This is a genomic window from Pseudomonas sp. RA_15y_Pfl2_54 (genome assembly GCF_963971015.1).
In the GTDB taxonomy this organism is placed as follows: domain Bacteria; phylum Pseudomonadota; class Gammaproteobacteria; order Pseudomonadales; family Pseudomonadaceae; genus Aquipseudomonas; species Aquipseudomonas baetica_A.
Genome location: NZ_CAXAPN010000031.1, coordinates 1 through 92,681, shown reverse-complemented (window position 1 = coordinate 92,681; position 92,681 = coordinate 1). Strand labels below are relative to the sequence as shown.

The following is a 92,681-nucleotide window of genomic DNA, read 5'->3' as shown; positions in this document are numbered from 1 at the left end:
ATGGTGCGGGAAGCGGTCTTGATCTACAACCAAGAGCGCCCGCACCTGTCCTTAAAATACAAAACGCCCGATGCAGTGCATCGGGCGTTAGGGTGAGATAGGTGTAAACCTATTTCAGGACTAGACAGATGAGTTAATTTGATGGGCTCTTGGCGATACAGCAATACTGCCAGTTAACCATCAATAAAAAGGCCTCGAATATAACGTTCGAGGCCTTTTTACGTTGCATGTCAGCCGCAGGCTTTCATGTTTACGGGGCCGACAAATTCATTGCCACGCCCCATCACGCACGCCACGCTCTGATTGCGCTGGCGCTCCCAGTCCTGGACCGGGTAGGTCTTGTCCCATGCCTCATACAGTTGGCGATCCTGTTTAGAGAGGCGCAAGCCGTACTGCTTGCTCATGTAGAAATAGGTGCGTGCGATCATGCCGCGAATTGAAGGGCGGGGCATGACCTTCTTGGCCTTGAAGTCGACCTGGGTCAGGCATGAGCCGTATTGGCCGGATTGCGTCGGCAGCCATCCGTAGCTGAAGTTACTGCGGTCGCCGTTGACCTCGCCGATGCTCGGTACCAGGTTATGAAGATCCGCTTCGGCCTTCTGGTAGCTGGGGTCGTAGCGTGTGCAGTTTTTGCGTCCACCTTTCTGCCAGCATTGGCGCTGATGTCCGAACTGCCACGCCGGCACAATGTGCTCCCACTCGATGCGCGAAGCGCGCTTGGCATTTTTGCGTGGTACATAACCGCAAGCTTTCAAATCGACCTTGTTGCCGGTGTATTTGCAGCCGCAATAAAACTCCGTGGACTGCGGTGCATAAAGTTTCCAGGCGACCTTTTTGGCTTCATTGAACGTACGAGGTGCGCCAGCCTGGGCCCCCGTGGCGATGAACAGCAACAGCAAAGCAAAACAGCGGACAATCATTGAATCAATCTTCCTTCGGCACAACCCAAAAAATCTGCACGCCGCCATCATCGCGATAGGCGAGGGTAACGTTATCGTTCTCGTCGATTTCCTCGAGCAGGCGCTCCCACTGATCCGTCGGTTCGTCCGGCAAGCGGAAGATCAATGCGGCCTTGGCTTTTTGTGCGGTGGGAGAATTGATGATTTTCTGAACGCGCACGCCCATTCGTTCGTAAGTGTCAGGAGCGTCAAGAGAGGTGGCCACGAGGTTATCCTTATTAAGCTGTACGTGCATACAGTATTTAACTGTGGGCATTTTCGCAACTGCTTAAAATTCAAGAAAATCCTCTGACAGCGGTTTTCCGATTTTGGTGTGAGTCGTGTCGAATTTTTTGTAGGGAAATTACAGAGGAGCTGTAGGCGACGTACCGCTCGCCAATCAGGCGAGTGGTACGAAGAGTGCCCGACGGAGAGTCGATCGGGCGAAGGACGGTCAGTATTCCCAGAACATCCGTTGCAGTTCTTTGCTGTCGTTGGTTTTGGTCAGTGCGACCATCGCCAGGATGCGGGCTTTTTGTGGATTCAGGTCGTGAGCGACAACCCAGTCGTACTTGTCGTCAGGCTGTTCAGCGTTACGCAGCACGAAGCCGCCGGCGTTGACGTGAGACGAGCGGATGATTTGCACGCCCTCCTTGCGTAGCGCCTGAAGCGTCGGTACTACGCGTGACGACACGGATCCGTTGCCAGTGCCGGCATGGATGATGGCCTTTGCGCCAGACTGGGCGAGTGCCTTGTAGGCGGTATCACTCACGTTGCCGTAGGAATAGGCGATTTCTACGTCAGGAAGGCTCTTGATGTTCTTGATGTCGAATTCCGAATCCATGGTGTGGCGCTTGGCGGGTAAACGGAACCAGTAGGATTTGCCTTCGACCACCATGCCCAATGGGCCCCAGGCACTTTTGAACGCTTCGGTCTTGATGTTGATCATTTTGCTGACGTCGCGACCAGACTGGATTTCATCGTTCATGGTCACCAGTACACCTTTGCCACGCGCTTCTTTGCTGCTGGCCACAGCTACGGCGTTGTACAGGTTGAGCATGCCGTCCGCTGACATTGCTGTGCCCGGACGCATGGAACCTACGACGATGATCGGCTTGTCGGTCTTCTCGACCAGGTTCAGGAAGTAAGCGGTCTCTTCCAGGGTGTCTGTACCGTGGGTGATGACGATGCCGTCGACATCCTTGTTGTCGGCCAGTTCTGAGACGCGACGGCCCAGTTGCAGCAGGTTGTCGTTGGTGATGCTTTCCGAGGCAATCTGCATGACTTGTTCGCCGCGCACATTGGCGAGCTTGTTCAACTCAGGGATGCCAGCAATCAATTGCTCGACGCCCACTTTTGCGGCCTGATACGTCGCGCTATTGGCGGCACTGGCGCCAGCGCCGGCGATGGTGCCGCCTGTGGCGAGAACCACGACATTGGCAAGTTTGGTCTGGGTTTCGACTTCTTTTGCCTGGAGGGCGGTCGGCAGTAGCAGGAGGAGGGCCAAAGCGCCCGGAACCAAAGTGTTGAAAGCAGATTTCATTATTTTTCTCTCTAGTAGTGAGACGGTGCTGATGCAGGTTCATCTAGATGCGCCCCAGGCCGATCTGGATGCCCGGGGTGTGGTGAAGGGAGCAGGATCTATACCAGACGTACCTTTGCGCTAGAGATCTGTTTAACCTTTTGATTTTCATCAATATTTTTCTAAAGAATACGGAGTATGGCGAACCCTGTAGCCGGGTTTCCGAACAAAAGACATTTTCGCGTTCGGCTTCCCGAAAAGTACTACTGCTTCTGTCGTATGGATCGGGTTGTCAGTTTCTGATTTTGTGCTAAAGAAACCGCGACGTAGGCCGATGCGTCCTCAAGAGCACTAAATTCGAGGGAGTTCACATGTCACTCACGGTCGGCTTTTCAAATCCAGCTGCTGTCACCATCGGCGGTAAAACTGCAGCGACGATCAATTCATTGAGCGAGGCGTCAGAGGGTGCTACTGCCGAGGCGATGGGCAAAAAAGATGAAGGTGATGGCAATCAGGTCAGGACCGGTGGTGCCTTGCAAAAAAGCAGCGAGGCTGAAAGCGGCGATAACCTGAGCATCAGCGTCAAGATGTTGTTGAAGCGGATGCAGGAACTGCAGAAGCAGCTCCAGGAGCAACAACAGCAATTGGCTGCCGCACAAGCTGCGAGGTATGCGACGCCCGAAGCCAAGTCGCAGGCAGTCATGTCCATTCAGGGGCAGATCGCTCAAACCAGTGGCGCATTGGCAGAGGTCGCGGGTGAACTGGTCAAGGAAATGACCAAGAACTCCGGCGGCGGAAATTTGGTCAATACCACGGCATAAGCTTGGAAGGGCCGCTTCCAGGATTTGCCCTGCAATAAATGACGATTTCTGATTGTTGACAAATGTCGGCGGGATTCGCATAGTTCGATCTACGCAAACGTTTGCGCGGCTTCCCCGATGCGCTATCAGTCGGTGGGGCGATGTAGCTTACGCCAGCGCAAGCGTTGCTCACAATAATCATAAGATCGGAGTGAACCCATGAAGCTGCCATTCGCTGGACGTCTTCTTGCTGTCGCTATGCTGGCTGCCACAGCCGCTGCACTGCCTGTCTCTTCGGCGTTCGCCGAATCCCCTGAAAAACCCAAAGTCGCGCTGGTCATGAAATCTCTGGCCAACGAATTCTTCCTGACCATGGAAGACGGCGCCAAGGCCTACCAGAAAGAACACTCCGCCGATTTCGACCTGATCTCCAACGGCATCAAGGACGAAACCGATACTGCGGGCCAGACGCGTATCGTCGAGCAAATGATCCTTGCAAAGGTCAATGCGCTGGTCATCGCACCTTCCGACTCCAAGGCCATGGTGCCGGTGATCAAGAAAGCCGTCGATGCCGGTATAACCGTGATCAACATCGACAACCAACTCGATCCGCAAATCGTCAAAAGCAAAAACATCAGCGTTCCCTTCGTAGGTCCGGATAACCGTAAAGGCGCGCGTCTGGTCGGTGAGTATCTGGCCAAGCAGCTCAAGGCGGGTGACGAAGTCGGCATCATTGAAGGCGTGTCCACCACGACCAACGCCCAGCAGCGTACCGCTGGCTTCAAGGATGCGATGGACGCGGCGCAGATCAAGGTGGTTTCCCTGCAGTCCGGTGATTGGGAGATCGATAAGGGCAACAAGGTTGCCGCTTCGATTCTCAGCGAATACCCGGATGTCAAAGCGTTGCTGGCAGGCAACGACAGCATGGCCGTCGGTGCTGTTTCCGCCGTGCGTGCGGCCGGCAAAGCGGGCCAGGTGCAGGTGGTTGGCTACGACAATATCAACGCCATCAAGCCCATGCTCAAGGATGGTCGCATTCTGGCGACTGCCGATCAGTTCGCTGCCAAGCAAGCTGTATTTGGGATCGAGACTGCGCTGAAAATCATCAAGGGCGAGAAAGTCGACAGCGGTGCCAATGGCGTGATTGAAACGCCGGTCGAACTGGTCACCCGGTAAATCCTCTGACGACACAATGGCGCTCGTCCGTCCGGGCGAGCGCATGGAGAGTTTTTATGTCAGTTTCCGCCCCGACCGCTGTCCTCTCGGTCAGCGGTATCGGTAAGACCTATGCGCAACCGGTGCTCACAGGCATCGAATTGACGCTGATGCGCGGTGAAGTACTGGCGCTGACCGGCGAGAATGGCGCCGGCAAAAGCACCTTGTCGAAGATTATTGGCGGACTGGTCACGCCGACCACCGGCCAGATGCAATTCCAGGGCAAGGACTATCGTCCGGGCAGTCGCACCCAGGCTGAAGAGCTCGGCGTGCGTATGGTCATGCAAGAGCTCAATTTGTTGCCGACACTGTCAGTGGCGGAGAACCTGTTTCTCGACAATCTGCCGAGCAACGGTGGCTGGATCAGTCGCAAGCAGCTGCGTAAAGCGGCTATAGAGGCCATGGCCCAGGTCGGTCTTGATGCGATTGATCCGGACACACTGGTCGGTGAACTGGGCATCGGCCATCAGCAGATGGTTGAAATCGCCCGCAACCTGATTGGCGATTGCCATGTGCTGATTCTCGACGAACCGACCGCGATGCTCACCGCGCGGGAAGTCGAAATGCTCTTCGAGCAAATCACCCGTTTGCAGGCGCGTGGCGTGTCTATCATCTACATCTCGCATCGCCTCGAAGAGCTGGCCCGAGTGGCACAGCGCATTGCCGTACTGCGTGACGGCAATCTGGTCTGCGTCGAGCCGATAGCCAACTACAACAGCGAGCAACTGGTCACATTGATGGTCGGTCGTGAACTGGGCGAGCACATCGACATGGGGCCGCGCAATATTGGCGCTCCGGCGTTGACGGTCAAGGGGTTGACTCGATCCGATAAGGTGCAGGACGTTTCGTTCCAAGTGCGCGCCGGGGAGATCTTCGGGATTTCCGGGCTGATCGGAGCCGGGCGCACAGAATTGCTGCGCTTGATTTTCGGGGCGGATGTCGCCGACAGCGGCACGATTGCACTCGGTTCGCCGGCGCAAGTGGTGAGTGTGCGTTCGCCTGTCGATGCTGTGCATCATGGTATCGCGCTGATCACCGAAGACCGCAAGGGGGAGGGTTTGCTGCTTAGTCAGTCGATCAGCGCCAACATCGCCTTGGGCAACATGCCGGAAATTTCCAGTGGTGGTTTCGTCAACAATGGCGCCGAAATCTCTTTGGCGCAGCGCCAGATCGATGCCATGCGTATTCGCAGTTCGAGCCCGACACAGCTTGTGTCAGAGCTGTCCGGTGGTAACCAGCAAAAGGTTGTGATCGGTCGCTGGCTGGAACGTGACTGTTCGGTGCTGCTGTTCGATGAGCCAACCCGGGGTATCGACGTCGGCGCCAAGTTCGACATCTATGCCTTGCTCGGTGAGTTGACTCGCCAGGGCAAGGCACTGGTGGTGGTGTCCAGTGACCTGCGTGAGCTGATGCTGATCTGCGATCGGATCGGCGTACTGTCGGCGGGGCGTCTGATCGAGACCTTCGAGCGCGACAGTTGGACCCAGGATGATTTGCTTGCCGCCGCGTTCGCCGGCTACCAAAAACGTGATGCGCGGCTCAACGAAGCCGCGCCTAGGGAACTCCCATGAAAACTGCATCTTCTGCCGGCAAACGTAGTGGCAACTTTTATGGGTTGGGCAGTTATCTGGGGCTGGCCGGTGCTTTGCTGGCAATGGTCGCGCTGTTCTCGGTCTTGAGCAGCCACTTTCTGTCCTATAACACGTTCAGTACGCTGGCCAACCAGATCCCCGATCTGATGGTTCTGGCGGTCGGCATGACCTTTGTGTTGATCATCGGTGGCATCGACCTCTCGGTCGGTTCGGTGCTGGCGCTGGCGGCATCGACGGTCAGCGTCGCCATTCTTGGCTGGGGCTGGGGCGTCTTGCCAGCGGCGTTGCTCGGCATGGCGGTATCGGCGCTGGCGGGCACGATCACTGGCTCGATTACCGTAGCGTGGCGGATTCCGTCGTTCATTGTTTCCCTTGGCGTGCTGGAAATGGCTCGCGGGCTGGCCTATCAGATGACCGGGTCACGCACCGCCTATATTGGTGACGCTTTTTCCTGGTTGTCGAATCCGATCGCTTTCGGCATCTCGCCGTCATTCATCATCGCCTTGCTGGTGATTTTCATTGCGCAGGCCGTTTTGACCCGCACCGTATTCGGTCGCTATCTGATCGGCATCGGCACCAACGAAGAGGCTGTGCGGCTGGCGGGTATCAATCCGAAACCTTACAAGATCCTGGTGTTCAGTCTCATGGGGCTGCTGGCCGGTGTCGCCGCGCTGTTTCAGATTTCTCGCCTGGAGGCGGCTGATCCGAATGCCGGCTCCGGTCTTGAACTGCAAGTGATCGCTGCCGTGGTGATCGGCGGAACCAGTCTGATGGGTGGGCGTGGTTCGGTGATCAGCACTTTTTTCGGTGTATTGATCATCTCCGTGCTTGCGGCGGGGCTGGCGCAGATCGGTGCAACCGAGCCAACCAAGCGCATCATTACCGGTGCGGTAATCGTCATCGCGGTCGTACTCGATACTTATCGCAGTCAACGCGCTAGTCGACGGGGCTGAGACATGGCAACGATCAAGGATGTGGCTGCCCTTGCAGGGATTTCCTACACCACCGTGTCGCATGTGGTGAATAACACCCGGCCGGTCAGTCAGGAGGTTCGGGTCAAGGTCGAGGCTGCAATCAAGAGCCTTGACTACGTACCCAGCGCAGTGGCGCGCTCATTGAAGGCCAAGACAACTGCAACCATTGGCTTGCTGGTGCCCAACAGCCTCAACCCGTACTTTGCTGAACTGGCACGGGGCATAGAAGATTACTGCGAGCGTAATGGCTACTGCGTCATCCTCTGCAACTCTGATGACAATCCGGAAAAACAACGCAGTTATTTGCGTGTGCTGCTGGAAAAGCGCATTGACGGTTTGATCGTTGCCTCGGCTGGCGGTGACAGTGGTTTGGCGCAGGGGCTGGCGGGTGTGAAAACGCCAATGGTCATCGTCGACCGTGGTCTGGATGGCGTGAATGCTGATCTGGTGCGTATCGATCATGAATACGGCGCTTACCTCGCTACCCGTCATTTGCTGGAATTGGGTCATCGTGACATCGCGACCATCGGCGGCCCGGCGAGCACCAGCGTGGCGCAGATGCGTCGTGCCGGATATTGCCGGGCGTTGACAGAGGCCGGTATCGAGGTGCGAGAGGAGCGCATGCTGGAAAGTGACTTCACCAGCACCGGCGGCTACAACGCTGCGGCGATCCTCCTTGAGCGCAATCCGCCGAGCGCCATTTTTGCCGGTAACGACATGATCGGTATCGGTGTTTTGCGCGCGGCGGCAGAGCGCAACGTGCGGGTGCCGACCGAGTTGTCGGTGATTGGCTTTGACGATATTCAGATGAGCCGTTACGTGTACCCGGCGCTGACCACCGTCGGCCAGTCGATTCTGCAGTTGGGCGAAATGGCGGCTGAGGTGTTGCTTCGAAGGATTGCCACCCCGAATCTGGGCACTGATCAGCGGATCGTGACCCCGAGTATTGTTTTGCGCGAGTCGACCGCGCCGTTGTCTGGCGTGTTCACCGAATACCGCTGAAACCGAATTGACGAGTAGTGATGTATGCCAGCAAATGTAGTGGTAATAGGCAGCCTGAACATGGATCTGGTGACCCGGGCGCCTCGGCTGCCCCGTGGCGGTGAAACGCTGATCGGACATTCCTTCAAGACCGTGTCCGGTGGCAAGGGCGCCAATCAGGCTGTGGCTGCGGCGCGATTGGGGGCGCAAGTGGCGATGGTTGGCTGTGTCGGTAGCGACGACTATGGCGTGCAATTGCGTGACGCCTTGCTGGCCGAACAGATTGATTGCCAGGCGGTGAGCGTTGTCGAGGACTCCAGTGGCGTGGCGTTGATCGTGGTCGATGACAACAGTCAGAACGCCATTGTGATCGTTGCCGGAGCCAACGGCGCAATGACGCCAGCGGTGATCGATCGGTTCGATGCTGTAGTGCAAGCGGCTGATGTTGTCATCTGCCAGCTCGAGATCCCGGATGCGACGGTGGGGCATGCGCTCAAGCGTGCGCGAGCGCTGGGCAAGACCGTTATCCTCAATCCAGCGCCGGCCAGTCGTCCTTTGCCGGCAGACTGGTTTGGGGCGATCGATTACCTGATTCCCAATGAGAGTGAAGCTGCCGCGTTGAGTGGCTTGCCGGTTGACTCGCTGGAAACCGCCGAACATGCGGCAAGTCACTTGATCGCAATGGGGGCTGGCAAAGTCATCATCACCCTGGGTGCCGAGGGGTCTTTATTCGCTAACGGTAAAGGTTTCGAGCATTTCCCTGCGCCGAAAGTGAAAGCTGTCGACACCACGGCGGCGGGTGACACCTTCGTCGGTGGTTTTGCCGCTGCGTTGGCTGATGGCAAGTCCGAGGCCGAAGCGATTCGATACGGGCAAATTGCTGCGGCATTGTCGGTCACTCGGGCCGGCGCCCAGCCATCCATTCCAACAATGTCCGACGTACAGGCCTTCAAACCCTCATGAAAAAGACTCCTCTACTCAACATCGCGCTGTCACGACTGATCGCATCTCTGGGCCATGGCGACATGGTCGTGATCGGTGATGCCGGGCTGCCGGTGCCGCCGGGTGTTGAACTGATTGATCTGGCGCTGACCCACGGCGTTCCGGATTTCGTCAGCACCTTGAAGGTCGTGCTCAGTGAGATGCAGGTGGAAAGCCATGCGCTGGCCAAAGAAATCTTCGACAAACAGCCGACTGCGCTGACCACACTGGACGAGCTGAATGAAGAAGGCGCGCTGGGGCGTCGCGATCTGCTCAGTCACGAGCAATTCAAAGTACTCAGCCGACAGGCTCGGGCGATTGTTCGTACGGGAGAATGTCAGCCGTACTGCAACATCGTGCTGGTCGCCGGAGTAACGTTCTAATTTTCGTTTTCACAAGCACAAGGAATGCGCCATGCAACGCTATGCTAAAAAACTGCATCACTTCATCCGGAGCCTGCTGCTTTTGTCCGTGATAACCGCAACCGGCGCTCAGGCGGCGGAAAAAATCGACCTGATCATCGACACTGACCCGGGCGCTGACGACGTGGTCGCGTTGCTGTTCGCTCTGGCTTCGCCGGGCGAACTGAATATTCGTGCGTTGACCACCGTGGCTGGCAACGTGCGACTCGACAAAACGTCGCGTAACGCGCGTCTGGCTCGCGAGTGGGCAGGGCGCGAGGAGGTGCCGGTTTATGCCGGTGCGCCGAAGCCACTGATGCGCACACCGATCTACGCCGAGAACATCCATGGCAAGGAAGGCCTGTCGGGTGTCAGCGTGCACGAACCGAAAAAAGGTCTGGCAGAAGGTAGCGCGGTCAACTACCTGATCGACACCCTGAAAAAAGCCAAGCCACACAGCATCACTATCGCCATGCTCGGCCCGCAGACCAACCTGGCGCTGGCGCTGATCCAAGAGCCCGACATTGTTCAGGGCATCAAGGAAGTGGTGGTGATGGGCGGTGCGCACTTCAATGGTGGCAACATCACCCCTGTGGCTGAGTTCAATCTGTTTGCGGATCCGCAAGCGGCTGACGTCGTGCTCAAAAGTGGCGTCAAGCTGACCTATCTGCCACTGGACGTTACCCACAAGATTCTCACCAGTGATGCGCGTCTGAAGCAGATTGCTGCGCTCAACAATAATGCGAGCAAAATTGTCGGTGACATCCTCAACGAGTACATCAAAGGGGATATGGAACACTACGGCATTCCGGGCGGCCCGGTGCATGACGCCACTGTCGTGGCTTATCTGCTCAAGCCGGAACTGTTCACCGGTCGTTCGGTGAATGTTGTGGTCGATAGCCGTGAAGGGCCGACCTTCGGTCAGACCATTGTCGACTGGTATGACGGCCTCAAGGCACCGAAGAACGCATTCTGGGTTGAAAATGGCGATGCCCAGGGTTTCTTCGATCTGCTGACCGAGCGCCTGAAGCGTCTGAAGTAAATGATCGGCCCGCAGGCGCCAGCCTGCGGGTTTCTATTCCCTCTCGGCGTGTTTATGCTTGATCTGTTCGGTTCGGGAGCGCTCGAAAATCTGCTCGATGAATAGCTGGGCGGCTTCCGTTCCCAGTTCCTTGATCAATAGATCGATACCAATAAGCGCCAACTCTTCGGTGGTTCCCGGACTGTAAGAGCTATGTCCGTCTGCCCATTTGGCTTTGATGTCGGCGTCGATGCTTACGCTGGTCATGATCAGGCTCGAAAAGTCGGGAGGTCTGTGCGTCGAGTTAACCATTTTGTCGGGCGTTTGGCACTGCGACTTAGGCATGAGCGCAGCGCTATGCGACACTTGGTCTTTTCCGGCTTATCCAAGGATCGTGTTGTGCAGATCGATTTGAATACTCCTGATGGCCTCACGCTCGACGCTGTACGCCATTTGCTGGCATCGGCCAGCGATGATGAACACACGCAATTGCGCGTGACCAAGGGCGGTATCGCCTACATCTCGTCGGGAGTAACTGGCGGGCAGGATATTGACGACCTGCTGTTTCGACTTGAAACCTGGGCCAAGGGCTCAGGTTATGTGGGGAATATTGCGGCCAGCGACGAGGTGTGGGTGATGCAGATTTTCAATGCGCTCAAGGACAACTGGCCGAATCCGCCGTATGACTACATCGACGTCTACTGAACTTCGTAAATATTAAGTCACGATTGATTGGTGAGCAGGCTGAGCGCCGTTCAGGCACACTCGGCGTTTTTCCTGTCGTGGGGCAGGGTGATGGCAGTTGTCATGAAACCAAACGCCGGATTGGCGGTCGCACGATCTCAGTTAACTATTTGAAAACAAGGAGGCTTCATGTCTTTGAAGTTCGCGTCACTGGGTGCACTTATGGCCGTCGCCCTGTTGGCCGGTTGCAGTACAACCTCCAGCGAGTCGGCAAAGGAGTCCGTGGCGACCGAAACCGGTCACAGCCGATGTGAAGCGACGGCGGCGGAGTTCGCCATTGGCAAAAAAGCTTCGCCAGAGCTGCTGGAGCAGGCCCGCGCCAAGGCAGGTGCGCAGAACGCGCGCTTTCTCAAGCCCAATGACATGATTACGCTGGAATACCGCTCCGATCGCTTGAACCTGAACACCGACAACAACCTGGTAATCACTCGCGTCAACTGCGGCTGATTACAGGCTGCTTTTGTTACAGGCATAAAAAACCCCGTCACATGGACGGGGTTTTTTTAGTGCGCCGAGAAATTACTCTGGGCGAACCTGTGCAGCTTGCATACCCTTTTGGCCTTTCTCAGCCACGAAGGAAACGGTCTGGCCTTCTTTCAGGCTTTTGAAACCGTCGGATTCGATAGCTTTGAAGTGTACGAACAGGTCGTCACCGCCACCTTGAGGAGTGATGAAGCCGAAGCCTTTTTCATCGTTGAACCACTTAACGGTGCCGGTTTGGCGATTAGACATGGTGTATCTCCAAGAAACATATATTTTTCAGTACTGTGCTGCTCAGGCCAACTGGGCACACCCGGGTATCATAGTCGAAATGTTCGCTTTGGTAGCCCCCCGGACGTGCTGTTTGCCAATCAGTCGTGTTTTCTTTACTGCCTTTATCGGCTGAAAGCCCCGTTTTATAAGGCTTTTAGCGGAACGTAAAGACGATAAAAAAACCTGTAAAACCTGCATAAATCGTCTGAAAAGACGCAAATTCAGTCCTTTTCAAGGGCGCTGGGCCGAGTCAGGACGCTTTTTTTCCTACTTTTTCGCCGGAGTATTCGCCTTGCATTTGGCGATTTGGCGCAGCGCTTTCTGCTGCAGTTCAGGGGGCGCCTTGTTGTCCATCAGCGCCTGAATGTCGCTCGCCGGGTACGACTTGATTGCATCAGCACCACAGGCGCAATGAGATTTGGCCGCTGCGGCGCCGATCTGTGGGGTGGCCGCCTCCGTGCACTGCGTCATGTACTTCTGACGCTCGCCCTTCGGCCAGTCAGCGTGAGCGCTCAATGGCAGCAGCAGAACAATGGGGGCGACTACGGCGAATAAGGTATTCAGACGCATGCGAGGATGCTCCTTGTGGGTCAATGTCTTTTTATCTGAGGGCTGAAGGGCCTATCAAGTTCAGCACTCTGGCATAAAAGCAGACGATATGCCTTCTGATGAAACTGAGGCATAAGTGACCGCTCATCTGTGCTAGCATGCCTGGCTCAAGCGTTCTCAGGCTCCGGATGACCTTCAGTCCCGGCAGCGGTCAACGTGCGAATATCCTGATTTGAATCCCAGTCACTCTGGTTCGGTTTTCCGGTTGGCCGCAAGGCTCCTGCCGCTGTAAGGCAGGCGTTCGTCATTGAATGGCCTGGATCGGATCTTGTACTGGCTCATCCCAACCCACGTGACCTTTGGTAGGGGTCACCACTAGGAGAGGAGGCGCCATGCCAACTATTACTCTTCCCGACGGCAGTCAACGTTCATTCGATCACCCGGTTTCCGTAGCCGAAGTTGCCGCATCCATCGGTGCAGGTCTTGCCAAGGCGACTCTGGCCGGTAAGGTCAATGGTCAACTGGTCGACGCCAGCGATATCATCAGCAGCGACGCGACCCTGCAAATCATCACGCCTAAGGATGAAGAAGGGCTGGAGATCATTCGTCACTCTTGCGCCCACCTGGTTGGTCATGCGGTCAAGCAGTTGTACCCGACTGCCAAAATGGTGATCGGCCCGGTCATTGATGAAGGTTTTTATTACGACATCGCCTTCGAACGTCCTTTTACTCCGGACGATATGGCTGCTATCGAACAGCGCATGCAGCAGCTGATCGAAAAAGATTACGACGTCATCAAGAAAGTCACTCCGCGTGCCGAAGTGATCGAAGTGTTCAAGGCTCGTGGTGAAGACTATAAGCTGCGTCTGGTCGAGGACATGCCGAACGAGCAGGCCATGGGCCTGTACTACCACGAAGAATACGTTGACATGTGCCGCGGTCCGCACGTGCCTAATACACGGTTCCTGAAATCCTTCAAGCTGACCAAGCTGTCGGGTGCCTACTGGCGCGGCGATGCCAAGAACGAGCAATTGCAGCGCGTTTATGGCACCGCTTGGGCAGACAAGAAGCAACTGGCAGCTTACATACAGCGCATCGAAGAAGCTGAAAAACGCGATCATCGCAAGATCGGCAAGCGCTTGGGCCTGTTCCACACCCAGGAAGAAGCGCCGGGCATGGTGTTCTGGCACCCGAATGGCTGGACTCTGTACCAAGTGCTTGAGCAGTACATGCGCAAGGTTCAGCGCGATAACGGCTATCTCGAGATCAAAACGCCGCAAGTGGTTGACCGTAGCCTGTGGGAGAAATCCGGGCATTGGGCCAACTACGCTGACAACATGTTCACCACGCAGTCGGAAAGTCGCGACTACGCCATCAAACCGATGAATTGCCCCTGCCATGTGCAGGTGTTCAATCAGGGCCTGAAGAGCTACCGTGAACTGCCGATGCGTCTGGCCGAGTTCGGTGCCTGCCACCGTAACGAGCCGTCGGGCGCATTGCACGGCATTATGCGTGTGCGTGGGTTCACTCAGGACGATGCCCACATCTTCTGCACTGAAGAGCAGATGCAGGCCGAATCCGCCGCGTTCATCAAGTTGACCATGGATGTTTATCGTGACTTCGGCTTTACCGATGTCGAGATGAAGCTGTCCACTCGTCCGGAAAAACGCGTGGGCTCCGACGAGTTGTGGGATCGCGCTGAGGCTGCACTGGCTGCTGCCCTCGATTCTGCGGGCCTGCCGTACGATCTGCAGCCGGGTGAGGGTGCGTTCTACGGTCCCAAGATCGAGTTCTCGCTGAAAGATTGCCTCGGTCGCGTGTGGCAGTGTGGTACCTTACAGCTCGATTTCAACCTGCCTGTCCGTCTCGGCGCCGAATACGTCTCCGAAGACAACAGCCGCAAGCACCCGGTCATGTTGCACCGCGCGATCCTCGGTTCTTTCGAGCGTTTCGTCGGGATTTTGATCGAGCACTATGAAGGTGCGTTCCCTGCTTGGCTGGCGCCAACCCAGGCAGTGATCATGAATATCACTGATAAACAGGCGGATTTTGTTGCTGAAGTTGAAAAAACTCTCAACGAAAGCGGATTTCGTGCCAAGTCCGACTTGAGAAATGAAAAGATCGGCTTTAAAATCCGTGAGCATACTTTGCTCAAGGTTCCCTATCTTTTGGTTATCGGAGATAAGGAAGTCGAGATGCAGACTGTCGCTGTGCGTACTCGTGAAGGTGCTGACCTGGGCTCGATGCCCGTCGCCCAGTTCGCTGAGTTTCTCGCGCAAGCGGTTTCCCGGCGTGGTCGCCCAGATTCGGAGTAATTACTATTAAGCGTGAAATGAGACAAGATAAACGAGCTGCACCGAAAGCCCCGATCAACGAGAATATCTCGGCACGCGAGGTTCGGTTAATTGGGGCTGAAGGTGAACAGCTTGGGATTGTGTCAATTGAAGACGCGCTTCTTAAGGCTGAAGAGGCCAAGCTGGATTTGGTGGAAATTTCCGCCGATGCAGCACCCCCTGTTTGCAAACTGATGGACTACGGCAAATCGATCTTCGAAAAGAAGAAGCAGGTTGCCGCGGCTAAGAAAAACCAGAAGCAGATTCAGGTTAAAGAAATCAAGTTTCGTCCAGGGACGGAGGAAGGGGATTACCAGGTAAAACTGCGCAACCTGGTACGTTTCCTGAGTGATGGGGACAGGGCCAAGGTATCCTTGCGATTCCGCGGCCGTGAGATGGCCCACCAGGAGCTGGGGATGGAACTGCTCAAGCGGGTTGAAGCTGACCTGCTCGAGTACGGTTCGGTCGAACAGCATCCTAAGATGGAAGGACGCCAGCTGATCATGGTCATCGCCCCGAAAAAGAAGAAGTAATCAACAGGGCACGGCAGGCCTTCTGATTATGTTTATCAACTGAATGCGGAGTATCCGAACATGCCAAAAATGAAAACCAAAAGTGGTGCTGCTAAGCGGTTTCTGAAAACTGCTAACGGTATCAAGCACAAGCACGCTTTCAAGAGCCACATCCTGACTAAAATGTCGACCAAGCGTAAGCGTCAACTGCGCGGTAGCAGCTTGCTGCATCCGTCTGACGTGGCAAAAGTCGAGCGCATGCTGCGCCTTCGTTAATTTTAGTCAAGAATAGAGGAAGTAACTCATGGCTCGTGTAAAGCGTGGCGTCATTGCCCGTAAGCGTCACAAAAAAATTCTGAAACTTGCTAAAGGCTACTACGGCGCACGCTCCCGCGTATTCCGTGTTGCCAAGCAAGCGGTAATCAAGGCAGGCCAATACGCCTACCGTGACCGTCGTCAGAAAAAACGTCAGTTCCGCGCTCTGTGGATCGCTCGTATCAATGCTGGTGCTCGTGTTAACGGCCTGTCCTACAGCCGTTTCATCGCTGGCCTGAAAAAAGCGTCCATCGAGATCGACCGTAAGGTTCTGGCTGATCTGGCAGTGAACGAAAAAGCGGCGTTTGCTGCGATTGTCGAGAAAGCTAAAGCCACCTTGGCTTAAGTACCCCCGACAGTCACCCGGCCTCACCTCTGTGGGGCTTGGTGTTAAACGTCATAAATAGGGGAAGAGCCTTCAAGCTCTTCCCCTATTTTGTATCTGGAGTCTGTACATGGAAAACCTGGATGCGCTGGTCTCTCAAGCACTAGAGGCTGTGCAAAGCGCTGAAGATATCAATGCCCTGGAGCAAATCCGGGTTCAATACCTTGGCAAAAAGGGCGAGTTGACTCAGGTGATGAAGACCCTGGGGAATTTGCCGGCAGAAGAGCGTCCGCAAGTCGGCGCCCTGATCAACGTTGCCAAGGAACGTGTCACAGGCGTTCTCAATGCGCGCATGGCTCTGTTTGAAGAAGCTGAACTGGCTGCCAAACTGTCTGCCGAATCCATTGACGTGACGTTGCCGGGTCGCGGTCAGACCTCTGGTGGCCTGCACCCGGTTACTCGGACTCTGGAGCGTGTCGAACAGTTCTTCACGCGTATCGGCTACGGCATCGCCGAAGGCCCTGAAGTCGAAGACGACTATCACAACTTTGAAGCGCTCAACATCCCAGGCCATCACCCGGCCCGGTCGATGCACGATACCTTCTATTTCAACGCCAACATGTTGTTGCGCACCCATACCTCGCCGGTACAGGTTCGCACCATGGAATCCAAGCAGCCGCCGATCCGCATCGTCTGCCCAGGCCGCGTGTACCGTAGCGACTCCGATATCACCCACTCGCCGATGTTCCACCAGGTCGAAGGCCTGCTGGTTGATCGCGATATCAATTTTGCCGATCTCAAAGGCACTATCGAAGAGTTCCTGCGGGTCTTCTTCGAGAAAGAACTGGCCGTACGTTTCCGTCCTTCCTATTTCCCGTTCACCGAGCCATCCGCTGAAGTCGACATGGAATGTGTGATGTGCAGCGGTAAAGGTTGCCGTGTCTGCAAGCAGACTGGCTGGCTGGAAGTGATGGGCTGCGGCATGGTTCACCCGAACGTGCTGCGAATGTCCGGCATTGATCCAGAGGAGTTCTCCGGCTTTGCCTTCGGCATGGGCGTCGAGCGTCTGGCCATGCTCCGTTACGGCGTGAACGACTTGCGTCTGTTCTTCGACAACGACTTGCGGTTCCTCGCGCAATTTCGCTAGTCGTAACGAATTCTTAGGAGAGCAGGATGAAATTCAGTGAACAATGGCTGCGTGGCTGGGTTAGCCCGCAGGTAAATCGCGACGAGTTGGTTGCCCGTCTGTCGATGGCCGGTCTTGAGGTCGATAGCGTGACCCCGGCCGCCGGTGTATTCAGTGGCGTGGTAGTGGGCGAGGTGCTGAGTACCGAGCAGCACCCTGATGCCGACAAACTGCGTGTGTGCCAGGTCAGCAATGGCGCGCAAACCTTCCAGGTCGTGTGCGGAGCGCCAAACGTGCGCCCGGGCCTGAAGATTCCGTTCGCGATGATCGGTGCAGAACTGCCGGGCGATTTCAAGATCAAGAAGGCCAAGCTGCGGGGCGTTGAGTCCAACGGCATGCTGTGCTCGCAAGCCGAGTTGCAAGTCGGTGAAGGCAACGATGGTCTGATGGAGTTGCCGGTCGATGCGCCGGTGGGCGAAGACTTTCGCGTGTACCTGGACCTGGAAGACGCCAGCATCGAGGTCGACCTGACCCCCAACCGCGGTGACTGCCTGTCGCTGGCCGGTCTGGCCCGTGAAGTCGGCGCGCTGTATGCGGCTCCGGTCACCCGTCCGGTGGTCATGGCCATTCCTGCCGTGCACGACGAAGTGCGTTCGGTAGAGGTGCTGGCACCAGCCGCGTGCCCGCGCTACTTGGGCCGTGTCATCCGCAACGTTGACCTGTCCAAGCCAACCCCGCTGTGGATGGTTGAGCGTCTGCGTCGCGCTGATGTGCGTAGCATTGATGCTGCCGTCGACATCACTAACTACGTGATGCTAGAACTCGGTCAGCCGCTGCACGCCTTCGATCTCGCCCAAATCAATGGCGGCATCCGCGTGCGCATGGCGGAAGAGGGCGAGAAGCTGATTCTGCTGGACGGTCAGGAAGTCAGCCTGCGCGGCGATACGCTGGTGATTGCCGACCATACCCGCGCCCTGGCGATTGCCGGTGTGATGGGTGGCGAGCACAGCGGTGTATCCGCGACCACTCGAGATGTGTTCCTTGAGAGTGCGTTCTTTGATCAGATCGCTGTCGCGGGCAAGGCCCGTTCGTACGGTCTGCACACCGATGCTTCGCACCGCTACGAGCGCGGTGTTGACTGGCAACTGGCCCGTGAAGCCATGGAGCGCGCCACTGGCCTGCTGCTGGAAATCACTGGTGGCGAAGCCGGCCCGATCATCGAGACCGTCAGCGAGCAGCACTTGCCGTCGATCGCCCCGATCACTCTGCGTGCGCAGCGCATCACCCAAATGCTGGGCATGGAAATGGATTCGGCGCAGGTCGAGCGTCTGCTCAGCAGCCTGGGCCTGAGTATTTCCGCCGACGGAGCAGGGCAGTGGCGCGTTGAAGTGCCAAGCCATCGCTTCGATATCAGCCTGGAGGTCGACCTGATCGAAGAGCTGGCTCGTTTGTATGGATACAACCGTCTGCCGGTGCGTTACCCGCAAGCGCGTCTGGCGCCCCAAGCCAAGGCCGAAGCGCGTAGCGATCTGCCTGAATTGCGCCGTCTGTTGGTGGCTCGTGGTTATCAGGAAGCGATCACCTACAGCTTCATCGATCCGAAACAGTTCGATCTTTTTAATCCGGGCGTCGAGCCGCTGTTGTTGGCCAATCCGATCTCCAACGATATGGCCGCCATGCGTTCGTCGTTGTGGCCAGGTCTGGTTAAAGCCTTGCAGCACAATCTGAACCGTCAGCAAGACCGTGTGCGTTTGTTCGAAAGCGGTTTGCGTTTTGTCGGTCAGCTCGAAGGTCTGAAGCAAGAGCCGATGCTGTCGGGCGTTGTTTGCGGTAGCCGTCTGCCGGAAGGCTGGGCGCAAGGTCGCGATACGGTTGATTTCTTCGACGTCAAAGCTGACGTGGAAGCTGTGCTGGGCTTCGCTGGTGCACTGGATACGTTCACCTTCGTTCCGGGCAAACACCCGGCGCTGCACCCAGGTCAAACCGCGCGCATTGAGCGCGAAGGGCGTGAGGTCGGCTTTATTGGCGCAATCCACCCTGAATTGTCGAAGGCTCTCGGTCTCGACCGCCCTGTCTTCGTTTTCGAGCTGATCCTGGCTGAAGTGGCGCTCGGTAAAATGCCGAAATTCCACGAGTTGTCGCGCTTTCCTGAAGTGCGTCGTGACCTTGCACTGATCGCACACAAAGACGTCGCAGCCTCCGCTGTATTGGACGTAATTCGTGAAAATGCAGGCGAATGGCTCACAGATCTCAGGCTGTTTGACGTATATCAGGGTAAAGGTATTGATCCTGATAGAAAAAGCCTCGCAGTTGGCTTGACCTGGCAGCATCCATCGCGCACTCTTAATGACGATGAGGTGAATTCGACGACGCAAAATATCCTCACCTCGCTCGAACAAAGGTTGAACGCCACGTTAAGGAAGTGACGTATGGGGGCTTTGACGAAAGCTGAGATGGCGGAACGTCTGTATGAAGAGCTGGGCCTGAACAAGCGGGAAGCCAAGGAATTGGTAGAACTGTTTTTTGAGGAAATCAGGCACGCTCTTGAAGACAACGAGCAGGTCAAATTGTCGGGTTTCGGCAATTTCGACCTTCGGGACAAACGCCAGCGGCCTGGCCGCAACCCGAAAACGGGGGAAGAAATCCCGATCACGGCTCGCCGTGTGGTCACCTTTCGTCCAGGGCAGAAGTTGAAGGCCCGAGTTGAGGCTTATGCTGGAACCAAGTCATAACGACGAACTTCCCGTTATCCCGGGCAAACGTTACTTCACCATCGGTGAAGTCAGCGAACTGTGTGCTGTAAAGCCACACGTGCTGCGTTACTGGGAGCAGGAGTTTCCTCAACTCAACCCCGTCAAACGCCGCGGTAACCGCCGGTATTATCAGCGCCAGGATGTGCTGATGATCCGGCAAATCCGTGCGCTCCTTTACGATCAGGGTTTCACCATCGGCGGCGCACGCTTGCGTCTGTCCGGCGATGAAGCCAAAGATGACACCACCCAATACAAACAGATGATCCGGCAGATGATTGCCGAGCTCGAAGATGTGCTGGTTGTGCTCAAGAAATAAAAAGCTGCGTTTGAATGCTTCCAGTTTTCAAAAGCTTGCGATATATTCTTGAGCGCTCTTCGAGGCGAAGAGCGATTTACAAAACCAATCGGGGCGTAGCGCAGTCCGGTAGCGCACTAGCATGGGGTGCTAGGGGTCGAGTGTTCGAATCACTCCGTCCCGACCATATAATTCAATGACTTAGACCAACTTTCGCGAGTTGGGCTTTTTCATGCGTAGGGACTTTTGCGGGGGTTCATCCCGTTTTTCTCCTCAAGATGGTCAGAGCCGGTCCTCGCGAATCGGTTGCCGACACTTTGTTTGCCGCCTCAATCAACTGCTCAAGCTCTGCGGTAGAATAGTGGCTCGTAACGCTACCATTCTTGTGCCCCAAGAGCGCCTTCCGATCCTCCAGTGTCACGCCCGCCGCACGAAGCCTTCTGCCAAAGGTGTGTTTTAGGTCGTGAATCCTGATCGATCTGAACCCAGGGTGTGCCGGTGACTTGTGTTCCATTTCCCACTTCGCCGCCGCTCTTACCCTGGCCTTCTTCCACGCTGTGTCATTCATCCGGTGCATCGGGGTTGGTCCGTACTCGTCCGACTGCCCATACGGGAAGACATACTTCGAATGCAGGCCGCGCTGTCCATCGATGACCGACATCGCCACCTTGTTCAGCACCACCAGCCTTTCATCGCCATTCTTCACGCCAGACTTTTCACTCCTCCCGCCAAAGTCAGCAGGGATCAGGAACACACTCGTTCCCAGTTCCGGCACTCGGATTTCCCAATCCCACTGAAGCTTGCAGACTTCCTGCTCTCGGCAACCCGTGTTCACCTTGTAGAGTGACATCCTCAACAGGTGGTCAGGGATTTCCGAGAACAACATCGACTGCTCTGCCCATGACATGGGGTAGGGCTTCCTGCTCGACTTCCTTTCCTCCAGCATCGAGATCATCGGCACGCTATCCAGCCACGGCCGTTTCTCTGCGTCTCGCCACTTCCTGTGGCACAGGTTCAAGATCCGAACGATTCGCTGTAAGGCGATGTTCACCGTGCGGTTTGAGACGCCTGGCTTCACCTTCCCCTTTTCGTTCTTCGTCGGCTTCTGCCTGTCGCGCTTGAAAGCCGCCAGTGTTCCGTCATCTATATGGGTGATCGGCAGATCCCCGATGTACGGATCCAGCTGTTCAATGTGTGATGCTGACAGGCCAATCGACGCCTGATCCTTGAACTCCACCAGGAACCGCGTCGCTGCCTCACGCCAGGTTCTCACCTGGCGCACACCGTAGACCTTTTCCTGCCTGAGCTTTTCCAGCCGGTGAATCAGGTACTGCTCCGCTTCCTGCCTTTCGCTTGCTCCAGTGCTTTCCTGAAGTCGCTGACCTCTGACGACCTTGTCGATGTGCCAGATTCCGTTTCTCTCGTAGAGACCGGAGATCGTTTTTCGCGCCATTTATTAACTCCTTGGCGCCCACTGCGGGGCTGATTGTTGTCCTGATTGGCCGCTTTATCAATTGCCATGGACTCAACGTAGGCGTCTGCCCACTGGTCCAGCTCGATCCGGTCGAAGCCGACGCCCTGCTTCCCGATCGGGAATTCACGAACGTTCGGCCGGACTGTTTTGTTGAATTCGTCCCGGCACATGCCGAGATAGCCGTATGCCTCGCCGGCGCGTATGAAGCGCGGGAGGATTGGCGCGACCTGGGCCGCGCTTCGATTTGCCATGAGGCATTGCTCCATGCCGCGCATGGCGGCAGAAGGTGGTGGTGGGTTATGCGCAGGCTTTTGCCAGAACTTCGTCGGCAATTTTCATTGCTGCCCGGGCATCGCTCACGTAGGCAGGGTCGAAGCCGCCGCACAGGTGGATGGTCGCTTGGCAGGCGCGCAGGTTCTCGCGGTTGAGTTTCAGCGCGGCGACCAGCTCATCGTGCAGTCCGCGCTCCTCGCGGCAGATATCCCAGAAGCGCTGGCCCCAATGTCCAGTCGGTGGCGGATTACTATTCTGTGCGCCGAGTGCCAGTGCGCCGACCACAGCGTCCAGCAGATCGCGCTTGTAGGCGTTATCGCCGTCGATGCTCAGGCCCTGCCGGCGCAGCGCGTCGAGCGCGTTATTCAAGTTCGCCTCGGGCGATGGCAGCACCAGGTCAAAGTCAGCTTTGCCCGGCCGGCAGACGATGACAAACATCTGGCAATCGATCGGCAGGTGTTGGGCGATATCCGAGATCGATTCGATAGCGGCTTCGCGCAGGTGGTGTTTTTGATCAGACATGCGAATACCTCGCCCGCCGTAGGCCGGCAGGCTGTTGAGTGGTTGGGGTTATTGCAGGATCAACTTGGCCGGGACGCTCACCGCAGCGCCGCGCTTGGCGAACACCACGGCGCGGAACACCGCGATGGTTCTGGTTTCGCCGGTCTGCCGGTTGAACGGGTCGTTCGTCATGTCGGCCAGCCAAGGGTGCCGGTGGCCAACATCGACCCAGACGCCGTACTTCGTGATCAGACGCTCGGCGTCGGGCAGGGCGAAGAGATCCAGCTGGCCCGCGACGGGCTGCTGATCACCCTCGATCGCGTTGATTGCCCAGTCCAGCGCTGGGCCGGTCAGTTCCTCGGTGCGGACGTTGACCATGTGGTTCATCGCTCGCGCCTCTGGAAGTCAGTGCAGCGCACGATCACTGTCTGGCCATCGTTCGAAAGCGGCGGCATCGTGCTGAAGGGAAGGTGGCTGCAATTGCGGTGGGCGTGGGTGCAGGTGGTGCACATGCCTCCTTTGGGTTGATGGGTCATGGCCGGGCCTCGCCGATGCGGGGGACAAAAACGCCGAGATCCTTCAGGCTCTGCAGCGCGATTGCGCAATCATCGCCGAAGGCAAACATCGCGCTGCCAGCACCTGATCGGCCTTTCTTGTGGCTGTTCTCGTGCCCGGGCACAAAGGCGATTCGCCCCTTGATCAGCAGAGTGGCCGATGCGGTGGCCATTGCTTCCTGAAACCACTCGGCATCCGTGCGGCTGAACACCAGCGCAATGCCGTTTCCATGAGCAATCAGGCGGCGCATCCAGAACCCTGTATCTGGGCCGTATGGCGGGTTCATCCAAACCCGGCCCGACCATTCCTTCGACAGGCCGTCATCGAAGATCGTGTATTTCGTCTTCGCCGGTACCGCCGTCACATAGTCGTGCGGGCTGGATGGGTCGAGGTCGAACTGCAAGCCGAGCCGGTCGAATATCCAGGCCGGCGTATACCACTCGACGCTCTTGTGCTTCGGTGGCGCCGCGCGGGCGCCGATCATTCCGGTCATCGCCACGGCCCCTTGTAGATTAGGTAGGCCATGTAGAGCGGGGCGAAGATCATGGCGCGGCCCTCCTGACATCCTCGACGGTCACAATGTGCGGGGTGATCTCCTTGATGGTGAAGAAGTCAGGCTGGCAGTGCTTCCGCGCCCAGGCCATCAGTGGACGCATTGCTCGCTCAAGATCCGCCTTCGCCGCAGTGTCGAGCGTTGGATAATTGTCGACCCACTCGCCGGCGTCGCTGTCATAGGCGCGCTCGCTAATGTGTTCGAGCAAATCATCCTGGTCTGGCAGAAAGGTCGCCGGGTCATCCTTGCACTCGGTACCGCGATAGACCGTGTCGCCTTCATATAAGCCCGACCTGAAGCTGGCCGGGTGGCCGTCCCCGCAGCTGTCATGCCCGTAGTTGTCTTTGAGGAGTTCGTCGAGGCTTTCGTAATCCCAGGAGCCGTTCTCGCCGGTGAGAGACCATTTTTCGCCGGTTGCTGGAGCTTCGTAGTCCGGAATCGAGTTCGCCGCAGCGATTGGCAGGGCCGCCCTGAACTGTTCGAGATATTCGGCTGGCTTTGATCCCCAGCGATTGACCATGCATTCGTCATCAACCGGCGCACCTTCGTCTTCTGCCTCGCCTGACGGCTCGCCCGGCATCATGAAGAACTCGCGCTCGACAGCCTGCAGCAGATCGGAGAAGTGCTTGGTGTTTTCGATGTTGACCAGCAGCGTCGACAGTTCGTGGTTAGAGCTGAGGCCGAACACGTTGTAGATGGGTGCCAGCTCTGGTTTATGTTTGGGCATGACTTCGTCCTCGCCGCTATTGCGGCTATCAAATTCACATGAGGGAGAGGTATCGTTGCCGCCATTAAAAAATGGAGGTGGGAAGTGGTCGTTCACGGAGTCGAGTATCGGTTTTGCTGCGCTTCAAGCGTTGTTGAAGGACACGATGGCCTTGCGCTTGAATGCTGGAGAGGTAACAACGGGCTGTTATTTGAGATATTTCGAAATGACGAGACACTCCGCTTTGAAGTGACCCTGTTCGTAGAGAATGTACCGCTTGAGCTGCTTGAATACGCCGTACCAATCGCCCGAGAACGCTTAGGGGATTTTGTTCCTTATCCCTGACACTTCGTCCTTGCCGCTATAGCGGCTGACTTTGAAGGGGGAGGGAGTTACTGGTATTTGCTGCTGATGCGCTCGGCGATGTCCTCGAGCTTTTCCGCCATGTACCGCATGTCGTTGTTGTCACGGCGAGAAACAACCTGGCAGCGGTGGACGTTACGACCGTCAAGGATCTTCGCTGCCAGCAGGATCAGCCAAGCTTCGAACTTGCGGCGGATGAAGTTCTTCATGCCTGCGGTACCGGGTGGCTCGCGTTCCAGCGCTCGAAGGCTTCTTGCGTAGTGGCTGCTTCGATCTTCTCGTCGCACTGGTTGCACGCCGCCACACCGCCCGAAGCGCCGACATCACGGTGACCTTGCTTGCACGGGTTCATGTGCCAGTCGTCATCCTGTTCCTGTTCAGCCACCTCAACCACCAGGTGCTTACCGCAGGAATGGCAGAAGTGCATGCCGTTTTCTTCCGGCCCATCCTCATGGAATGACCATTTCTCACCGCAGCCACTGCTCCAGATGCCGCTGTCGTCTTCGCGGTGCCACTCGCATTCGCCGCCGGCGAAGTCATCAATCCGCTGATCCGCTGCGTTCAGGCGCTGCTGCAGGGCGTCACGCTCGGCGCGGAGCTGATTGACCTCATCCTGAGCCTGGTCAACGATCTCCTGCGCTTCGTGCTTGTCGATCCAGTTGCCGATCCCTTCGGCCTTGAGCACCCGGCTGTTGTCAGGCGAGTGGATAAAGCCGTAGTGCTTGAGCGCGCAGATCTTGTCCCAATACTCAAAGCCTTTACGCGTTTTTATGTCACGCATCATGCAATCTCCATCGATACCAGATCATGGGCATTCACAACCTTCATGCCGAGCTCGCGGGCAATGTGCACTTCGAGCCGGGCGCCTTTCGAGTTCTCCCAGCCGGGCAGCACAGCAACCTGACCGCATAGGCCGAGCCGCGTCAGGTCGTAGGCCATGTAGTCGGCCCAGTCCGCACCGTCGACGACGCCGTGCTCTGCCGGGTTTTCGACGACGTATCCACGGGCGCGGAGATCGGCGGCCATCTTGTTGAAGGCAGGGAAGTTGAAGTCTTCGAAGCCAGTCATCGGTCCGGCCAGGTACAGGCGGTTGGCGCGATCGACGGCGAGCGTCACTCCAGTCACTGCTGGCGCCGGCGCAAGGTCGTGCCAGGTGTCGACCTCAAACTCCGCTGGCCGCAGCCCAAGGTGTTTCCCGTTTGGCAGCACCGCCGCCACCGCGCCGTGACTGTTAGTCCACACAGAGAAGATCTCGCCTTCACGACAGATCGGGGAGTCACCCTGCAAGAGTGCGGACGCAACTCCCGGCATCGGATCAGCCGTGACGGTCGTGAACATCTTGACCGTGCGCGGAACACGATCGCCAAACGGGTAGCTTTTACTGCGCTTGTGCAGAGCTGGGCAGTCGATGATGTTTTCTGTGGGCATGGGGCGTCCTATGCCGGGGCATGCCCGGGCGGTGGAGGGTTGGTTTCAGAGTTGTTTGAGAATGCGCCGGCCGATCCAGCGAACGACTGTGACCGCCTTGCTGTTGCCGATTGCCTTGTAGCGCGGGCCATCCGGACATTCGCTGGCAGGCTTACCGCGCCACGGGATCAGCGTGTAGTCGTCGGGCATTCCTTGAAGGCGTTCGCACTCGCGTGGGATGAGGCGACGAACAGAACTGGAAATATTGATCATGTGTCCATCGGTTTGATGACCAGGGGAAAGTGTCTGCGCCCCACCGCGACTTGATCTCGCCATCAATGGGGGAGTCGGACCATCAACTGTTCCGTCGCATCCGATTGGCGAGTTCACGACGACCGCGACCTGGCCGCCGGCATTCGCGTGACTTCCAGAGTGGTTCATCGCGCGCAGCGTCGGGGCAATTGAGCCTGCGTCGGCGCCATGATCCTTGCAGGAGAAGGCGAGGATGGCGTTTTCCTGGCCGTTGTTCCGACCTAGGGCGAAGGCTGTTGAGTCGCTTACGCCTGGATCCTGCGTTCCGTGAACAACCAGCAACCCGGATTCCGCATCCTGCTGGGTTGCGCTGCCGGCCGCTTTACCGTTGGCATTGAGTGTCCCGGCCACGATGAATGCCTCGGAGTCGGCGCGGTGGCTGCTTTGCGACTGAGCTCGAAGCGCTGGCGCGGTGATCGGGATATCGTCGAGCGAGTAACCTCCAGATTTTCGTCCACCACCGGCCAATGTTGGCGCCACGAAGAACGTCTCGCTTTCCATGTCGAGCCGGGTGTCCTTCGCGGTGAGTGTTGCTGATCGTTCGACAGATCCGCCAAGACTGTGGCCGCCGAACGCCGGCACACCGCAGAACACGCCAACCGCTGGCCCTTCATCGCCTTCGCAGTTCGGACAGCCGTACTGCCCTAGTGACTCCTCGAAGGTGTATCCACATCCGCACTGGAGCGCAGGGCCGAAAGGAGCTGATCCGGTAACGTCTTGCCCCTCGCCTCGGCGCGGCGCAGTATCCCGGCGCACGCCTTCTCGCTCAAAAAGTACCTCGGTGGGATCGAATCCGTCTCGAGCACTTGCGACAACGAACACACGGCGGCGTCGTTGGGCCAGGCCGAAATATTGGGCGTCCAGTATCCGCCACGCGATTGTTCTTTTGGGTCCATACACACAACCAGCGTCCGGCCATTTCTTCCCTGAAGGCTGCAGCTCGCAGTCTTCCCCAGCAAGCGCGCCAAGAAAGCATCCGAAGGCGTTGCCTTTGTCGCTGAGGACGCCGGGGACGTTTTCCCAGACGATGATGCAGGGCGGCTTTCGCTGGCCTGCTCGAACATAGTCAACTGCATCTGCGAGCTCCACGTATTTGATGGTGAGGGCGCCGCGCGGGTCGAGCAGACCCTGGCGCATGCCAGCGACACTGAAGGCCTGGCACGGTGTTCCGCCTACCAGTACATCCGGCGCTTCAATCTTTCCAGCCAGCACCAAGGCGCCGAGCTTGGTCATGTCGCCGAGGTTCGGTGTGTTCGGGTAATGGTGGGCGAGTACCGCGCTGGGGAACGCTTCAATCTCGGCGAACCATGTAGCGCACATGCCGAGCGGCTTCCACGCAAGCGTTGCCGCCTCGATGCCGGAGCAGACCGAGCCGTAAGTGATTTCCATGGGGGGATCCTCGCCGGCTGGCGTGATTCGTAGAAGTGGGGTATTTGTGTTCGGCCCGGCATGGGGCCGGATCAAGGAGAAGTTGATGTCGATAGCGACGATGGCTAGCATCGGGTCACTGCTGTTCGGACTTCTGTCGGCTGTGTTCTGGGTTGTTTCAGCAGTCGTAAAAGCTCCGCCACCTCCCGAGCTTGAAGGAAAGCCCGATGGAAGTTACTGGGGTGGAAACGTACTAAATGGCGGCGATCTGTATGGCACGCTCAGAGCACAGTCAAAATGGAACAGTCGCGCTGCCTTCGCGGCCTCTGCTGCGGTGCTGCTTCAGATTGCAGTTGGTTTTCTGTAAGGGGGGGGGCTCGCTCAAGCCGCGATGCGCGGGATCATCACGCCAAGGTCTGCCAATTGATGTAGGGCGCCCGCACACTCTTCACCGAACGCGAACATCGCGCTACCAGCTCCTGATCGACCTTTCTTGTGACTGTTTTCGTGACCAGGCACAAATGCGATCCGGCCTCTGACCAGGAGGGTTGCCGAAGCGCTGGCCATAGCTTCCTGAAACCATTCGGCGTCTGTTCGGCTGAAGACCAGCGCAATGCCGTCGCCGTGAGCAATTAGGCGCCGCATCCAAAAGCCGGTGTCGGGGCCATACGGTGGATTCATCCAGACTCGGCCCGTCCATTCCTTAGACAGGCCATCATCGAAGATCGTGTACTTCGTCTTCGCCGGTACCGCTGTCATATAGTCGTGCGGGCTGGACGGATCAAGGTCGAACTGCAAGCCGAGCCGATCGAAGATCCATGCTGGCGTGTACCACTCGACACTCTTGTGCTTTGGTGGCGCCTCGCGAGCGCCGATCATTCCGGACATATTTGATTTCCAGTCAGGCGCCGCCCTCCGCGACCGGTGGTGGCGTGAAGTAAGTTTGTGAGCTATTGCTTGATGGCCTGGCATAAAGCCGGATTAAGGAGAGCGAGATGGTTAAATATCACGAGATGCGAGATGACGAGTTCACCCCTAAATGCCCTAAGTGCGGGTACGCAGCATTTGTCGCGGTGAACAACGCATACGTTCATCGAACCAGCTTTGCCATACCGATGATCGTTTGCGCTAATTTGGAATGCCAAGCTGTGCTTGGGGTTCTCCCCAAGGAATCGGTCTGGCCCGACTGACTCGCTATTCGACGCCCGTCGCGGCGAATGCTTCAAGCTGCCGCGACCACTTTTCCTTAATCACCAATTCCGGTCGCGACATACTCACGAAGCGTTCCGACTCACTTTCCGGCGCTGCGGCCAGATTGATGATGAACGTCGACACCGTCTCCTGCCATTCCTCGAAGTCGTGGCGCTCGCCGAGAACATTAAGGGCATCATCTAAAGCCTTCGACACAATCAGCGACCGCTTCTCGGCGCCGATCCGATCGAGCAGCGCCTTCTCCTTGGCTCGCTTGTCCTTCTGCAATTGCGCATTGCTCTTGGCCATGGCCTACCTCTTCAATTCCGCTGGCCGGCAAGTCCAGCCAGGTCTGTCGTTTGCGTTGTTGGGGTCTGGAACGTCTCACGCTGCAACCTTCACCTGATGCCAGGCGCCGGCGGCGTAGAACAGCTTCGCGGCTTGGGCTTCATCCATCGATATCTCATCGGGAATGGCGATCCAGCCTGATGCGACCAGATGGGTCGGGTTCGCGCTGTTGCGCAGCTCCAGGTAGTAATGCTCGATGGCATCAGTCAGGCGCTCGACCTTGTAGATGCCCTCCGGCGAGATCTCGACCGACTTGATGTACTCGGCGCCGCGCTCGTCGCGACACATGGCGGCGATGTAGATCGTCCAGCGGTAGGAGAAGTCGAATATCGCGTTGGCGATCGCCAGACTCCGGATCTGCCGGAAACTCTTCCAGTTCGCCATGATCTGGCTGCCGCTGGGATCAATGTTTACGACCGCGACGTGGTTGGTTCGCAGCAGCGCCCGGCAACTGCGTTCGGCCCGGGCGAAACCGTTATTCGGTTTGCGTTTCGACTTCATACCGAGTCCGCCATTTTTCGCAGAGCCCTGCGGTCAGCGGCCGATATCGGCTTCGGGCGCCGCTTGAGGACCGTTTCAGGGTCTACCCAGTCCCGCCGCGAAGGCCTTGGCATCATGCGTGCCGGCGGCAACTCTTTGAAGCTGGCGCCGGGCCGCGTCCAGAAGTCGGCCATCGCAGCGGCGATCTGTTTCGACTCAGTCTGCTTTGCTCGAACCGCGTTGAGGTTGAGGCTGATCATGCTCAAGCTCCCAGTCTATGGGCCTGTGCCCGTGCTTTGTCCGCGACCTCATCAACCATGCGGTTCAGCTCCAGGTTGAATTGGACGAGCTCCCTGTGAAGGTTGGCGATGTAGTCTTCGTCGCGGTAAATCGTTTCGATGTAGAGCTGACATTCCTCGTCCTGTCGAGAATCGAAGGACAGAAAGTCCCACCATTGCCTGCCCGTTACGAACATGCAGCCCTGAATCTGCGGCATATGTTCCTCGGGCATGCCCTCCAGCCAAGTCCTGACGTGGATCGCTTCATTGAAAGGGCACTTTGATTCGGTACCACCGTCGTCGTTTATCAGGCCGTCTGGCGAGCAGCCGAGCCAGTCATACTTCGGGTGAACGATGAATTCCGACGGCACAACAATGTTTCCTGTCAGCATCTCGTAGGCGTCTTGAGCCTTCTGTTCTTCCGTGTGGCCCCACTTCATGGAGGCACTGCTGACGTTGTGCTTGGACTTCTTCGCCAGTCGTTCGAAGCACAACTCGCGCATGTAGGAGGTGCGCGCGCCCATCGGCTCTCGCTTCCCATTCTTGTCAGGCTTCCCCCAAGCGATCACATCTTTGAATCGACTGGCCGTCACTCGACCAGACCGGTCTGAATGCCACTTTTCAGTGCCTTGAAGTTCGGTTCTCACTACGCCGCTTCCTCGACCTGAGACAGATCGTCGCCGGTGCCAGTCAAGTCGGTGAAGTCAGCATCAACGGTTGCTGCCATGCTCTTGAGTGCTTCATGACACTCCAAGCCGATCGCCGCGCGCTGCTTAGGCTTGAGAGCTGCCCAAGCTGCCGCATATGCATCGATGTCCTGTCGCTTCGCTACGACCAGCAGGTCAGCGAATACACCGTCGATTTCCGGTGATGGGGATTTCGGTCCAAAGGACACTTCGGCGGCGGCAGCGGTGTTTGAGGCTTGCTTCGCAGGGGTGATATCGATTTCGCCACCGTAGGAGTTTTCGAACTCATCAGGTGTGTAAACACCGAGGATGACGTCGGGGCAGAAGAGCCGCGCCCATTTTTTCGTCACCAGATACGCGATTTGTTGTTTTGGATCTTCGGCCCATAGTGTCGAGTTCCGGGTGCGAACCTGAGTGAGCAGAAGTTCCAGAGTGCGAGGTTCATCCTCGCCCTTGAACGTTGCCCAGACCTTGATCCCAAGCCCTTTCTCGTCGTCGAAGCTCCACCCCGGAACGCGGTATTTCTTGAACTCGCCCGTGTCCTCGTCCTTCTTAGTTCGGCTGGTCACTTCGCGCATCTTTCCGATGACGTTTTCCCAGGTGCCGAACCACTCGAAGTTCAAGCGGCCCTTAACTGGCGCCTTGGCAGTGATCACGGCGTTGACGAGCTGAGCCTCGTAGCTCAATGCGCCGCCGTTGACGATGAAAGTCTTCTGCGCAACAGCGAATGGGTTCATCTGCCACTGCATCGCTTGAAGCACCACTGCCATGCAGTCGGCTTGATTGCCCTTAAGATGCTTGGGGACTGTTGTCACGCCCTTCGACATCATCAAGGCGAGATCGCTCATCGACTTCATGGTGTTCGGGTCGAGAATCAGCGCTGCCGCGTTGTGGGACGGTTCTTGGTAAGTGGTAAGGCCGGTCGGGGCTTGGGTGTCTGAGTCGTTCATTGCGCTCTCCTTGGCCGACGATGTGTTCGACGATCTTTAGAGGGGAAGGGAAGGGTTAGAAGCGAATTGCACGAAGCCAGGATCGGGCGGTGTCGATGTTTACATCGAAGCCCAGCGCGACGACCTCGACGATGTCCTCGACCGCTGGCGCGGTGGTTGTCTCGTCGTCGAATTCAGCGGCGATCGCCTGCGTGTTGTTAGGTGCGACCTCGACCTTCTCTTCGATCAGCGGCGTTACCGCGGCAATGATCGGGGCCGGCGCGGCAGCTTGTGCGCGCAGGCGGGCCAGTTCTTCCTGATCACGTTGGTTCTGCTCGTCCTTCAAACGCTGGGCGTCTTGATCACGCTGCAGTTGCTCGCGCTGCCGGTTGAGTTCTGCCTGCTGGTCTGCAATGCGCTGGCGATCTTCTGCTGCGATCCGTTGGCGTTCCTTTTCTGCGTTTTCATCGGCAATCCGTTGCTTCTCGCGCAACTCGTCGAGCTCTTTTTGCTGGACTGCCAGCTTGGCGGCAGCCTCTTCGCGCTCGACGGCGGATCTGTGCAGGGTTTCGAGCTGCTCAATAGCGTTGTCACGGGCGATGGTGCCTTCCGCTTCGAACTCGGCATATTCCTCTGGCAGGATTACCGACTCTTTGACGTTCTGCAGGACGCTCGCAACATCGGAAGCGCTACGGCTCGCGTATGCAGCAGCGACTGAGCTGAATCGGTTGATTTTCACTCGGATGGTTTCGACACGCTCAGCCTCGATACGCTCGCGCTCGGCTTTGGCGTCTGCCGCACGCTTTTCTTCGGCCTTAATGGCTTCGTCGACAGGGGCTTCAATCGCCAGAACTCGATCCTTCAGCGCTTCGCCAAACTCTTTGACCTGGTTGACGCGAGCCTGGGCTTCTTTGACTTTCTGCTGATAAGGAACGAGTGCGGTCTTGGTAGTGTTTGCCAAGGCGTAGCGCACGTCGCGGATGTCGACTCGCACTTCCTTGGCACTTGCCAGCCCCTCACTAGTCGAGCAGTCAACGACGAGCTTCGCGTAACTGGTTTCCAAACGGACGATCTGTTCCTCATGCGGCCGATACTCGGCGATGTCAGTGACGGCAACTACTGGAGCAACAGAGTTCTTTGTGTCTTCGGCTGCGCTCATTTCGATGGTTTCCTGCGAGGGTACTTGTTGGGCTTTTGCGGACATGACGGTTCCTTGCAGCGCCGAGCGCAGCATGTGTTTGTGTTGTTTATTGAGTGATTCGGTCAGCGAGGGCGCTGAGCAGCATCAGGAAGGTGAAGACGCCGATGGCCGAGAACGAGCCGCGCCGGATCAGAATGCGGCGGGCAAGTTGCCGGGAGGTCAGCGGAACACCTTGTAAGTGGTCGACTGCGGCGGCTGGCAGGTGCTGGAAGATTCACGCGCCACGTTGTAGCTGGCCATAACGATCAGCAAGCGGCCCGCGAGAACCCAGAATACGATCTTCATGGACGAGCCCTCACTGCGATGCGTCCGCCTTTCATGGTGACCGACAGGCGCTGCGGGAGGTTGTCGACCAGATCATCGCGCTTGCGGCCGATCACCTCGTTAAAAGGGAGGCCGAAGCCGAGGATGGCGAAGCGGCGCTCAATGTCGTCGAACTGTTCATCAACCAGCGTTTTTACCGGTGGCGTTGTCATGCTGCAGCTCCTTGCGTGATCAAAGCGTTATAGGAGGCGTATATCTGGTCGATGCGGGCGCGGTAATGGCGCTGCTCATCGGTGTCGATGGCGCGCAGCAGGAAGGCTAGGGTGATCGCCGAAGTTGCCGCGGCGCTTGCGTTGGGTTTACCGAGGTCGCGGATCATGTTTTCGATCTCGCCTTCGATCCAGGTGCAAGCCGTCTGGTGGTCACGCTGCTGGACGTTCATTTCAACCCCCAGAACTCACCGTAAGCGACCACTGCTTCCGCGACTCGCTTGGCCCGTGCCTTACGGTCGACGAGCTCCTGAGCAGCCATCAGCGCTTGACGCCGGGTGCGTTGCTGTTCGGCAGTTTCGTAGTCGTGGAAGTCTTCAACCTTCGGCGCTTTTGGGCGCCCCCAGTCGTCGTAGCGCCTGTCCCACTCTCGGGCCTGCGCACTGTCTGCATAGCTGGTTGCCATGGTCGCCTCCAGATTTGGCTGGGTTATTCGTTTTCCAGCGGCGGAATTACCATCCAGTGCGTGAAGTTCTTCGGCCAAGTCCTGACGACCCAATCCTGCTGAACGCGCCGAACACCTCGGGCTGGGTAAGAACTGCCGGGCTCGTATTTCTTCACGCAGATGACCAGCACCTGGTATGGGGTGCCGAGATCTTCCGGAGGCCTCTCAGAAACAGGTATCCAGTTACTCATGCCGCCTCCGGCCAATGGCGCTCAATGCTCTCTTTGGCGTACGGCGACAGGCGCGCATAGCCGTTTACCGATCCGCACCCCGGCATGGTTCCTTCAAGCTCGACGCAGGCGCGGACGTCGCAGCGGCGCGAGCAAACCCAGCCACCGTAGTGGCATTGGTGGACTTCACCTTTCGGCTCGGGGTGATAGGCGAGGCCGCCTTTCCACGATGGCGAGCCGCGCAGCTTCAGCCCGCAACCTCGGCAAACCGCTTGTGTGTCGGTGCAGTTGTGCATGACGACCTCCAGTGTTTGGGGTTAGGCGGTGGCGGGGACAGCTTCACGGAATCGCGAAGGGCTCCAGTCGCACGACTCGTCAGCCGGGATATGGCCGAACATCAGCGTGCAGCGGCGGCAGTGCACGCAGTCGCCGCAGGTTTTGCCCTCGGGCAGGTTCATCTGATCAGCGTTGTCCGCCGACCGTGGATACGGTGCTCGTTGTTCGGCCATGATTTGCTCCACTTGATTGATCCAACAAAACTCGCAGTGCACTCATCCGCTCCGCTGGTTGCCGTTGGGCGCAGGGGTAAGTGCATTCGGGTGGTGTCGGGGAAGGGTGACTAAATCGCTAAAGGAACCAGCGAGCTTGGCCGATACGTCTTGGCATTAATGCCAAATAATTGAGATCTGGAGATATGAATGTTTCTGAGTAAAGTTCGCAGTGCTACATCCATCGCGGTGATTGCTCTCGCTTATGCTGTCCCATCTCCGGCTGCCACCGACGTTGTCGCAGACCACAACACTGCGGTTATGGCTGTCGCATCCACCCAGGCGTGCGCGAAGAAACATCCAGAAGCAGGTATCACTTTAGAAAAATTCCTGACGGAGCAGAAAGAGGGCATGACTGACGAGATGGCGAAACACATCCGTGATGTTGCTACAAATCCTCGGTACGAAATGGAAGTGAAGCAGTCGATGGAATTCTTCAATTCCAAAGGCGGCCAGAGCTTGCTGGACAGCCTTTGTGGCGGGTTCATCACCGCGAAGTAAATGCCTCGCTTGCTCACTTCGCTGTGATTCATTCCTGATGCAGGTGGGCGGTTATAGGCCGCAGTTTCGTCCGCATCGGGGTGGGATCTGGCCGGGGCTCAACCGGCATTCGGCGGAAGGGGTAGCCCAATAGGCGACCGGTTGGCACATCCGCTGCCCGAGACTTAGCCTCAGATCACACCCCGATGCGCTCTCATAGAGAGGATCGGGCAGTTAGCGACAGGCTGTCGCGGCGCTGGTTGGTCATGTTGCGAGCTTGTCAGCCTTGGATAGCAGGGCAGTGCAGACGCGCTCGTCGTAGCGATCTGTCGTTCGATACCTATCGACAACCTCAACGATCACCGCTGACTTAGCTCTGGCCCATGCTTGATGCGCCTCCTCGGCAGTCTCGAAAACGCCAAGTCCGACACGCTTGCTGTCCGAGAGTCGAATCCGAGCAGCAAAGGGAAGGCCGCGTGCATTGCGAGTTACGCCAACCGGAAGGTCGCCCCGTACTGCGGCGCAGTCATTCATTAGCGTGTTGACATACACCGGAACAAATACGGACGTTTCTGGGCGATACAGCTTTTCCCACGGCCGAAGAATGTCCTTGTCTAAGTGATTGCCCTGCCATGGCTGTTGCTGCATCCAAGTCTTGAAGCTCATGAACGAGCGCCAATCATCGGATATCTTGCAAACGTCATAACCAGGTCGACGCGCAGCTTCCTTTCCGTAGCACCGACCAATGATTCCCTTCCACCTGCTGTAGTAAGGACTCATTGGCTTGCTTGCTGAGGCGCCTCCCTCCGGTTCGTCGTTGATCCCGAAGCCTTTGATCAATCCTCTGTGCGACATGTCCCGTCTCCACTGAATTCAACAATGCCGCCTCATAGAAGCGGCATCAGTAAATCTGTGGCGCCGTGACCCGCTGCTGGCGGCCGTCACTGGCTTGAATCCAACTACCGAGAATTCCTCGGTAGTTCAAAATTGTTCCTCCAGCCGCGGGCCTTTCGGCTTGTTCTCCCGCTGGATAACTGCTTTCGACGTTTTACGCTGCACGCCCGGGTCAGTTGCCAACCCTCTGAACCGTTGAGGCCGGTTCATCGCTGCCTTTGAATCTGGGCCGGTGGTGATCCGGCAAGGTGAAGCGGTGGGTCTAAAGAGCGGTGGGTCTGTTGAGGCCCTTCGCAGTGGCTGTGTGTCGCTGCGATGGGTGAACAATACCTCCGGTATTGTATGTGGTCAATACCGCCGGTCATGTATTTTTGTAAAGGCATGAAAAAGCCCGCTCAGTGGCGGGCTATGGGTCAGGTCAGGGAAAACAGTTGGGGGAATTACGGTGTTTGGTCAACCGGCGAAAGCGGCAAAATCATCTAGGCCTCAGTTCCGAGGTATGGCGCTACATCCCAATCAATAATGTTCGCCGTTACCCGCTTTATCCATGGAAGCTTAGCAACGTACTTTGCCGCTTCATCACTTGGATAGTTCGCACGAATAACGTCGTTTTCAGCGACGGCATTAAGAAATGGCAGGCCGTAGGGTTCGTCGTTTTCTATTTTCTTCAACTTAACCCGAAAATCGCGCTCTTTCTGATCGTCAAATTCGTCTGGAGGTACCGCTAGGAGCTCAAGCTCAACGGCATAGAACCTTTTTTTGAGATCGTTGTGATCCCAAGATTTTTTAGCAGTGCCGACAACCAGATCAAAGGCGGAGAATGTTACAACGACGGCTGATGCGGCAATCGCAAACTCAGGGGGGGCCTTCGCGACCAGAGCAGCCGCGACTGCTGAGCCGAACAAGACGGTAACAAACGACATGATGGTTTTCAGCTTTGCAAAGAAAGCGGATCTGTACGAGTGGTACTTGATGCACCTCTGCACATAGAACTCAATGTCATATCGTTTATCGGCTGCTTGAGTCATTAGGATTTGGTCTCGGAGGAGCAGGACGATTCTGTGATATCACATTTGGCGGCAAGCCGTCATTAACGACTCTGTGGCGCCCATGATCCTTGCTCTCATTGCTTGGCTTCGGTCCTGTTACTGGCGGCTTCTTGTCTTTGCTCATGCTGCGCTCCGTCGATTAAAGCATTCAATGTGAGTGGGCATTCCAACCAATATGCACCTTGGAAACTCCTACAACATCCCGCCGCGCCAAACCACGCGACCAATGATACGCACTTCATTTATTTCGCCATCGCGCAGGATCTCATCGCCATAGCGCGCCTTATCCGAGTTGTCGCTACGGATGATCCAGCCGTCGATGTCTGACTTCACGAGTCGCTTCACTATCGTTCCTTTGGTGGCGCTCTGCATGGCGAAGATCTGACCGTCTTTCGGTTCGATCTTTGACTCATCCACCAGCAGCACGTCTCCATCGTTGATGGTCGGCTCCATGCTGTGGCCGTTCGCGTAAATGACGTCCAGGTGTCGCTGGTTCAGGTTATTCGCCCGCAGCCAAGACGACTTGAAAGCCATGACACCGCGAATCTCTACGTGAGGGTTGTCGTCGCCTTCACCGGTCGAACCGCGTGCGGTGAGCTGCAATACGCCTGTGTATGCCGGCTCATTTCTGAGGTCGAAGCTCCGCGGCGGTACGCGAATGTCGTCCGTCTCTCTATGAGAAGGGCGCATATCTGGGAGCGAAGCCGCCATCTTCTCGATCTGAGCGGCAAGTGTAGGGCTTATATCCGACACAGGGACCTGCAGCGCTTTCGCAAAAACCACAGCAGCGTTAACGCTCAAGGCTGTGCGCCCATTCATAAAGTGGCTCACAGCGCCTTGCGTCACGCCATCGCCCAGTTCTGCGGCGAGTTTTTCTTGGGTGAGCTTCAGCTCCCCGCGCTTTGCCTGGAAGAGGGATTTCAGACGAGCGCTGTCTTGCAGCTGCCAGTCAGATAACGGAAGCCGTCGTGAGTCTTTTTTCATGGCGTGATGTTATTACCCACGGTATTTACTTAGCCAATATCGCCGGTATTGACTGCTAACAATACCGGCGGTCATACTTGTGGTGAAATCTACGTAGAGGACGCCGCAATGCGCCGAATCCCACTCACCGAATTTGCCAAAGAACACGGCCATACAAAGGCCGCGCAGATGCTCGGCTGTACGCAGGGCGCCCTCAGCAAGGCGATCCGCGTAGGCCGTGATGTGTACGTGACCCTCGAAGACGACGGCAGTTTGTCGGCACAAGAGCAGCGTCCGTTCCCGTCCCAGAAATCCGCCGCATAACCAATTTCAACAGCCAGGAGCATCGAAGCATGTACATGGACCCCAATCAAAAGCGCGCCATCCCGGTGAAGGTTCGATTCGAACCCGTGCTTGATCGGATTCTGCGTAAAGCCGCGACCAAAACCCGTATGCAGCACGCCACCTACCTCTACGAAATCATCGAGTGGGCTGTGGCCAATGGTGTGATCGAGGAACTGATGCAGGACAAACAAGAAGATATCGCGGGCTAGAGGCCTTTTGGAGGCCCGAATGAGCATTGAACTTGAAAAGCTGCCGCCCAAGACGCGGCAGAAGGTAGAGGAGTTGATGCGCGCCAACGGCTGGAGCTTTAGCCGAGCGATCAACGAAATGATGGAAATCTCCATCGCCTGTGGCGCGCTTTCGGAAGTTGGAAAGAGGAGGGCAAGGATATTGGAGTTGGTGCCCCGAATTAGCCCCTCTGAGAGGGACTCTTCGGGGTAATCCAGAGGGCCTCTGCCAAATTCGAGACGAAAAAAAGCCGGGGTAGTGACCCGGCCCTCTTAAAACACGCTGTGGGAAGGATTATATGCAAACCACGCCACTTATCAATACCCCCAACAATGTCGCGACACGTTTTTCGAATTCTGAAAACGTGTCGCGTACCGAAATCGTCAGCCTCATAGATGGTGAGGCGGTCACAACCACTCTCGCCATCGCTGCAGGCTGTGGGGTGGATCACGCCAGCGTTATCAAACTGGTTCGCGCCTACGAGTCCGATCTTCAAGAGTTTGGACTTCTGGATTTCAAATCCGAAAGTACAGGTGGGCGCCCCACAGAGTTCGCCGTCCTCAATGAGCAGCAGTCGACACTCATCCTCACCTACATGCGCAATAGCGCGATTGTTCGCGAGTCCAAAAAGCGCCTCGTTAAAGACTTCTGGCGCCTGGTTCACGCCAAGCCGACCTTCGATTACATCGCCGCCCTCAACGACCCGCGCACATTGCTGGCCTTGCTCACTGACAACGTGAAGAAGGTCGTCGCCCTGGAAGCTGACAACACCGAGCTTTCCAATGAAAACCTGATGCTCGAGCAGAAGGTCGCCGCCGACGCGCCGAAGACAGCTTTCTTCGACGCGGTGACCGTCACTCACGAAACCTATTCGGTGGCCGAGGCCGCAAAGTTGATCGGCACCGGACAGAACCGCCTGATGGCATTCCTGCGCCAACGCCGTTGGGTCACCCTCCGCAAAAACGAGCCTATGCAGGGTCCGATTGAATCCGGCTACCTGACTGCAAAGCTCAGCACCTTTGAGCATCCGGAGAACGGCAAGACCACCGTGTCCACGCCGCGAGTGACCGGCAAAGGTCTGACAAAGCTCCAGGCCCTGTGGGCACGCCGTGACGCCGACCTGCTCGGAGGTGCGCTGTGATCACCACCGAACGCCTTCAGTTGCTCCTGCGCGTTGCTGATCGCGCACTGGCTCATCAGCGGACCATCGACGATATGGCCGAAGCCCAGCGTCGTCTAGATCAAGGCTATGCCGACTTCTTTGAAGAGCATGGCCGCCCATTTGACGATCGCCGCCCGATCAATCCGGAAGTCGAAGAATTCCTTCCGGTCATCGACGCGACTCGCCACCTCTATATCGCCCGCTGCAACGCCCGCCAAGCCGCCAACACAGCCAAGCGCAAGCTCAAGCTGGCCGTTCGTGCTGTCGAGCGTTACGACGCAGCCTCTAATACTCAGGAGGCCGCGTGATGGCCCGCATACGCACCGTCAAGCCCGAGTTCTGGTCGAGCGAGCAGGTCATGTCCTGCCGTCCGATGGCTCGACTGCTGTTCATTGGTCTCTGGAATTTCTGCGATGACGGCGGCAACCACCCGCTTGCGCCGCGAACCATCAAAGCCTTGGTGTTTCCGGGTGACGACATCACCACCGAAGAGGTGAGCAATCTGCTGGGTGAGCTGGAAGGCGCCGAGCTGATCCAGAGCTACTGGGTGAGCGGGAAGAACTACTTCCACGTCCGTGGCTGGAAGCACCAGAAGATCGAGAAAAAGAACTTCAAGTACCCCGGCCCGCCATCCGAATTCGACGACCAGTCGGAGAACATTCGACAACAATTCGCCGAGCAGTCGTCGACTGATCGTCGACCGGTAGACCCCGGAAGGGAAGGGAAGGGAATAGGAGAAGATCAACACAACTCACTACACGCGAGCGGTGAAAATTCGACTGACCCAACCAGTGCAGAATTTGCACCAGTTGATCCGGAGGTGGTTGATCCAAAGTCACCACGGGAAATGACCCTCGACTGGAAACCTGATCACAAGACCTTGAAGGCCTACGCCTTTCGCATGGCAATCCCCGTCGACACGTTCACCGATGAAGCAACCGCTGCTTTCGTATGCCACTACTCGGCATCCGGCCGCATCGAAACAGAGGCTTTCTGGGTCAGCTTGCTGGTGAAGTGGGTGAAGCGCGATACAGCCACTGCCAGCAATGTTCACCGCTTCCCTGAACGGCGCCCATCTGCTGAGCCTGACTTCGACAGCAGCGCATGGGCCACTGGGCTTGTGGTGAGCCCATGAAGCCAGCCAACCAACTGATGGCGACCATGAGCAACCTGCCGCCAGCCCTTCAAAGCCAGCCGCTCCACGTGACGACTGAGACGGTCGATGTCGTGAACGATCTGTTCCGCCGCCTCCGTGGGATCTTCCCGGCATGGCGCCAAGCGTGGCCGTCCACTGAAGCGCTGGACGCAGCCAAGGCCGAGTGGATCAAGGAGTTTGCCGACGCTGGCATCCGAACCTTGGAGCAGATCGAGTTTGGTATCCAGAAGTGCCGCAAGCTCAAGAAGCCTTTCGCGCCGAGCGTCGGTGAGTTCATCGCCATGTGCGTGCCGAGCCCGGAAGATTTCGGCATGCCTGCGCCGGCCGATGCCTGGCTCGAAGCGCTGATGGGCACCTACAGCCATGAAGCGGTGAAGCTCGCGGCGGAAGCGACGGGCCTGTTCGATTTACGAGCGGCAAAGCAGGAAGACAAGGGCCTGCGCGCCAGATTCGACCGCAACTACGAGGTGATCCTGCGCCGCGCTCAGGCCAACCAGCCGTTGGACGGGAAGATCGCCACGGGCATTGGCCACGACGGCCAAAAGAGCGAACTGGAGCTGGCCGAGGAGTTCGCCAGCCAACGCCAGGCTCGACTGTTGGCCACTCAGGGCGTTCCAACCACGGGCGCAGCGGCACGGGCGCAGCTGCTCGCCAAGTTCGGCAAGAAGACCACGGAGCAACGGACATGACCATCGACAAAAAAAAACTCCAGAAGCTGCTGTGGGCCGAGGCGGCGTCGTACCGTGCCGACTGCGCAGACTGGAAGCGCAACACCGAGGCGCTGCAGGAATTCCTCGGGGAGAAGACCGTGGAGGAGGTGGCGCTTGAGCTGCTGGCCGAAAACAAGCGACTTACAGCATTCGAAGAGGCCTATGCAACGGCCTGCAACGTCCGCAACCGGTTGATCGAAGAGAACGAGGCGCTTCGCAAAGACGCAGAGATCGGTCGGTTGGTTTTCCAGTTCTTTGACCGAATGGATGATCCGGCTGATTGCGATCCACTGGAGAAAAGCACGGGCGAATTTTTGCGGGCCGTTTCCGCCGCTATGGCCAAGGCGGTGCAGCCATGACCGAGTTCGCAATCCGCAGCCAGCGCGACATCAGCCGTCTGATGGGCGTCCTGCATGCAACCGACTTCACCAAACCCAAGATCGTGGTCATCAAGGACGAGAAACGCCCTGACATCTGTAACCGCAAGATGTGGGCAATGCTCAAGGACGTATCTGAACAGGTGGTCTGGCACGGCAAGAAGCTGACCAGTGAAGACTGGAAGTGCCTTTTCAGCGCCTCGCTGGAGAAGCAACGAGCGGAGCCAGGCCTCGACGGTGGATTTGTGGTGATGGCCGTATCGACCCGCAAGCAGTCGCAGAAGTGGTTCAGCGATCTGTTCGAGCTGATGCATGCCTTCGGCGCCGAGCAGGGCGTCAAGTGGACTGAGCAGGACAAGTGGGGAGGGCGCTACTGATGCGCGTAGCCATCAAGGAATCGAAGGCGCCCAAGCCGAAGAAGTGCAAGAACCCAGCGTGCGGGGAATCATTCGTCCCGCAGCGACTCGGGCAGGCGGTATGTGGATACAAGTGCGGTCTGGCCATCAAGGACGTCAATCAGGCGAAGGCCGGCAAGGCGTTGGCCCAGATTGGTCGCCGCGAGATCAAGGTCCGCAAGGAAAAGCTGAAGACCAAGGCGGATCACCTTCGCGAAGCCCAGGCCGCCGTGAACGAGTACATCCGTCTGCGTGACGCGCACCTGCCGTGCATCAGCTGCGACTCCATGCCGAACGACAACGACCTGATGACGGGCAGCCGCTGGGACGCTGGTCACTACCGATCTGTCGGCGCCTGCCCGGAGCTGCGTTTCGAGCCGCTGAACATCCACCGCCAGTGCGTGAAGTGCAATCGCAACCTGTCCGGCAACGCGGTCGAGTACCGAATCCGGCTGGTGCTGCGCATCGGCGCCGAAACCGTGGCTTGGCTTGAAGGGCCTCATGAGCCCCGTAAGTACACCGTCGAAGAAATCAAAACCATCAAGGCCGAATACCGGGCCAAGACCCGAGAACTGAAGAGGGCTGCAGCATGATCTACCCAAGCGTTCTGAACGCAGTTGTCTCCGCCCTCGCGGCCGAGGCCATCGACAACACCAGCAAACAGGCATGGCAGAAGCTGTACAACTCGGCCGACGAGGAAGAGGGCGGCGACATGGCGACATTGGTCCGCTCCCGTGGCGCTGAAACCATCGACCGTACGCAAGTGGACTGCTGGGTATCCGCCAGGCTGCACAGTGCGTTAAAGCAGAAGCACTGGGATGCGCTGGTGGCGAAGTACAGTACCCACAAGGGGCGCAAGGTGCAGGCTATCTCAGCGTTGCAGGCCCTCATCAACACCCCGGCCCCGAAGCTGTTCCTGTTCAAGGCGACCACTGCCTGGGCCATCCCGCAATTGAAGGGGGCGCGGCCGAAGGTGGCGACCTCCGTGTCAGTCGAGATCCCGATCGATGCGCCAGAGTGGCGCCGTGAGGCTGTGGTGAAGGCTGCGCTGGCTGCCGGTCAAGCGAAGGTGAAGCGTGACAGCTACCGATCCGCCGACATGATCGTGCTCAAGGACAGCTTCTACGACATGAACACCTGGGACAACGACGGCACACCAGAGTCAACACGCCGCCGGTGGCGTCAGGATATCGGCAAGGCTGCTGATGACCTGGTCAATGAGGCTCTGGCGCATGCCGCCGACATTCTCGGAGGCGAAGGGTTGCTGATTGAACAAGCTGCGTGATTGCCTGTTGACATCAGTGAGCGGATGAGCGAAATTAATCCCATCCTGTTATTCCTGCGTGTGTAGGACTGACAAACGAAACCCGGCCACCGCGCCGGGTTTTTTATTGGCTGGATTTCTAACTATCATGCGTCCTGAGAGATTTCGGCTGAGGAGCGACATGATTGGCTAGGCATATTTTTGTTGATAGTTGTGCGTTCGATGAGCTCTTCAAACATCGTATTGAGCCGAAGGAAATAGATGCCTCTGAGTTTCAGTTTTATGTCACGGGCGAGGTACTGAAAGAGCTCAGCAATATCCCCGAGCGACCTGAAGAGCCTGGGAAAAAGGCGTTTATTGATCGAATCTCGAAGAGCGGAGAAATGCCCGAGAGGGGTTATTTCGGTTTCGGGTCCGAGTCCTACGGTTTTGGCAGGGGAATTTTGGCAGATCTCTCTCAGATCGATTATCTGGAGTCGACCAAAGATCAGCTTGGTGAGCCAAGAAAATCAGGCGCTCCCAAAAACGCCACTGATAGACAACTTCTTTCGCATGCCATTGTGTTTGCAGTCCTTACCAATGAGCCAACTTTGGGCAACAAGGTCCTGATGGAAAAGGCTGTCGAGCGCGGCGCGACAGTTATTCGAATGCGGGATTTTGATCCGGATGCTGAGACTTTTATCCAGTTTTTGAGGCGACACTTCCCAGATTGAATTGTCGCTTGATAAGGCAAAACCCGGTCATAGCACCGGGTTTTTTATTGCCTCGAATTTACCTGTAGCCAGGACAGCCCTCGGGAAGGCCTGGACGTCGATAGCCGGATAGTGCGACGTACGGAATCAACGCCGGCAGCCCGCGTACCCTGACCTCAAACTTGCTTTCGGGGTGGCGCGAGACTGGATCAGCGAGATCGATGCAAAGGGGCGTCGACGTTGAGAAGGTCTTTGGCCGACAGCTCGGAAAGACGAGCGCACCTATTCAGGGCCTCTGGGCTGTCAGACTTTTGCTGGTCGCCCAGTCCCGGCTGCAAAAGCACGCTCCCCTATAACCTGGAGACGAAGTCCGAAGTGATCTAGCGCGTCTTCCAAGCTCTCCAGTTTTGAAGTGTGCTCGAAGTCAACGAGGCGCGCCGCCGCTGTAGGTGAGATGCCAAGCATTGCAGCCAGGTCAGCTTTCGATTTCCCGTTGTGGATCAGCTGATTCCACAGGATTATTTTTGCGACGGTGACGCCGGAAAGACGAACGTAATGTTCGCCGTTGTTTGATGCGTGTGGGATCTCGCGCTTTTGGTCCACGTAGATCGAAAGCGCCAGGGTGATCCCGTCCACGGCATTCTTCAGCAGTTCTTCCAGTGTATCGCCAACGCTATGAGCCTCCGGGATGTCGGGGCAGCTTGACCAGAAATGGTCGTGCTCTTCATGGGCGATGATTTTGTAGCTGTACATAGTTTTTCCTCTTCTTGGGGATGACGTGTAACGAGTAAGAGTGGTCGGGGCCTCAATTGAGGCCCAGTTGCTTGATGATTTCCTTCCTAAGCCCTTCACCAATCTCTTTTGATCCGTGGCTTGGGAAGATCGTCTGGCGGTCCTTGTAGCGAATCTTGAAGTGGCTTCCTTTTGCTGACTTCGAAAACTCGACTCCTTGGGCCTCCAACCATCTCCTGAACTCGCTGTATTTCATCAACCCTCCTGTTTGTGTTGATGGGATCAGTATATACACATAAGTGTTCATAGTAAACAAATGTGTTTATTTTAATCATGCACACGGAGTCGAGCGCATGGAGTATTTGCAGCGCCTGCTCGACAAGTTCGACAGGCTGGAATTGCTGGTCGCGGGATTGATCGGCGCTGTCGTCGCAAGCTGGTGGCACAAGGATGATCTAACCGATTGGCGTGCCTGGCTGATCTTCATCACAACAGGCTTGGCCTGCGCCGTGTACCTGACCGGCATGGTGAGCGCCTACCTCGGCGTAACAGAGCCGAACATCGTCGTCGGTGTTGGCTTCTTGCTTGGCACCTTCGGCGGATCGCTGCTCGCAGCCATTAACCGAGCCATCAAAGCCGCTGACCTCTGGGCGCTTATCCGCCAGCGGTTCGGGGGAGGCAATCCACCATGAGTCTTGAACTGATCAACTCCATCGCCTGCGGCTTGATTGCCTTGTGGGCGACCTGGTGTGTTCTGAGCGGTCGAGTGCGGGACGGTGTCATCGGCAAGCTGATCTATTCGGCGATCGCCATCAGCGGATTCGTTGTTATGAGCCGGGAGCAGAACATCTTCATGATGGGGCCGACCACCGCCGGGATCACACTGCACGTCTCACTGGCCATGGCCGGCATGCGCCACATCTTCATGGTCATCTTGTGGCAGCGGGTGAAAGCCTGGCTTTGCCGGACGCTGAACTGTGAGCACTGCATGCGGTGTGAGAAGGCGCCGGGTGGGATTAATCGGCGAGGCAAGTAAGTCGCGACACGTTTCGCGAATCAGAAAATTGTGTCGCGACACGCGACAAGGAGAGCGGCATGGACAATCAGCACAAGAAGATTACCGGCTACCGCGACCTGACCCAGTCCGAAATCGACGGCATGAACTCGATCAAGGCTCTGGAAGCGGACACCGGCGAACTGTTCAAGCAGATCGGCCAGATTGAAGGCGTTGATCCACGATTGCTGGCGCTGGCAAAGACCAATCTCCAGCAGGGCTTCATGTGGTTCGTTCGCTCGATCGCCAAACCCGCTGACCCTTTCAGCTGAGGCCCACATGACCACCATTGCCTACAAAGACGGCGTTATTGCCTATGACTCTCGCCAGACCCGAAGTGAACGGATCGTTTCTGACAATTCGCCGAAGTGCCAGGTTGTTGATGGGGTCAGCTTTTTCCTGTCTGGTGCGGTGTGCGACGAGAAGGCATTGATTGCCGCCTACTTTGGCACTCCGTCACCAGTTCCTGTGGAGTGCTCGGGCTATGCGGTCGATGGCGGCAAGCTGATGCTGGTTGGTCATGATGACAAGACCGGGATCTGGAAACAGGAACTCGATCTGTCCAACCCTGACGCCATTGGCAGCGGCGCCCAATATGCTTTGGCCGCTATGGATATGGGGGCAACTGCCAAGGAGGCTGTCGAGGCTGCGGCGAAGCGTGACGTCTACACCGGCGGAACGATCCGCACGCTGATTATTGATCCGGGCAAGGCCGGGTAGGTATGCCGCAGGTGAGTGCGGCACGGATGATTTACTTCACTTTCAGTGCTTCTTGGATCTTGTCCGCATAGGAGCTCAGTCTGCCTATCTCTTTATCAACGACAACTGCATTCTCCGGTGAGTTTGCTGCTTTCGATTGGATTATCGATAGGGCGGCCGAGACGGCCAGTGCGCGCTTATCCTCTGCCGAGTGAGTGTGATTGTTGTACTTGCTGAGGTCGATCGACATATTGCTTTCCTTGCTGTGAGTTGAAACCCATCAATACCGGCAACTCGCCACTATTTCAAGCTCAAGGTGACCCATGGACAGGCCATACCCTCCAGCGTCGCTGCTTGAGCTGTCTGATCTATCCGACTTCGGAATCCGCCTGACCCCGGCGCCCGAGGTGTGGGAATGGCTCCAAGCCGAAATCCTCGCCGACACCGGAAGCATCCACAACGAAGAGCACGCCCATCTGATCGATGCGGACATCCGTGTGATGTGGGCGTCTTCTGCCTTCACGAAGAAGGGCCGAACTGTGGTCGGCCAGGCTGAGCAGGTAGCGTTCCGCGCCGGTGGCTGGCAGAAAGCGCGGATGGAGCAGCAGATGCTGGATTGGTTCGGCGACGTGCCGGCCTACATCATCACTCTGGCTGCCGACTACTGCGCCGACTGTTCTGATGCTGACTTCTGCGCCTTGGTCGAACACGAGCTGTATCACATAGCTCAAGCGACCGATAAGTACGGCCAGCCAGCATTCACCCAGGAAGGCTTGCCCAAGCTTGAGATGCGTGGACACGACGTTGAAGAGTTCGTCGGTGTGGTGCGTCGGTATGGGGCAAGCCCTCAAGTGCAAGAACTGGTGGACGCTGCAAACAATCCTGCTGAGGTAGGGAAAATGAACATATCGAGGGCCTGCGGAACCTGTCTGCTCAAGTCGGCCTGAGGTTAGACAGCAATAGACGGAATCCCAACCTATGGCAGCCCTGAGCAGCGAGGTGAAGGCCTTCATCGTTCAGGCGTTGGCCTGCTTCGATACACCCTCCCAGGTGGCAGAGGCCGTCAAGCGTGAGTTCAATGTCGATGTGAGCCGCCAGCAGGTGGAGTCGCACGACCCAACCAAACGATGCAGCAAGACACTCGCCAAGCGCTGGGTGGAGATGTTTCACGATGCTCGCAAGCTGTTCAGGGAAGAGACGATAGATATCCCGATCGCCAACAGAGCGTATCGACTCCGGGCGCTTGGTCGGATGGCCGAGAAGGCCGAGAACATGAAGAACATGGCGCTGACTGCTCAGTTATTGGAGCAGGCCGCCAAGGAAGTCGGAGACGTGTACGTCAACCGGCAGACCAAGAATGAAAACCCCCATGACAATCTGGCACCTATTCGGGTGCAGGTCGACGTGGTGGACGCGAGGAAGCCTGATGCCGAGCCTTAACGTGCCTCAGGCCAACTTCCTGCGCATGGATACCAAGTTCCGCGGCTTTGTGGCTGGCTTCGGCTCGGGCAAGACGTGGGTAGGTTGCGCAGCGCTGTGTAAGCACGTTTGGGAGTGGCCCCGGATCAACTCCGGCTACTTCGCCCCGACTTACCCGCAGATCCGCGACATCTTCTTCCCGACGATTGAAGAGGTGGCTTTCGACTGGGGCCTGAAGGTCAAGACGAAGGAAAGCGACAAGGAAGTCGAGTTCTACAGTGGTGGTCAGTACCGCAGCACGACTATTTGCCGATCCATGGAGAAGCCGCAGACCATTGTCGGCTTCAAGATTGGGCACGCGCTGGTCGACGAGCTCGATGTTCTGCCCGCGCTGAAAGCTGAGCACGCTTGGCGCAAGATCATTGCCCGGATGCGTTACAACGAGCCAGGCCTGAAGAATGGCGTGGACGTAACGACGACCCCTGAAGGGTTCAAGTTTGTGTACCAGCAGTTTGTGAAGCAGCTGCGCGAGAAGCCGTCACTGAAGGGTATGTATGGGCTTGTCCAGGCCAGCACGTTCGACAACGAGCTGAACCTGCCTGCCGACTACATCCCATCGCTGATGGAGTCGTACCCGCCGCAGCTGATCCTGGCCTATCTGAACGGACAGTTCGTCAACCTGAATGCCGGGTCGATCTACCACACCTACGACAGGAAGTTGAACGCCTGTTTCGACACTGTAGAGCCGGGCGAGCCCCTGTACATCGGCATGGACTTCAACGTCGGCAAGATGGCGGCGATCACACACGTCAAGCGCGCCGACAACAGGCCTCGGGCAGTGGATGAGCTGATCGATGGCTTCGATACCCCGGACATGATCCGGCGCATCAAAGAGCGCTACTGGAAGCACAACGGCAAGGACTACGAGAAAACCTGCGAAATCCGGATATACCCGGACGCCTCGGGCGGATCGCGCAAGTCGGTGAATGCCAGCGAGACCGATATCGCCATTCTTCGCCAGGCCGGATTCAAAGTTATCGCGCCGAATGCAAATCCGCCGGTGAAAGATCGCATAAACGCCATGAACGCGATGTTCTGCAATGCCAATGGCGAACGCCGTTACCTGATCAACCCGCTGCGCTGCCCGACCTATGCGGACGGCATCGAGCAGCAGGTGTGGGCAGCCAACGGCGAGCCTGACAAGAAGTCCGGCGTGGACCACGCGAACGACGCCGGCGGCTACTTCATCCATCACGACTACCCGATCATCAAACCAGCGCCAGTCACCACCACATCCCTGAGAATCTAGCCCATGAGTAATGACCCAAGCATCGCCCTGCCGGCGGTTGAACGCATGCGCGAGCACTGGGCCATTGTCGATCCGCTGATGGGCGGAACTCAGGCAATGCGCAAGGCCGGCAACAAGCTCCTGCCGCAATACCCGGCTGAGGCTGACGACACCTATAAAGATCGCCTAGCCCTGTCCACGCTGCTCCCGGCCTACGCCGAGACGGTAGGCAGTAGCACTTCGCGAGTATTCGCTGAGCCTCTTCAGTTGGGTGAGGACGTTCCTGAGCCGATCAAACTACTTTCCGCCGACATCGACCTGGGCGGCAATGACCTCAATTCGTGGTCGGTCGAGTGGTTCCGCGAGGCGCTGGCCAAAGGCTTGTGTCACGCGATGATTGAGCATCAGCCAACCCGAGACGCTGAAGGCAACAAGCTGTACAAGACCGTCGCCGAGGAACAAGCGGCTGGGGTTCGCCCTTACGCTGTCATCATCAAACCGGGTCAGGTGCTCGGTTGGCGTTTAGACGGCGGAAAGCTGATGCAGGTTCGCTACATGGAGTCTGTCGAGGTCGCAGACGGTGATTTCGGCGTCAAGTGCGTGGATCAAGTTCGCGTGCTGGAGCCTGGAATCTGGAAGACCTACCGCAAGCCTGATGGTGGTGGCGAATGGGAGTTGTTCGGGCAAGGCTCAACCAGCCTCAACTACATCCCTTGGGTGACGTTCTACACGGGCCGCACCGGGCCGATGACGGCTAAGCCGCCACTGCTCGAACTGGCCCACCTGAACGTCAAGCACTGGCAGTCACAGAGCGATCAGGACAACTTGCTGCACGTTGCCCGCGTGCCGCTTCTGTTCGTGTTCACCGATAACGAAGAATTCCAGCTGACCATCAGTTCGGCCAGCGCGACCCGCATGCCGAAGGACGGAAACGCCAAGTACGTCGAGCATACCGGGGCGGCAATCACCGCCGGCCGGGACTCGCTGAACGATCTGGTCGACGACATGCGTATGGCCGGGGCCAAGCTGCTCCAGAAGGACAAGCAGGCCGTGAAGACGGCAGCGCAGGCCAACGAGGAAGCTGCGCAGGAATTGTCCCCGCTGGCTCGTTTGGCTGGCCAGTTCGCTGACTGTATCGCTCAATTGCTCCAAATCCTCGCCGACTATGGCAGCCACGGTGACGGTGGTCACGTCGAAATGCGCGGTAACTTCGACAGCGACTTCGCGCCAGAGGTCTCTCTGCCAAACCTGATTGCCATGGCCAACTCCGGAAAGCTCAGCGATGAAACGCTTTACTCTGAAATGCAGCGCCGGGGCGTAATCAGTGACGAACTCGACTGGGAGGCCGAAAAGGCCCGCATACAAAATCAACCTAGCGTCGGCGTGAGCCTGGGCGGTTAACTCATGGGTAGTGACCAGATCAGCGACACGATCCGCAACGCGGTGCTGCTGGAAAGCCTCAAGTCCAGCGAGGTCGAGAAGTTCGCGCCGTTCCTGCGGCAGATTGATCGCGCATTGCGCGAGCAGCTTGGCGGGTCGGAGCTTACCGACTTCAAGCGTGCCAGACTCGAGGAAATGCTCAAGCAGGTTGATGAGTCCTTGGATGGCATTCTGTCTGAGTACACCGATCAGATGCAGCTTGATCTGATGGATGTGGCGGTATGGCAGGCTGGCGCAGAGGCGGCAGTGATTGCTGCTTTACTGCCAAGCCACACCTCGACGATCCCCGCGCTCTCCACGCTCAAGACCGCAGCCTTCAGGTCGCCATTGGGCGTGAAAGGCGCGGATGGCGGCAAGCTGCTAACTCCATTCATTGAAGACTGGAGCAAGTCGGAGCGATCCCGTGTCACTGGAGTGATCCGGCAAGGATGGTTCGAGGGCAGGACCAACTCCGAGATCATCCGCACCCTGCGCGGCACCAAGGACATGAAGTACGCGGACGGCCTGCTCGCTATCACCAGCCGCAACGCCGACGCTGTCACACGCACAGCGATCCAGCACGTTGCAGGCCAGGCGCGGAATCAGTTCGCCAAGCAGAACAGCGACATAGTGCGGGGCGTGCAGATCATTGCCACGCTGGATGGTCGCACTACCGCTTACTGCCGATCAGCAGACGGCACCGAGTACGCGATTGACGAAGGTCCGCGGCCACCGTTTCACATCCGCTGCCGGACGAGCTTCATTATCCTGCTTAAGGATGCGCCGCCGCTGGGCGCCCTGGCTGATCGCTCAAGCATGAACGGCCAGGTCAAGGCGGACACCACCTATTACGAGTGGATCAAGACGCAGCCGGTCACCTTTCAGGATACGGTCATCGGCAAGTCCCGGGCGAAGCTGTTCCGCGATGGCGGCATGACGCCCGAGCAGTTCTCGGATCTTCAGATCGGCAACAACTTCAAGCCGCGCACGCTGGATCAGCTTCGGCAGATGGTGCCAGAGGCATTCGGCCGAGCAGGACTGTAACCACAAACCAAATCATTCAGCCCTGGCAACCGCCGGGGCTTTTTATTGCCTGTCTGTTCGGATGAGCGGGGCGCACTGGGCCGGATGGCCCGACAACTGGCCGGATGGCCTAGAGAGACGAAATGAAGCTGAAAACAGTTGAAGTGAATGGCAAGCAATACGCTGAAATCCAGGACGACAAGCCGGTTTATGTCGAAGACGACGGCAAGGAGGTGGCATTTGATGCCCCTGGTACTCGCAGCACCATCACTCGCCTGAACGCTGAAGCCAAGGATAACCGCCAGCGGGCCGAGACCGCCGAGAAGACCGTGAAGGCCTTCGAGGGTATCGACGACCCGGCAGCGGCCAAGAAAGCCCTGGCCACCGTGGCAAATCTCGACGCTAAAACGCTGGTGGATGCCGGTGAGATCGAGAAGGTGAAGGGTGAGATCAGCAAGGCTTACCAGCTACAACTGGACGAACTGACGGCCAAGGCAAGCGGCTTCGAGCAGCAACTGTACGCCGAGAAAATCGGTGGCAGCTTCGCCCGCTCGCAGTTCATCGCCGAGAAGATGGCAGTTCCGGCTGACATGGTTCAGGCCACTTTCGGCAGCAATTTCAAAATCGAAGAAGGCAAGGTCGTCGCCTATGACGCTCAAGGCCAAAAGATTTTCAGTCGCTCCCGCCCGGGAGAGCTGGCCGACTTCAACGAGTCGCTTGAAACCCTCGTCTCGCAGTACCCGCACCGCGACCACATCCTGAAGAGTTCCGATGCCAATGGCGGCGGCGCTCAGGGCAGTGGCGGCGGCAATTCCGGCGCCAAGGGCAACTTTGGCGGCAGCAAACAAGATCGCGTAGCGGCCATAAAGGCCAAGACCGCAAATATTTAAGGAGTAACCATGTCCCTATCGAACATGAAGGTATTCAACGAGTACCTGAAGAGCATCACCATCGAAACCCTGGCGCAGGACGTTGAGAAGTTCAACACCGCCTCCGCTGGCTCCATCCGCCTAACCACTCAAGGTATCGACGGCGACTTCCTGCAAGAGTCGTTCTGGGCTGGCCTGCATGGCGCTCAGCGTCGTGTTGACCGCTATGCCGCCAACGGCGCGCAGGCTGCAACCCCGCTGACCCAGAAGCAATACGACTCGGTGAAGATCGCGGGCGGCTTCGGACCGATCCTGTGGGAGCCTTCGCAGCTGTCGTGGGTTCAGAAAAACCCTGAAGAAGCCCTGGAAGTGATCAGCCGCAACCTGTCCGAAGCCATCATGTCGGACCAGTTGAACACCGCCATCGCTGCCCTGGTCGCAGCCATCGGCAACCAGCCATCCGCCACCAATGACGTGTCGGCCACTACCGGCGTGGACTACATCGCCATCAACAACGCCCATGCGCTGTTCGGTGATGCCTCGCAGCGTCTCATTGCCCAGGTAATGACCGGCGCCATGTACCACAAGCTGATCGGCAAAAACCTGGTCAACGCCGAGAAGCTGTTCACCTTCAGCGGCGTGCAGGTTGTCGACATCCTGGGCAAAGCGGTGATCATCACCGACGCCGCAGCCCTGTACGAGGCCGGCACCCCGAACAAGCAGAAGGTGCTGAGCCTGGCTGACGGGGCTGCGATGGTGATGGATGGTTCCGACCTGATCACCAACATCGAGACCTCCAACGGCAAGGAGCGCATCGAGACCACCATGCAGGCCGACTACACCTTCGGCATGGGTCTCAAGGGCTACACCTGGGATACGGCCAACGGCGGCAAGTCGCCGACCAGTGCCGAGCTGGCCACGGGCACCAACTGGGATCTGGTTGCGAACAGCATCAAGGCCTCGGCTGGCGTTCTCACCATCGGCGACGCCGCTCAGTAATCGAGACGGCGGCCTTCGGGTCGCCTGATCCACCTACCAGGAGTCCACCATGGACGAGAAAGTCGTTTACGAGAAGCACCCGGTCACCGCTGAGCGCAAGGCTGAACTGCGCCAGAAAGGCTACAAGATCATCGACGCCCGGTTCGCGCCGGATGACTACGAGCATCCAGAGCCAATGGCGAAGGTCGAGCGCCCATCGAAAGGTCTGAACGTCGATCAGATCAAGGCTGCTCTGACCGCGAAAGGTATCGACTTCGATGCTTCGGCCAACAAGCCAGTCCTCGCCGAATTGCTCGACAAGGCCGATCAGGAATAACCCATGACCGACTTCATCACTGTTGCAGACGTTGACGCATTGCTGGGGTCGGACTGGGCGGGCACCGGTGATCCGGTTATGTCTGTGATGCAGGCCAATGCCTGGCTGACCAGCAAGATTAAGCGTCCTGTTCCCGCCGAAGTACCGGCCGAGATCAAGCAGGCCGGCGCCCAGGTTGCAAAGATCGCCTCGACGGGCTCGCTGTACAAGGCCGTCGAGCGCGAGACCATCAGCGAGACGGTATCGGCTGGGGGCGGCGTCTCTGTCAGCGAAACCTACGTTCAGGGCTCTGCCGCGCTGTCTTCCGGGGAGAGCTTCGCCATGGCGCTGATCTATCCATGGGTCACTGGCACCAACTCCATTCCGATGGTGAGGGGCTGAGCATGGGCATGAAGGACAAACTTCAGACCAAACTGTCCAAGGCGTTTGACGGAAAGCTGGAAGATGCAGTGAGCCAGATCGTCGGCAGCTACAACGGCCCCGGCGTCTTTGACCCGGTAACCGAAGAAACCACGGCTGAAACGATCACCTACGCAGGTCGGGGCGTTATCACCGGCTTCAAGGTCGAGCGCATCGACGGGATCAACATCAAGATGGGTGATGCGAAGTGCGTCATCCTCAGCAACGAGATAGACGCCGTGCCGGACGTAGGTCACGCCATCAGCTCCGGCACTGAGAACTTCCTCGTCCACCTGGTTCTTCCCGACCCAACTGGCGCAACGTACCAGCTTCACCTGCGGAGGGCTTGATCATGGCAAGAGGCTGGAGCATCCCGCCGAGCCTGTTTATGGGCGCTGTTGAGCAAGACCTATCGAAGAAGATCAGGACGATCGCGATTCAGTTGCTCAACGAGGTGACCATGCGAATGCCGGTTGATACCGGGCGCGCAAGGGCAAATACCATCGTGAGTATTGGGTCGCCGGTTTATCAGGTGCTGGATAGCTACGATAAGTCGGGCGGGGCCACGATCATGGAGGGTGCATCGCGCCTCAGCGGGCTTGAGCCGTACACGGTTGTGTACTTGCAGAACAACCTGCCCTACATCGAGCGCCTTGAAGATGGCCACTCGAAACAGGCGCCAGTAGGCATGTTCGGCGCAGCATTCAACAGCGTAGCGAGGGCCAACCAATGACCTTCGAGCAGATCCGCAAGATCGTCACCACGCGCATGACGCAGTGGACGGGAATCCCGGCGGCGAGCGTCGACTTCCCGAACAACGCGATATTCGACCCGTCCGGGAAGCCGATTTGGGCAAGGCTGGCCAACGTGCCGGGCCTGTCCTCTACGCCAGAAGTCGGCCTATCGCCATGCGTACAGCGCACTGGGGTCGTGATCATTCAGCTGTTCGTGCCGAGCTACAAAGGCACGCTGGCAATCACCCGTGCAGCTGACACGCTGGTGCAGCACTTCGAGTTCTTTAGCGAGAGCGGTTTCGACTGTTTCGCGGCCTCGGCAGCAACCCTTGGCGATGACGGTAACGGTTGGTATCAGATCAACGTGCAAATCCCCTACAGGGCGTATTAGCCCCGAAAACCCAGCCGCTCCCAAGCGGTTTTTTTACGCCTATTGATAGGAGACATACCCATGTCGTCAGGAGCAAAGGTCGCCACGGCCTATGTTGAAGAAGTAACCCAGGGCGTCACGCCCGCGACTGGCTGGAAAGAGCTGATCCGTACCTCGTTCGGTATCGGCCCAACCCAGAACACCGCAGAAAACAATGAAATTGGCTCGACTCGAATGAGCCAGGGCACCACGCCGACCACGGTTGATGTCGCCGGCGCGATCGGCATGAAGTGGCGCTATGGCGGCGCGGTCGATGACTTCCTGGAGTCGTGCTTCGGTGCTCGCTGGACGGCTGACTCGCTAACCATGGGCAATCAACGCATCAGCTACTCGATTGCCTCCTACGCCAGCGACGTGACCGTTGCTTCTGTTGCTCGCGGCGCGCAAGTCGCCTCGATGGCCTTCACCTTCGGCACCGACAACGATGTCACCATTGACACCACGTTCTCGGCGACCGACTGGGAAGACAAGGCCGACGGCACCAGCTTCTTCAGTGCGGCAACTGCTGAGCCAAGCGGCCCGCGCTTCAACTTCAAGAACTTCACCGCCCTGACGCTGGATGGCGTAGCCGCTTCGGCAGCTAACGGCACCTGCATCAGTGCAATGTCGCTGACCTTCGACAACGCAGTCCAGACCCAGCGCTGCTTGGGATCTGGCGACGCCTTCGCCGGCAGCATCATCCCGACAACCTTCAGCGCCTCCGGCAGCGTTACCGTGGCATGGTCTGCCGCTTCCTACGCCCTGTACCGCAAGCAGCGTACCGGCGAATCGGTGGCAATGAGCTTCACGCTCGAGAACGAGGATGGCGCCTACACGGTGCTGCTTCCAGAAATGGAAGCGGTCGGCAGTTGGCCGGATGGCGGCGCGACCGACATCATCGAGGTTGAGCTGGCTGTTTCGGCCCGCCGCATCCCGCCTACGATCACTCGCGTACCGGCTGTTACGCCTTAACTGATAATCATGCAGAGGCCCGAAAGGGCCTCGTTGCTGGGGCACAGAATGACCTTTATTTTGAAGAAGAAAGATCCGCTGGATGTCGTGTCGACGCGCTGGATCGAGCCGGCACCAGGCCTTCGCTTGCAGGTCGGATCGTCCGCTCGCCCGGGCTACACCAGCGACTACCGCCAGATTCAGCGGCACCTTGAATTTGCCTCGCGCCAGATGGGCGTGGGTACTGAAGAGTTCGACATCCTCAAGAAGTCATCGGTTGAAATTCCAGACCCGGACATTCTTTTCGTTGAGCTGGCATGCAAGCACCTGATCCTCGACTGGGAAGGTGTTGCAGAGGCGGAAGATCCAGACGCACCAGCGCCATACACCCCGGAGCGCGGCGTTGTTTTGATCGAGCAGATGCCAGAGGTTTACTTCCTCGCCCTGAATGCTGCCAACGACATTGCCTTGCGTCACAAGGAGCAGGTGGCCGACACAGTGGAAAAGCCCTTGCCGCCTACCGCTGGGCAGCCGAGTGGGCGGGCCCGGAAAACGAGCGCAAAAGAGAAGTCCACGAAAAGCTGAGGGTTTACATTCCTGAGCCGCCAGAGCTGGACGGTCCAACCACCGATATGCTGGAAGCCTATTACGTGATCAGTCGGGGCCGGCAGTATGTCGGCATGAACGGTGTACCGGCACCTCTCTCTGTTCGGGATTTGAGTGATTACCTGGCAGCCTACGGTGAGCGATATTCCCGCGAAGAGTTTGATGCAGTGATATTCGCCCTTGATGACGATTTCCGCAAAAGATGGGCAAAGCAACAGGACGGTGCAAAATAGAAGCGGCCTTGTATCGCCTGGAACTGCAAAGTAGTCGTACAGGCTGCTTTAGCTGCTCCCTCTGATGGTGGTAGATTGCTGCCATCAAACAGGGAGGCAAATTAATGACTAGGGTATTCCCGATAATGGCCGTCTTGTCAGTTGCCATGCTTTCTGGGTGCAGCGATGAGTCAAAAATGAAAAGCGTTTGTACTGATATTCTGCATGGTGTTGCAATCGATCCATCCTCTGTAAAAATCAACAAAGTTGAGGTTAGCGAAGGAAAGCTATCGCATCTTCAGGCTCTTGATCGATATAGCGAGGCCGCAGATGGCAAGATCGGGGACGCAACAAAGCGTTATTTGTCTAGCTTGTATGAAGGCGGCGATGGCGTCTCTGAGATTTTCACAGAGGTTAACTACACGGCAAACGCCCGTAGTGGAATTCAGCGTAGTTCCGTTCTGTGCTCATTCATAAAGCCCTCGAGCTCAAAACCATTCCTGTCATCGGTAACCGTAAATAATAGAGATATTCAAGGATTCGCGCTTAGCATGATGCTCAGTGGCAGCAAGCGGCCGAGTGGCCTTGGCGTAGATATGAAGCTGAACTAGATATCGCCACAAGCACAAATTCAACCGCCTCCGGGCGGTTTTTTATTGCCCGGAGAAAAGCCATGACCCAGCAGTCCAGTCGCCTGGATATCATCATCGATTCGCGGCAGGCGCAGCGTAATGGTGAACAGCTTCGTATTACCCTGAACAATCTTGTTGTGGTTGGTGATCAGGCTGCCAACTCCATGTCTGGAGCTGGATCGGCGGCTCGCGCTGCCGGTGCTGCTTTTGCTGCTCTTGGAGCCGGAAGGGTTGTGAGCGAAATCATCCGCCTGACCGATGCTTTCAAATCCATGCAGGGCTCCTTGGCCCTAGTAAGTTCGTCGACTTCGGTAGCGAGCGATTCATTCCAAAAGCTGCTGACGATGGCGAACAACACCGGCAGCTCGATCGAGTCGACGGTTTCGCTGTATACCCGTCTTGCGAACGCCACCAAAGGCGCCGGCTACACCACCGAGCAGTTGCTTGGCGTGACCGATGCAATCAACAAAGCTTTCGTGATCTCCGGCGCAACCATGCAGGAGGCATCCAACGCTGCGATTCAGCTGTCCCAAGGCCTTGCCTCTGGCACGCTTCGCGGCGAGGAGCTGAACTCTGTCATGGAGCAGGGGCCGCGCATCACCCGTGCGCTGGCCGAATACCTGGGCGTAACTAACGGCCAGATTCGCCAGATGGCTGCCGACGGCAAGATCACCGCTGAGGTTGTTACCAATGCGCTTCTCAGGTCTCTGACTTCGCTGAACTCGGAGCTTGATCGCATGCCGCGCCGGTTCGAGCAGGCATCGACAGCTCTGAAAAACAACTTTTTGGCTGCTGTTGGTCAGATCGATATTAACCCGCTGATCAGTTCTGTCGATGAGCTGGCAAACTCGCTGGCAAAGCCCGAGGTTATCAGCGGAATCCAGACCATCGCGACTGGCCTCGGAAATGTCGTTGCTGTCGGTGGTGACGGCCTAAAGGCGGTCGTCACAAATGCTGATGCGCTTATGGCGATCACTGGCGCCTACGCTACAAAGGTTGGGGTCGGCCTCGTCACCTCTCTGGCGCTGGCTGCCAAGGCCCGTCTGGCCGATACCGCAGCGGCTAATCAGCAGATCATTGCATCCCGCCGGGCGGAAGTAGCCTCTGCTGCCGAGGCTGTCGCCATGCAAAGCGTGGTCGTGGCTTCGACTGAGGCGGGCCTGGCTCGGGCCATCTACGCCCGCAACGAAGCCATGGCAACAGCCCAAACAGAGCTGGCCAGCCTTAAACAGCTGAAGGCTGTGTCTGCTCAGCTTGTTGCTGACCGAAACCTTGAGATTCAGCGCCAGAAGTCGCAAATCAACAATACCGGCTTAGCCGCGTCGCACACCCGTCTCGCCGAGATCCGCACTGCTGAGGCAGCAATTACCTCGCAGCTCACGGCCGCCGAGGCCCGCCTTGCTGCTGCTCGACAAGCTGAGCTGACTACCGGCGCAGTCGTCGGGCAGCAGACCGTTGCCCTCAATGCTGCGCGCACTGAGGGCGCGGCAATCCTTGGTGCACAAGCTGCCGCGCAGAACGCGCTCAATACTGCCGAGTCTCGGGGCGCGGCAGTTCGCGGCGCCTCCATGGCGGCCATTGGTGGCCCGCTCGGACTGGTAACGCTGGGCCTTTCCGCCGCTGCCGCTGCTTACATCTATTTCAGCAGCTCTGCCGATACCGGCACACAGTCGCTGATTGATCAAAACATAACGATTGACGAGACGGTCAAGAAGTTCGACAGCCTGACAGCAGCACAGCGGCGCAATCAGGCATCGAAGTGGGCTGAGGCGCAGCAGGCAGCATTGGATGATGCTTCGGCCGCTGCCAGCAAATACGCAAATATTGCCGAGAACTCGATCACCTCCGTCGGCTCGGCGCGAGTGTCCGACCTCGCAACGCTTTCTAGCATGATTGCGCAAGTGAAGTCAGGACAGAAAACCCTTGACGATGTGACCGCTTGGCTGCAATCGACGCAAGGCTTGTCAGGTGGATTCAAGTCATCTCTGGAAGGGATCGCAGCAAGCTACGACACCAATATCCAATCGGCCGATGGTTATGCCGAGCGCCTGCAATCTGTCAACAAGCTCACTCAGGACGTTTCAGCCAATAATGGCAAGCTGGCGGCATCGCAAGACGCCACCAGCAAGGCCAATGGAGCCAGCGCTCAGGCGTGGGACAAGTACATCGCCCAACTTACCAAGACCCGCGACCTGGTTGGCGCAAACGCAGCGGCTGAGGCGGCGTACACCGCAGTAAAAATGGGCGCCAGCGAGTCGCAGCAGGCTCAGGCCAAAGCCATCGCAAGCCAGACCGATCTTCTGAATAAGTATCAGGACGCGGTGAGGGAAAACAACAAAGTCGAGCAGGAGCGCCTGAAGGTTCTGCTGGTGGCGAACTACACCGCTATGCAGGCCGCTGAGGATCTTGCAGAAGCCAAGAAGAAGGCTGACACAGAGGCGGCGAAATCTGCAGAGGACAGCTCTAAGCGTCAGATCACAGCCATAGAGAAGGTCGCTGCAGCCTCTTACGCAGCGCTGGTTACAAAGCCGACTGCACAGCAGAGCCTTAGCGGTTACGGCCTGCTGACCAATGGCGGCACTGCACCGGCCGCGCCTGTTACTCAGCGCAAAACACCTCAGCAATTGGCCGAAGAGAAGGCGGCTCAAATCATTGCCGGCACTAAGCCAAACAAGACACCAAAAGGCCCTAGCGGAAAAGGAGAGCTTAGCGCCGCATTGAGCGCTTTCGATGCCCTCTACAAAAAGGCAGACCCAGCGGCGCAGGCTGTTCGAGATCTTACCGAAGCACAGGAGAAGCTTCAGCTTGCCCTTTCGAAGGGGAAGATCACGCAGGAGCAATACGGTGTCGCGATGGGGCAGGCATCAAAGGATTACGCCGCTGTCATCGCCAAAACTGGAGAACTGACCCAGGCCGAGCAATATCGGCTACAGATCCAGAAGCAACTTCAAAACCAGCAGGATGCCGCCAACCAAGCAGCCGCTGCTATTGGGCAGGGTACCGAGGAGGCACAAAGAGCCTCGGAGCGACTGAAGCTGGAGAGCGATCACAACGACCGAATCCTCGATCTGCGCACCAAGCTTGCCAGAGCATCAACCGACCAGCAGCGCAAGGATCTGCAGGACCAGATCAATATCACCGAGGAGTTGTTCCCGCAGCAGGTCGCAATCATGGTGGATGGCTGGGCCAAGGTGGATAAGGCCCAGGCTGACTGGTCGAACGGTGCAAGGTCGGCATTTCAGAACTACGCCGAGCAGTCTGCTGATGTGGCCGGCCAAAGCAAATCGCTATTCACCAACGCCTTCAGCAACATGGAGGACTCGATCGTAAATTTCGTGAAGACCGGGAAGCTGTCGTTCAAGGATCTGGCTGACGGCATCATTGCTGATCTGATCCGCATCCAGGTGCGGCAGGCGGCAGTGGGAATCTTCAGCACGCTGTTCAGCGGTTTCGCTGGTGCGGGGGCGTCTACGGCGGCAAGCAATGGCTTCGCTGCCGGATCGTCTGCTGCAACTTCGTCGAGCCTCGGCGCGTCTGCTGCGGGGTACACCTCTAAGTTCGGCTTCTCCGACGGCGGATACACCGGCGATGGCGGCAGGTACGAACCTAAAGGTGTGGTCCATGGTGGAGAGTTTGTAGTCCGCAAGGACGTGGTATCGCAGCCTGGTACCCGTGAATTCCTCGAGCGCATGAACGCATCCAGCAAAGGATATGCTGACGGCGGATTTGTAGGGTCAGCATCGAATACCAAGGATTCAAGCACGGCTTCAGGCTCTACCGGATCAGGCTCCGGCGTTGTCATTGAACAACACTTTAGCTTTCAAGGCACCCCCGACGAAGCAACCATAAACATGGTCAGGGAGGCCGCTATGCAGGGAGCAAAGGGCGGCTACGAGATGGTCGTGCGCGACCTGAAAATGAACGGAACTATTCGCCAACTGATCGCGCGGCGCTAAGCCTTTAAGGAGTATCACATGGCTCTAACGTGGCCGGCTTCGCTGCGCCCGTCTGAAATGACGTGGGGCATCGTCAACAACAACCGAGCGTTCACTTCGACACTCTCAAATGCCCAGCAAATCGTTGGATACCCAGGCGCCTACTGGCAATGCACGCTGACCTACGGCGTGCTTACCAGAGATCAAGAACGCGAACTGTCTGCGTTTCTTGGTCGCCTTGATGGGATGTTCGGAACATGCAATCTACCGGCATTCACCCGGCAACGGACGAACAGCATCGGATCGCTGACAGTTGTCACTGGCAACGCTCAGGCGAGGAGCATGCTGATCGCTGGCGCAACTCCAAACGCCGCAGCATTCAGCGCTGGCGACTACATCACCGTCGCAGGCGAGATGTTCGAGGTTACTGACCCTGCATCAGCCAACGCGCAGGGTCGGGTGACGGTACTGCTCAATAAGCGAATCCGCAAGGCGCTCACGGCCGGTGCCGCCGTTGAGTACCTAAACCCGTACTCTGAAATGCGGATGACTTCGGACACCTGGGCCATCTCCGTAAAGCCGGTTGTTTCAAACGGCTCCTACCAATTCAGGGAGGCTTTCTGATGCCATCAGCATTCCCATTCAGCCAAAGCGTGGTGAACATCATCGCAACTGGCCGCTTCATGCCTGTCTACGCCGTGCAGCTCGACTTCGTCGACGGCATGGTCTTCGCGCACACCGGTACCGGTGATCTGGTGGTCGATGGCATCACCTATCAAGGCGTTGGCAATTTCGGCCAGGTCAGTCAGTCGCAGGAGAGCGACAACTCAGGTTCGCCGATGTCGGTAGAGCTGACGCTCAACGGTCTGGATGCCTACATCTTGTCAGAGACCAACGTGCGCGGCTGTCGCGGCCGAATGGCCAAAGTGTTGTTTATCGTTTTCGACGAGGCTGGCAACTACGCAGCGGACATTCTGTTTTCCGGTCGCATGGATGCAGCCAAGTTCTCATTCGCCGGAAACGGGGAGGAGGGCAACAGCATCACTGTGCCCGTGGTTGACCGGATGGCCGAGTGGAGTCGCACCGGCACCGAGCGCTTTACCGACGAAAACCACCGCGCGCGCCATGACGGCGACCGGTTCTTCTACGCCATCGCTCAGATGTCCGAGTGGCCCATTTACTGGGGCTCGAAGAAGGACGCACCGACATTCACCTATGGAAGTTAGCCATGCGCTACCGAGACTGGACAACCCGACTGAACGACGTGATCAAGGCCGCCCAAGAGCGGCCTTTTTCATGGGGTGAATTTGACTGCTGCCTGTTCGCTGCCGATTGTACAGCGGCGATTTGTGGTGTCGATCCTGCCGAGAACTATCGAGGCAAGTACACCACGGAAACAGGCGCCAAGCGGCAATTGAAAAAGCAGCACGGCAGCCTTGAGGCGGCGTGGGATGTCAACTTCGCCCGCGTACCGCTGGCCTTCATTCAGCGCGGCGATGTCGTGATGTATGAAGCGCCAGGCGGCCGAAGCATGGCTGTTTTCTGGGCTGGCGATTACTGGGCAACAACCGACGACGGCGCAGCCCGTGTCGTATGCGAGCCATTGGCCGTGTGGAGGATTGAATGAGCGGCGGCGTCAGAAAACTTGCCTCGGTTGTAGTAGGTGCGGTTGTTGGTTTTGCCCAGGGCGGGCCTTGGGGCGCTGTGGCTGGTGCCGCACTGGCCTTCTATGCATCAGAGCAGCAGGAAAAGCTCAATACCAAGTCGCCGCTGCGCGACAACGAGCCGTCGGCTCAGACCGTGCGATCTTCGAAGGCGCCGGTTCGCTTCATCCTCGGCCGCGTTTCCACCGGCGGCGTGCTGGTATGGGCCCAGGAGCAGGCCGGTGCGCAAGGAGAGGGCGAGTGGCTGCACTTGGTCTATGTTTTGTGCGAAGGACCAATTTCGGCGCTTGAGAACATCTACCTTGGCGAGGAAGAGATCGGCAGCTATGGCGCTCAAGCGACCTATGAGCTGGTGGTCAATCCGACGCAGGTAAACGCCTTCCTGAAGGCCAACTGCCCAGACTGGAAGGACAGCCAAATCGGGCGCGGTCTATCATTCGTTCGGGTTTCGCTCCAGTACAGCGCTGAGAAATTCCCGTCAGGTATCCCGGATACCCGTTTCGTGGTGCGTGGACGGAACGACATCTACGATCCACGCACCGGAACTACCGTGTACAGCGGCAATACCGCACTGCACCTGCTTTGGTTTCTTCGCGCGCGCTGCGGTGTGCCGGACGATGAAATCGTGTTTGAAACGTTCGCCAGTGCAGCAAACGTGTGCGACGAAGCGCTGACCAATGCGGACGGATCGACAAGCCAGCGCTATCGGAGCGGTTGCGTGATCGGCGCAGACGAACAGCGAACCGGCGTCCTGCAGAAGCTCGAAGCCGCTGCTGGTGGCCACCTGATCCGAGTCGGTGGCCGCTGGATGTTCCAGGCCGGCGCCTACTACGGCCCATACGACTTCGAGATCACCGAGGACATGGTGATCGGCACCGTCACCGGCAGCACTGAGCCCAGCAATGACTCGGCGATCAACACGGTTCGTGGCACGTTCATTGACCCGTCCCAGTCGTGGACTGAAACCGACTATCCAGAGGTCAGTGTCGCCCAGTGGATCATTGAGGACGGTGGCGAGGCAGCGGAAACGCTGACCTACTCCTACGTCACCGACCCGTATCAGGCGCAGCGTCTGGCGAACATGGAGTTGCGTCGGCGCCGCGCTGGCGGAGCAATCAGCATTCCGATGAACTTCGCCGGCTACAACTGCCGGCCAGGACGTGTCGTGCGGGTCAACCTGCCGTCGCTGAATATTCTGGGCGAGTTTATCGTCTCGGACTGGTCGATGGGCGACAGCGAGGGCTGTACTGTCCAGGTAAAGCAGTACGAGGCGGCGATCTTCGATGATGCCGTGGGCCAGCCATACAACCCGATCGGCTTTATCAATCTGCCGGCCGGTGGCCTTGGTACGCCGAGCTTAGTTATGTGGACGCAGGACACTACGGCCGAGGTAACTCAGGGCGTTCTATCGTGGCTTCCGCCGACGGGAATTGTGAAGGAATACATCGTCATCGTTCGCCAGGGGGCGAGCGCAATTCAATCGCACAACGTGCCAGCGACATCGACGGAGATCGCAATCAGCGGCCTGCCGTCCGGCAATTACACAATGAGCGTTGCCGCTGTCGGGCCAATGGCCCGCTCAGGCGAGGCGACAATCACCGTAAGCATCAACGGGCCGCCCATTCCAGAAAGCTGCGTGGTGCAGTCGTCGATCGACAGCATCGTGCTTATTCCAAGCAACTCGCAAAACGGTTTGAATGGCGGCACCTATGAGTATTTCTTCAGCACCTCCCCAACGGCAACGTCTGCTGATGCTGAGTATCTTGGGCAAGGCCTGACGTTTACGCACAACGGCTTAGGGTTCTGGACGAACTATTACTACTTCATCCGATCATCGAATGCTTATGGGAAAAGCTCGTTCCTGTTCGTGCCGGCCCAGACCTCTAACGATGTTTCTGCCTATTTGGCAGCCCTGGCCGGAAAGATTACGAAGACAGAACTGGGTCAAGATCTTGCTAGCGAGATCGACAAGATCCCAGGCCTACAGGATCAGATCGACGCACTGGACGGCTTGACCGGATATAAGGCCGATGAGGTTTACCAAAAGGACCAGATGGTTGTGCGGGATGGTCGGATATTCCAGGCCAAGTCTGTGGTGCCAGTCAATACGCCGCCGCCCGACCAGCTGTTCTGGCTGGATATCGGCCAGTCAATCGAGACGGCAAATGGCTTGGCTCAAAAAGTCGACAAGAACACTGCCGATATCACAGAGCTTGACGGTGTAGTAACCGCGGAAGCCACTGCGTTCAACTCGCTACGCGCTGCTTTCCGCGATGATGACGGAGAGGGTGACGCTCAAGATGCCCTGCGCGGCTGGAATGCTACGACCAGCTTTGCCGAAGAGGTGAAGGTCCGGGCAACGCAGAACAGTGCACTGACTCAGAGGGTAACAACGCTTGATGCTGACGTTGGTGAGAACACTGCAAACCTGACCGAGCTGGAACAGACGGTCGCCACAAACGAGTCTGCGACGGCGCAGAAATTCACCCAGTTGACCGCTACGGTTGGTGATAACACGTCAGCCATTCAGGAGACGGCCACGGCCTACGCCGATACCAGCGGTAAACTTTCGACTATGTGGTCGGTGAAGATGCAGGTGACGCAGGATGGAAAGTACGTTGCGGCCGGCATCGGTCTTGGGATCGAGAATACTGGTGCCGGACTGCAGAGCCAGTTCCTTGTAAGCGCTGATCGCTTCGCCATCGTGAACACCATCGCCGGTGGGGCTATCGCAGTGCCGTTCGCTGTACAGGGCGGCCAAGTGTTCATGAACTCGGCGTTCATCCAAGACGGCAGCATCACGATGCTGAAGATCGGCCAGTACCTGCAATCGGATAACTATATCCCCGGCACGCTTGGCTGGAGACTGGATAAAGCCGGCAACCTTGAGTTCAACGGGCCTGCACCCGGCGGAGGCCGACTTACAATGACCAATCGCGCAATCAAGGTGTTCGATCAGAATGGCATCAAACGGGTGCAACTGGGAGATCTCGACGCATGACTTATGGAGCAAGAGTCTGGGACGAGAACGGGAATCTAGGGATGGACACCAACAGCTTCACGTATCAGGTGTTGTGGCAGGGCGTGATCGATTTCAGTGGATCAGTGCCCAGCTACACGCTGAACATTCCCGGCTTCAACCCGGCGAACTGCGTGTTCATGATCATCCCGACGAGACTGCAGGACGTGCAGGCGTCTGAAACGGACGGGCTGGGGAACAGCAAGTCGTACCCGTATGTATCGACATTTTCAGGTCAAGTGGTTGTTCTCCCCAAAAACCCTTCATCCCCTGGCGGCACGACTGAGTCGAGGATTATCGCGAAGGGATACGCAATCAGGTACTCGACGTGACATATGGATTTCAAAGCATCAACGACAATTCATTTGTCCAGATCGACTCCGAAGCGCCAAGGCTATGCCTTCTAACCAAGGGTATATATTCAGGCGTAGCTACCGCATCTGCGACGTTTTCCCGTTCAGTGACAAGCCAAGACCCTCCCATTGTTTTCATTAGACCTACTCAGGGCGGTGCGATTCAGGTGCCGATATCTGTCTGGTTCACCGGCGGCCCAGGTAACTGGACCGGCTTCGCCATGAACGCCTCTAAGATCAATGAAACCCTTAGCGGTCAGTATTTCGTGGCTGCCTGGGCATCAATGGGAACGTCTTCTTACGGAATGCGTCTATGGGGCCCAGCCGGCGATCTGGTTTATGACAGCGGGGCTCCAGCGGTTGTTGTGACATACGCCGCCGGCAACTGGACTTACCTCGGAACTGAGCAGTTGAGCGTCGGGCGTCGGTATATCTGGGGGATCAATAAAAGCCTCGGGACAGGGGAGTACGTCTCTCTAAACCCGTTCACGATGAATTGTCACAACGACGGCACTGGTGGCGGCTGCGCTCTTGGGGTCGATTACGCAAACGGCCGCATAATGATGTACAGCCTTGCCTTCACGGCTTGGACTGATCAGGGCCACCGGCCTTTCCTCTGCGCCAAACTGTTGGCCTGAACCTAATTTCTTTGGAGATACCTGATGACCTGGTACAAGTCCGGGACGGTTTCTGTCGTCCAAAATTCCAATGCCGTGATCGGCACGGGAACCGCATTCATTGCCAATGGCCGGGTAGGGGACGCCTTTCAAGGACCGGACGGCGACTGGTACGAGGTCGCCAACATCGCCAGCGACACGGCGATGTCGATCGCTCCGAACTACCGAGGCGCCACCAATACGGCGGGAGCTTACGCTCTGGCCCCCATGCAGGGCTACAACAAGGATACGGCCGACGCGCTTCGCGCAGCTTCCTTGCAGGTCGGTGACGCGCTGGATGGCCTGGAAGAAAGTGTTCTCGAGGCCGCAAGCTCAGCTGCATCAGCACTTGCGTCGAAAGATTCCGTCGAAATTTCAGAGGCGAATGCCGGAAGCTCGGCTAGCGCTGCACTTGCTTCAAAGAATGCAGCGGCCTTGTCCGAAACGCATTCGGCGGATTCGGCCTCGGCGGCTCTGGCGTCCAAGAATTCAGCCGCAATATCGGGGGCGAATGCGGCGACTTCGGCCGCGGAGGCGCTGGACTCTAAGGTGGCCGCCGCCATATCGGAGGCGAATGCCGCTGCATCAGCAGGCTCCGCTGCCAGCTTGGGCGTGGGCCGTGGGTACATTGATGGATTGCGACTGTCCTATGTCAGCCCTAATTCGATCTCTGTTTCCAGTGGGGCCGCTTACATCCAATCCAGCGCAAAGAATCTTTTGTCACCCTCTGCAATTATTGTTTCCGGCCTGGTGCTCACTGCCAGCACGATGTACCACGTCTACCTCTATGACAATGCAGGTACTCCTGCGATTGAGGTCGTGACAGCTGCGCCAGTGATTTATTCAGGAAGGGCGCGAAGTAAAACAGGTGATACAACTCGTCGTTACATTGGCTCAGTTCTTTCGATGGCAGCCAATACGCTGGCTAAATTCTCTCACTCTGATGGAAGGATGGCTTACGGAGAAAGCTCTGGCACGCTTCCTTTTACTGTTGTTTCAGCCGCAGTGATTGTTGCCCAGTCGGTTAACTGCCTTACCGTTGTTCCTGTATCGGCAACTCACCTGACAGCAATATTAATTAATCAGGCGTCAGATACTACGGTGAGGATTGGCAATCCTGATTTTCAAAATCCAGTGTCTTCCGCCAATCACACAATAGTGGTTGTCGCTACTTCGACTTATGCGTGTGATGTGCCCTTGAGCAGCTCTCAGACATTCCAGTGGCGTCAAGATGGAGCAGCTAATGGGGTATTTCAGGCTCGCTCCTTTGGTTATCTTTTTGAAAGGTAGGGTGAGCTTATGCCATATGCAATAAAAGAAAACGGTCAGTTTAGAGCCGTAGCCGGCGACATGGAGCTGACCGAAGATGAAACTCTTTATGAGCAAGTGCCGCAATGGCTCATTGACTTTCTTGAACAGCAGCAGATTAACCTCCAAAACGTAACAGTAGAGGCTGAATGGCGCGGTTCAGAACTTATGGTGATTTCTCGTCAGCTCGAAGCGATAGAGGAGTACGAGGCTGGCGAAGCTCCGCCCGACTTGATCCCTGGCACTCGCAAGCAGTGGCTGAAATATCGAGGTCAGGTTAGTAACTGGAAGGAAGGCGCCGAATCATTCCCAGACATCGCTCATCGTCCAGTTCGTCCGTCGTAACCAAACAACTACACCTGTCGGCCGCTATCGAGCGGGTGTTTTTTGCTTGGAGAAAAGTGATGCCTGTAACCGAAAAAGACCGCGACATCCTTGCACACTCACTGTGGGGAGAGGCTCGCGGCGAAGGGACTGCCGGCCAGATCGCCGTGGCCTAGGCGAAGATTCGAACTGGCTGAAAGGGTGCACATGGACAAGCAGCTCGCTGGCTACTCGATTGTGATGACGCCAATCCTAGTATCATTTCAACTGGTCGATGCGATAGATGACCAGACGGTTAATGCCCGAGCTTGGCAAGCCTATTATCTAGCCCTGAAGACTGTTGACCTCAGTGTCGCTGGCCCTCTGTGGCCCGCCGAGCCGCCATAGGCCAATGGTTTTCTACGGCCAACCTAGAGGAATGGTTGACCACATTTCATTAGTCGATGCTTTTTGATAGTGATGCTAGGCCGTGCATGTTAATATTTATTTTTTAATAAAAAGCGTAGCTAGGTATGAATATGTGGCACAGCATAAGGAATGCACCGACTATTGGAAGTATGTCAAGGAATGGTGGTAATAACTTTGATTTGATTAGGATGGTTTCCGCTCTTGCTGTGTTATGGGCGCATAGTTTTGCACTTTCTGGTAAGCCTTCTGATTTGTGGTTTATGTTTTTTATGGGATATGATCCAGGAAGAGTTGCAGTTATGGTGTTTTTCGTTTTGAGCGGATTTTTAGTTTCTGGTTCGCTTGAAAGGAATTCTATTTTTGATTTTTTTAGGGCTCGAATACTTCGAATTGTCCCAGCCCTAATTGGAGTTTCGTTGTTTACTGTATTTGTTGTCGGGCCGATCTTTACAAAGATACCGCGCCTTGATTACTTTTCTAGTTCTTCCGTGTATGAGTATTTGCTGAACTCCATACCGTATCAAACAAGCTTTTATCTTCCTGGGTTGTTCAAGGATCTTCCAATATCGGGCGGGGTCAACGGCTCGCTCTGGACTATCCCAATTGAATTTTTTTGTTACTGCGCTCTTGCTTTGATTGTCTTTCCAGTTAGAAAGTCGTTTGTTTTGGCGGCCTCTCTCATCGTTCCTATCGCAGCCTTTCAGATCTGGAATGGATTGACTGGCGCTTTTGTCGACAGGGCTTTCTTTGGGACTACTAGCATCCTTCCCGTTCTAAAGTATGGATTGTTTTTTCTGATTGGTTCTACCTTTTGGGCATATAGAGAGAGAATCAAGCATAGCGGGTGGCTAGCCGTTATCTCAGTATTCTTCCTTGCCTGCGGATCAATGACAGGATATCTCAATTTCTTTCTCTATCTTGGGCTACCTTACTTGGTTTTCTATTTTGCGTACAGCCGGCCAGTATTGGATAGTCTGCTCCGACGAGTTGGTGACGTGTCGTATGGTACGTATCTTTTCGCTTTTCCGGTACAGCAGTCTCTGGTGCAAATTACTAACAAACAAATTAATGGGTGGCAGCTAGCAATTTCTGCGAGCATATTTACATTGTTTTTGGCGTGGCTGTCATGGCGTTATATTGAAAAGCCGGCCTTGAGGTTTAAGAGAAGCAGAAAAAGCTTTTTGCCTGAAAGTAATATAAAGGCGGTTAATAGCTAGTCTGCTTTGATTCATAAGTAAGAATAATGACCCGCTTCGGTGGGTTTTTTTCGCCTGGATAAAACCATTCCCATCACCGCGCAGCATTTGCTGCAGATCCTCCCGAGCGCCGGCACACAAGTCGGCGTTTTTGTGTCTGGAGACATTCATGACTGTAACTGAAAAAGATCGCGATGTCCTCGCGCGCACGCTATGGGGGGAGGCACGTGGCGAATCCCTAGTTGGCCAGATCGCCGTGGCCTGGACCATCCGCAATCGAGTGAACGACGGCAAGGACCGTTCGTGGTGGGGGGAAGGCTACGCCGGCGTGTGCCAGGCCAAGTACCAGTTCAGTTGCTGGAACAAGACCGACCCGAACTCCCCGTACCTGTCCGGCGCGAAGCAGATCCCGTTCCGCGAGCTGGCGCAGGCACGCATCGCTGCTGACCAGGTGATCGACGGGGCGGTACCAGATCCAACTGGCGGCGCCACGCACTACTATGCGACCAGCATCAGGGCGCCGGCATGGGCGGCGAAGGCCAAGCAGACGCTCAAGTTGGGCGGTCACGTCTTCTTCAAGGACGTGCCGTGATGGTCTTCCCGTGGAAGTTGATCGGCCTGCTCGCGCTGGTTCTCGCCGGCTTTGGTAGCGCCTGGCAGTTTCAGGACTGGCGCTACGGGAAGCAGTTGGCAGAGCAGGCCCGGCAACACACCGAAACCCTCAATCAACTGACCCAGGCCGCCGCCACCGCCCAGCAGGTCGAGCAGGACAAGCGCCTCGTGCTCGAGCAACGGCTGTCAACCAGTGAGCAAACCCACTACAAGGAACTGAGCGATGCTCAAAAGAACCAGGATCGCCTGCGCGGTCGCCTTGCCACTGCTGATGTGCGCCTGTCAGTCCTCATCGACGCAACCGACGCTGCCAAAGGCTGCGACGTGCCATCCACCTCCAGCGCCGGCGGCGTGGATCATGCAGCCGTACGAGCCCGACTTGACCCAGCGCATGCTCAACGAATTGTCGCCATCACCGACGAAGGTGACCGGGGACTGATCGCGCTGCAGGCTTGTCAGGCGTATGTCCGGGAGCTTAGTAAATAGGGATTGGTGTTCGTTCGGCAGGACGCCGGGTGACAAGGACTCTCTGGTCGAAAGCCTGTAGGGACTTTTGCGGGGATTCGTGAAATACGGCTAGTCACGGTTAGGCATCGATTGCAGTGGGCGCCGTTCCAAAGGACTGTTTCGTATAGCTTTTTAGCACTCCTGCAAGCATGGGGTGCTAGGGGTCGAGTGTTCGAATCACTCCGTCCCGACCATATGATTCAATGACTTAGGCCAATGTTCACAGCATTGGCCTTTTTCATGCGCGTGATATTTGTGTGATATCTCCATTTTTGACGATGGTCTCGACAGAATCAGACTCGAGTTGAGGGGTGTTGAGGAAGAAGAAATCTCGTTCTACTTCTTTCGCTTCAGCATGACTGTTCAAGAGGTGTAAGCATGCAGCTTCTAATAGGGGGGGGCGGCAACTGCAGGCGCGCGTTCAGCAACGAGCAGCGCTGTAGGCGCGGTGGGGGCATCCCGGGCAATATCTGTTCTATCCATGTATAAGCGGTATCATCACTCTATTCGGCAGTATGGGTACCGCATCGAAAGAAGCGACGGTTCGATCACCTCGCTCTTTACCCGGATTCGCTTTGTTATCAGAAGGAGAAAAAAGATGAAACGGATGTTTTTGATCGGGCTGTTCGCGGCATTACTTGCCGGTTGTGGTGATCCAAAACTGGACGCAACCACCGAAGGATCCTTGCAGGAGTCGTCTAAAAAAGTTGCTGAAAATCTGTCTCCTGACGAGAAGAAACAGTTTACGGCAGACCTGATGCTGATTGCCTTGAGCAATTTGAGTCTCGGAAATACATCGCTGGTCGGGGTACAGCAGAACAACAGTTTAAGTCTTGACGGAAAGACGGCTGCTGACGTGAATGCGATGGCGACGACTATTCGCGCAGCGACCGAGCAGAAGAAAAAAGAGCAGGCGTTGCTGGAAATCAAGGAGCTGAAGTCCAAGGCTGCTTCTGCCGAGATTGCAAAAAGCGAGCTGGCGAAGTTCGCTGTATCGAGATCCAGACTTCTGGAGCAGCAGGCTGACAAGTACTCGAAGATTGCTCAGCCGGTTATCGAGTTGACGGTGCAGAATGGCACTTCGCATCCAATTTCACGCGCGTACTTCAAGGGCTCCATTGTCAGTCCTGAACGAGCCGTTCCATGGTTTGTCGACGCGTTCAATTATGAAATCAGCGGTGGCTTGGAGTCTGGTGAAGGCGCGACCTGGCAACTCTTGCCCAACAAGTTCGGCAAGTGGGGCAAGATTGAAGCGCCGGCCGGAGCCATTTTCACCGTTGAGGTTTACCGGCTTGATGGCCCGGATGGCAAGGCGCTTTTTGATGCCAGCGGTTTGAGTGAGAGTGAGCAGGCGCGACTGGATGCCCTGCAAAATCAGTATGGCGCCGCTTGATAGCCTGACTTGCATAAACCGGGAGTGTCAGATTTTTTGTGTGCGGGCCGGTAACGGCCTGCCGTAAGGCAAGCCCTTTTTTCACCAGTTCAACCTGGTAAATCGATCTCCATAAAGAATCGCAAACTGATTCATTGCTGTCTTCCAGTCGTGCGCCGCGCTGCCCCAATTGGCAGTGATATTTTGCAGTGCCAGCCAGATCAGCTTCGTCGCTGCATCGTCAGTCGGGAAGTGGCCTCTTGTCTTGATGATCTTGCGCAACTGAGAATTGATGCTCTCGATGGCATTGGTGGTGTAGATCACTTTTCGGATGGCTGGCGGGAAGACGAAAAACGGGATGACTCGATCCCAGGCGCGTCTCCAAGCGGCTACGACGGTGGGGTATTGTTTGCCCCAAGGCCCAGCTTCAAATGCGTTAAGAGCGTGCTCGGCCGCTTCGACATTCAGTGCCTGATAAACCGGTTTCAGGGCTTTGGCCAACTCGCGACGCTTGTCCCAGGCGGCGTAATCAAGGCTGTTACGAATCAGGTGCACGATGCAGGTTTGCAAGGTCGTCGTCGGAAACACCGCGTTCAAGGCTTCTGGCATGCCTTTAAGGCCATCAGTTACAGCGATCAATACATCCTCGACGCCACGGGTTTTAAGGTCGTTAAAAACCTTCATCCAGAACTTGGCTCCCTCAGTGTTTTCGATCCAGATCCCTAAGATATCTCGAGTGCCGTCCGGTAATACACCTAAAGCCAGGTAGATTGCCTTGTTGCGAACCAGTCCTTCCTCACGGATTTTGACCCGCAGAGTATCGAAGAAAATCACCGGATACATCGGCTCAAGTGGGCGTTGCTGCCACGCAGCAACTTCCTCCAGCACCGCGTCGGTGACCGAGCTGATGAAATCATGGGAAACGTCAGTCCCGTACTGCTCCGAGAGGAACGCCCGAATCTCGCGGACGGTCATGCCACGGGCGTACATGGCAATGATCTTGTCGTCGAAGCCGGTAAAACGACGCTCATGTTTGGGGATCAGGATTGGAGAGAAACTGCCATCGCGATCCCTGGGAATGTCCAGACGAAGCGGGCCATCGTCGGTCAGTATGGTCTTGCCACTCGAGCCGTTGCGCTGATTACTCGCCCCCTCAGGGCGCTCCGCGCCCTGAGGGTAGCCAAGGTGTTGACCCAGCTCCGCGCCAAGGGCTCGCTCGATAAGCGCCTTTTTGAACGCCATCGACGCATCCTGAATCGCTTCGGCGCTCATTGGGCCTTTAACGAACTGATCAATCAGCTCTTTCGGGATCGAAGGAAACTGGGGTTTGACCTCCGAGGCCGGTTTCTTTTTGGTCGGCATACATGCTCCTTTTCAACATGTTATGCCCGAACACAAAATTTCTGACAGTCTCCATAAACCTGCTACGGCGGGTTTTTTCTGTCTATTGATCCGCATAACGCTTCAGGTGCTCTTACCTGAGGTCTTTTGCGCGCTGGCACTCTTCCAAAAGCTCATTTGACAACGTGGCGCTATTAGCCGCAAGGCTGGTGAACATTACCGTTGCAGCTATAAAAACTCGTTAATAAATATTCGAACGGCGATCATCCAAATCCACTGTGCGCCGATACAACTGGGCGGGAGCGGGGTGTTTGCCCCGTGCATACCCGTGAACTACGCTCACAAAACACAAGGATTTCGGGCTTAGTGCCCCTGTCGTACCTGTCCAGGACACGCTTTTGCCTATCCCCGTTCACGACCCGCATCATGTCCCCGGCACGCTCAAGCGCTTGCCGTTACGCAAAGCTGCGGTGCTGTTTATCGTGGCAGTGTGTTTGTGCCTGTCCGGATTGTTGTATCTGCAACTGGAGCAGTCGCGGCGTCAGGACCTGGCAGTGGCGCAGGTGGCGTCGAGTAACCTGACACGGGCGATGGCGCAGCAGGCCGAGGACACGTTCCTGGCGGCGGATCTGGTGCTGACCAGTCTGGTTGACTGGATCGAGGACGATGGTTACGGCGCTGCGCAAAAACCACGGTTGCAGAAAACGTTCGCTCGGCGAGTGCAGCAACTAGAGCAGTTGCATGGCATGTTCCTGTTCGACAGCAAGGGGCAGTGGGTGATTACCTCGTACCCTGACTTGCCCATTGGCAAGGACGTCGCCGACCGTGAATATTTCCGCTTTCATCAACAGAATGCCTCGAGGAAGGCGCACATCGGTCGGGCGATTCGCAGTCGTGAGAACGGTGAGTGGATCATCCCGATCTCCAAACGGGTCAACGATCGGGCCGGTCATTTTCAGGGTGTGTTGATGACCGGGATCAAGATGTCGTACTTCGACCGGTTCTTCGAAAGCTTCAGCCTCGACGACAAAGGCATCATGTTTCTCGGCCTGACTGACGGCACTTTGCTCGCACGTCGACCGTTTGACGAAAACCTGATCGGTTCTTCGTTGGCGCAAGGCAGCATTTATCAGACATTGCTGCCTCAAGCCCCGTCTGGCACTGCGATGATCAATTCGGTGGTCGATGGGGTGGAGCGTTTGTACGGCTACCGGCAACTGGCGTCGTATCCGCTGGTGGTTGCCGCCGGGACGTCGCGCGACACGATTCTCAAGGGTTGGTACGATCGGGCGTTTCAGTCCAGCGTGATCATTGCGCTGGTAATGCTCGGCGTCGGTCTTTTCGGCTGGGTGTTCATCCACCAGGTGCGCGACGGTGAGCGGATCGAGAAAAACCTGCGCAAGGCGCAACAGGCGCTGGAGCAGATCGCGACCCACGACAGCCTTACCGGGCTGGCCAATCGGCGCCTGTTCGAGCGCTCGCTGGAGATCGAATTCGCCCGAGGGGCCCGGCAGAGCAGCCCATTAAGCCTGATCATGCTCGATATCGATTTCTTCAAACGCTACAACGATGCCTATGGTCATGTCGCGGGTGACCATTGCCTGACACAAGTCGCCCAAGTGCTCAAGGCTTGCTGTCAGCGCAAGACCGATCTGGCGGTGCGCTACGGCGGTGAAGAGTTCGCGGTGCTGTTACCGGACACCGATATCAACGGTGCATTGGCGATTGCCGGGCAGATTCGTCGCAGCGTGATCGACAAACACATCATCCACAGCGGATCACCGACCGAATACCTCACCGTGAGCCTGGGCTGTTACGCCTTCATTCCAAGTGGCAATGACGACCCTGAAGTGTTTATTCAGCAAGCGGACGCGGCGTTGTATCAGGCGAAAAATGCCGGGCGCAATCGTGCGGCCGTGCTGTCGATGGATGGCGCTGTTGCAGAACTGATGCGCTCCGACCGCTAAGCCGATCACCTGCTTGCTGTAGGTTGTCATCTGACGTCTGAGTGGCCTCCTGTTCTTCTGGAATATTGGCTATTTGTCGAACCACGCGCCGGGGCTAACGTAGTCACACATTCACTCGCCCCGGAAACCCACCATGAAAGCTCGTACCGATTTCTACACTGCTTCCCCCGACGCCCTGAAAGCGATGATTGCCCTGGAAACGGCCGTGTCCAAGCTGCCGCTGGAAAAGCCTTTGGTTGAACTGGTCAAACTGCGTGCTTCGCAAATCAACGGCTGCGCGTTCTGCATCGACATGCACACCGCTGATGCGATCAAGGGGGGTGAAACTCCACGTCGCCTGTTCGCCGTGACCGCATGGCGTGAAGCGCCGTTCTTCAGCGACCGCGAACGCGCCGCCCTGCTGTGGACTGAGTCGCTGACTCAAGTGAGCCTGACCCACGCCCCGGACGAAGATTACGAAGTCGTCGCGGCGCAGTTCTCGCCCAAGGAAATGGTCGACCTGACCGTCGCGATCAGCACCATCAACAGTTGGAACCGTCTGGCGGTGGGTTTCCGTAAAACCCCGCAGGCCTGAGGCTTGCCCGTTATGCCTTGTGGGCGCGGTCATTGAGCGTGGCGCCAGGCATTTTCAGGTGCTTACTTGAGCCATTGGCCGGGCGTGCTACCGGTCATGGCTTTGAAAAACGCGATGAAGGCGCTGTCGCTGGCGAAGCCCAGTTCAAAACCGCAATAACCGAGACTGCGCCCGGTGGCGAGCAACTCCATGGCACGCATCAGACGCCACTGCTGGCGCCATTGCTGATAGCTCATACCGGTCTCGCGCTGGAAGATCCGGCCAATGGTGCGACTGCTGGCGCCGATCTGGCGTTCCAGCATTTGCAGTTCCGGTGGCAGTTTTTCCGGTGTCGCCAGCAGTGCCGTCAGGCGCTTGTCCCGGGGCAAGGGCAAGAGCATGGGTTGTTGTGCGGCCTCGCGAATCTCGCTCACGCACAGACCCAATAGATGAACGAATTTGCCTTGCTGCCAATCGCTGTCGAAATCTGCCAATGCCATCGGCTCCAGCACCGCACGCAGCAGCGGGCTGACTTCAATCACGCACACCCCTTGCGGTAATTCTCTGCACAGTTCGGGAGTCAGGTAGATGGAGCGGTAATCCACGCTCTGTTGCATCACCGCGCGATGGACGACACCGGGCGGAATCCAGGCGGCCCGCGACGGTGGCAGCAAACACAACTGCTGCGCCAGGGTGATACGGGTGCAGCCCTGGCGGGTGTAAAGCAGTTGCCCGCGTTGATGGCGGTGTAGACCGGAATCGTGATCGCCGCCCAGGCTGGAGGCGATGCCGATGACCGACGCGCAATAGCGATCAGGGTCAAAATTCGTGTGGGCATTGAGCCAGGCCATGGTTTGTCCGATATCAACGATAAGTTGTCAGGGTTTTGATAATACGTCATCCGTTGCTCCCTAAACTCCTCGGCAGTTTTTGTATGAGGAGTAACGGTGAGATGAACAACAGACATTTATTGGTGTTGGCGATTGCGCTGCTGATGTTTCCGCAAATTGCCCAGACCCTCTACAGCCCGGCGCTCGGCGATATCGGCCGTGCGTTTGGCGTTGGCCCGCAAGCGGCTGGGCAGACCTTGTCGGTGTATTTCCTGGCGTTTGCCTTTGGCGTGGTGACGTGGGGGAGGGTGTGCGACCGGATTGGTCGGCGCCCGTCGATGCTTGCCGGTTTGGCGATCTACGCGGTGGCTTGCGTGATCGGCTTGAGCGTGCAGAGTTTCCAGGGATTATTGATCGCCCAAGCCTTGGCGGCATTTGGCGCCGCTGTCGGTTCTGTGGTGACCCAAACCTTGTTGCGCGACCGCTTTCAAGGCGCGGAACTGGCGCAGGTTTTTTCGCTGGTGGGCATGGCTCTGGCAGCCAGTCCGGCGCTAGGGCTGTTCGCCGGAGCGGGGCTGGTTCAAGGGTTTGGCTATCGCGGCGTACTCGGTGCGCTGTTGCTGATTGCAGTGGCGTTGTGGCTGTGGAGTTGGCGCGCCTTGCCGGAAACTCGTGCGCAACCATTGTCCAGCGTGGGCCTGTTCCAAACCCTGGGGCGCATGGTGCATGACGTTGGGATCTGGCGCTCGGCCTTGTGGATCGCCTTGTTCAACGTGTCACTGTTCAGTTATTACAGTCTCGGCCCCTTTGTGTTTGAACGTCTTGGTTTGAGCGCAAGCATGTTCGGCTACAGCGGCGTGATTCTTGCGCTTGGCTCAGGTTTTGGAGCATGGCTGAACAAACGTCTGCTGCGCCGCGGTTTCAACGCGCTGCAATTGATTCGACTCGCCGCACTGAGCGGTTTGCTCGGTGGTGCAGGTGTTTGGGCGATGCAGGACAGCGGTGCGTTCATCTTGCCCATGTTGCTGGTGGTGCTGGCGTTCGGTATGGCGATTCCGAATATCCTTGGTTCTGCGCTGGTCAATTACACGGATCGCCTGGGCACCGCAGGGGCGTTGTTAGGGCTGCTTTATTACCTGCTGATTGGCGCGGGATTGATGCTCGCCGGTTGGTCGCAGGCACTCGGGGAAACCCTGATAGTGTGCAGCGGCGTGGCGTTGCTGCTGACATTCAACGCAAGTAAATCAATTGTTTAAGAAGTGTAAGCGATGTAGGAAGCGTCTTGCATTTGTGTAGGAGGGCTCCGACTATCACGATCATTGATAGGGTGGCATTGCGCCATTTGATGATCGCAAGGAAGTTGCGTGCCGTATTCGTTCCACGTTGTTTATCGTCGTCGATTCACGCTTTGCCCGCTGCTGTCGGCCTTTGTGTTGAGCGTGTGTGCCTCCTCGCTTGAAGCTGCCGAACCTGTCGCGCCGGGCCAGGAAGTATTGCGCCAGCAACAACAGCAACAGCGCGATTTGCAACAACTGCAACTGGAACAAAGAAAGCGGCAACTGGAGCGCGGCGCGTTCGGCCCCGCGTCGGTAACCCCAGCCATTCCCCAAACCGTTACCCCCGATGAGCGTTGCTGGCCACTGAGCGGCACGCGCATCGGCGGCGTCACGCTGATCGACAGCGCCAAGCTCAACGCACGCCTCAAACCGCTATTGTCGCCGTGCATGGGCGTCGGCCAGATCAATCATCTGCTGGCGACCATCACTGCGATCTACGTCGAGAAGGGCTACATCGCCAGTCGCCCCTACCTGAGCAGCGCCCCGGCAGCGGGGCAGTCGCTGGACATCATGGTCGACGAAGGCTACATCGAGTCGATCGAACTGGCCGATCAGAGCCTGCCGGTTTCGCTGGGTGGCGCCTTCCCCGGGATGCTCGGCGGACCGTTGAACCTGCGTGATCTGGAGCAGGGGCTGGATCAGTTGAACCGTTTGCGCTCAATCGATCTCACCGCCGACATTGCGCCCGGCAGTCAGCCTGGCGCCTCGCGGATCATCTTGCGTTCGCGCACCTCTGGTCAGTCGCGCTGGGCCTTGAATGCCGGGCTCGACAACCTTGGCAGTGCCAGCACCGGGCGTGATCGCGACAGCGTCAGCCTGAGCCTCGACAGCCCGTTGGAACTCAACGATCTGTTGAGCCTCAGCGCCAGCGACACGTTAAACCAGGGTGATCGCTACAGTCGTAACGCCAGCCTCTACTACGCGATCCCTTACGGTTACTGGACGTACAGCGTGTTCGCCAGCCATGCCGAATATCGTGCGCCGTTCAAATTGCCCAGCGTGACCTTTCACACCACCGGCATCACCGATCAGATCAGTCTGCGTGCCGACCGCGTTTTGTGGCGCGACCAGAGTCGTCAGCTCAGCGCCAACCTGCAACTGGCGCACAAGGACGTCGACAGCTATCTGGAAAACGTCCGGCTGGGCATTCAGAGCCCGACGCTGACTGTGGCCGAGGCCGGACTGAATCTGTTCTGGCTCGACCGCGCGGTGTGGAACCTCGATGTCAATTACGCCCAGGGTCTGCGCTGGTTCGGCGCCGATGACGACTCACAGCATCAGGTCAACAACCTGCCCAAGGCGCAGTTTCGCAAGTACCGCGCCGGCCTCAGCCAATGGCGCAACGGTCAGCTCGGCGCGCAAGCCTGGCAGTGGCAGAGCCAGCTCAACGTGCAGTACAGCCCCGATCCGCTACCGGCCATCGAACAACTGCTCGGCACCGACGATTCGGCGGTGCGCGGTTATCGGGTCAGCAGCGCCTCCGGTGCCAGCGGTGCGCTCTGGCGCAACACGTTGCGCCTGCCGCTGCGCAGCGAATGGCCGGTGCAGATTACCCCGCGTGTCGGTCTCGACCATGGCTGGATCAAGGCCGATCACGGCGCACAGGGCCAACGCCTGAGCGGCGCCAGTGTTGGGCTGAATCTGGGCTGGAAGAACCTGCAAGTGGACCTCGATTACCAGCGCGCCCTCAACATTCCCAACGGTTTGCAGCACGAGCCGCCCACCTGGCTGATGCGTGTGGGTGTGCAGATATGACCCTTGTTTAAACCAATCAAGCAGTGAACAAACAGCCGTTGGATCTGAGCGCGACAGCCACGGCCAGGAAAAATCGCGCGACGTGATGCCGTCCTTCCATGGAGACGTTTTTATGCCAGCACCTACCTTTGCATTTCATCTTTCTCCTCGGGGCAAACTGCGCTGGGCGATTGCCAGCCTGTTCTTCGCCATCCACCTGCCAAGCGCATTGGCCGGCGGAGTCGTGGTCGCCCCGGGCCCCGGCGGTACCGCGCAATTGCAAACCCAGGGCGGTGTGCCCATCGTCAACATCGTTGCACCCAACGGCTCGGGTCTGTCGCACAATCAGTTCCTCGACTACAACGTCGATCGTCAGGGCCTGGTGCTCAACAACGCGTTGCAGGCCGGGCAATCACAACTCGCCGGGCAACTGGCAGCCAACCCGCAACTGCGGGGTCAAGCGGCAAGCGTGATCCTCAACGAAGTGATCAGCCGCAACCCCTCGGCCATCAACGGTGCGCAGGAAATCTTCGGTCGCGCTGCCGACTATGTGTTGGCCAACCCTAACGGCATCTCGGTGAATGGCGGCAGTTTCATCAACACGCCGAACGCTAATCTGGTGGTCGGCCGCCCGGAATTGAACGACGGCAAACTGCAGGCCTTGAGTACCCGTGATGCCAGTGGTCAGTTGCAGATTCAGAGCGGCGGCCTGCGTAACGGCGAGGGCTCGATCAACCTGATCGCGCCGCGTATCGACAGCCAGGGCGCGATCAATGCCCGCGATCAATTGAACCTCACGGTCGGGCGCAATCAGGTTGATTACGCCAGCGGCCAAGTGAAAACCGTAGACCCTGCTGGCAACACCGGCGATCAACGCATTGATGCCAGCCTGTTTGGCGCGATGCAGGCTGGACGCATCAATATCGTCAGCACGGCCGAAGGTGCGGGTGTCAGGGTTGGTGCAGTACACGTTGCGGGGCGCGACGGTGTGCAGATTCGTTCGGCCGGTGACCTCAGCGTCAGCGGCGAAGCTGTACCCAACAGCCTCGAAGTGACGCGTGCGGGCATCCGCAGCAGCGCTGGCGACGTGGGTTTGCACAGCGGCAAGGATCTGACCCTCGCCGCCACCGATGTCAGCGGCCGTGACGTTACGGTCGACGCCAAACGCAACCTGACCTTGACCACGGTCCAGAGCCGCAAGCTCCAGGAAAAGCGCGAGAACTGGAGCAATAGCACGATCGGCATCACCTGGGAAACCTACGACCGCACCCAGACCGACGCTGATTCGCGTCAACATGGCAGCCAGATCATCGCCAGCCGTGACGCCAAACTGTCGTCAGGCAAAGACACCGAATTGAAGGCCGCCAAGGTCGAGGCCGCTAACAATCTCAGCGTGCAAAGCGGCGGCGATCTGCGCCTGACCGCCGCCACCGAAAGCCACACCCAGACCGATCAAGGCAACCACCGCAAACACCTGTGGAAAGCCAATTGGAACACCAGCAGCGAAGAGCAGCGCAGCGTCACCACCCAGTTGAAGGCTGGCAACATCGCCTTGAAAACCGCTGCGTTGTTGCGTTCCGAAGGCGCCGAGCTGGACAGCTCGGGCGACCTGCAACTGGCTGGCAAGCAAGTGGAAATCGCCACTGCCACGCGCACCCATCGCAGCAGCGACAATAGCTACTCCGGCGATCTGGTCGGCGGCAGTTTCTTCGGCAAGACCGGTGATGCCGACAAGGGCCAGACCCAGCACCAGGGCAGCAAAATCAACGCGGCTGGCAAACTGATCGTCAAGGCGCACGACGTGCGCATCAGCGCCAGCCAGGTGCGTGGCGGCACCGACGCCAGTGTGATCAGTGACAAGGGTTCGCTGGTCATCGACGGCGTACAGGACACCTCGCACAGCAACAACCACGACAAGGACAGCAAGTTCTTCGGCATCACCAAGGACGAGTCGCGCCAGAACGCCAAGGACAGCACCACGGTGCGCAGTGAACTGGTGTCCGACAGCAACCTCAAGCTCAAAAGCGCCAAGGACATCGAAGTGGCCGGTTCCACGGTCAAGGCTGACGGCGCGCTGACGGCCGATGCGGCGGGGGATGTGAACGTGCATTCGGCGCAGAACACCCACGACAGCACCCATAGCACGCAGACCCGTGGCTTCGACGCTTACGCGAAAGAGCAAACGCCAGAGCAATATCGCGCCGGGATTCATTACGAAGACAAGCAGCAAACGGTGACCCGTAATGACGTCACCCAGCAAGGCGCCAGCCTCAGCGGCGGCAGCGTGCAGGTGAAGGCCGGTGGCGATCTGACGATCAAGGGCGGCGAGGTCAAATCCACTGCGGGCGACACCCACCTCAGCGGCAGGAATGTATCGTTGCTGGCCGAGCAGGACAGCCACAAAACCTCCACCGACAAGAGCAGCACGGGTGGCGGCTTTTACTACACCGGCGGCCTCGACCGCGCCGGCAGTGGCGTCGATTTCGCCCACAGCACTTCGCAAGACACCACGAGCAAAACCACGGCGCAAACCAGCAGCGTGCACAGCAGCGGCAACCTGATGATCAATGCCGACAAGCTCGCCACCGAGGGCGCTCAAGTGAAGGCTGGCAGCGGCCTGAATGTTGCGGCCAACGAAATCGACAACCGCGCCGCCAGCAACACCCAAAGCAGCAGCCACAACGAGAGCAACTGGTCGGCGGATATCGGCGCCAACGTCGAATACAAAGACATCGCCCGGCCGATTGCCGGCGCCATCAAAGACGTGATCGGCGGCAAGCTGCCGGACAAGGATGCATTGGCTAATGTCGGTCAGCCGAACGTTGGTATCGACGTCGCAGTCGGCCACGGCAGTGCCAGCAAAACCGAGCAAACCAGTAGCGCCGTGGTTAGCCGTTTTGAGGGCGGTAATGTAGACGTCAACGTGGCTGGAGCGCTGCACGATCAGGGCACCGAGTACAACGCCACTGCCGGCAAGGTGAACATTACGGCAGACAAACTGGTCGCCGATGCGGCAAGCGACACCCACAGCAGCACCGATAACGCCGTGGACGCCAAGGTCGACGTGCGCGTCTACACCAAAACCGGTGAAGACGTGAACGTTGCCGGCAGCGGGGCGGGGGGCAGCAGTGCGTCCAGCAAGGACAGCTCCACCGCCGTGGTCGGCGTTTATGCCGGCAACCAGGGCGTGAACATCAAGGTGGGCGGTGATGCGCAGTTCGAAGGCAGCCGTTTCGACGGTGGGCAGGGCGGCGTCAGTATCAAGACTGACGGCAACCTGGCGCTCAATCAGGCCAATGATCGCCAGAGCAGCGACACCTCCAGCCTGCGCGGCAACGCTTCGCTGACGGTCGGTACCTTGCCGGGCACCGATGGCACCAACGTCGATCTCGGTGCCGGGTTCCAGCTCGATCACAGCGGCAAGCAAGCCACTGACACTCAGGCCCACGTGGCGAGCATCAGTGGCAACGGCGTGCAACTGAGCAGCGGCGGTAATCAGATCCAGCAAGGCACGAAAATCGACAGCGCGGGCGCCATCGATTTGCAGGCCGATGGCAAACTTGACCTGCAAGCCGCCAGCGACACCCACACCGCCACCGGCAGCAATCTGGGCGGTGGTTTGAAGGGCGGCGGTAGCAAAACCAGCAGCGAGAAGAGCCGTGATCAGGGTGGTAATCTGAGCGGCAACTTCAACATCGGTCGAGTCAACGAGAACTCGCAGACCCTGACCGGTGGTCAACTCAACAGCCAAACCTCGGTCGCACTGAGCGGTGATGCGGTGCATCTGCAAGGCACTCAAGTCAGCGCACCCCACGTCAGCATCGACGCGCAGAAGGGTGGTTACGTGCAGGAGTCGGCGCAGTCCACCGACAGCCGCAACAACTGGAACGTGGCGCTGAATGCCGGTGGCAACCTGAGCAGCAAAACGCCGACATCAGCCGATGAAAAAGCCAGCAGCGATCACGGCTTCAATGCCGGGGCCAAGGTTGGCGTGGATTACCTGCAAGGCACCACGCAGCAGAACAGCCAGATCAAGGCTGACAGCGTGGTGTTGAATAGTGCGGGTGACGCGCAACTGGCGGGGGCGCGGATTGAGGCGAAGAACGTCGGCGGTGAAGTCGCCGGTAATCTGAGTGTCGAAAGCCGTCAGGACTCGCAGACCCACGCCAAGGTCGACGTCGATCTGGGGCTGACAGCGAAGAAAAACCCACCCAGCGACAAGGAAAAACTTGCCGGCACCGACTACAAGCCAACGCTGAAAGCGCAGGGTGAATACGCGCACAAGGACAGCGTGAAACAAGCCTCCGGCATCAGCGCTAGCCAAGGTGTGAATCTGACTGTTCGCGGCGCCACGCAACTCACTGGCGCGCGGATTTCGGCGAGTGAAGGCAAGGTTGATCTGGGGGGGGCGAAGGTCAGCAGTACCGACCTGAGCAACCTCGATTACGGCGTAAAAGCCGGGCTGGATCTGCCACAGAAAAAGGAAGAAAACGCAGCGAAGGTTTCCTTTGAGAACGGCAATCTGAAAGTCGGCCCGGTCACCCTGAGCGGTCATCTGGACGGCCAGCCGCTGCAGGCAGGGATCGACGAAAAAGGCTAATGACCCGCCACCCCATGCAAGAGCGGGCTTGCTCCTGCATGGGGTTCTCGCCGGGCACCGCAATGGTGTCCAGTGAGCCCTTACACGCTGAGGATTTGCTGTTGCTTATGCGTGTTCGTTACCTGGCGCTCCAGCAACGCCTCGACAAACTGCTTGCCGAATTGTTCCAGATACTGCCGCTGCAATAGGCATTCATGCGGTGCCTCAACGTCGTGCTGGATCAACTCACCGCTGATGTACGGCGCCCACAAGGCTGGCTGTTGTTCGTCCTGACGCAGGATGTCGGTGGTGGCGCGGATGAACAGCAAATCACCGTTGAACACCTCGTACTGCGTACGTCCGAGCAACTCCAGCATCCACTTCGAATCGTCTACCAGACGGGTCAGGAACTCATCGCCGATGTGCCGGCTACCGAGCACTTCTTCCATCGCACTTTTCAGCCCCTTGAGCCCTGCACGGGGCGTGCCGACGATGGCGCGGGTCATGCGGCTGATGATCATCGCGTCGTCAAGTTTCAACGAAGCCTGGCCACCTTGCAGCGGGTAGCTGTCGAACATGCAAAGGAAGCTCACTTCACGCCCGCGCGCCTGCAGCATCGCGCCAATACGCAGCGCGAGGTTGCCACCCACCGACCAACCGGCCAGTTGATACGGCCCCTCGGGATGCAGGTCGACGATGCGTTGAAGGTATTCCGCGGCCAGATCATCCAGTGATTCGATGACTCGCGTCGGATCGCGCAGGATCGGCGATTGCAACGCGTACAACGGCTGATTTTCCGGCAGAAACGGCAGCAGACCGGCATAGGGCCAGGCAATCCCGCCGCCTGGATGGATGCAGAACAGCGGTGGCCGTGAACCTTCGCTGCGCAGCGCTAGAACGGCGTCGAATGGATCGCTGTCACCGCTGTTGTTTTGCAGACGCTGGGCCAGTTGTCGCGGGGTGGGGGCTGCGAGGAAATCGGCGATGCCCAGAGCAACACCAAACCGCTCCTTGATCCGGCTGATCAGTTGCAGCCCTAGCAGCGAATGGCCGCCGAGGTCGAAGAAACTCTGGTTGGCGAACACTTCGTTGCAGTCCAGCGCCTCGGCGAACAGCTTGCACATCGCCGCTTCTTCTGGCGTCTGCGCAGGTGACAGTTCACAGGCGTCGTAGAGTACCGCCGCGGGCAGACGATCCATCGCCAGTTTACCGTTGGGCGTCAGCGGGAATTGGGCGACGCACATGATCACGCTCGGCACCATGTGCTGCGGCAGATGCCGGCCCAGTGCCTGTTTGAGCTGCTGACTGTCGAGACAGGAGTCCTTGCTGGCGACATAGCCGACAATGGCCGGGCCGTGGACAAGTTCACGCAACATCACCGCGGCGTCGTCGACTCCAGCGCAACCAAGCAGAACGTTTTTGATCTCGTCCAGTTCTATGCGCAAACCGCGCAGTTTGATCTGATTGTCCTGGCGGCCGAGGTAATGAATGCGCCCGGCGTGATCGAAGAACACCCGGTCACCTGCGCGGTACATCGTGCTCGCGCCGTCGAGCAGATCGGCAACAAAGCCTTTGGCGGTGAGATCGGGACGGTTGCGATAACCGCGCGCAACGCCCGGGCCGCCGATGAACAGATCACCCCAGGCCCCGGGTGGCAGCAAGCGCTGCTGGCCGTCGAGCACATACAGGCGCGTGTTGGCAGTGGCCGGCCCGATCGACAGATCCCCCGTGCCATAGCAGGCGTTGATCGAGGTGGCGAACGAGGTTTCCGTCGGGCCATAGACGTTGAGCAGGCGGCAATGCGAGAAGCGCGCGAGTAACGCCGGTGTACACGACTCACCGCCGAGCATGAGCACGGTGTCCTGCGGAAAGTCTTCGGTCTGATGGCAGGCAAGCAGGCTCGGGGTCATCACCAAAAGGTTGATGCCTTCACGCTTGACCAGTGTGGCCAAAGCTCTTCCGGGGCTACTGCTGACTTTGTCGGTGATCACCAGTTCAGCGCCGGCGAGCAAGGTCATCATGATTTCCAGCACCGACATGTCGAAACCGGCAGCGATGAATTGCAAGACTCGCGCGTGCGGCTTTAATTGCGCTGCATTGATGGCGGTGCGGGCGATCGGCACCAGATTGCGCTGCGTGACTTCGACGCCTTTGGGCTTGCCGGTGGAACCTGAGGTGTAGATCAGATAGCCCGGCAGTCCTGCATCGAATGGCGACAAAGGTTCAGTCGCCGTCGGTAGTTGCGCGAGGGTTTCGGCAGTCAGCCATAGCAGTTTTTCGGCAGCGATCTCGACTTTGAGTTGACTGCCCGGTGCGACGATCACCACGGTCGGGCTGGCATCGCTGAAAATGTGTTCGATGCGCGCCTCGGGCAGATCCGGATCGACCGGTACATAACAGGCGCCAAGTTTGAACAGGGCCACGGCGGCCACTGCCCATTCGAGGCTGCGCGAGAACATCACCACCACGCAGTCCCCGGCCTGCACACCACGCTCACGCAGATGTACCGCAAGGCGCGTGGCGTCATCGTCGAGGCGGGCATAGCTCAAGGTCCGTGCGCCTTGCGACAGTGCCGGGTGCTCGGCGTAATCGCGCACAGCGTCGGCAAAGGCCTCGGCGAATAACGGGAGTTTTTCCTGATGTGCAGGCAGTGCGTAATGGCGATGCTGCTCGTGGGGCAGGAACAAGTCGTAGTCGGCCGCAAGGGTTTGGGGCGAATTGGCGAAGTGTTCGAACAGTGCCGTCAGGCGCTGATAGTGCAGTTCAAGAGCCTCGGCAGCATATAGATCGGCATTGGCGTTGAATCCGATCTCCAGCCGACCATCGTCGTGGCGGTCGAAAATATCGATGCCCAAATGATCCGCCGGGCCATTGGCCACGTTCTGGATGGTCGTGTCGCAACCGGCAAAACCCGGACCTTGATCGTACGCAACGATGTTCAGCAGCGTGTTGAACAGCGGCTTGTTACCACGCTCGGTGTGCAGGTCGCGGATCATGCTTTCGCTGCGATAGTTTTGGTGCAGAAGGTGATGGCGCAGTTGTCGCTGCACGTTCGCCGCCACCGTCAGCACAGTGCTTTGAGGCGTGAACGACAAGTGCAGCGGCAGGATGTTAGCGACCATCGACGGCACATTGCGCAATGCCTTGAGCTGACGCGCCGCCACCGGCATGCCCAGGGCCAGTTCGTTTTGCCCGGTCATGCGGTGCAGGTATGTCGCGCACAGCGCCAGCAGAATGCTCGACAGGCGTAGCTTATGTTCGCCCGCCGCCGCGCGCAGTTGTAACAGGGTTTCACCGCCGAACACCTTGCGCAGACGATTGAGTTTGATCAGCGGCGCATCACCGGGCACCAGTTGTGTCGGCTCGGGCATCTTCAGGCAGTACTGGCGCCAATAGGTACGATCCTTGGTGTACATGTCGCTATGGCGATACTCCTCCTGCGCATCAAACACGCTCGACAGCGGCGCCAGCTCGAGTTTTTCGACCGCCTCGCCACGACTGAGCGCGTTGTAATGGGCCGTGATGTTGCTGAACACAATGCCGTGGCTGAAACCGTCCACCACCAGGTGTGAAGCCAACTCGATCATGCGGTAGTGCTGTGGTGCGAGACAGATCAGCACGTAACGGGCCAGCGGCCCGTGTTGCAAATCCATTTCCTGGTGCAGCAGGTACTCGAGCAGATCTTTGTAGGCGTCCAAAGGATTGGCTTGATCACTGACGTCCAGGCTTTCGAACGCCTTGGCGGGAAGGGCATCGGTAGGCTGAATGTGTTGTGCGTAGGTGCCGGTAGCCGCGTCTATATCGAAGGTCGCGCGCAAGGTGTCGGTTTGCAGGAATTGCGTGCGGATGGCGGCTTCGAGCCATTCAAGATTCAGCTCGCCACGCAGTTCGATGACGTCGCACAAGTGGTAGTTAAGATTGCTGTGGCTCTGGCTGATCGCCAGGCAGACTTCCTGTTGCGCCGTGGAAAGCGGGCACGGGTGTACGTCACGCATAAGAGTCATCCTTTCTTCCGTTGCGTCGGGTTTTTTGCAGGCAATAGCGTGCCTATTCCACTTGGCGCAAAAGCGACAGAGGCGGAATCGACGGCAAGCGCCGTTTCAGTTTTTTCAGAGGTGCGCCAGGTGAGTCAGGCGGGGCTGGAACCTTTGCTTGACGCCAATCCTTGGCGGTGTTTCTTGTTGTTGGCTTGACGCATTTGGTAACACGTCGGCACTTAACTTAGGTGCAGGAAATGCCGCTGTCAACTAACTGATTTGTTAGTTTTGACAGGGGGATTTTCTGCAGGCGCTGACGGAGGCCGCCACTTTTTGACCTTTGCGTTAGAACAGCACAATCAAAAAGTCCTCCTGATCCGGCAGGTGCACTCGGTTCAGACCTTCAACACTTTGCCACCCATGGCCACGGCCACCAGCAACACCGCCATCAACCCGAACGCAAAACTCAAACTGCTGGCATGGGCAACAAAACCAATCACCGCCGGCCCGGCCAGAATCCCTGCATAGCCCAGTGTGGTGATTGCTGGCACGGCGATGCTTTCCGGCATCACGGTTTGTTTACCGACGGCGGTGTAGAGCACCGGCACGATGTTCGAGCAGCCGGCGCCGACCAGCGCATAGCCGACCAGCGCGGCTTGCCAGCTCGGCGCGAAGGTCGCCAGAAACAGGCCTGCCGCCGCCAATAAACCGCCGAACAGGATAATGCGCGTGGCGCCGACAATGCGGACGATCCGGTCACCCATCAAGCGTCCTGCGGTCATGGTCAGGGCAAACGCGGCATAACCCAAACCGGCGTACGCGGTTTCGATCCCGCGTTCCTGCGTCAGGAACACCGCACTCCAGTCCAACGCCGCGCCTTCGGTGAGAAACACGATCAAGCACATCCCGCCAATAAACAGCACGATGCCGTGCGGTACGGCAAATGCCGGGCCGGCGCTTTCGCTACCGTAAGGCAGCATGTGGGGCACGCACTTGCACAACGCGGCAAACAGCACCGCCACCACCACCAGCGTTGCCGTCAGCGGTGTCAGCCCAAGGCCGAGCAGGGCGCTGACGCCGGCCGCGCCTACAATCCCGCCGAGACTGAACAAGCCGTGAAAGCCCGACATCATGTGCTTGCCGCTGGCGCGTTCGACGATCACCGCTTGCAGGTTCACCGTCGAATCCACCGTGCCCAGCCCTGCGCCGAACATGAACAGCGTGGCGACCAATGCCGGTATCGATGACACCGTCGCCAGCAACGGTAACGCCGCGCAGATCAGCAGCGTGCCGCCGGTTGCCACGCGGCGACAGCCGAACCGCGCCGCGAGAATCCCCGCCAATGGCATCGCCAGGATCGAACCGACGCCCAGACATAACAACAACAGTCCCAGCGTGCCCTCATCGAGTCCGGCCCGAGCCTTGGCGTACGGCACCAGCGGCGCCCACGCGGCGATGCCGAGCCCGGCGATGAAGAACGCGATGCGTGTGGAGATCTGTTGCAGGCGTCCGGGGACGAAGGTGTCTTGGGGGGTGAGGCTGGTCATATCGATCCTTGGCAAAAAACATCGCGTCCCCGAAGGACAGTGACTGGGCGTCGAGGTTCGATCGCAGGCCTTCGGGACGTGCAGCCCACATCCTAACCCGCTCCCACATGGATCGTGCCAGCCGGTAAAGTGATGTGCTTTGCAAACGCGGATTCAGGAGCCAGTGATGACGCAGTTCTACGATGCCCGAGGCAACCTCTATGGGGTGATTTCGCCCCAAGCGCTGCGTGAGGCCGGTATTGAGTTACCCGCCAGCGCCGCCGACTGTGCGTCATCACGGCAGGCGTGGAGTCATCTGGCTGTAGCGCTTTGTTGCGACTGGCCCGAGGGGCAGGCACCTGAGGGGAGCAAATCCCACCGCAGCGACGGGTTGCTGGTTGGCCCGTTTCAGGCCGCGCCGCCGTTTGATGTCTTGATCGTCAACACCGACGGCACACTCGCCGAACGCAGCGGCAACGGCCTGACGATTTTCTCCCAAGCGCTGACCGAGCAAGGTGTGCTGCCGGCACATGGGGCGCTGCTGCGCGTCCATCACGACAAGGGCCAACCGGTGGAAACCTCGGTGAAACCGGCCGAAGTCGAAGGCGTAAAAGGCTTTTGGCTTGACCTCGGCCAACCCGGATTCGGCCCATCGGCAGTCGGTGCGCAGAATGTCGAAAGCCGTGAGCTCAATGGGCGGGACGTGAGCCATGTTCCTGCCTTGGCGCAACTCGATCCCGCGTGGCGCCACAGCCAGTTCGTGCGTATCGGCAATCCGCATTGCGTGACGCTGCTCAGCGATGCGGCCGCTTTGCCGAGCAACGATCAGATGCGCGTTTCACCGCTGACCGAAGGCCTGACCCGGATTGCCTACGCAATGCCGACCGGCGTTGGCAATCCTTGTCCGGCGGGTGTGAACCTGCAATGGGCCGCGCGCGGATCAGCGCAGCGGATCATCGCGCGGGTATTCGAACGCGGCGAAGGGCCGACGGCGTCATCGGGCACCAGTGCCAGTGCGGTGGCTTGCGCGGCGTGGCGTGCAGGCTGGGTCACGGCCGCAGAAGTTTACGTGGAGATGCCTGGCGGCACTGCCCCCATTTTGCTGCAAGCACACAAGGGAGAACTGAACCGCGTGCGTTTGTTCGGAACGGCACGGTTAACTGATTAGCCGGTTACCCACATTTGTATGGCGGGTGATGCGGCTATTGCGAACTGATGCTCTGCGTCAGTTTCAGAAACTTCGGGATGACGGCCTCGGGCGCAGGCGTCAGGTCCTTCAAACCGTCAGTGCCTTTTTGAAAGGTGAACATCTGCGCCGCAATCAACGGACTGACCAAACCGCCGACATGGGCTATGGCAAACCAGGCGCGATCCTGCTCGGCGGATTCCGGCCGAGGGTCCAAGCGCCAGCCTTCGAGGGTGGTCATGTGTTTGCCGATGTAGAACTTTTCCATGATCTTCGACTTTTTCCAGTTCTCCGCGTCGTAGCCGGGGCGGTAGTCGGTGTCGTAGGTGCCTCGGGTAGCTTTGGTCGGGTCGCTTTGCGAGGCATTGAT

111 protein-coding genes, 1 tRNA gene and 2 pseudogenes are annotated in these 92,681 nt (G+C 57.7%); 73 read left to right on the top strand and 41 right to left on the bottom strand.

Features of this window, described 5'->3' with window-relative positions; translation table 11 throughout:
* Positions 1-230: 230 nt before the first annotated feature.
* From AACY50_RS21510 to AACY50_RS21500, 3 genes are all read right to left on the bottom strand, one after another.
* Positions 231-920, bottom strand: coding sequence for an endonuclease I family protein (locus tag AACY50_RS21510; protein WP_339433993.1), 690 nt, complete (start codon positions 918-920; stop codon positions 231-233).
* A gap of 4 nt (positions 921-924) precedes the next feature.
* The gene (locus tag AACY50_RS21505) at positions 925-1,194 is read right to left on the bottom strand and encodes a DUF1654 domain-containing protein (protein WP_339433994.1); all 270 of its coding nucleotides are present in this window, start codon (positions 1,192-1,194) and stop codon (positions 925-927) included.
* A gap of 198 nt (positions 1,195-1,392) precedes the next feature.
* A complete protein-coding gene (locus AACY50_RS21500) occupies positions 1,393-2,481 on the bottom strand; it encodes an asparaginase (protein ID WP_339433992.1) in 1,089 nt (362 codons plus the stop codon).
* A 350-nt stretch (positions 2,482-2,831) separates the two neighbouring features.
* Here AACY50_RS21500 and AACY50_RS21495 point away from each other — a divergent pair, with 350 nt between their 5' ends.
* The 8 genes from AACY50_RS21495 (at position 2,832) to AACY50_RS21460 (ending at position 10,446) form a co-directional block, all read left to right on the top strand.
* Positions 2,832-3,281: a hypothetical protein gene (locus tag AACY50_RS21495; protein ID WP_339433991.1), complete on the top strand. Its 450-nt coding sequence runs from the start codon at positions 2,832-2,834 to the stop codon at positions 3,279-3,281.
* Positions 3,282-3,479: 198 nt separating this feature from the next.
* Positions 3,480-4,436 carry a sugar ABC transporter substrate-binding protein gene (locus AACY50_RS21490; protein WP_339433990.1) on the top strand — a complete coding sequence of 319 codons (957 nt, stop codon included), beginning with the start codon at positions 3,480-3,482 and terminating at the stop codon, positions 4,434-4,436.
* Between the two features lie 56 nt (positions 4,437-4,492).
* Positions 4,493-6,046, top strand: coding sequence for a sugar ABC transporter ATP-binding protein (locus tag AACY50_RS21485; protein ID WP_339539155.1), 1,554 nt, complete (start codon positions 4,493-4,495; stop codon positions 6,044-6,046).
* The gene (locus AACY50_RS21480) at positions 6,043-7,020 is read left to right on the top strand and encodes an ABC transporter permease (RefSeq protein ID WP_339539154.1); all 978 of its coding nucleotides are present in this window, start codon (positions 6,043-6,045) and stop codon (positions 7,018-7,020) included. Before AACY50_RS21485 ends, AACY50_RS21480 begins: the two co-directional genes overlap by 4 nt.
* 3 nt (positions 7,021-7,023) lie before the next feature.
* Positions 7,024-8,043: a LacI family DNA-binding transcriptional regulator gene (locus AACY50_RS21475; RefSeq protein WP_339494604.1), complete on the top strand. Its 1,020-nt coding sequence runs from the start codon at positions 7,024-7,026 to the stop codon at positions 8,041-8,043.
* Positions 8,044-8,067: 24 nt separating this feature from the next.
* Positions 8,068-8,985, top strand: coding sequence for a ribokinase (gene rbsK / locus AACY50_RS21470; protein WP_339433986.1), 918 nt, complete (start codon positions 8,068-8,070; stop codon positions 8,983-8,985).
* A complete protein-coding gene (rbsD, locus tag AACY50_RS21465) occupies positions 8,982-9,386 on the top strand; it encodes a D-ribose pyranase (RefSeq protein WP_339539153.1) in 405 nt (134 codons plus the stop codon). The genes rbsK and rbsD overlap by 4 nt, the downstream gene beginning before the upstream one ends.
* A 31-nt stretch (positions 9,387-9,417) precedes the next feature.
* A complete protein-coding gene (locus AACY50_RS21460) occupies positions 9,418-10,446 on the top strand; it encodes a nucleoside hydrolase (RefSeq protein WP_339539152.1) in 1,029 nt (342 codons plus the stop codon).
* 33 nt (positions 10,447-10,479) lie between these two features.
* On the opposite strand, the gene AACY50_RS21455 is transcribed toward AACY50_RS21460, so the two are convergent.
* Positions 10,480-10,692, bottom strand: coding sequence for a hypothetical protein (locus AACY50_RS21455; RefSeq protein ID WP_339539151.1), 213 nt, complete (start codon positions 10,690-10,692; stop codon positions 10,480-10,482).
* A 132-nt stretch (positions 10,693-10,824) separates the two neighbouring features.
* Between AACY50_RS21455 and AACY50_RS21450 the strand changes: the two genes are divergently transcribed.
* Positions 10,825-11,130: a hypothetical protein gene (locus tag AACY50_RS21450; RefSeq protein ID WP_339433982.1), complete on the top strand. Its 306-nt coding sequence runs from the start codon at positions 10,825-10,827 to the stop codon at positions 11,128-11,130.
* Between the two features lie 168 nt (positions 11,131-11,298).
* On the top strand, positions 11,299-11,616 hold the full coding sequence (locus AACY50_RS21445; RefSeq protein WP_339433981.1) for an I78 family peptidase inhibitor: 318 nt from the start codon (positions 11,299-11,301) through the stop codon (positions 11,614-11,616).
* A gap of 72 nt (positions 11,617-11,688) precedes the next feature.
* Here AACY50_RS21445 and AACY50_RS21440 read toward each other — a convergent pair whose 3' ends face one another.
* Positions 11,689-11,901 (bottom strand): cold-shock protein, encoded by a 213-nt coding sequence (locus AACY50_RS21440; protein WP_003179963.1) that lies wholly within the window; start codon positions 11,899-11,901, stop codon positions 11,689-11,691.
* Positions 11,902-12,189: 288 nt separating this feature from the next.
* Positions 12,190-12,492, bottom strand: coding sequence for a hypothetical protein (locus tag AACY50_RS21435; protein WP_339539150.1), 303 nt, complete (start codon positions 12,490-12,492; stop codon positions 12,190-12,192).
* 371 nt (positions 12,493-12,863) lie between these two features.
* Here AACY50_RS21435 and thrS point away from each other — a divergent pair, with 371 nt between their 5' ends.
* The 9 genes from thrS to AACY50_RS21390 all read left to right on the top strand — a co-directional run bounded on the left by thrS (position 12,864) and on the right by AACY50_RS21390 (position 20,317).
* The gene (gene thrS / locus AACY50_RS21430) at positions 12,864-14,786 is read left to right on the top strand and encodes a threonine--tRNA ligase (protein ID WP_221733336.1); all 1,923 of its coding nucleotides are present in this window, start codon (positions 12,864-12,866) and stop codon (positions 14,784-14,786) included.
* A complete protein-coding gene (gene infC, locus AACY50_RS21425; protein WP_221733351.1) occupies positions 14,786-15,337 on the top strand; it encodes a translation initiation factor IF-3 in 552 nt (183 codons plus the stop codon). Before thrS ends, infC begins: the two co-directional genes overlap by 1 nt.
* A gap of 60 nt (positions 15,338-15,397) precedes the next feature.
* The gene (rpmI, locus tag AACY50_RS21420) at positions 15,398-15,592 is read left to right on the top strand and encodes a 50S ribosomal protein L35 (protein WP_002553160.1); all 195 of its coding nucleotides are present in this window, start codon (positions 15,398-15,400) and stop codon (positions 15,590-15,592) included.
* Between the two features lie 28 nt (positions 15,593-15,620).
* Positions 15,621-15,977 carry a 50S ribosomal protein L20 gene (gene rplT, locus AACY50_RS21415; protein ID WP_002553161.1) on the top strand — a complete coding sequence of 119 codons (357 nt, stop codon included), beginning with the start codon at positions 15,621-15,623 and terminating at the stop codon, positions 15,975-15,977.
* A 109-nt stretch (positions 15,978-16,086) separates the two neighbouring features.
* Positions 16,087-17,103 (top strand): phenylalanine--tRNA ligase subunit alpha, encoded by a 1,017-nt coding sequence (pheS, locus tag AACY50_RS21410; protein WP_003226365.1) that lies wholly within the window; start codon positions 16,087-16,089, stop codon positions 17,101-17,103.
* A 26-nt stretch (positions 17,104-17,129) separates the two neighbouring features.
* Entirely contained in the window at positions 17,130-19,508 is a 2,379-nt protein-coding gene (pheT, locus tag AACY50_RS21405; RefSeq protein WP_339539149.1) for a phenylalanine--tRNA ligase subunit beta, read from the top strand.
* A 3-nt stretch (positions 19,509-19,511) separates the two neighbouring features.
* Positions 19,512-19,814, top strand: coding sequence for an integration host factor subunit alpha (gene ihfA, locus AACY50_RS21400; RefSeq protein ID WP_002553164.1), 303 nt, complete (start codon positions 19,512-19,514; stop codon positions 19,812-19,814).
* Positions 19,795-20,151, top strand: a complete 357-nt coding sequence (locus tag AACY50_RS21395) for a MerR family transcriptional regulator (RefSeq protein WP_003179985.1) — start codon at positions 19,795-19,797, stop codon at positions 20,149-20,151. The genes ihfA and AACY50_RS21395 overlap by 20 nt, the downstream gene beginning before the upstream one ends.
* A gap of 89 nt (positions 20,152-20,240) precedes the next feature.
* Positions 20,241-20,317: transfer RNA gene (locus AACY50_RS21390), tRNA-Pro, on the top strand.
* A 69-nt stretch (positions 20,318-20,386) separates the two neighbouring features.
* Here AACY50_RS21390 and AACY50_RS21385 read toward each other — a convergent pair.
* From AACY50_RS21385 to AACY50_RS21345, 10 genes are all read right to left on the bottom strand, one after another.
* A complete protein-coding gene (locus AACY50_RS21385; protein WP_235378443.1) occupies positions 20,387-21,568 on the bottom strand; it encodes a tyrosine-type recombinase/integrase in 1,182 nt (393 codons plus the stop codon).
* Positions 21,454-21,855, bottom strand: a complete 402-nt coding sequence (locus AACY50_RS28865) for a hypothetical protein (protein WP_445261499.1) — start codon at positions 21,853-21,855, stop codon at positions 21,454-21,456. The genes AACY50_RS21385 and AACY50_RS28865 overlap by 115 nt, the downstream gene beginning before the upstream one ends.
* A gap of 46 nt (positions 21,856-21,901) precedes the next feature.
* Positions 21,902-22,399 carry a hypothetical protein gene (locus tag AACY50_RS21380; RefSeq protein WP_339539148.1) on the bottom strand — a complete coding sequence of 166 codons (498 nt, stop codon included), beginning with the start codon at positions 22,397-22,399 and terminating at the stop codon, positions 21,902-21,904.
* Positions 22,400-22,447: 48 nt separating this feature from the next.
* On the bottom strand, positions 22,448-22,765 hold the full coding sequence (locus AACY50_RS21375; RefSeq protein ID WP_339539147.1) for a hypothetical protein: 318 nt from the start codon (positions 22,763-22,765) through the stop codon (positions 22,448-22,450).
* 145 nt (positions 22,766-22,910) lie between these two features.
* Positions 22,911-23,426, bottom strand: a complete 516-nt coding sequence (locus AACY50_RS21370) for a DNA N-6-adenine-methyltransferase (protein ID WP_339539146.1) — start codon at positions 23,424-23,426, stop codon at positions 22,911-22,913.
* Positions 23,427-23,475: 49 nt separating this feature from the next.
* Positions 23,476-24,309: a hypothetical protein gene (locus AACY50_RS21365; RefSeq protein ID WP_339539145.1), complete on the bottom strand. Its 834-nt coding sequence runs from the start codon at positions 24,307-24,309 to the stop codon at positions 23,476-23,478.
* 275 nt (positions 24,310-24,584) lie between these two features.
* Positions 24,585-24,764, bottom strand: a complete 180-nt coding sequence (locus tag AACY50_RS21360; protein ID WP_339539144.1) for a hypothetical protein — start codon at positions 24,762-24,764, stop codon at positions 24,585-24,587.
* A complete protein-coding gene (locus AACY50_RS21355; protein WP_339539143.1) occupies positions 24,761-25,336 on the bottom strand; it encodes a hypothetical protein in 576 nt (191 codons plus the stop codon). Before AACY50_RS21355 ends, AACY50_RS21360 begins: the two co-directional genes overlap by 4 nt.
* Entirely contained in the window at positions 25,336-25,983 is a 648-nt protein-coding gene (locus AACY50_RS21350; protein WP_339539142.1) for a DUF4406 domain-containing protein, read from the bottom strand. Before AACY50_RS21350 ends, AACY50_RS21355 begins: the two co-directional genes overlap by 1 nt.
* Positions 25,984-26,028: 45 nt before the next feature.
* Positions 26,029-27,663 (bottom strand): DNA cytosine methyltransferase, encoded by a 1,635-nt coding sequence (locus tag AACY50_RS21345; protein WP_339539141.1) that lies wholly within the window; start codon positions 27,661-27,663, stop codon positions 26,029-26,031.
* Between the two features lie 85 nt (positions 27,664-27,748).
* Between AACY50_RS21345 and AACY50_RS21340 the strand changes: the two genes are divergently transcribed.
* A complete protein-coding gene (locus AACY50_RS21340) occupies positions 27,749-28,009 on the top strand; it encodes a hypothetical protein (protein ID WP_339539140.1) in 261 nt (86 codons plus the stop codon).
* 14 nt (positions 28,010-28,023) lie between these two features.
* On the opposite strand, the gene AACY50_RS21335 is transcribed toward AACY50_RS21340, so the two are convergent.
* From AACY50_RS21335 to AACY50_RS21270, 14 genes are all read right to left on the bottom strand, one after another.
* Entirely contained in the window at positions 28,024-28,530 is a 507-nt protein-coding gene (locus tag AACY50_RS21335; protein WP_339539139.1) for a DNA N-6-adenine-methyltransferase, read from the bottom strand.
* A 306-nt stretch (positions 28,531-28,836) separates the two neighbouring features.
* A complete protein-coding gene (locus AACY50_RS21330; RefSeq protein ID WP_339539138.1) occupies positions 28,837-29,142 on the bottom strand; it encodes a hypothetical protein in 306 nt (101 codons plus the stop codon).
* Positions 29,143-29,217: 75 nt separating this feature from the next.
* Complete coding sequence (locus AACY50_RS21325) at positions 29,218-29,682, bottom strand: hypothetical protein (protein WP_339539137.1); 465 nt, start codon at positions 29,680-29,682, stop codon at positions 29,218-29,220.
* Positions 29,679-29,921 carry a hypothetical protein gene (locus tag AACY50_RS21320; protein ID WP_339539136.1) on the bottom strand — a complete coding sequence of 81 codons (243 nt, stop codon included), beginning with the start codon at positions 29,919-29,921 and terminating at the stop codon, positions 29,679-29,681. The genes AACY50_RS21325 and AACY50_RS21320 overlap by 4 nt, the downstream gene beginning before the upstream one ends.
* A 2-nt stretch (positions 29,922-29,923) precedes the next feature.
* The gene (locus AACY50_RS21315; protein ID WP_064116720.1) at positions 29,924-30,586 is read right to left on the bottom strand and encodes a lambda exonuclease family protein; all 663 of its coding nucleotides are present in this window, start codon (positions 30,584-30,586) and stop codon (positions 29,924-29,926) included.
* Positions 30,586-31,575 carry a RecT family recombinase gene (locus AACY50_RS21310; RefSeq protein WP_339539135.1) on the bottom strand — a complete coding sequence of 330 codons (990 nt, stop codon included), beginning with the start codon at positions 31,573-31,575 and terminating at the stop codon, positions 30,586-30,588. The genes AACY50_RS21315 and AACY50_RS21310 overlap by 1 nt, the downstream gene beginning before the upstream one ends.
* Positions 31,576-31,630: 55 nt before the next feature.
* Positions 31,631-32,758: a hypothetical protein gene (locus AACY50_RS21305; protein ID WP_339539134.1), complete on the bottom strand. Its 1,128-nt coding sequence runs from the start codon at positions 32,756-32,758 to the stop codon at positions 31,631-31,633.
* Between the two features lie 156 nt (positions 32,759-32,914).
* On the bottom strand, positions 32,915-33,040 hold the full coding sequence (locus AACY50_RS21300) for a hypothetical protein (RefSeq protein WP_339539133.1): 126 nt from the start codon (positions 33,038-33,040) through the stop codon (positions 32,915-32,917).
* The gene (locus AACY50_RS21295) at positions 33,037-33,231 is read right to left on the bottom strand and encodes a hypothetical protein (protein WP_339539132.1); all 195 of its coding nucleotides are present in this window, start codon (positions 33,229-33,231) and stop codon (positions 33,037-33,039) included. The genes AACY50_RS21300 and AACY50_RS21295 overlap by 4 nt, the downstream gene beginning before the upstream one ends.
* Positions 33,228-33,461: a hypothetical protein gene (locus AACY50_RS21290; protein WP_339539131.1), complete on the bottom strand. Its 234-nt coding sequence runs from the start codon at positions 33,459-33,461 to the stop codon at positions 33,228-33,230. Before AACY50_RS21290 ends, AACY50_RS21295 begins: the two co-directional genes overlap by 4 nt.
* A complete protein-coding gene (locus AACY50_RS21285; protein ID WP_339539130.1) occupies positions 33,458-33,694 on the bottom strand; it encodes a hypothetical protein in 237 nt (78 codons plus the stop codon). The genes AACY50_RS21290 and AACY50_RS21285 overlap by 4 nt, the downstream gene beginning before the upstream one ends.
* A 23-nt stretch (positions 33,695-33,717) precedes the next feature.
* Positions 33,718-33,924, bottom strand: a complete 207-nt coding sequence (locus AACY50_RS21280) for a DUF551 domain-containing protein (protein WP_339539129.1) — start codon at positions 33,922-33,924, stop codon at positions 33,718-33,720.
* Positions 33,921-34,199 carry a hypothetical protein gene (locus AACY50_RS21275; RefSeq protein WP_339539128.1) on the bottom strand — a complete coding sequence of 93 codons (279 nt, stop codon included), beginning with the start codon at positions 34,197-34,199 and terminating at the stop codon, positions 33,921-33,923. The genes AACY50_RS21280 and AACY50_RS21275 overlap by 4 nt, the downstream gene beginning before the upstream one ends.
* 21 nt (positions 34,200-34,220) lie before the next feature.
* On the bottom strand, positions 34,221-34,412 hold the full coding sequence (locus AACY50_RS21270; RefSeq protein ID WP_339539127.1) for a hypothetical protein: 192 nt from the start codon (positions 34,410-34,412) through the stop codon (positions 34,221-34,223).
* A gap of 189 nt (positions 34,413-34,601) precedes the next feature.
* On the opposite strand from AACY50_RS21270, the gene AACY50_RS21265 reads away from it, so the two are divergent.
* Positions 34,602-34,952 (top strand): hypothetical protein, encoded by a 351-nt coding sequence (locus tag AACY50_RS21265; RefSeq protein ID WP_339539126.1) that lies wholly within the window; start codon positions 34,602-34,604, stop codon positions 34,950-34,952.
* 243 nt (positions 34,953-35,195) lie between these two features.
* Here the strand turns inward: AACY50_RS21265 and AACY50_RS21260 are convergent, their stop codons facing one another.
* The 3 genes from AACY50_RS21260 to AACY50_RS21250 form a co-directional block, all read right to left on the bottom strand.
* Positions 35,196-35,786 carry a hypothetical protein gene (locus AACY50_RS21260; RefSeq protein ID WP_339539125.1) on the bottom strand — a complete coding sequence of 197 codons (591 nt, stop codon included), beginning with the start codon at positions 35,784-35,786 and terminating at the stop codon, positions 35,196-35,198.
* 518 nt (positions 35,787-36,304) lie between these two features.
* Positions 36,305-36,853 (bottom strand): hypothetical protein, encoded by a 549-nt coding sequence (locus tag AACY50_RS21255; RefSeq protein WP_339539124.1) that lies wholly within the window; start codon positions 36,851-36,853, stop codon positions 36,305-36,307.
* 213 nt (positions 36,854-37,066) lie between these two features.
* Positions 37,067-37,858: a LexA family transcriptional regulator gene (locus AACY50_RS21250; protein ID WP_339539123.1), complete on the bottom strand. Its 792-nt coding sequence runs from the start codon at positions 37,856-37,858 to the stop codon at positions 37,067-37,069.
* A 108-nt stretch (positions 37,859-37,966) separates the two neighbouring features.
* On the opposite strand from AACY50_RS21250, the gene AACY50_RS21245 reads away from it, so the two are divergent.
* The 12 genes from AACY50_RS21245 (at position 37,967) to AACY50_RS21190 (ending at position 44,187) form a co-directional block, all read left to right on the top strand.
* Positions 37,967-38,161, top strand: a complete 195-nt coding sequence (locus AACY50_RS21245; protein ID WP_339539122.1) for a Cro/CI family transcriptional regulator — start codon at positions 37,967-37,969, stop codon at positions 38,159-38,161.
* A gap of 35 nt (positions 38,162-38,196) precedes the next feature.
* Positions 38,197-38,391, top strand: a complete 195-nt coding sequence (locus tag AACY50_RS21240) for a hypothetical protein (RefSeq protein WP_237143817.1) — start codon at positions 38,197-38,199, stop codon at positions 38,389-38,391.
* 19 nt (positions 38,392-38,410) lie between these two features.
* The gene (locus tag AACY50_RS21235; protein WP_339539121.1) at positions 38,411-38,623 is read left to right on the top strand and encodes a hypothetical protein; all 213 of its coding nucleotides are present in this window, start codon (positions 38,411-38,413) and stop codon (positions 38,621-38,623) included.
* An 85-nt stretch (positions 38,624-38,708) separates the two neighbouring features.
* Entirely contained in the window at positions 38,709-39,551 is an 843-nt protein-coding gene (locus tag AACY50_RS21230) for a phage antirepressor KilAC domain-containing protein (RefSeq protein WP_339539120.1), read from the top strand.
* Positions 39,548-39,880: a hypothetical protein gene (locus tag AACY50_RS21225; protein WP_339539119.1), complete on the top strand. Its 333-nt coding sequence runs from the start codon at positions 39,548-39,550 to the stop codon at positions 39,878-39,880. Before AACY50_RS21230 ends, AACY50_RS21225 begins: the two co-directional genes overlap by 4 nt.
* Positions 39,880-40,707, top strand: a complete 828-nt coding sequence (locus AACY50_RS21220) for a DnaT-like ssDNA-binding domain-containing protein (RefSeq protein WP_339539118.1) — start codon at positions 39,880-39,882, stop codon at positions 40,705-40,707. Before AACY50_RS21225 ends, AACY50_RS21220 begins: the two co-directional genes overlap by 1 nt.
* Positions 40,704-41,417 (top strand): replication protein P, encoded by a 714-nt coding sequence (locus tag AACY50_RS21215; protein WP_339539117.1) that lies wholly within the window; start codon positions 40,704-40,706, stop codon positions 41,415-41,417. The genes AACY50_RS21220 and AACY50_RS21215 overlap by 4 nt, the downstream gene beginning before the upstream one ends.
* Entirely contained in the window at positions 41,414-41,797 is a 384-nt protein-coding gene (locus AACY50_RS21210) for a hypothetical protein (RefSeq protein ID WP_339539116.1), read from the top strand. The genes AACY50_RS21215 and AACY50_RS21210 overlap by 4 nt, the downstream gene beginning before the upstream one ends.
* Positions 41,794-42,192 carry a recombination protein NinB gene (locus tag AACY50_RS21205; RefSeq protein WP_339539115.1) on the top strand — a complete coding sequence of 133 codons (399 nt, stop codon included), beginning with the start codon at positions 41,794-41,796 and terminating at the stop codon, positions 42,190-42,192. Before AACY50_RS21210 ends, AACY50_RS21205 begins: the two co-directional genes overlap by 4 nt.
* Entirely contained in the window at positions 42,192-42,803 is a 612-nt protein-coding gene (locus AACY50_RS21200; protein WP_339539114.1) for a recombination protein NinG, read from the top strand. The genes AACY50_RS21205 and AACY50_RS21200 overlap by 1 nt, the downstream gene beginning before the upstream one ends.
* Positions 42,800-43,495: a hypothetical protein gene (locus AACY50_RS21195; protein ID WP_339539113.1), complete on the top strand. Its 696-nt coding sequence runs from the start codon at positions 42,800-42,802 to the stop codon at positions 43,493-43,495. Before AACY50_RS21200 ends, AACY50_RS21195 begins: the two co-directional genes overlap by 4 nt.
* 164 nt (positions 43,496-43,659) lie before the next feature.
* Positions 43,660-44,187, top strand: coding sequence for a hypothetical protein (locus AACY50_RS21190; protein WP_339539112.1), 528 nt, complete (start codon positions 43,660-43,662; stop codon positions 44,185-44,187).
* Positions 44,188-44,469: 282 nt separating this feature from the next.
* Here the strand turns inward: AACY50_RS21190 and AACY50_RS21185 are convergent, their stop codons facing one another.
* Positions 44,470-44,919 carry a type II toxin-antitoxin system HicB family antitoxin gene (locus AACY50_RS21185; protein WP_339539111.1) on the bottom strand — a complete coding sequence of 150 codons (450 nt, stop codon included), beginning with the start codon at positions 44,917-44,919 and terminating at the stop codon, positions 44,470-44,472.
* Between the two features lie 52 nt (positions 44,920-44,971).
* Entirely contained in the window at positions 44,972-45,154 is a 183-nt protein-coding gene (locus AACY50_RS21180; RefSeq protein WP_215502864.1) for a type II toxin-antitoxin system HicA family toxin, read from the bottom strand.
* Positions 45,155-45,251: 97 nt separating this feature from the next.
* Here AACY50_RS21180 and AACY50_RS21175 point away from each other — a divergent pair, with 97 nt between their 5' ends.
* From AACY50_RS21175 to AACY50_RS21160, 4 genes are read left to right on the top strand one after another with little or no spacing between them, the layout of a single operon-like run.
* Positions 45,252-45,590 carry an MFS transporter gene (locus AACY50_RS21175; RefSeq protein ID WP_339539110.1) on the top strand — a complete coding sequence of 113 codons (339 nt, stop codon included), beginning with the start codon at positions 45,252-45,254 and terminating at the stop codon, positions 45,588-45,590.
* A complete protein-coding gene (locus AACY50_RS21170) occupies positions 45,587-45,934 on the top strand; it encodes a hypothetical protein (RefSeq protein WP_339539109.1) in 348 nt (115 codons plus the stop codon). Before AACY50_RS21175 ends, AACY50_RS21170 begins: the two co-directional genes overlap by 4 nt.
* Positions 45,935-45,993: 59 nt before the next feature.
* Entirely contained in the window at positions 45,994-46,224 is a 231-nt protein-coding gene (locus AACY50_RS21165) for an Acb2/Tad1 domain-containing protein (protein WP_078826970.1), read from the top strand.
* 7 nt (positions 46,225-46,231) lie between these two features.
* Entirely contained in the window at positions 46,232-46,672 is a 441-nt protein-coding gene (locus AACY50_RS21160; RefSeq protein WP_339539108.1) for a proteasome subunit beta, read from the top strand.
* A gap of 31 nt (positions 46,673-46,703) precedes the next feature.
* Here the strand turns inward: AACY50_RS21160 and AACY50_RS21155 are convergent, their stop codons facing one another.
* Positions 46,704-46,901 (bottom strand): hypothetical protein, encoded by a 198-nt coding sequence (locus AACY50_RS21155; protein WP_339539107.1) that lies wholly within the window; start codon positions 46,899-46,901, stop codon positions 46,704-46,706.
* 73 nt (positions 46,902-46,974) lie between these two features.
* Between AACY50_RS21155 and AACY50_RS21150 the strand changes: the two genes are divergently transcribed.
* The 30 genes and pseudogenes from AACY50_RS21150 to AACY50_RS21005 all read left to right on the top strand — a co-directional run bounded on the left by AACY50_RS21150 (position 46,975) and on the right by AACY50_RS21005 (position 73,302).
* Positions 46,975-47,598 (top strand): putative metallopeptidase, encoded by a 624-nt coding sequence (locus AACY50_RS21150; protein WP_339539106.1) that lies wholly within the window; start codon positions 46,975-46,977, stop codon positions 47,596-47,598.
* Positions 47,599-47,629: 31 nt separating this feature from the next.
* Positions 47,630-48,091 (top strand): DUF2280 domain-containing protein, encoded by a 462-nt coding sequence (locus AACY50_RS21145; protein WP_339539105.1) that lies wholly within the window; start codon positions 47,630-47,632, stop codon positions 48,089-48,091.
* Positions 48,078-49,379: a terminase large subunit domain-containing protein gene (locus AACY50_RS21140; RefSeq protein WP_339539104.1), complete on the top strand. Its 1,302-nt coding sequence runs from the start codon at positions 48,078-48,080 to the stop codon at positions 49,377-49,379. The genes AACY50_RS21145 and AACY50_RS21140 overlap by 14 nt, the downstream gene beginning before the upstream one ends.
* Before the next feature lie 3 nt (positions 49,380-49,382).
* Positions 49,383-50,759 carry a DUF4055 domain-containing protein gene (locus tag AACY50_RS21135; protein ID WP_339539103.1) on the top strand — a complete coding sequence of 459 codons (1,377 nt, stop codon included), beginning with the start codon at positions 49,383-49,385 and terminating at the stop codon, positions 50,757-50,759.
* A 3-nt stretch (positions 50,760-50,762) separates the two neighbouring features.
* A complete protein-coding gene (locus tag AACY50_RS21130) occupies positions 50,763-51,821 on the top strand; it encodes a phage minor head protein (RefSeq protein WP_339539102.1) in 1,059 nt (352 codons plus the stop codon).
* A gap of 122 nt (positions 51,822-51,943) precedes the next feature.
* Positions 51,944-52,690 carry a DUF6651 domain-containing protein gene (locus AACY50_RS21125; RefSeq protein WP_339539101.1) on the top strand — a complete coding sequence of 249 codons (747 nt, stop codon included), beginning with the start codon at positions 51,944-51,946 and terminating at the stop codon, positions 52,688-52,690.
* Positions 52,691-52,699: 9 nt separating this feature from the next.
* Complete coding sequence (locus tag AACY50_RS21120) at positions 52,700-53,668, top strand: major capsid protein (RefSeq protein ID WP_339539100.1); 969 nt, start codon at positions 52,700-52,702, stop codon at positions 53,666-53,668.
* A gap of 49 nt (positions 53,669-53,717) precedes the next feature.
* Positions 53,718-53,984, top strand: coding sequence for a hypothetical protein (locus tag AACY50_RS21115; protein ID WP_339539099.1), 267 nt, complete (start codon positions 53,718-53,720; stop codon positions 53,982-53,984).
* A 3-nt stretch (positions 53,985-53,987) separates the two neighbouring features.
* Entirely contained in the window at positions 53,988-54,365 is a 378-nt protein-coding gene (locus AACY50_RS21110) for a hypothetical protein (RefSeq protein WP_339539098.1), read from the top strand.
* A gap of 2 nt (positions 54,366-54,367) precedes the next feature.
* Positions 54,368-54,733 carry a glutamate 5-kinase gene (locus tag AACY50_RS21105; RefSeq protein ID WP_339539097.1) on the top strand — a complete coding sequence of 122 codons (366 nt, stop codon included), beginning with the start codon at positions 54,368-54,370 and terminating at the stop codon, positions 54,731-54,733.
* A 2-nt stretch (positions 54,734-54,735) separates the two neighbouring features.
* The gene (locus tag AACY50_RS21100) at positions 54,736-55,116 is read left to right on the top strand and encodes an HK97 gp10 family phage protein (RefSeq protein ID WP_339539096.1); all 381 of its coding nucleotides are present in this window, start codon (positions 54,736-54,738) and stop codon (positions 55,114-55,116) included.
* Positions 55,113-55,508: a phage tail terminator-like protein gene (locus AACY50_RS21095; protein ID WP_339539095.1), complete on the top strand. Its 396-nt coding sequence runs from the start codon at positions 55,113-55,115 to the stop codon at positions 55,506-55,508. The genes AACY50_RS21100 and AACY50_RS21095 overlap by 4 nt, the downstream gene beginning before the upstream one ends.
* A 60-nt stretch (positions 55,509-55,568) precedes the next feature.
* Entirely contained in the window at positions 55,569-56,498 is a 930-nt protein-coding gene (locus AACY50_RS21090; RefSeq protein WP_339504030.1) for a phage tail tube protein, read from the top strand.
* A 48-nt stretch (positions 56,499-56,546) separates the two neighbouring features.
* Complete coding sequence (locus tag AACY50_RS21085) at positions 56,547-57,062, top strand: hypothetical protein (RefSeq protein ID WP_339539094.1); 516 nt, start codon at positions 56,547-56,549, stop codon at positions 57,060-57,062.
* Between the two features lie 47 nt (positions 57,063-57,109).
* A complete protein-coding gene (locus tag AACY50_RS21080; RefSeq protein ID WP_339539093.1) occupies positions 57,110-57,316 on the top strand; it encodes a hypothetical protein in 207 nt (68 codons plus the stop codon).
* 104 nt (positions 57,317-57,420) lie between these two features.
* A complete protein-coding gene (locus AACY50_RS21075) occupies positions 57,421-57,906 on the top strand; it encodes a hypothetical protein (protein WP_339539092.1) in 486 nt (161 codons plus the stop codon).
* A gap of 62 nt (positions 57,907-57,968) precedes the next feature.
* Positions 57,969-61,883 carry a phage tail tape measure protein gene (locus AACY50_RS21070; RefSeq protein WP_339539091.1) on the top strand — a complete coding sequence of 1,305 codons (3,915 nt, stop codon included), beginning with the start codon at positions 57,969-57,971 and terminating at the stop codon, positions 61,881-61,883.
* A gap of 18 nt (positions 61,884-61,901) precedes the next feature.
* A complete protein-coding gene (locus tag AACY50_RS21065) occupies positions 61,902-62,486 on the top strand; it encodes a hypothetical protein (protein WP_339539090.1) in 585 nt (194 codons plus the stop codon).
* Positions 62,486-63,088, top strand: coding sequence for a hypothetical protein (locus AACY50_RS21060; protein ID WP_339539089.1), 603 nt, complete (start codon positions 62,486-62,488; stop codon positions 63,086-63,088). The genes AACY50_RS21065 and AACY50_RS21060 overlap by 1 nt, the downstream gene beginning before the upstream one ends.
* 2 nt (positions 63,089-63,090) lie before the next feature.
* Positions 63,091-63,489: a DUF6950 family protein gene (locus AACY50_RS21055; RefSeq protein WP_339539088.1), complete on the top strand. Its 399-nt coding sequence runs from the start codon at positions 63,091-63,093 to the stop codon at positions 63,487-63,489.
* Entirely contained in the window at positions 63,486-66,527 is a 3,042-nt protein-coding gene (locus tag AACY50_RS21050; protein WP_339539087.1) for a phage tail protein, read from the top strand. Before AACY50_RS21055 ends, AACY50_RS21050 begins: the two co-directional genes overlap by 4 nt.
* A gap of 41 nt (positions 66,528-66,568) precedes the next feature.
* On the top strand, positions 66,569-66,877 hold the full coding sequence (locus AACY50_RS21045; protein WP_339539086.1) for a hypothetical protein: 309 nt from the start codon (positions 66,569-66,571) through the stop codon (positions 66,875-66,877).
* 242 nt (positions 66,878-67,119) lie between these two features.
* On the top strand, positions 67,120-67,536 hold the full coding sequence (locus AACY50_RS21040) for a hypothetical protein (RefSeq protein WP_339539085.1): 417 nt from the start codon (positions 67,120-67,122) through the stop codon (positions 67,534-67,536).
* 24 nt (positions 67,537-67,560) lie between these two features.
* On the top strand, positions 67,561-68,844 hold the full coding sequence (locus AACY50_RS21035) for a hypothetical protein (RefSeq protein WP_339539084.1): 1,284 nt from the start codon (positions 67,561-67,563) through the stop codon (positions 68,842-68,844).
* A 9-nt stretch (positions 68,845-68,853) separates the two neighbouring features.
* Positions 68,854-69,207 (top strand): hypothetical protein, encoded by a 354-nt coding sequence (locus AACY50_RS21030; RefSeq protein WP_339539083.1) that lies wholly within the window; start codon positions 68,854-68,856, stop codon positions 69,205-69,207.
* A gap of 59 nt (positions 69,208-69,266) precedes the next feature.
* A pseudogene (locus tag AACY50_RS21025) lies at positions 69,267-69,359 on the top strand (cell wall hydrolase); the annotation flags it as partial.
* A 339-nt stretch (positions 69,360-69,698) separates the two neighbouring features.
* A complete protein-coding gene (locus AACY50_RS21020) occupies positions 69,699-70,811 on the top strand; it encodes an acyltransferase family protein (protein WP_339539082.1) in 1,113 nt (370 codons plus the stop codon).
* A 148-nt stretch (positions 70,812-70,959) separates the two neighbouring features.
* Entirely contained in the window at positions 70,960-71,382 is a 423-nt protein-coding gene (locus tag AACY50_RS21015) for a cell wall hydrolase (protein ID WP_339539081.1), read from the top strand.
* Positions 71,382-71,888: a lysis system i-spanin subunit Rz gene (locus tag AACY50_RS21010; protein WP_339539080.1), complete on the top strand. Its 507-nt coding sequence runs from the start codon at positions 71,382-71,384 to the stop codon at positions 71,886-71,888. The genes AACY50_RS21015 and AACY50_RS21010 overlap by 1 nt, the downstream gene beginning before the upstream one ends.
* Positions 71,889-72,507: 619 nt before the next feature.
* The gene (locus AACY50_RS21005) at positions 72,508-73,302 is read left to right on the top strand and encodes a DUF6694 family lipoprotein (protein ID WP_339433977.1); all 795 of its coding nucleotides are present in this window, start codon (positions 72,508-72,510) and stop codon (positions 73,300-73,302) included.
* A gap of 81 nt (positions 73,303-73,383) precedes the next feature.
* Here AACY50_RS21005 and AACY50_RS21000 read toward each other — a convergent pair whose 3' ends face one another.
* On the bottom strand, positions 73,384-74,643 hold the full coding sequence (locus AACY50_RS21000; RefSeq protein ID WP_339539079.1) for an IS256 family transposase: 1,260 nt from the start codon (positions 74,641-74,643) through the stop codon (positions 73,384-73,386).
* A 377-nt stretch (positions 74,644-75,020) separates the two neighbouring features.
* On the opposite strand from AACY50_RS21000, the gene AACY50_RS20995 reads away from it, so the two are divergent.
* Both AACY50_RS20995 and AACY50_RS20990 read left to right on the top strand, forming a co-directional pair.
* Positions 75,021-76,589 carry a sensor domain-containing diguanylate cyclase gene (locus tag AACY50_RS20995; protein WP_339433976.1) on the top strand — a complete coding sequence of 523 codons (1,569 nt, stop codon included), beginning with the start codon at positions 75,021-75,023 and terminating at the stop codon, positions 76,587-76,589.
* Between the two features lie 133 nt (positions 76,590-76,722).
* Positions 76,723-77,163, top strand: coding sequence for a carboxymuconolactone decarboxylase family protein (locus tag AACY50_RS20990; protein ID WP_339433975.1), 441 nt, complete (start codon positions 76,723-76,725; stop codon positions 77,161-77,163).
* A gap of 62 nt (positions 77,164-77,225) precedes the next feature.
* Here the strand turns inward: AACY50_RS20990 and AACY50_RS20985 are convergent, their stop codons facing one another.
* On the bottom strand, positions 77,226-77,993 hold the full coding sequence (locus AACY50_RS20985; protein WP_339433974.1) for an AraC family transcriptional regulator: 768 nt from the start codon (positions 77,991-77,993) through the stop codon (positions 77,226-77,228).
* Between the two features lie 101 nt (positions 77,994-78,094).
* On the opposite strand from AACY50_RS20985, the gene AACY50_RS20980 reads away from it, so the two are divergent.
* From AACY50_RS20980 to AACY50_RS20970, 3 genes are all read left to right on the top strand, one after another.
* The gene (locus AACY50_RS20980) at positions 78,095-79,228 is read left to right on the top strand and encodes an MFS transporter (protein WP_339433973.1); all 1,134 of its coding nucleotides are present in this window, start codon (positions 78,095-78,097) and stop codon (positions 79,226-79,228) included.
* Between the two features lie 108 nt (positions 79,229-79,336).
* Positions 79,337-81,064 (top strand): ShlB/FhaC/HecB family hemolysin secretion/activation protein, encoded by a 1,728-nt coding sequence (locus AACY50_RS20975; protein ID WP_339433972.1) that lies wholly within the window; start codon positions 79,337-79,339, stop codon positions 81,062-81,064.
* A 112-nt stretch (positions 81,065-81,176) separates the two neighbouring features.
* Positions 81,177-85,643 (top strand): hemagglutinin repeat-containing protein, encoded by a 4,467-nt coding sequence (locus AACY50_RS20970; RefSeq protein WP_339539078.1) that lies wholly within the window; start codon positions 81,177-81,179, stop codon positions 85,641-85,643.
* An 80-nt stretch (positions 85,644-85,723) separates the two neighbouring features.
* Here AACY50_RS20970 and AACY50_RS20965 read toward each other — a convergent pair whose 3' ends face one another.
* Positions 85,724-89,617, bottom strand: coding sequence for an amino acid adenylation domain-containing protein (locus AACY50_RS20965; protein ID WP_339539077.1), 3,894 nt, complete (start codon positions 89,615-89,617; stop codon positions 85,724-85,726).
* 377 nt (positions 89,618-89,994) lie between these two features.
* Entirely contained in the window at positions 89,995-91,146 is a 1,152-nt protein-coding gene (locus AACY50_RS20960) for an MFS transporter (RefSeq protein ID WP_339539076.1), read from the bottom strand.
* 166 nt (positions 91,147-91,312) lie between these two features.
* On the opposite strand from AACY50_RS20960, the gene AACY50_RS20955 reads away from it, so the two are divergent.
* Positions 91,313-92,293, top strand: a complete 981-nt coding sequence (locus tag AACY50_RS20955) for a diaminopimelate epimerase (protein WP_339466781.1) — start codon at positions 91,313-91,315, stop codon at positions 92,291-92,293.
* 34 nt (positions 92,294-92,327) lie between these two features.
* Here the strand turns inward: AACY50_RS20955 and AACY50_RS20950 are convergent.
* A pseudogene (locus AACY50_RS20950) lies at positions 92,328-92,681 on the bottom strand (hypothetical protein); the annotation flags it as partial.

Coding starts and splice junctions, on each gene's coding strand:
- AACY50_RS21510 (WP_339433993.1), bottom strand. CDS start 920: ATGATTGTCCGCTGTTTTGCTTTGCTGTTGCTGTTCATCGCCACGGGG.
- AACY50_RS21505 (WP_339433994.1), bottom strand. CDS start 1,194: ATGCACGTACAGCTTAATAAGGATAACCTCGTGGCCACCTCTCTTGAC.
- AACY50_RS21500 (WP_339433992.1), bottom strand. CDS start 2,481: ATGAAATCTGCTTTCAACACTTTGGTTCCGGGCGCTTTGGCCCTCCTC.
- AACY50_RS21495 (WP_339433991.1), top strand. CDS start 2,832: ATGTCACTCACGGTCGGCTTTTCAAATCCAGCTGCTGTCACCATCGGC.
- AACY50_RS21490 (WP_339433990.1), top strand. CDS start 3,480: ATGAAGCTGCCATTCGCTGGACGTCTTCTTGCTGTCGCTATGCTGGCT.
- AACY50_RS21485 (WP_339539155.1), top strand. CDS start 4,493: ATGTCAGTTTCCGCCCCGACCGCTGTCCTCTCGGTCAGCGGTATCGGT.
- AACY50_RS21480 (WP_339539154.1), top strand. CDS start 6,043: ATGAAAACTGCATCTTCTGCCGGCAAACGTAGTGGCAACTTTTATGGG.
- AACY50_RS21475 (WP_339494604.1), top strand. CDS start 7,024: ATGGCAACGATCAAGGATGTGGCTGCCCTTGCAGGGATTTCCTACACC.
- rbsK (WP_339433986.1), top strand. CDS start 8,068: ATGCCAGCAAATGTAGTGGTAATAGGCAGCCTGAACATGGATCTGGTG.
- rbsD (WP_339539153.1), top strand. CDS start 8,982: ATGAAAAAGACTCCTCTACTCAACATCGCGCTGTCACGACTGATCGCA.
- AACY50_RS21460 (WP_339539152.1), top strand. CDS start 9,418: ATGCAACGCTATGCTAAAAAACTGCATCACTTCATCCGGAGCCTGCTG.
- AACY50_RS21455 (WP_339539151.1), bottom strand. CDS start 10,692: ATGACCAGCGTAAGCATCGACGCCGACATCAAAGCCAAATGGGCAGAC.
- AACY50_RS21445 (WP_339433981.1), top strand. CDS start 11,299: ATGTCTTTGAAGTTCGCGTCACTGGGTGCACTTATGGCCGTCGCCCTG.
- AACY50_RS21440 (WP_003179963.1), bottom strand. CDS start 11,901: ATGTCTAATCGCCAAACCGGCACCGTTAAGTGGTTCAACGATGAAAAA.
- AACY50_RS21435 (WP_339539150.1), bottom strand. CDS start 12,492: ATGCGTCTGAATACCTTATTCGCCGTAGTCGCCCCCATTGTTCTGCTG.
- thrS (WP_221733336.1), top strand. CDS start 12,864: ATGCCAACTATTACTCTTCCCGACGGCAGTCAACGTTCATTCGATCAC.
- rpmI (WP_002553160.1), top strand. CDS start 15,398: ATGCCAAAAATGAAAACCAAAAGTGGTGCTGCTAAGCGGTTTCTGAAA.
- rplT (WP_002553161.1), top strand. CDS start 15,621: ATGGCTCGTGTAAAGCGTGGCGTCATTGCCCGTAAGCGTCACAAAAAA.
- pheS (WP_003226365.1), top strand. CDS start 16,087: ATGGAAAACCTGGATGCGCTGGTCTCTCAAGCACTAGAGGCTGTGCAA.
- pheT (WP_339539149.1), top strand. CDS start 17,130: ATGAAATTCAGTGAACAATGGCTGCGTGGCTGGGTTAGCCCGCAGGTA.
- ihfA (WP_002553164.1), top strand. CDS start 19,512: ATGGGGGCTTTGACGAAAGCTGAGATGGCGGAACGTCTGTATGAAGAG.
- AACY50_RS21395 (WP_003179985.1), top strand. CDS start 19,795: ATGCTGGAACCAAGTCATAACGACGAACTTCCCGTTATCCCGGGCAAA.
- AACY50_RS28865 (WP_445261499.1), bottom strand. CDS start 21,855: ATGGCAAATCGAAGCGCGGCCCAGGTCGCGCCAATCCTCCCGCGCTTC.
- AACY50_RS21380 (WP_339539148.1), bottom strand. CDS start 22,399: ATGTCTGATCAAAAACACCACCTGCGCGAAGCCGCTATCGAATCGATC.
- AACY50_RS21375 (WP_339539147.1), bottom strand. CDS start 22,765: ATGAACCACATGGTCAACGTCCGCACCGAGGAACTGACCGGCCCAGCG.
- AACY50_RS21370 (WP_339539146.1), bottom strand. CDS start 23,426: ATGACCGGAATGATCGGCGCCCGCGCGGCGCCACCGAAGCACAAGAGC.
- AACY50_RS21360 (WP_339539144.1), bottom strand. CDS start 24,764: ATGAAGAACTTCATCCGCCGCAAGTTCGAAGCTTGGCTGATCCTGCTG.
- AACY50_RS21355 (WP_339539143.1), bottom strand. CDS start 25,336: ATGCGTGACATAAAAACGCGTAAAGGCTTTGAGTATTGGGACAAGATC.
- AACY50_RS21350 (WP_339539142.1), bottom strand. CDS start 25,983: ATGCCCACAGAAAACATCATCGACTGCCCAGCTCTGCACAAGCGCAGT.
- AACY50_RS21345 (WP_339539141.1), bottom strand. CDS start 27,663: ATGGAAATCACTTACGGCTCGGTCTGCTCCGGCATCGAGGCGGCAACG.
- AACY50_RS21340 (WP_339539140.1), top strand. CDS start 27,749: ATGTCGATAGCGACGATGGCTAGCATCGGGTCACTGCTGTTCGGACTT.
- AACY50_RS21335 (WP_339539139.1), bottom strand. CDS start 28,530: ATGTCCGGAATGATCGGCGCTCGCGAGGCGCCACCAAAGCACAAGAGT.
- AACY50_RS21330 (WP_339539138.1), bottom strand. CDS start 29,142: ATGGCCAAGAGCAATGCGCAATTGCAGAAGGACAAGCGAGCCAAGGAG.
- AACY50_RS21325 (WP_339539137.1), bottom strand. CDS start 29,682: ATGAAGTCGAAACGCAAACCGAATAACGGTTTCGCCCGGGCCGAACGC.
- AACY50_RS21320 (WP_339539136.1), bottom strand. CDS start 29,921: ATGATCAGCCTCAACCTCAACGCGGTTCGAGCAAAGCAGACTGAGTCG.
- AACY50_RS21310 (WP_339539135.1), bottom strand. CDS start 31,575: ATGAACGACTCAGACACCCAAGCCCCGACCGGCCTTACCACTTACCAA.
- AACY50_RS21305 (WP_339539134.1), bottom strand. CDS start 32,758: ATGTCCGCAAAAGCCCAACAAGTACCCTCGCAGGAAACCATCGAAATG.
- AACY50_RS21300 (WP_339539133.1), bottom strand. CDS start 33,040: ATGAAGATCGTATTCTGGGTTCTCGCGGGCCGCTTGCTGATCGTTATG.
- AACY50_RS21295 (WP_339539132.1), bottom strand. CDS start 33,231: ATGACAACGCCACCGGTAAAAACGCTGGTTGATGAACAGTTCGACGAC.
- AACY50_RS21290 (WP_339539131.1), bottom strand. CDS start 33,461: ATGAACGTCCAGCAGCGTGACCACCAGACGGCTTGCACCTGGATCGAA.
- AACY50_RS21285 (WP_339539130.1), bottom strand. CDS start 33,694: ATGGCAACCAGCTATGCAGACAGTGCGCAGGCCCGAGAGTGGGACAGG.
- AACY50_RS21280 (WP_339539129.1), bottom strand. CDS start 33,924: ATGAGTAACTGGATACCTGTTTCTGAGAGGCCTCCGGAAGATCTCGGC.
- AACY50_RS21275 (WP_339539128.1), bottom strand. CDS start 34,199: ATGCACAACTGCACCGACACACAAGCGGTTTGCCGAGGTTGCGGGCTG.
- AACY50_RS21270 (WP_339539127.1), bottom strand. CDS start 34,412: ATGGCCGAACAACGAGCACCGTATCCACGGTCGGCGGACAACGCTGAT.
- AACY50_RS21265 (WP_339539126.1), top strand. CDS start 34,602: ATGTTTCTGAGTAAAGTTCGCAGTGCTACATCCATCGCGGTGATTGCT.
- AACY50_RS21260 (WP_339539125.1), bottom strand. CDS start 35,786: ATGTCGCACAGAGGATTGATCAAAGGCTTCGGGATCAACGACGAACCG.
- AACY50_RS21255 (WP_339539124.1), bottom strand. CDS start 36,853: ATGACTCAAGCAGCCGATAAACGATATGACATTGAGTTCTATGTGCAG.
- AACY50_RS21250 (WP_339539123.1), bottom strand. CDS start 37,858: ATGAAAAAAGACTCACGACGGCTTCCGTTATCTGACTGGCAGCTGCAA.
- AACY50_RS21245 (WP_339539122.1), top strand. CDS start 37,967: ATGCGCCGAATCCCACTCACCGAATTTGCCAAAGAACACGGCCATACA.
- AACY50_RS21240 (WP_237143817.1), top strand. CDS start 38,197: ATGGACCCCAATCAAAAGCGCGCCATCCCGGTGAAGGTTCGATTCGAA.
- AACY50_RS21235 (WP_339539121.1), top strand. CDS start 38,411: ATGAGCATTGAACTTGAAAAGCTGCCGCCCAAGACGCGGCAGAAGGTA.
- AACY50_RS21230 (WP_339539120.1), top strand. CDS start 38,709: ATGCAAACCACGCCACTTATCAATACCCCCAACAATGTCGCGACACGT.
- AACY50_RS21220 (WP_339539118.1), top strand. CDS start 39,880: ATGGCCCGCATACGCACCGTCAAGCCCGAGTTCTGGTCGAGCGAGCAG.
- AACY50_RS21215 (WP_339539117.1), top strand. CDS start 40,704: ATGAAGCCAGCCAACCAACTGATGGCGACCATGAGCAACCTGCCGCCA.
- AACY50_RS21210 (WP_339539116.1), top strand. CDS start 41,414: ATGACCATCGACAAAAAAAAACTCCAGAAGCTGCTGTGGGCCGAGGCG.
- AACY50_RS21205 (WP_339539115.1), top strand. CDS start 41,794: ATGACCGAGTTCGCAATCCGCAGCCAGCGCGACATCAGCCGTCTGATG.
- AACY50_RS21200 (WP_339539114.1), top strand. CDS start 42,192: ATGCGCGTAGCCATCAAGGAATCGAAGGCGCCCAAGCCGAAGAAGTGC.
- AACY50_RS21195 (WP_339539113.1), top strand. CDS start 42,800: ATGATCTACCCAAGCGTTCTGAACGCAGTTGTCTCCGCCCTCGCGGCC.
- AACY50_RS21185 (WP_339539111.1), bottom strand. CDS start 44,919: ATGTACAGCTACAAAATCATCGCCCATGAAGAGCACGACCATTTCTGG.
- AACY50_RS21180 (WP_215502864.1), bottom strand. CDS start 45,154: ATGAAATACAGCGAGTTCAGGAGATGGTTGGAGGCCCAAGGAGTCGAG.
- AACY50_RS21175 (WP_339539110.1), top strand. CDS start 45,252: ATGGAGTATTTGCAGCGCCTGCTCGACAAGTTCGACAGGCTGGAATTG.
- AACY50_RS21170 (WP_339539109.1), top strand. CDS start 45,587: ATGAGTCTTGAACTGATCAACTCCATCGCCTGCGGCTTGATTGCCTTG.
- AACY50_RS21165 (WP_078826970.1), top strand. CDS start 45,994: ATGGACAATCAGCACAAGAAGATTACCGGCTACCGCGACCTGACCCAG.
- AACY50_RS21160 (WP_339539108.1), top strand. CDS start 46,232: ATGACCACCATTGCCTACAAAGACGGCGTTATTGCCTATGACTCTCGC.
- AACY50_RS21155 (WP_339539107.1), bottom strand. CDS start 46,901: ATGTCGATCGACCTCAGCAAGTACAACAATCACACTCACTCGGCAGAG.
- AACY50_RS21150 (WP_339539106.1), top strand. CDS start 46,975: ATGGACAGGCCATACCCTCCAGCGTCGCTGCTTGAGCTGTCTGATCTA.
- AACY50_RS21145 (WP_339539105.1), top strand. CDS start 47,630: ATGGCAGCCCTGAGCAGCGAGGTGAAGGCCTTCATCGTTCAGGCGTTG.
- AACY50_RS21140 (WP_339539104.1), top strand. CDS start 48,078: ATGCCGAGCCTTAACGTGCCTCAGGCCAACTTCCTGCGCATGGATACC.
- AACY50_RS21135 (WP_339539103.1), top strand. CDS start 49,383: ATGAGTAATGACCCAAGCATCGCCCTGCCGGCGGTTGAACGCATGCGC.
- AACY50_RS21130 (WP_339539102.1), top strand. CDS start 50,763: ATGGGTAGTGACCAGATCAGCGACACGATCCGCAACGCGGTGCTGCTG.
- AACY50_RS21125 (WP_339539101.1), top strand. CDS start 51,944: ATGAAGCTGAAAACAGTTGAAGTGAATGGCAAGCAATACGCTGAAATC.
- AACY50_RS21120 (WP_339539100.1), top strand. CDS start 52,700: ATGTCCCTATCGAACATGAAGGTATTCAACGAGTACCTGAAGAGCATC.
- AACY50_RS21115 (WP_339539099.1), top strand. CDS start 53,718: ATGGACGAGAAAGTCGTTTACGAGAAGCACCCGGTCACCGCTGAGCGC.
- AACY50_RS21110 (WP_339539098.1), top strand. CDS start 53,988: ATGACCGACTTCATCACTGTTGCAGACGTTGACGCATTGCTGGGGTCG.
- AACY50_RS21105 (WP_339539097.1), top strand. CDS start 54,368: ATGGGCATGAAGGACAAACTTCAGACCAAACTGTCCAAGGCGTTTGAC.
- AACY50_RS21100 (WP_339539096.1), top strand. CDS start 54,736: ATGGCAAGAGGCTGGAGCATCCCGCCGAGCCTGTTTATGGGCGCTGTT.
- AACY50_RS21095 (WP_339539095.1), top strand. CDS start 55,113: ATGACCTTCGAGCAGATCCGCAAGATCGTCACCACGCGCATGACGCAG.
- AACY50_RS21090 (WP_339504030.1), top strand. CDS start 55,569: ATGTCGTCAGGAGCAAAGGTCGCCACGGCCTATGTTGAAGAAGTAACC.
- AACY50_RS21085 (WP_339539094.1), top strand. CDS start 56,547: ATGACCTTTATTTTGAAGAAGAAAGATCCGCTGGATGTCGTGTCGACG.
- AACY50_RS21080 (WP_339539093.1), top strand. CDS start 57,110: ATGCTGGAAGCCTATTACGTGATCAGTCGGGGCCGGCAGTATGTCGGC.
- AACY50_RS21075 (WP_339539092.1), top strand. CDS start 57,421: ATGACTAGGGTATTCCCGATAATGGCCGTCTTGTCAGTTGCCATGCTT.
- AACY50_RS21070 (WP_339539091.1), top strand. CDS start 57,969: ATGACCCAGCAGTCCAGTCGCCTGGATATCATCATCGATTCGCGGCAG.
- AACY50_RS21065 (WP_339539090.1), top strand. CDS start 61,902: ATGGCTCTAACGTGGCCGGCTTCGCTGCGCCCGTCTGAAATGACGTGG.
- AACY50_RS21060 (WP_339539089.1), top strand. CDS start 62,486: ATGCCATCAGCATTCCCATTCAGCCAAAGCGTGGTGAACATCATCGCA.
- AACY50_RS21055 (WP_339539088.1), top strand. CDS start 63,091: ATGCGCTACCGAGACTGGACAACCCGACTGAACGACGTGATCAAGGCC.
- AACY50_RS21050 (WP_339539087.1), top strand. CDS start 63,486: ATGAGCGGCGGCGTCAGAAAACTTGCCTCGGTTGTAGTAGGTGCGGTT.
- AACY50_RS21045 (WP_339539086.1), top strand. CDS start 66,569: ATGGACACCAACAGCTTCACGTATCAGGTGTTGTGGCAGGGCGTGATC.
- AACY50_RS21040 (WP_339539085.1), top strand. CDS start 67,120: ATGAACGCCTCTAAGATCAATGAAACCCTTAGCGGTCAGTATTTCGTG.
- AACY50_RS21035 (WP_339539084.1), top strand. CDS start 67,561: ATGACCTGGTACAAGTCCGGGACGGTTTCTGTCGTCCAAAATTCCAAT.
- AACY50_RS21030 (WP_339539083.1), top strand. CDS start 68,854: ATGCCATATGCAATAAAAGAAAACGGTCAGTTTAGAGCCGTAGCCGGC.
- AACY50_RS21020 (WP_339539082.1), top strand. CDS start 69,699: ATGAATATGTGGCACAGCATAAGGAATGCACCGACTATTGGAAGTATG.
- AACY50_RS21015 (WP_339539081.1), top strand. CDS start 70,960: ATGACTGTAACTGAAAAAGATCGCGATGTCCTCGCGCGCACGCTATGG.
- AACY50_RS21010 (WP_339539080.1), top strand. CDS start 71,382: ATGGTCTTCCCGTGGAAGTTGATCGGCCTGCTCGCGCTGGTTCTCGCC.
- AACY50_RS21005 (WP_339433977.1), top strand. CDS start 72,508: ATGAAACGGATGTTTTTGATCGGGCTGTTCGCGGCATTACTTGCCGGT.
- AACY50_RS21000 (WP_339539079.1), bottom strand. CDS start 74,643: ATGCCGACCAAAAAGAAACCGGCCTCGGAGGTCAAACCCCAGTTTCCT.
- AACY50_RS20990 (WP_339433975.1), top strand. CDS start 76,723: ATGAAAGCTCGTACCGATTTCTACACTGCTTCCCCCGACGCCCTGAAA.
- AACY50_RS20985 (WP_339433974.1), bottom strand. CDS start 77,993: ATGGCCTGGCTCAATGCCCACACGAATTTTGACCCTGATCGCTATTGC.
- AACY50_RS20980 (WP_339433973.1), top strand. CDS start 78,095: ATGAACAACAGACATTTATTGGTGTTGGCGATTGCGCTGCTGATGTTT.
- AACY50_RS20970 (WP_339539078.1), top strand. CDS start 81,177: ATGCCAGCACCTACCTTTGCATTTCATCTTTCTCCTCGGGGCAAACTG.
- AACY50_RS20965 (WP_339539077.1), bottom strand. CDS start 89,617: ATGCGTGACGTACACCCGTGCCCGCTTTCCACGGCGCAACAGGAAGTC.
- AACY50_RS20960 (WP_339539076.1), bottom strand. CDS start 91,146: ATGACCAGCCTCACCCCCCAAGACACCTTCGTCCCCGGACGCCTGCAA.
- AACY50_RS20955 (WP_339466781.1), top strand. CDS start 91,313: ATGACGCAGTTCTACGATGCCCGAGGCAACCTCTATGGGGTGATTTCG.